Genomic DNA, 112518 nt, shown 5'->3' on the forward strand with positions numbered 1-112518 from the left:
TTGCCGTCGATTGAAAATTCCATGTCAGCCTGGGCCTCGAGATAGATTTCAATCCGGGCATAAAGGTCGTTCCAGACTGCGATATGCCGGAATTGCTCGACGCGAATATCCCCGTCCAGTTCGCGATTGATCCGGTGGAGCAGATTGAGCGAGAATTGCGCCGTCACACCGGCGCTATCATCATAGGCATTGACCACTATCTGCGGGTCCTTGATCCGGTCAAAGCCGATCAGCAGTTGCGCGCCCTCACCCAATGTTTCCCGCATGAATCGCAGCAAATCGACCGAGGTACGGGCGATCATGTTGCCAATCGTGGAGCCGGGAAAGAAACCGAGCTTCGGCATGTCCGCAACAGCCTCCGGCAGTTCGACCCGCTTCATGAAATCGGCCTCGACCGGATGTATCGGCAGATCCGGAAACTCCTCTTGCAACTGCGATGCGCTATGCTCGAGAAATTCGCCGCTGATATCGATCGGGACATAGGCGGCCGGATCAATCGCCTTCAGCAGATGAGGCGTCTTGGTGGAACTGCCGGAGCCAAATTCAATCACCGCCCGGTTCGGGCCGACGGCCTCTGCAAAAGCGGGTCCATTGGCCTGCAGCAACTTTGTCTCGGTGCGAGTCGGATAATATTCGGGCAGCTCGGTGATTTCCTCGAATAGTTCCGATCCGCGGCGATCGTAAAGCCAGCGCGCCGGCATCGCGTAGGTCTGCTGTTCGAAACAGCGCCTCACATCCTTGCGAAAAGTATGATCAACGAGTGAAGTGGTCATGTCCATGGGAGGGGGCGTCCTTTGCGTCAAATATCTTTGGCGAGCCGCAGTCCGCAGAACTGCCAGCGCTGGTGGGGGTAAAAGAAATTCCGGTAACTGGGCCGGATATGCTGAGGCGGGGTGGCGATACTGCCACCTTTCAGGACCGACTGACCCGACATGAACTTGCCATTATATTCGCCGACTGCGCCCTCCGCGGGCTTGAAACCGGGATAGGGCAAATAGGCGCTGCCGGTCCATTCCCAGACAGCACCGGTGCCAGGCAAGCCGTCGTTGGCGGCCACTTCCCATTCCGCTTCGGTCGGCAAACGTGCACCGGCCCATGTTGCAAAGGCATCGGCTTCATAGTGGCTGATATGTTTGACCGGTGCCGACAGATCAAGATTTTGATTACCGGCCAGTCCGAACTCGGCCCATTCCTGATCTGACATCCGGTTCCAATATGAGGGTGCTTCGATCACTTGCTGCTGCACCCAGGCCCAGCCGTCGGACAGCCAGTGACGGGCCTCGCGATAACCGCCATCCTCGATGAATGCGAGCCATTCGCCATTGGTCACCGGACGATTGGCGATCGCATGCGGCGACAGCAGCACATCGTGGCGCGGACCTTCGCAATCAAAGGCAAAATCCGGTCCGTCATGACCGATCTGGTGGATGCCGGTCCTGCCATCGATCCATTGCAGGGGCCCGGGTTCAGCGGCACGGACAGGCGCGGCGCTGGAATAAGCGGGCTTCAGCGGGTTGCGGAAGAAAAGATGCAATATGTCAGTCAGCAGCAATTCCTGATGCTGTTGTTCGTGATGGAGACCGAGTTCGACCAGATCGAGCAATTCTTCGGAGAAATCGGCCATTGCCTCCGCCATCGCCTCGTCGACATGGCGGCGATAGGCCATCACCTCTGCCAGCGACGGGCGCGTTAGCAAGCCTCGCTCCGGCCGGGCATGTCTTGCTCCCTCGGCTTCATAATAGCTGTTGAACAAATAGGGATAGGCCTCGTCGAACAGGCGATAGCCCACCACATGATCGCGCAGCAGGAAAGTTTCAAAAAACCAGCTGATATGGGCAAGATGCCATTTTGTCGGTGAAGCATCATCCATCGATTGCACGGTTGTATCGGCATCGCTCAAACCATCGGCAAGACGCACCGAATGTCTCCTAACCTCCCGGAAGCGGTCCGTTAGCACGCTCGATCGGGGAGCATTGGCCGAACCGGACAAGGACGGAAACGGGCGTTGAGATTGGCTTGCGATCGGTCCTACTCCGGTGAATGCTCTGATTCCTTTCAGAACATAGAGCGAACAATGACTGGGTCAACAACGCATATTTGCGCCAGATGGTTGCAAAAATTCGGAAAGCGTGGCGAAACTGCCGCCTAGCGCGATGCTCCGGGCACCCATAAAATATCGTCTGCACCGCCATTGTTCAGCGCCCGGCCGAGCACGAACAGATAGTCGGAAAGGCGATTAATATAGGCAAGCGCCTGCGGATTGATGCGCATTTCCTGAGCCGCGGCGACACAGCTACGCTCGGTGCGTCTGGCAATGGCCCGCGCACAATGGATACCCGCTGCCGCTTTCGAGCCGCCGGGCAATATGAAACTGGTCAGAGGATTTAAATCGGCGTTCACAGCATCGATTTCCGTTTCCAGCCGCTCGACCTGCGACGGCACCACGCGCAGCACCATTTGCGAAGGTTCAAAATCATCACCCTCTGCTGCCGGTGTTGCCAGATCGGCACCCAGATCGAACAGATCATTCTGGACAACCCGCAAAGTCTTGACCAGCACGCCATCCGTGATGTCGCAAATCGCCAGACCGAGGGCGCTGTTCAGTTCATCGACATCGCCAATCGCAGCCATGCGCGGATCATTTTTCGCCAGCCGCGACCCGTCGACCAGTCCGGTCGTACCGTCATCGCCGGTTTTCGTGTAAATCTTGTTGAGTTTTACCATCGGGGGAGCTGACTAGCTCTGACCGCCCGCCAGTGCCAGCAACACCACCACCAGCACGATCGCAATCGCCTGGTATTTGACGCGGGCAAACATCATTTCATTCTGCTTCTTGTGCGACGCCGTGATGCCATCGGCATCAACATCATCCGGCTCCATATTGGCGAAGGCGATCAGCCCGCGAACCAGTGCATAAACGACAGCACCTGCGGCTGCGATGATCATCAATATCAAAATATAGCTCATAAATTCACCTTAAGCCGCCGAAAGCGATATTCCAACAGGGAAGTTTGCTGCGCGGAGTTCCTGTAGCAGTTCATATCCGCTGCGGCCAGCAGTCCGCAATACGGACAAAGAGGCAGAATCCCGACTTTTCGAAAGCTTCGCACCGCTTTCATCGAGCAACAGGGGATGATGAAAGTAAATCGGGGTGGGCAAATCCAGAAGAGCTTGCAGCAGCCGATGGATATCGGTGGAAGCGAAAAGATCGTCACCGCGCACCACATGGCTAATCCCGTCACGGGCATCGTCGAGCGTCACCGCCAGATGATAGGCGACCGGTGTATCTTTCGGGACAATGACGACATCCCCCAGCTTCTCCGCATGAATGATCTGCTCGCCGTGCCGCTCATCATACCAATCGAGCGGCCCGGTCCTCGCAATAGCCTTGGCAACATCAAGGCGCCAGCTATGCGGCTCGGTTCGCGCCCGTTCCCGCGCCAGAGCGGGGTCAAGATGACGGCAGGTGCCCGCATAGATCGGGCCATCCGGCCCTTCCGGCTGCGGACCGGCTTCCTGCGTCTGCCGCATACTCGTCCGCGTGCAGAAGCAGCGGTAGAGCATATCCATATCTTTCAGCCGCTCCACCGCAACGGCGTAGCTCTCGAAACGCTCGGACTGGAATATCACGTCCCCGTCCCATATCAGCCCGAGCCATTGCAAATCCGCCAATATCGCCTCGACAAATTCGGGCCGGCTGCGCCCGCTATCGATATCCTCGATTCGGAGAAGGAACCGGCCATCCCGCTCCCGAGCAAAATCATGGGCCACCATTGCAGCATAGGCATGGCCCAAATGTAACAATCCATTGGGGCTGGGGGCAAAACGCACCACAATATCTCGTTTCAATTGCGTACTTGACGTCATGAGGAGTATATTGTTCTTTGTGTCATAGTCATGTCATGTTCTTAGGCATAAAGAACGGGCAGTAAAGGACAAGGGAGACAGCGCTTATGTATCACCCCGACTTGCTACGGCATCCGGAAAGCTGCCCTTCGCTCGTCCTCAACGCTGACTATACGCCTCTTTCTTATTATCCGCTCAGCCTGTGGCCTTGGCAAACTGCGATAAAAGCGGTGTTTCTCGACCGGGTCGATATCGTCTCCAGCTACGAGCGCGAGGTACACAGCCCCAATCTCGACATGAAAATCCCGTCGGTGATTGCGCTAAAGAAATATATCAAGCCGTCCGAATATCCCGCCTTTACCCGCTTCAACCTGTTTTTGCGCGACAGATTTGAATGCCAATATTGCGGATCGCCCGACAATCTCACTTTTGACCATGTCATCCCGCGCCGCCAGAAAGGCCGCACAACCTGGGAAAATGTCGCCACCGCCTGCCTGCCCTGCAATCTCAAGAAAGGCGGCCGGACGCCGAAGGAGGCGCATATGCAGCTCGCCAATCGTCCGATCAAGCCGACCAGCTGGCATCTGCAGGAACATGGCCGGGCATTCCCGCCCAATTTTCTGCACGATACATGGCATGACTGGCTTTATTGGGATATCGAACTGGAGAGCTAGGCCGTTTCTATCCAATAACGACGACACCCTTTTTTGCCTCTTCTGATTTGACCTTTCGGGACCACTCTGCGTGCGGACTCGATATAATGACCAATTTGCGCTATAGTTCGCGACGTAATGTTGCGTATCTGATGAGTCCCACCACCTGACCTTCGGGAGGCTTATATGAGCAAACCATATCTGACATTAGGTGTCGCGCTACTTGCTATAACTGCTTGCGGCGCACCTGCAGAAGCCCAATCCGGTTCTGTTGCCACTGCAAACATGACTGATGCGGAGATCGCCCAAATGGCGGGCGCGCCGCTTTTTGACGGCATGGGCAATTATAGTCGCAAAATTTCGACCAGTTCCGCCGCTGCCAATCGCTATTTCAATCAGGGCATGGTGCTGGCGTTCGGTTTCAACCACGCCGAAAGCATCCGCTCCTTCCGGGCCGCCCAGCGGCTCGATCCCGGTTGCGCGATGTGCTTTTGGGGAGAGGCTCTGGCCACCGGTCCCAATATCAATGTGACCAGCAAGGGCAAAGCGGTGATGAGCGAGGCCGACCGGAAATCCGCCTTCGCCGCTATCAATCGCGCCTTGGCCCTGAAAGACACGGCCACACCGCTGGAGCAGGCGCTGATCGAAGCACAGGCCAAACGCTATAACGGCGATGCGTCAACCGCCCGCGAACCTCTCGATCTCGCTTATGCCGGGGCAATGGAGAAATTCGTGGCGACCTACCCGGATGATGACGATGCGGCGGCCATTTATGCCGAATCATTGATGAACACGATGCCTTGGGATTATTGGTCAGCAGACGGCAAAGCAAAGCCGGAGACCGAGAAAGTCATTGCCACGCTGGAGCGGATTATCGCCCGCAGTCCAAAGCATCCGCTCGCGCTCCATCTGTATATCCATGCGGTCGAGGCATCCGACCAACCCGGACGGGCCGAGGACGAAGCAGACGCGCTGGCAAATCTGGTGCCCGGATCTGGGCATCTTGTGCATATGCCGGCGCATATCTTCTGGCGGGTCGGGCGTTATGACGATGCGGCCAAGGCCAATGTCCGGGCGGCATCCGTCGACGAAGAATATATCGCGGCCTGCAACGCGCAGGGATTTTATCCGGCGTTATATTATCCGCACAATATCCATTTCCTCTGGGCAGCCACCAGCATGTCGGGTCAAAGCAAAATGGCTCTGGAATCGGCGCGCAAAGTCGCTGCAAATGTGCGGCTGGAGCAGATCGAACAATTCCCTACCGTGGAGTTTTTCAAGACCATTCCACTGCAAACGCTCGCCCAGTTTGGCAAATGGCCGGACATCATGGCCGAACCGGCCCCGCCCGGGAATCTCGACTATTCCAACGCAATCTGGCGCTATGCGCGCGGTCTCGCGAAGGCGAATATGGGAGATATCGACGGTGCACAGGCCGAACGCGCAAAACTCGCGGCGGTGAAGGACTCGGTGCAGATCCGTTTTCTCGACAGTGCGGATTACCCCGCCAGCGTGCTGCTCAATATCGCCGATGATCTGCTGCAGGGCGAAATAGCGCTCAAGTCGGGCGATCCCGATCTGGCGGCCAGCCATTTTGAACGGGCCGTGGAGAAGCAGGACAGCCTGCCCTATATGGAACCGCCATTCTGGTATTATCCGACCCGGCAGTCGCTGGGCCAGGCGTTGCTTAACGGAGGCCGGTTTGCCGAGGCGGAAGCCGTGTACCGGAAAGACCTCGAAGACTATCCGCACAACGGCTGGTCGATGTCGGGACTCGTCGCTGCGCTTGAGCGGCAAGGCAAGATGGACGAGGCCAAAAAGGCAAAAAGCGCCTTCGCGATCATCTGGGCGAAAGCGGACGTGAAAATTAATGGTTCGCGGCTCTAGTTTGGCTTGACCGTTTATCTGCCGCAGTGCAGCATATCGTCATGACCCAATCACTCACCGTTCGCCAAAATCCTGACATTAAATATCTCGGCAAATTGCTGGGCGATGTCATTCGTTCCTATGGCGGAGAGGAGCTTTACCGGCGCACCGAATATATCCGGTCGACCAGCGTCGATCGCCATCGCGGCTTGGCGGATGCGGACGCCATAGACCCCGGCCTGGATGCGCTCTCGCTCGATGAAACGCTGGCTTTTGTCCGCGGGTTCATGCTGTTTTCCCTGCTCGCCAATCTCGCCGAGGATCGCCAGGGCGTTGCCGCTGAAAAAGGTGCCACCGTGGTCGAGGCAATCGAATTGCTCGCCAGCGAAGGCGTTGACCGGGACGCTATCCTGAAGCTGCTCGACGACGCCTTGATCGCGCCGGTGCTGACCGCCCATCCGACCGAGGTCCGGCGCAAGAGCATTATCGATCACAAATCCCGGATTGCCGAACTTCTGTTGATGAAAGATGCGGGAGAAGAGGAAACGCCGCAAGGCGACATGCTCGACGCCGCAATCCTGCGCCAGATCGCTCTGCTCTGGCAAACCCGTCCGCTACGCCGCGAGCGGCTGTTCGTCACCGATGAAGTGCAGATTTCGCAAAGTTATATGAAGGACGTGTTCCTGCCCGTTCTGCCCCGGCTCTATGCTAAATGGGAGCAGACTTTGGGCGCACGCCTGCCGAGTTTCCTCAAGCTCAACAGCTGGATTGGCGGCGATCGCGACGGCAATCCCTTCGTTGACGCCGGTGCCATGGAAGAGGCGCTTTCACGCGCCGCCGAAACCGTCATCGGCTATTATCTGATGTGCGTTCACACCTTGGGCGCAGAACTGTCCATCTCAACCGAACTGGCCGAAGTACCGGACGCGGTCATCGCGCTCGCCGACGCCAGCGGTGACGATTCGCTCAGCCGCAAGGACGAACCCTATCGCCGCGCGCTGTCGGGCATTTATGCCAGATTGTCCGCGACCCATCTTAAACTCTGCGACCATGTGCCGGGCCGTATGTCCCCCCTCGCCGCCAACGCTTATGACAATCCGCAACAGTTGCGCGAGGAACTCGTCATATTGGCGCATGGCCTGAAATCGGCCGGCAAGGGCGTCTTCGCGACTTCCGGAGCATTGGGACGCTTGATCCGCACGGTTGAACTATTCGGTTTCCACCTCGCCACGCTCGACATGCGCCAGAACAGCAAGGTCCACGAACGGGTCGTCGCCGAATTGCTCAAGCAGGCGGGCGTCGAGGATGATTATCTCGCACTGGACGAAGCGGCACGGGTCAAACGGCTGCGCGCCGAACTGGCCAATAACCGCCCGCTGGCCAGCCCGTGGATCACCTATAGCGACGAGACCGCTAAGGAATTATCGATCATCCGGGCCGCCGCCGAAGCGCACCGGAAATATGGCCCTGACGTCATCACCAATTATAATATCAGCAACGGCGAGAGCGTTTCCGACATATTGGAAGTCTATGTCCTGCTGATGGAGACGGGTCTCTATCACGCGCCGACCGAGGACAACGCATCGCCCTCCTGCCCGGTCATGGCTGTGCCTTTGTTCGAAACCGTCGCCGATCTGGAAAATGCGCCTCAGGTGATGACCGATTTCTTCGCCCTTCCGGAAATGCACGCGCTCGCGAAAGGCCGCGGTCATCAGGAAGTGATGATCGGCTATTCGGACAGCAACAAGGATGGCGGTTATCTGACCTCGACCTGGAGCCTGTTCAAGGCGAGCGATGCCCTGACCCCGATATTCGCCGAGGCTGGCATCAAAATGCAGCTGTTCCACGGACGCGGCGGTGCCGTGGGTCGTGGTGGCGGCTCGGCCTTCGGCGCGATCAAGGCGCAGCCCAAGGGCACCGTCGCCGGTCGCATCCGGATTACCGAACAGGGTGAAGTGATTGCCGCCAAATATGGCACAGAGGATGTCGCGGAAGCCAATCTGGAAGCGATGACATCGGCGGTGCTGATCAATTCGCTTGAGCCCGACCAGACGGATAGCAAAGTGCAGGCCGATTTTGCCGTAGCGATGGATGAAATCTCGCAAGTTGCTTTCACCGAATATCGTGATTTGGTGTATGGCGACGACAGCTTCCGGACCTTCTTCCGGCAGATGACGCCACTCACGGAAATTGCAAAACTCAAAATCGGCTCGCGCCCCGCCAGCCGCACGAAGAGCGACAAGATCGAAGATTTGCGCGCTATTCCATGGGTGTTCAGCTGGGCACAGGCCCGGGTGATGCTGCCCGGCTGGTATGGCGTCGGACAGGCGCTCACCGCCTTTGAAGACAAAGCAAAACTGAAAGACATGGCGCAAAGCTGGCCGTTCTTCCAAGCCTCGCTGTCCAATATGGAAATGGTTTTGGCCAAGTCAGACATGGGCATCGCCGCCCGCTATGCCGAGCTGGTCGAAGATCAGGACATGGGCCAGACGTTTTTCGGCCGCATCCGGTCCAGCTGGTACCAGACGCGCGATATATTGCTCGACATCACCGACCAGCCGCATCTGCTGGCGAAAAGCCCGGCGCTGTTCAACAGCATCGAGTTGCGCCTGCCCTATATCGAGCCGCTCAACCATCTCCAGATCGAGCTGATGAAACGGCTGCGCGCTGGCGAAGACGACCCGCGCATCGGCGAAGGAATCCAGTTGTCGCTCAACGCGATAGCAACCGCATTGCGCAACAGTGGCTGATTTCTAGCTGACTCCAAGGCCCGCACAGGCGAATTCCTGCTGCGGGCCAGAATGCGATTCTTCCGAGCATTTTTGTCAGTCGCCTGCATCATTGACCCCGCCTAGACTTCTCCGAAATTAGGAGAGATTCATGGCTGTCGAGACCAAGCGTAGTTTTTGCCGTTTTTGCCACGCAAGTTGCGCAATGATCGTTGAAGTGGAGGACAATAAGGTCAAATCCGTTCGCGGCGACAAGCAGGACCATCTGTTCCACGGCTATACCTGCATCAAGGGCCGCCAGCTACCCGACATGCACAATCTCCCCGACCGGATGATCACCAGCAAAATCCGCCAGCCCGATGGCAGCTTCAAGGATATCTCGACCGCCGAAGCGCTCAAACTGGCCGGCGCGCAGATGAAGAAAATGGTCGAAGAACATGGCCCCCACAGCATCGCGGTTTACTGCGGCACCAACGCCTTCCAGAACAGCGCCGTCCTCGGCACATCCTATGCCTTTGCCCAAGGCATCGGCTCGCGCAACTGGTATACCAGCGTCACCGTCGATCAGCCGGCCAAGGTGTTCACGACCGCGCGCTATGGCATGTGGATGGGTGGCGGCAACGCCTTCACCGAATCCGATGTTGCAATGTTTGTCGGCAATAATCCGATTGTTTCTCATTATTCCGGCGGCATGCCGACATCCTCGCCATCACGCGGCCTGCGCGATGCCAAGGAACGCGGTCTCAAGGTTATCGTCGCCGACCCGCGGGTCAGCGAAATGGGCAAATTGGCCGACATCTATCTGCCGGTCAAACCGGGTGAAGACCCTGCCCTGCTCGCCGGGATGCTCAACGTCATTTTCGAAGAGAAGCTGTTCGACCAGAATTTTGTCGCAGCCCATGTCGATGGCGTTGAAGAGCTGGAAGCCGCGGTCAAATCCATGACACCCGATATCGCTGCTAAACGCGCCGGGGTCGACAAGGACCAACTCGTCGCCGCTGCCCGTATGTTCGCTGGCGCCAACAAGGGCCGCGTCGTCACCGGCACCGGTCCGGAAATGGCTGGCAATGGCACGCTGACCGAATATTTGGTCGCTTCGCTCAACATCCTCTGCGCCCGCTTCAACCAGGAAGGCGAGAAGGTTTCCGCGCCGATGGTTTTCAACCCGCTGATGGGCGGACCGAAAAAGGCACAGGTCGCGCCAAAAATGCCGACCTTTGGCGAAGGCTTCCCGAAATCGCGGATCCGCGGCCTCGGCCATCTCGGCAAGGAAATGCCGTGCAACGTACTCGCGGACGAAATCCTGACGCCCGGCGAGGGCCAGATCAAGGCGCTGATCTCGATCGGCGGCAATCCCGAAATCGCCTTCCCCGACCAGCAGAAAGTCCGCCGCGCGCTGGACGAATGCGAATTGTTCATTCAGGTCGACCCCTGGATGTCCGCCAGCGCCAAGCGGGCCGACATGATCCTTGCGCCCAGCATGTGTCTGGAACGCGAAGACATCAACAATGTCTCCGACGCCTTCACCGAAGAAGCTTATGGCCATTATACCGAAGCGATGGTGCCCGCGCCCGGCGACACGATGGACGAATATGAAATGCTGTGGTGGCTCGCTAAGCATATGGGCATTGAGATGAATTTCCCCGGTGGTTCGGCTTCGATGGAATCATGCCCCGATAAAGCGACCATTCTCGATCTGATTTCCGAAGGTTCGCTGCTCAAACCCAGCAAGGCGAAAGCCGATGCTGCAGCGCTGGAACGCAAAGGCGCGGCAATCACTTATGAAGAACTCCACCCGGTGGTCGGTCCGGCCGATCCGGAAGCTTCAGAAAAATTCGATCTGAACGCGGGCGCCATGCCGAGCCAGTTGATCGACTATGCCGCTTATGACCCGGTCGATGATGGTTTCGATTTCCGTCTGATTTCGCGCCGGTCCAAGCATCGCTATAATAGCAACGGCCATACTTTTCCCAAACTGGTCGAAAAAATGCCGACCAATCCGGCCTTCTTCAACCCCGCTGATCTGGCCGCAGCTGGCATCGAAGATGGCGCGATCATCGAAATCACCTCACCCACTGCCTCGATATTCGGCCTCGCCAAAGCGGACGAAAAAGTCCGCCAGGGCGTGATCTCGATGAGCCACGCTTTCGGCGACAGCGAGGCCGGCAAGGGCGACGTGATGACCAAGGGCGGCTCGACCAACCGGCTGATCGTCGATGATGACCATCTCGATCCGATTACCGGACAGGCAATGCAGAGCGCGATTCCGGTCCGAATTGCAATTGCTTAGGAAAAACGCATCATGGCGATGACACAAGCCTATATCGATCAGATGAAACGGCTGATGGAATGGGAGGCTGCCCGCAATGCACCGCCCGAAAGCTTCCCCCGCCTGCCCGACTTGCCGGCTGGTCGTTACACCAGTCAGGAATATTACGACCTCGAGCAGCAATATCTGTGGAAGAAGAGCTGGCTATTCGCCGCGCATATTGATGAAGTGCCCGCGCCCGGATGTTTCATGAAATGGGAACAGGTCGGCGATCCGATCATCATCGTCCACGGCATGGATGGCGAGATGCGCGCCTTTTACAATACCTGCCGCCATCGCGGGGCGCCGGTCGTCACCGAGGAAAAGGGCAAGGCGCCGCGGCTGATGTGCGGCTATCACAACTGGACCTACAAGACCGACGGAACTCTGGTCGGCGTTCCGGAAAAACAGGATTTTGGCCCTGACTTCGACATGTCCTGCCGGAGCTTGATTCCGGTGAAATGCGAGATGCTGGGCAATCTCATTTTCGTCAATTTTGATGAAGACGCGATGCCGCTCAAGCAATGGCTCGGGCCGGTCTGGGATGAGTGGAAGGAATTCCGCTTTGACAAGATCAGGCTCGCGGCGCGCCACAGTTTCGACCTGAAGTGCAACTGGAAGGTAGCGATGGAGGCCAATATGGAGGTCTATCACGTTCCCTTCATCCATCCCGACACGGTCGCGCCTCTGGTCGACAGCAAGCGCAATGTGAATACCATCTATCCCAATGGTCACGCCCGGATGCTCGCCCCTGCCCCGGAACAGACCGACCGCGAGCATGTCCGCGCGATCGATAGCCCACCGGACTGGCAAGAAATTGAAGGCGTGGGCGAATTTGGCCGGACCTGCACGCAAAGCTACACGATGTTTCCCAACTGGGTCTCGCCGCTGAGTAATTATTTCGTTCCGCCGCTGATCTTCTGGCCGACTTCGCTCAATACGACGCGGATCGAACTGGTGACCATGGCGATGGACTGGGGCGATGGCCCAGCTCCGGATCTCTGGACCGTGCCCGATGACAGCAAGCCCAATGGCCGCGATATGTCGCCAATCATCCTCGAAGACACGCAATTTGGCGAGATGATTCAGAAATCGATGGAGAGCGACGGCTTCAAAAGCGTACCGCTGAGCTATCAGGAGGCGCGCATCTACAGCTTTCACCAGACTTGCGACAAGATGATCGGTCTCAACCGGGTTCCGGAAAATCTCGCAGTGAAACAAGTGATTGGCGAGGAATGGGTCTATCCCAACGATCCGCGCGTCGCAGAAATGGAACAGATGGAAGCGGCGGAATAGCGTTTAATCTAGCCTTTCTCGCTCCCCTTCCCTAAATGCACAAACATGCATTTTCTCGATCAAGCCAAAATCTATGTCAGCTCCGGTCAGGGCGGCCCTGGCGCTGTCAGTTTCCGGCGCGAAAAATATATCCAATATGGCGGCCCAGATGGCGGCAATGGCGGTAAAGGCGGCGATATCGTCTTCCTTGCGGTCGAAGGCCTCAACACGCTCATCGACTTCCGTTACGCCCAGCATTTCAAAGCCCCGCGCGGCAAAGGCGGCGCGGGTCGCAACCGTACCGGCGCAGGTGGCGAAGATCTGATCGTCAGGGTACCGGTAGGCACGCAGATATTGTCGGAAGACAAGGATCATGTGCTGCTCGATTTTACCCACGAGGGCCAGCAAGCGATGTTCCTCGAAGGCGGCATCGGCGGACGCGGCAATGCCAGCTACAAAAGCTCTACCAACCGTGCGCCGCGCCAGCACCAGCCCGGCGAACTCGGCGAGGAAGCGGCTGTCTGGCTGCGGCTCAAGCTGATTGCCGACGCCGGTCTTGTCGGCCTGCCGAACGCCGGCAAATCGACCCTGATCAACAAGGTTACCAACGCTGGCGCCAAAGTCGGCGCCTATCCGTTCACCACCATCCATCCGCAACTTGGCGTAGTCCGGCACAAGAGCCGTGAATTCGTGCTCGCCGACATTCCCGGACTGATCGAAGGCGCCGCAGACGGAGCGGGCATCGGCGACCGCTTTCTCGGTCATATCGAGCGGTGCAAAATATTGCTCCATCTTGTCGACGCGACCGGTGATGATCCGGTACAAGCCTGGAAAACAGTCAGCAAGGAGCTGGAGAAATATGGCGGTGGACTCGCCGAAAAGCCCCAGATTCTCGCGCTCAACAAGGCCGACCTGCTCGACGACGAACTGATGGCCGACATTGCCGACCAATTGCGCGCAGCCGGAGCAGAGCATGTCCTTCCCGTGTCTGGTGCAACCGGCGAAGGCCTGGACGCCGCGCTCGACAAAATCCTTGAAGCGGTTGGCGAAAATAGCTCGATCGAACGCAAGGGCCAGACAACACTTACCTCGGGCAAAGAGGAAGTAGCCAAGGATTGGTCGCCATTGTGAGTGCCGCAAAGCCGGACACGATCGTCGTCAAGGTCGGGTCATCCCTGCTGGTCGGCGAAGATGGCAAGCCACGACGGGACTGGCTGAAAACGCTGGTTGCCGATATCGCAAAACGCCATCAGGCGGGCGATAATGTCATCATCGTTTCATCCGGATCGATTGCCCTTGGCGCGCGGAAACTCGGTCTCGAGAAAGGCGGGCGGGCCAGTCTGGCCGACGCGCAAGCCGCCGCATCGGTCGGACAGATCGCGCTGAGCAGCCTGTGGTCGGAATTGCTGGGAGAGCATCAGCTTACCGCCGCCCAGATGCTGCTTACGCTAGACGATATGGAAGATCGCAAACGCTATCTCAATGCAACCGCCACGCTGGAAAAGCTGATCGAGCATCGTGCGGTTCCGGTGATCAACGAAAATGACAGCGTCGCCACCGACGAGATCCGCTTTGGTGACAATGACAAGCTGGCGGCGCGGGTCGGTCAGGCCGCGTCGGCGGACCGGGTATTATTGCTCTCCGATATAGACGGCCTTTACGACCGCAGGCCGGACAGCCAGACCAACGGACAATTTATCGGCCTGGTCGAAATTGTCGATGATAATATCATGGCGATGGCGGATGGCAGCTCTTCATCCGGACTGGGTTCCGGCGGGATGACCTCCAAACTGGAAGCCGCAAAAATCGCCAATCTCGCGGGAATCGAACTTTCGATCATCTCGGGCCGCGAAGAACACCCGCTGGAGCGCTATGCACTGACCAATGTCGGGACCCTGTTCAAGGCCGGTGACGGCGCCAGTGCCCGCAAAGCCTGGCTGGGCGGGCGCCTGACATCTGCCGGAACGATCACGATTGATGGCGGCGCGATAGCAGCCCTGCAATCGGGCGGCAGCCTGCTCGCAGCGGGCATCATTGCCATCGAGGGCCAGTTCAAGCGCAGCGACGTCGTCGAGATCAAGGATCTGGACGGCCTGTCGATCGCGCGCGGTCTGGCCGAATATGACGCGCTTGATTGTGCAAAAATCATTGGCCGCCGCAGTTCGGAACTGGAGGCCCTGTTGGGCTACGCGCCGCGCAGCGCCGTGGTCCACCGCAACCAGATGGTGCTGGTCTAGCCACAATGACTGCAGCCTTGCAAAAAACTATCGCGATCACCGGCGCGACCGGATTTGTCGGTAGCCGGATGCTCGATCTGGTGGTGCGAAACGGATATGATGCGCGCGCCCTGACACGGCGCAAGCAGGATGATCGTCCGGGTGTAACATGGGTGCGCGGCGCGCTGGACAACACGGCGAGCCTCGCAAATCTGTGCGCTGGCGCCGATGTGGTCCTGCACATTGCCGGAGTGGTCAATGCACCGGATAAAGCCGGGTTTGAATCCGGCAATGTCGCCGGCACACTTGCGGTCATCGAGGCCGCCAAACAGGCCGGCGCAAAGCGCTTCGTTCACGTCTCGTCACTCGCAGCCACACGGCCGGAGCTGTCGATCTACGGCGAGACCAAAGCCAAGGCTGAAAAAATTGTCGCGACCAGCGGTCTCGACTGGACAATCATCCGGCCGCCCGCCGTCTATGGTCCGGGCGACGGCGAGATGCTGGAATTGTTCAAAATGGCGCGGTTCGGTTTTATCACCCTGCCGCCCGACGCTGACGGTCGCATGTCGGTCATCCACGTCGAGGATCTGTGCGAGGCATTGCTGGCACTATTGCCGGATCAGGAAGATTTTACCGCCGAGATATTCGAGGTCGATGACGGCAAGCCGGGCGGCTGGACCCAGGCCAGCTTTGCCAAAGCCATAGGCTGGGCGATGGGCAAACGCATCACTGCGGTGGGCGTACCCAAATCGCTATTGCGTCTCGGTGCCAAAGTCGACCGGCTAATCCGCCGCGACAAGGCAAAGCTTACCACAGACCGGGTCAACTATTTTTGCCATGATGACTGGACGATCGACCCGCAAAGGCGGCTGCCAACGCAATTGTGGCAACCGCAAATCGAAACCCGTGCAGGGCTTAAGGATACCGCGAAATGGTATCGCCAGAACGACTGGCTCTAGCGCAGGTCAGATGACGGGCGCGGTAAACAGCTCGTAGACATAGGCGATAAATGTAAGCGTTAGTCCGGCCAGGAAAACGCGGTAGGCCCAACCCAGAAACCGGTATTTCTTGCGTTCGAGGACTCGACCCATCTGATAGATATCGCGCAGCATCGCCCGATAGGTTGATTCCTGACTGCGCAACTCTTGCTGCAACAACCGGTCGATAAATTCTTCTTCGCTCAGCTCGGAAAAGCCGCCAAAAAACAACATATTTGGCGAACTGTTTTTCCACGGCGTTACCGAAGGCATCACCGCCAGTGCGGCAAGACCCGCAGACGCGAATGCAGAAATGGCAAGGATGAGGAGCGGCAAGGACATATTGCCGGACTGGCTTTGACCAACAGCAAGTGTGAACACAACAAAGGTCGCGCCGATCAACATATTCGCCTTGTTATCGGCCATAACACTCAATTGCACATGGTGCCGCTGCGTGGTCCCAAGCGCATAAACAACCTCGTCAGGCCATTTGCTGGCGTCATCCATAAACTACTCTCCGCAATGATAAATATGATAAGGCGGAAGAGTGGCAGAAAGCTTGTGCTCGGGCAAGACAAGGCGCGCATTGCGCCGCTTTTCCGCCTTATTCGCTTGCCAATGGTGCTCATGTCTTGGCAAAGGTCAAGAATAGCAATTTTTGAGAGCAAAATATGGCAAATCGCGAAGACATCATGACCAAGATCAGCGAATTGATCGGGCCGTTCAACAACAAGGGCGTCGATTTGGCGGCAGAGACGACTTTTCAGGGCGATCTCGAATGGGACAGCTTGACGGTCATGGACTTTGTCGCTGCTGTTGAAGACGAATTTGATATCATCATTACCATGAACATGCAGGCCGAAATCGAGAGCGTTGGCCAACTTGCCGACGCCGTCGCGAAGTTGATGGAAAACTAGAGCCAGACACCCGTTCGCCCTGAGCTAGCTGAAGGGTCGCACGAGCGGGTGGTTTGTACTTCGACAGGCTCAGGACTAACGGAAGTAAAGAATGACCGATCTACTCAGTAAATTTGACCCGCTCATTCAGGAGCGTGAAAATCTCCTCTCGACGGGCGTCAAGGACCCGTTTTCGCTGGTGATGGAAGAAGTCATCTCCCCCACCGTCGCAATTTGCGATGGCAAGGAGACCATTCTCCTCGGCACCTATAATTATATGGGCATGACCTTTGACGACGATGTTCGCCAGGCCGGCCTGAAAGCGCTCAAGGAATTCGGGTCGGGTACCACCGGCAGTCGGGTGCTCAACGGAACCTACAGCCTCCACCGCGACTGCGAGGATGCGCTCAAGGAATTTTACGACATGGACCACGCGATGGTCTTTTCCACCGGTTATCAGGCCAATCTGGGAATCATCTCCACGCTCGCCGGCAAGGGCGATTATGTCATTCTCGACATCGACAGCCATGCCTCGATCTATGATGGTTGCGCGATGGGCAATGCCGAAGTCGTCGCCTTTCGTCACAATGATGTCGAAGCGCTTGAAAAACGGCTGAAACGCCTGCCTGCCGAAGCCGGGAAGCTCGTCGTCCTCGAAGGCGTTTATTCGATGCTCGGCGATGTCGCACCGCTCAAGGAAATGGTTCGCGTCTGCAAAGAAAACGGCGCGATGGTGCTGGTCGACGAAGCGCACTCGATGGGCTTTATCGGCGAAAACGGCCGCGGGGTCTGTGAAGCGCAGGGCGTGATCGATGATGTCGATTTCATCATCGGCACGTTCAGCAAAAGCGTCGGTACGGTCGGCGGTTTCTGCGTCTCCAACCACCCGAAATTCGAGATTTTGCGACTGGTTTGCCGCCCCTATGTGTTCACCGCCAGCCTGCCGCCCAGCGTGATGGCAACGGCGAGCACTTCGATCCGCAAGCTGATGCACAGCGGCAACAAGCGCGCCCATCTCTGGGAGAATAGCAAGAAGCTCCACAAGGGCCTGCGCGATCTCGGCTTCACCCTCGGCACGCCCGATGCACAAAGCGCGATCATCGCGGTGATTATGCCCGATCTCGAAAAAGGCGCGATGATGTGGCAGGCGTTGCTGGCTGAAGGGCTTTATGTCAATCTGGCGCGGCCACCGGCAACACCGGCCAATATGACCCTGCTCCGCTGTTCGCTTTGTGCGGAACATACGAGTGAACAGGTCGACCAGATTCTGGGCATGTTTGAAGCGGCGGGGAAAGCGGTCGGGGCTATCTAGTCAGGAAATGACCAAGTCCATCCTCATCGAACAGCGCGGCGCTATTGAAATATTGACGCTCAATCGCCCCGACAAGCTCAACACGATGAACGAGGAGATGGTCTTCGCGCTGCAGGATTATTTTCGCGGCCTTCAGACCCGCCACGATGTTCGCGTCGTTCTCTTCCGCGCGGAAGGCCGTGCCTTTTGTGCCGGCCTTGATATCGGCGGCTGGAAGAATGACGGATCGCGCGGCCAGGTCCAGCATGTCTGGAACACCCAGCGCTCCATCGCCACGGTGATGCAGCTGATGCGGCAATGCCCGCAACCGATTATCGCGCTGGCCCAGGGGGCTGCTTGTGGTGGTGGCTTCTCGCTATTGCTCGCCAGCGATGTCCGCTTTGGCGCACCATCGCTCAAGATGAATGCCGCCTATATCAAAATCGGCCTCGGCGGCTGCGATATGGGATCGAGCTATTTTCTGCCGCGGATGGTCGGCGCGTCGATTGCGTCGGAACTGATCCTGACGGGGCGTTTCATCCATGCCGAACGGGCAGAGAAACATGGCCTGATCAGCGAGATGGTCGACGAGGACAAGCTGCTTTCTACCGGCCTGTCTCTGGCCGAGGAAATGCTCGACACCGCCCCGATGGGCCTGCGCCTGTCCAAGGACGCGCTGAACCGCAATATCGACGCGCAGAGTTTTGAAGCAGCCTTAGCCATCGAAGACCGGCAGCAGGTCATGCTGTCGATGACCGAGGACAGCCGCGAAGCTGCCAAGGCATTTTTCGCCAAGCGCAAGCCGGATTACAAGGATCGGTGAAATGGTTCCGGTCTACCGTTCGCGATGCTCGGTGCCTTCACCGGCAGTGATGAAAACGGCGGTAGCGGACCCTTCTACGTCCGCCGTATGCCAGACGCCTGGCGCATTCACGGCATATTCGCCCGATGACAATGTCGTGCGCTGGCGAGAACCGTCTGCCAATTCCTGAATCAAGGTAATTTCACCTGCGGTACACAATACCACCTCCGCACCCTTCGGATGCATTTCCCAGACATCCCAGCTTTCGGTGAAGCTATACATCGAAACCAGCCTGCCTTCTGCACCATCCTTGCTATGCCGCGCGCCATAGCCCTCATACCATGTCGGATCGCCGGTCATTGCAGGCTCAACCTCCGCGGTCGCTCCCAGACCGAGATGGACCGGATTGGTTTCAAGTCTTTGCGCCATATTCACTCTCCAATGATTGACTTGTTCACTTGATCGCACCGCCCATGATCAAACGCGGCAACATCGTCAGCGCGCCCAGGATCGGCCATTTGCGTTGCCAGGGCTTGATCACATAATCGGTTCCCGCGTGGCGGTTTATCTTCCAGGCCAGATAATCAATGCCGCCGGCGTAAGTCGCTGACGCCTTGGCCAGTCTGGCGAGGGTTAGAAGCTTACCATTGCGCCGCAACTGCCGCCATCTTTTTTCAATTGCATCGCGAGAGGCGATGATCTTTAGATCCTTGCCCTGCGCCTTGTTCCGCTCGGTGATCGCCGCCATGACGGCCGGTCCAAATCGCGCATAGCGTTCGGGATCGGAATCGACGACAGAATCGGACCGATCCTTTCGCTCGGCGCGCAACTCCGCGCCATAGGTCAGCTCGAAACCGCGTTTCCAGAGATCGGCAATCGTATATTTTCGATCAATTTCCATCATCGGAAAGCTCATATCGAACAAGGTGATCGCAGCGCCTTCTATCGCTTTGATCGCATGTGCTTGCGCCGCTTCATCCGCCTGCCAGACGAGCCGCGACGGTTGCGCAAAACGCGCCCATACGCTGACCGCGCTGGCGGTGATCCGGTTCAGTTGGTGAAAATCTTTCTCGCTCAATACCGCTACCTTGGCGACCAGTCCGTCATGTTCTGCAGGAAACACATTCGGTGGCAGCCGCTTGTTCGCGCCCACCAGCCAGCTTTTGCCATAGGCCGCCTCGTAGCTCGAGACGATCAGGTAGAAATCGAGCATCTGTCCGTCGAGTTCGGTTGTTCGCAGGCAGGACCCGTAAAACAGCACGGCGCGCGACGCCTCACCATATTGTGCGGCAATCGAGGCCGCAAAGGCAGCAACCCGCGGATCGACGGGTTGGGCCAGTTCTTCTGCAATTAATGACTTGAGTTCGCTCACGCGAGCCGTCCTAGCTCAAGCTGCGAGCCGAAGGAAGGACACTGGCTTGGTCGATTTCAGCACGATCGGATGGCCGGGCTGGGCGGAGAATAGTTCACCGTCCATCAACACGTTGCTGCCGTCACCTTCGATGCGGATCATGTCCCCGCGCTCGAGATGGATGCCCTTCTGGACATTTTTGCCCAACCGGCCAAAAATCACCGACAGCAGAAACCGGACAATGGCGCCGGCTTGCTGATCAATGGCAAGAAACTGCATCCGGCCGATCGCATTTTTATTCCGCATCGATCGCTTCATCAGCAAAAGCCGTTCCAGCGTGGTAACGATGAGCACGGCAAAATTGCCCTGAAACTGGCCATCCCGGATCAGGGATATCTTGATCGGTGTCGACCGTTTCGGCAAAAATTTCCCCTTGATACCAAATAGCACCGACGCCAGCGCGGCAAACACCGTCAGCACATGGGCCGCAGCATTGGGCAGTCCGAGCGGATAAATCTTGTGACGGCAATAGAGAATGAACTCCGACAGGCCCGCTCCGCCCAGAAACATGCCGAGCACGACCTTGCTGTCCTTGCCGCCATCGGACAGCGCGATCAGTTCGCGGTCGACCAGATGTTCGTGCAAATCATGTTTGGCCAGTTCGACGATCCGTTCAAGCGCCTTGAGCGGATTGCCTTCCGATCCGAGATCTAGCGCAATCAAATTGGTCTTGCCATTGGGCAGCACGGCAACCGGCGGCGGATTGTCCCCGAAATGGCCGCCTTGGTATAATTCGGTCAGCGCCGCCTGTACCGTGCCGTCACCGCCATTGATGACGAGGACTTTCGGTTTCACCCGGGCAATGGTTTCCAGAGCCTTGGCAATTTCATCGACATGATCGACTTCATAATGAAAAACATCGCTGTTCTTGGCGCAATAAGACCGGACATCCGGCAAAATCGCCCGGTTCCCGGTTGAATTGGGATTGGAAAGAAGTGCGACATTTGCCATTTATTGGGCCCTATCCCCGGGAACAGATTTGTATCATCTGTATTTCATGCTGATGTTGATCGACTTGACGTCATTACCGACGTTGAAAGCTGTTTTCTTGTAACTTGGCTTGCCAAGATTGAAGATGTTGATGCTCGGATTGTTCGACATGCCGCCGCCATCGCCGAATATATCGGTCTTGCCATTGGCATTAATATCGTGCCGGATCGCAACCGCGTAAGTACCGGCGGAGGGCACTGGCAGACAAAACTGCATGTTGCCGGTCTTGGCGGGAGCCTCTACGCGATAAAGCCATGCGCCGGTTTTAAGCCATTCCGACGCAGTACCACGATAGTTTTGAACCCGCATCGTGCCATTGGATTCCTTGACACCGCTGACATTGATGAGAACGGCGGGGCCAGCACCCGACCTGCATTTACCGAGATCGTTGGAAACGGTCTTCCCGCTAGCAAAAGCCGGGGTGGGCGATAGCAAAATAGTGGTCGATAATGCGATAAAAGCCGCAAATTTCAACATGACGTAATAACTCCTAGTCGTTATACTCGCGCCAATACTCCGGCGCGAACAAGAATCAGCCCCCGATCTGCCTTTGGCTATGGATTTGATTTGCGGCGAAATCATGGTGAGAGGGCGACAACAAGTTGAAACTACTGACTTCCACCGATCGCTATTTGGCGAAATTGATTGCGCTGCCGCTGTTCAGTACCCTGGTCATTGCGGCGATGCTGCTGGTGCTGGAAAAAATGCTGCGCCTGTTCGACTTTGTCGCGGCAGAAGGCGGTCCTGTCAGCGTGGTTTGGCGAATGCTGGCCAATCTGATACCGGAATATCTGTCCCTGGGCATTCCGATCGGCTTGCTGCTAGGCATATTACTGGCCTTCCGAAAGCTTGCATTAAGTTCGGAACTCGATGTGTTCAGAGCCGTTGGCCAGGGTTACGGCCGGCTGCTCAGAGTGCCCTATATGTTCGCGGTCGGCCTGATGCTGGTCAATCTCGCGCTGGTCGGGTTCATTCAGCCGCTGTCCCGCTATTATTACGAAGAATTGCGATTCGAATTGCGCTCGGGTGCGCTCGGTGCCTCGATCAAAGTCGGCGAATTCACCAATCTGGGCAACCGGATGACGCTGCGGATCGAGGAAAGCCGGGACAATGGCACCAAATTGAGCGGAATTTTTGTCCGCGCAGAAAATAAGAAGAACCAGACTGTCTCGGTGACAGCAGAACATGGCCAGTTTCTGGCAACGGACGATCCCGACACCATCATCTTGCGCCTGACCAATGGCGTACTGGTCCATGATGCACCGAATTATAAAAAGCCGCGCATCCTGAGTTTCACCAACCATGACTTGCCGATCGATTTGCCCGACATTGAATCCTTCCGGTCGCGAGGCGGCAAGGATCTGGAATATACGATACCCGAACTGGTGCGGGTAGGTCTGGACGAAAAACGACCGGAGGCCGAACGCAACGAAAGCCGCGCCAACTTCCATTTCCGCATGGTCGAGGTGGTGATGATGCTGCTGATGCCGTTGCTCGCCGTGGCGCTGGCCGTTCCGCCAAAACGTTCGAGTTCCGCGCTTGGCGTATTTGTCTCGATCGTGATGATTGTGACCTATCACAAGGTCAACGAATATGGCGAGGATGTCGGGGCACTGGGCCTCGTCGATCCGATCATTGCCTTATGGCTACCCTTTTGCCTGTTTGCGGCGCTGATCATGTGGATGTATCATATCGCCGCGCATGTTCCCGGTGGGCAGCCGATCGGGGCATTGGAGAAAGCCTTTTCCAAATTTGGCGGCGTCTTCAAAGGTCTGCTCAATTTTAATCGCAAACGTGCATTGATGAAGGAATAGCCGGACATGGATTTTTTCCCTTCCCGGACACTGGCCATTTATATGGCGAAAATGTTCATCGTCCGTACCCTGGCGGTGCTCGCGTTGCTGGTGCTGGTGCTGCAAGCGCTCGATCTACTGGGCGAAAGCGGCAAAATTCTGGCATATGCGGGCAATGGCGAAGCCGAATTGTGGACCTATGTCTCGCTGCGGGCCCCGCAACTCATAGCGCGTTTCCTCCCTTTTTCGGTCCTGCTGGGAACGATTATCACGCTGGCAACCCTGAACCAGAATAGCGAAGTCGTGTCGATGAAGGCGGGAGGCCTGTCCGCCCACCAGATTCTCGCCCCGCTGATCGTGGCCAGCATGGGCGTCGCACTGCTGTCCTTCATATTCAATGAAACGCTGGTTGCCCCCTCGACTGCCCGTTTGTCACAATGGGAGAAAGTCGAATTCGGGCCGATCCCGGCGGAAAGCAACGTCCGGACCAACGTCTGGGTCAAGGACGGCAATAATCTGATCAACGCACGAACAGTGACCGGAAGTGGCGAGCAGGTCGTGTTACGGGAAATCACGATTTACAACCGGACCGAAAATGGTCTCAAAAACCTGCTGCAGGGAGACGAGGCCCGGTTCACCGGCTCGGGCTGGTTGCTCACCGGCGTCACCCAGTTTGACGTAGGCACCGGGACCGAGGAAAAGAAAAGCGAGTTGCTGGTCGGCGATTCGATCCTGCCTGATCAGTTCACCCTGACCAATGTCAGCGCCGACAGCCTGTCGATTTTCGCTTTGCATACTGCGATTGGCGAACTCGAACGCGCCGGGCGACCGACGATGAGTCTCAAGGCCGGCTGGTGGCACAAGATTTCCGGTCCGATGTCGTCGATCCTGATGCCGTTACTGGGCGCGGTCGCGGCCTTCGGTTTGGCCAGATCGGGACAATTGTTCCTCCGGGCCGTAATCGGCATGGCACTGGGCTTTGCCTATTTCGTTGCCGACAATTTCGCGCTGGCAATGGGCAATATCGGTGCTTATCCGTCGCTGTTGGCGGCCTGGGCACCTTTCCTCTTATTCTTCCTGATTGGCGAAACCGTGCTGATCCGCACCGAGGAATAAAAGTTCAGTTTCTGCCGGCGCTGCCGCGCACAAGACCCGTGATCAGGGTCCACAGACTGCCATGATCCGCCCGGTAGAAATTGGAATCGGTGGGCAATTCTGCCGCCAGACGCCGATGCGCCTCGCCCAGACTATGATAGGGAACACCCGGTAGCAGATGGTGCAACGCATGATAGCGCAGCCCCACCGGCGCCCACAGAGCGGGCAAGGTTCCAGGCGGCGGCACATTGACGCTATCCAGATATTGTCCGGTAACGCTCATCTCCTGACCGTCATTTTCCCACAGATGCGCAACCAGTGTCCGGATCTGATTCAGCACGACACTGCCCGACATAACAGCGAGAAAGATCAGGAAGGCGCGCATTGGAATGATGTCCATCGCAACCATCGCCAGCAGGGCAATAGCCCAGATGGACGCACCGATCTCGCAAGCCAGCCAGCGGCGTTTGAGATCGCCCTCGGGCGGTTTGCGGCGAAAATCCGGATTGATGATCAGGCCTGAATAGCGTTCGACCACCAACTTGCGCAGCGGCGGAATGATCGCGGAAAGCGGTGACAAAATGGCATAGCGGAACAGCAGCGCCACCGGCGCCAGTGCAGCGACGATCACGAACAGGGGAACCGACCAGGGCTTCATCAACGCCAGCGGCAGATATTCCGGGTCTTCGACCGTGCCATATTTTTTGGTCCGGTGATGGATGCTGTGAATACCCTCGTACATGAAGGACGGGATCATCATCGGCACCCCGAACAGGGCGTTCCAGGCGAAATGGAAGCCGGGCAGCGCGTTCCGGCGGACATGGGTCAATTCATGAATGAAACTGCCGGCCCGGTAGAGCGCCAGCACCGCGATCAAGCCGAAGACGATGGCGAGACCAGTGGATTGAATGATGATTGCGCCAGCAAGCGATCCGTAGCCGACCGCCACGGATGCCAGAAAATCGGCCCAGTAGATCGCCGGCTTGGGCGCGTTGAGATCTCGCGTGACCTTGGCGGCCGTGCGGATCAGCTCATTGTCCTCGGGAACCGGCACAGGCGCGGCACTCAGACGCGAATCTGCTTCTGCCTTCGGCACATTATTCGGAGAGATGGTCGTCGAACTCATAAACACCTGCATGATTGTTGAGCGGTATAGAGCAACATATCGTGGCGATAACATGGCGAGGGCAAGACCGGAATAACTCCCGCGCCCTTGACATTGCGCCGCGATTAACGCCACAGCCAGCCGCAAATATAGAAGGATAAAATATGGTGGCCGGTCAGGATATAGTGATTCAACCTGTGACTACCAAGGCCCAGACGAAGCAGTTCGTCGAGATTGCCTATCAGCTCAATACCGGTGACCCGCATTGGGTGCCACCGCTCAGGTCCGAATTCACCAAGCTGATCACGCCTGGGAAGAACCCGTTTTTCGAACATGCCAGAGTGCAGTTTTTTCTCGCCCTGCGCGGAGGTCAGGTGGTCGGACGGATCAGCGCCCATATTGACGAGTTGGCGCTGGAACAGCCGGCAGAACAGGGCATGGGCCCCGGAACCGGCAATTGGGGCCTGATGGAAGCCAGCGATGAAGCGGTGATGCACGCCTTGATCCATGCCGCTGAAGCCTGGCTGAAAGAACAGGGCATGACCCGCGTGCTGGCTCCGATCAGCATGTCCGTCTGGGAAGAACCCGGATTATTGACCCAAGGCCACGACCATAGTCCGATGATCATGATGGGCCATCACAACGCCGCCTATCAAGGCTGGATCGAAAGCCTTGGCTATACGGTCGCCAAACGCATCGTATCCTATGACCTGCCCGTAAAAGATGGGTTTCCGAAGCTGATAAACCGCATTGTCGCTTCGGGAGAGCGCAACAAATTGCTCAAGATTCGCAAAGTGGACAAGAAGCATTTCGACCGCGATGCGGCAATCATCATGGGTATTTTGAACGATGCCTGGTCCGGAAACTGGGGCTTTGTCCCGATGACCGACCACGAAATTTCCCACGCCGGTGAAAGCCTGAAGCCGATTGTCCACGAAGCCCTGATCCGGATCGCGGAACTCGACGGCGAACCGGTCGCGTTCATGATGACTCTTCCTAATATGAACGAGGTGATCCGGGGTTTGAAGGGTTCGCTTTTGCCATTTGGCTGGGCAAAGCTGCTCTGGTGGCTCAAGTTCCCGAAAGCACAGTCGATGCGGGTTCCGCTGATGGGTGTCAAAAAGGAGCTGCACAACAGCCGTCTCGCTAGCCAGATGGCTTTCATGATGATCGAATATATACGCCGCGACGCGGTTGCCAATTTCGGCACCCGCTATGCCGAACTCGGCTGGATATTGGATGATAATCAGGGGATGGTAGCGATTGCCGACGCAATTGGCGCTGAAATCAACCGGGAATATCTGATTTACGACAAACCGATTTAGGACGCCGTATCTTTGCTGATCACCCCGGTTACGAGCTTGCTCGCAACGTCGCGAATGATCTTGTCGATACCCTTGTCCCACAAATCACTATGACCGGCATTTTTTATCGGAAACGCGGTTTTGGGGTTTTTCGCAGCATCAAAGAAGCTTTGCCCCATCGCAAATGGTATCAGTTCATCTTCTGTGCCGTGAATCCAGACCAGCGGCATATTGATGCTGTCGATACGGTCAATCGTCCGATAGCGATCCTTCACCAGCCAACGCGCCGGAAAGAAGGGGAACTGCCGCTGGGCCATATCATCCATACCGCTATAAGCGGCGACCATTATCAGTCCTGCGGCGTCATTTTTTGATGCAAGTCGGGCCGCGACACCGCTACCCAGAGATTCGCCGATGATGATGATCCGGTCTGGCTTGAAACCTTTTTGAATCAGCCAGTCATAATTTTCCTGGGCGGTTTGAAATAGTTCCGTCTCACTGGCTGACCCGATATTTCCACCATAGCCGGGATAGCCAACCCCCAGCACGGCTGCGCCGTTACCGGCGAGCGCTTGATAAATGGGTATCCGGTGAAAATGCGATCCTGCATTGCCGTGAAGGAACAGAATGACGGGCGAATCCGGCGCTTTCGGCTCATGCCACAAAGATCGGAGGTCGCCGTCCGCGCCAGAACGGATAACTACGGATTCGACACCCATCTGATCGAGATAGGACGCGGGCGGTACCGATTGGTCGGGAAAATAGAGGAATTGCCGCTGGAATATGAAAACCAGCAATAATATTAGCAGATAGATGCCGGCCAGGGAGGCCAGTCCGGCGAATAGCAATCGCATCAAATATCCAGATTTACCCAGGCTGGCGTGTGGTCACTCGCCTTTTCGCGGCCACGATGTTCCTTGTCGACGCCACAGCTTTTCAGCCTGTCAGCGGCCAGCGGGCTGAGCAAGAGATGATCGATGCGGAACCCCTGGTCACGCTGCCAGCCACCGCTGCGATAGTCCCAATAAGTCCAGATATTGCCCGCCGGATAGGTGACGCCCAGAGCATCGGTCCAGCCGTCATTTAATATGCGCCGATAGCCCTCGCGGCTTTCCGGCTGCATCAAAGCATCATTCTGCATCGCCTTGACCGAATAGACGTCATTGTCGCGCGGGATGACATTATAGTCGCCGGCCAACACCGCAGGCACCTCTTCCGCCAAGATTTCTGCGGCACGTTCGCGCAACCGTTTCATCCACCGCAGCTTGAAATCGAATTTCGGACCCGGGTGGGGGTTCCCATTGGGCAGATAGATGCTGGAAACGCGAACTTTCGAACCGTCTTTAGCGCTGATATTGGCTTCGATATAGCGACTATGCTCGTCTTCCGGTTCGCCATCGAGCCCGCGCTTGACCTCTTCGGGAACCTGATCGCGCGCCAATATGGCAACCCCATTGAAGCTTTTCTGGCCGTGCCAGATCGCGCCATAGCCGATTTTTTCAAATTCGGCGGCGGGAAAGCCTTCGTCCTGCGTCTTGATTTCCTGCAGGCAAGCGACATCCGGCTGGGTCTCTTCGAGCCATTCCAGCAAGCGCGGCAGGCGTGCCTTGATGCCGTTAATATTATAGCTGGCTATTTTCACTTAGACGGAGAAGCTGGAGCCACAGCCACAACCGGAGGCCGCGTTGGGATTGGTAACCTGAAAAGCACTGCCACCGAGCGACTCGACAAAATCTACGGCGCTACCGCGCACTAGATCGAGGCTGATTTCGTCGACGACCAGCGTTACACCGGATTCTTCGACCGCGATATCATCTGCTTCGATGCCGTCGGCAAGACCAAAGCGATATTGGAAACCGGAACAGCCGCCACCTTCAACAGAGAGCCTCAGAATCGCGGCTTTGCCCTGTTTCTCGGCAATAGCAGCAACGCGCCTGGCGGCATTGGGGGTCAGGATGATATCCTGTTCGATAGTGGCAAGAGCTTGGTTCATGATATCAAGATAGGGAGAATCAAAAGGAGCGGCAAGCCTTAAGCTCAAACCGCTCCTTTATGCACCCTCTCCCAAAGGTGTAAAATCTATCTTATTCTGCTGGACCGCCCAATGCAACGCCGGAATTCAGCTTCTGCGCGATCAGGAAATCATTGGACTGCATGAACGGGATGGGATTGACCGCTTCGCCTGCGATCCGCACTTCATAATGAAGATGGCTGCCAGTCGAACGACCGGTGGAGCCCATGAAGCCGATCAGGTCGCCGCTCTTGACGCGCGCATTCGCATCAACATTGAGCCGGGACATGTGGCCGTAACGGGTCTGGATGCCGTTACCGTGGTTGATTTCAACATATTTGCCGTAACCGCCGAGCCATTGCGCGCGGCCGACAATACCGTCAGCTGTTGCATAAATCGGAGTGCCGATCGGACCGGCCATATCGAGGCCCTTGTGACTGGCGCGACGGCCTTTGAAGGGATCGGAACGGTAACCATAAGAACTGGTCAGAGTGAAGTCTTTCACTGGCTTGCGCGACGGGATGGTCAATTTTACCGCTTCCTGCTTGCCCTGACCGGCCCAGTTATTGAAGATCATCCGGAAGGCCGGATCTGCTTCGCCAAGCGCGCTTTCCGCGTCCTGACTTTTTAGCACATCAACGGGGATGCTGGCTTCGGCAGCGGTCTCGGCCGATGCTGCGGTGGAGAAAATCATTGCCGATCCGAGAAAAGCAATGGCTGTGATCTTGCTCACAGATTTCTTAAACAAAACTACTATATTTTCGGTCATAGAATGATCGAACCTTTTTTTGCGACCCATGGAAACCATGGCTTGAATTTTGTGGCGGAACTTTCGCCCCCGTTGTGCGTTTACGGGTGTAAATTCATTTTGGTTAACAATTCAATACCATAATAATAATCCTGGGTCAGACCGGCTGTCCGGCGCGCTGAGTCGTTAAATGGTGGCTTTAACCCGCCTTTGACATGGGTTTTTACAAGCCGCTGCCAATGGGCGTGCGGCTGCATTCCGCTTCTCTTGCAGGCGAATTCGAACCATTTCGTGCCATAGAAAACATGGTTGATTTCGTCCTGATAGATTCGGCTGAGCACTTTTGCCGTCATATGGTCGCCCTGCCGTTTGAACCGCTCGACCGTATTTAGGGTGACGTCCAGCCCCCGGGCTTCCAGCACCATAGGCACAATGGCGAGGCGCGCGGAAGCATCGTGCGCCGTTTCTTTTGCCGTGTCCCAAAGGCCGTCATGGGCGGGGAGCGCACCGTAAAAGCTGCCCTGTTCCCGCAATCTCCGGTCCAGCAGAGCAAAATGCATCGATTCTTCCGCACCGACACGCATCCAGTCGTCGGTAAATTCCCGGGGAAATTGCGATCCGAACCGTCCGATCATGTCGAAAGCAAGATCGATTGCGACAAATTCGATATGGGCGAGCGCGTGAATCAGGACGAGTCTTCGCGGGACCGATGTACCCTTGCCCCGCCTGGGCATATCCTGAGGGCGCATCAGGACCGGATGATCGGGTCGCGCCGGCATATCCGGCATCGTCTCGCAAAATTCATGAGTCAGCCGCCCCAGCCGCCATTCGCGGGCAGCATGGCGCGCTGCCATCGCCTTGGCGACGGGATCGGCGGTTTGCAGCACGCGCAAAACAGCTGCCCCGACAGTCATATGTTCGGTCATTCCGGAAGGCTATGCCGCCTGTACTGCAGCCAGAACCTCTTGCGCGTGCTCCTTGACCTTCACTTTCGGCCAGGCCTTGAGGATGGTGCCATCAGGACCGATCAGGAATGTCGAGCGGATGATCCCCATATAGGTCTTGCCGTACATTTTCTTTTCCGCCCAAACGCCGATTTTTTCCAGAAAAGCGGTGCTTTCATCCGACGCAATATCGACGGTCAGTTCCTGCTTGTTGATGAAATTCTGCTGGCGCTTCGGCGAATCAGCAGACATGCCGAGCACGGCGGCACCGGCTTTCTCGAATTCCGGCAAGAGCGCCGAAAAATCTTTCGATTCGGTGGTACATCCCGGTGTGCTGGCTTTCGGATAGAAGAACAGCACCAGCTTTTTGCCAGCATAGTCGGAAATTTTTACCGGACTGCCATCCGGCGCTACCAGTTCCATATCGGGAATTTTGTCACCCACATCGATCATCTCGTTACATCTCCTAATATTTCATCGGGGTCCGGCCGCAAGTGCCGGTTCCACTCGTCAATAACGCATTGCCGCGCCTTGTCATAGCCATCCAGAAGCGCCTCCCAGCTCTCCTGTCCCGCAGATTTGGCGATCAATGCGCGGCTGGTTACCGGTGGAAAGTCACAATCCGGAGACATCAGCCGCAAGGCCACCAGCAAGCGCGCCATCAGTTCGTAAGCGGCGACCATTTCCTCGCCCAGATCGCCTGTAGCGACCAGCGCCCGAACGGCTTTGCCCAGTTGCGGATAGAGCGCCTCGCCGGTTTTCAACTGCAGGAAATGGATGATAAATTCCCAGTCGACCAATCCGCCTTCCATCATCTTGGTATCGAGCGGCCCCTTCGGCGGCTTATGTTCGACGATATCCAGCCGCATCTTCCGCACCGCCTTGCGCAGCTCTTCGGGTTCGCGGTCCTTGCGCAAGATTCCGCGAATCTGCTGTTCCAGTTCGGCGCGGTCCGCTTTGTCGCCGTAAACCGGTCGCGCCCGGGTCAAAGCCATATGCTCCCAGGTCCACGCACTTTCCCGCTGATATTTGTAGAAACTCTCCAGCGTCACCGCGAGCGGCCCCTGCGTCCCCGATGGCCGCAATCTTGTGTCCACCTCGTAGAGTGGGCCGGCTGCGGTCGGCACCGAAAGCGCCGTCACGATCCGGGCCGTCAACCGGTTATAATATTGGGTCGCACCCAATGATCGTTTGCCGTCGGACTCGGCGCTATGGTCGCCGCTGAACAGGAAGATCAGATCGAGATCCGACGCATGGGTCAACGCCTCCCCACCCAACCGGCCCAGCGCCAGAATGAGCAGCCCGCAGCCGGGAACCTTTCCGTGCGTCTCTTCAAATTCCGTAATGGTCGCATCGGTCAGCACCTGAATCGCGGCTTCGGCCACCCTTGCATAGCCTGCAGAGATATCCAGTGCATCATGACGGCCCTCGATCAGCTGGACCCCGAGCGCGAAGCGTTTTTCACCGACCCGGGCGCGCACCCGGTCGAGCAATATCTGATAATCGTCGCCGGTTTCGGTGCGGGCAAATTGTTCCGTCAGTTTTTCCACCGACGGAGGCAAGTCCAGCGCCGTGGCATCAATCAAACCGTCGAATAACTCTGCTCTCCGGGCGAGTGCATCGGCGAGTACCGGCGCATGGCTGAGAATCTTGCCGAGCAGGTCGAGCAGAGCGGGCCGCGCTTCCAGTATCCGGAAGAAATTGATCGCGGTCGGCAATTTATCGATCAGACTATCGAGCCGCGCCAGTGCCTTTGTCGAATTTGGTGCCGTAGCAATCGCATCGACCAGATCGGGCAGAATCGCTTCGAAGGATTCCTGGGCTGCGTTTGACCGCAATGCCGTCACCTTGCCGCTCCGCCAGCGCTTGATCGCCTGCAGAAAGCTGTCCCCTTCCAGCAGGTTTTTTCCGGCGATCACCGCCGTCAGCTTCTCCTCATCCGCCGGCAGTCGAGTATCGTCATCCGGCTCGATCAGATCATCATAGATATTGCCGACCGCGTCCACATGCGGTTCGAGCAGGTCAAGCAGTTGCTGACCGGTGTCCAGCCCGTGCAGCCGCGCCACCCGGCTCAGGTCTTCTGCCGTATCCGGCAGGCTGTGCGTTTGCTGGTCGTTGACCATCTGCAGCCGGTGCTCGATGACCCGGTAGAGTTCGTAGGACTCGCTCAGCACCCGTGCTTTTTCGCCATCGATCCGGCCGGCCTTGGCCAGCGCCGCCAGCGCATCGCGCGTCGCCGGCGCCCGCAAATCCGGTTGCCGTCCGCCAAAAATCAGTTGGTGCATCTGGGCGTAAAATTCCGTTTCCCTGATCCCGCCCCGGCCGCGCTTCAGGTCAAAACCGGGACCGAATTTCTGTCCCGCCGCATAATGATCGCGGATTTGCGCGGTGACCGAGCCGATATTCTTGATCGCTCCATAGTCCAGCGACCGTCGCCAGATGAACGGATTGATCGTTTCGAGAAAATATTGGCCCAGCCCGGGGTCACCAGCGGCGGCCCGTGACCGGATATAGGCCGCCTGCTCCCATGCCAGCGCGCTTGATTCATAATAGCTAATCGCCGCTTCGACCGGCAGCGCCACCGGGCTGACTTCCGGCGACGGTCGCAGCCGCATGTCGACGCGGAAGACATAGCCATCCGCATCGCGGGCATTGAGCGCCTCGACCAGTTGCTGGCCGATCCGCCGCGCGGCGTCACTGGGGTCTTCCCGGCCGCGCACCGGGATTTTGTCGGGATCATAGATGAAGATCGGATCGATATCCGACGAATAGTTGAGTTCGCGGCTGCCATGCTTGCCCAGCCCGATGATCGAAAAGCCTTCCAGCGACGCGTCGGGATAGCGGGTCGCATATATGTCGGCCAGCGCCTCATCCAGCGCCCGGTCGGCGAAATCCGACAATTGGGTGATAACATCGGTGAGAGTCAGGCGCCCGGCAAGATCACCAATCGCCAGGGTTAGCGCGAGCGCGCGTTTCTCGCGGCGCAATTTTTGCCGGACATTTTCAGCGCCATCCCCTGCACGAGCGGAATATTCAAACGCTGCTTCAAGATTTTCCGAAGCCAGCAAATCCGCGAGTTCTGGCTGAACCTCGAGCGACAATCTGAGATAAGGTGCATTTTCCCTTGCTCGTACAAGCGTTCCAGCAAGCGAAGATACAGGAGGCAACGGAGCTATATTCATCGGACGAGCTTTAAGGCCTCAATCGCATTTGTCACGCCTGCCAGCATGAATTCATGCGAATAAGCTATTGTTTCTTCTTGTCGATCAATACGGCCTGCTGCCATTTGCTGGGTGCTTTATCCGTGCGATGGATGCAGCCCGCCCAGCAGCACGGCCTGCGCTTACCGTCCAGCAATTCCTCGATGGTTCGCCCGATTCGCTTCTCGCGGGTCTTCGCCTGCTTGGCATCTTCGACCCAGCAAATAAACTCATTGCGACCAAGCGGAGTGAGGCTTTGCCAAAGTGCGAGCACCTCTGCATCCGCCGCAAGGGCAGTTCGCATATCTTCCGCCAGCTTGTGGACGGTCCCCTCGGCTATCGTCTCGTGCATCGCTCAACAATAATAGCGGAGCAACCGGAGATCAATCCGCTTCGCTACCGCCCAGATAATTGCGCGAAAAATCCTCCGCGAAATTCGCAAACCTTCCCTCAGCGATAGCCGCCCGCATCCCCGCCATCAGCGATTGATAATAAGCAATATTATGCTCGGTCATCAGCATCGCGCCCAATATCTCCTTCGCCCGGATCAGATGATGCAGATAGGCGCGACTGTGATTCTTGCAGACCGAACATTCGCAGCTTTCATCCAGCGGTGCCAGATCCTCGGCAAATTTGGCATTGCGAATGTTGAGCGCGCCCTGAGCGGTAAACGCCTGGCCATTGCGGCCGGACCGGCTCGGCAAGACACAGTCGAACATATCCACCCCGCGCGCGACCGCGCCGACCAGATCATCCGGCTTGCCGACACCCATCAGATAGCGGGGCTTGTCGGCGGGCAACTGGTCCGGCGCATAGTCGAGCACCTCGAACATCGCTTCCTGCCCCTCGCCGACCGCAAGGCCGCCGATAGCATAGCCGTCAAAGCCGATTTCAATCAAAGCCTCTGCCGATGCCGCGCGCATCTCCTTGTCGAGCGATCCCTGCTGAATCCCGAACAAAGCCGCTCTCGAAGCATGCTCTTCGCCGCTATCAAAACCGTCGCGCGACCGCTTGGCCCAGCGCATTGAGCGCTCCATCGATGCCTGCGCTTCCTCGCGCGTCGCACCATTCTTGGTACATTCGTCGAACGCCATAACGATATCGCTGCCGAGCAGCCGCTGGATTTCCATCGACCGTTCCGGCGTCAGCATATGGCGCGAACCGTCGAGATGGCTCTGGAATTCCACGCCATTTTCGCTCAGCTTGGTCAACTCCGACAGGCTCATCACCTGATAGCCGCCGCTGTCGGTCAGGATCGGTCGATCCCAGTTCATGAACTTGTGCAGACCGCCAAGCCGCGCCACCCGTTCCGCGCCGGGGCGCAGCATCAGATGATAGGTGTTGCCGAGAATGATGTCTGCACCGGTTGCGCGCACGGTTTCCGGCTTCATCGCCTTCACTGTTGCCGCTGTTCCCACCGGCATGAAGGCCGGCGTGCGAATCTCGCCACGCAGCATGCTGATCTTGCCGGTGCGTGCCTTGCCGTCGGTCGCGGCGATGGAAAAGGAAAAACGCTCAGCCATGCGCCTGCCCGATTCCAGCTGGGAGACCAGATTTTACGGCTTCAATTTTGTGTTTGTCTGTCGATGGTGTAACCAATGGTCCGTCCTGTCCGAATTAATCCGCATCTGTGCAGGATGGCAACGGATTTTCAAAGACCTAAATCGGGAGTATATTATGACAAAATCAAGCAAACTTGGTTCCGCAGCAACCGCATTAATCGCTGCAGCCGCCCTGTCCGCCTGTTCCGGCGGCAGCAATGAAGCCACCAGCAAAGGCGCTGAAGCAACCGGCAGCGAAGTAACCGAGGTCGCCGCGGCGGAAAAAGAAAAATGCTACGGCATTGCTCTAGCCGGTGAAAATGATTGCAAGGCCGGCGAAGGCACCAGCTGTGCCGGCACGTCTGTTCTCGATTATCAGGGCAATGCCTGGAAAAATACCGACGCCGGTGAATGCGAAGCCATGGGTGGCTCGCTCACCGAAGTCGCCGACAACGACCCACCGCTCGCGCCAGTAACGGCTCCTGCCGAAAGCTAGGCCTCCAGCACAAGATATTGGGAAAGGGCGGTTCGTTTGAGCCGCCCTTTTTTTGTCCTATTCGGGCTGGTTCAGCCCGATAGCGGAAGTTGGCGTTGGTCGCTTTTGACGACAGCAATTGGGTGGATTCCGGAACGTCGGTTTTCGGGTGGACAACTAGCGTGTTTGGTCGCGGCTTATATCAGTTTGGTCGATAGGTCGCATTCTTATCCAGTTTGGTATTCTAGATTATTCAATCAATCACCGGATGGACCATCGCCATGCAATTGATATGTCAGATAGGACTGTTTCGATGCGAATTTTTGCTGCCCTAGCCTTGCCGCTATTTGCCACCGCTTGTGGTACGATCTCTCCGGTTGAGATGCGCTTGCCGCAATCACTTGCCAATCAATCGGCACGCCTGCCAGTCGAAGGGATCGGTGGTCGGATGTCTGGACGTTTCCGAACTGGGGATTATGTCGGTGTATACGAACGTTCGGAGGAACGTCTCGCACTCTTCGATACTTTCATAAAAAACTCAGATCACTCCAATTTCGTGATCGAAGGTCCAGGCATCAGTGCGACTATCGAGGCGGAATGTCTGATAGGCGAGCGGGTACTCGATTTCGATATCTTCGAATTTACACCTAAACGCATGTCATACCGCTGCGAATTTACAGCTGACGGCCGGGCAATACCCGCTCGGTTCGAATTGCAGGAAGTTCGGTCAGGTCTTGGCGGTTTGCTAAATCGCCGCGAACGTGTCGGAGAGATTGCATTAGGCGGAGAAACTGTGCAAATTCGGTCTGTTCACAAACTAGTTGGTTCACCACTCGAAATGGCAAAACCCATCGGATATGTTTTGGAGCAAAATGGTCGTCCGGTGGGCGCAGTTGAACTCAATGGATCGCCGGTCATTTACATTGCGGACCTGACCGATGAAGGCCTGTCGCGCACGATAACCATCGGTGCGGTCGCATTGGCGATATTCTGGGATCCAGCAAATAGTGCTCTCGGCGGTGACTAGCGGGCCCACCCCCGCTGTCTCAAAGAAGACGGAGGCGCAATACGCAAGCTGGATTACCGTGGCGGTCTGGAGCATATCCTCGCTGCTTTTTGTTGTCCCCATGCTGGTGGCCGGCGAAAAGGTTACCACACAGATGATATGGTCGATAATTGCCATTGCGTTCGGTGGTTCATTTGTTTCTTGCGCATTGATGATCGTGATCTGGCGGGTATTTGAAAGCAGTTTGCCACGAAAAATTCTGATTGCAACGAGCGCGATATTTCTAGCTGCAATACTGCTTACACTGTTTGACTTAGCATCGGCAAAACTCTTCATCTCGATCCAGCCGGGAAATCAGTTGTCGAGTTCGCTTTTTTATCGGGCTACCAACAACTTCGCGGTTTTTATTCCCCATTTTTCTCTTCTCGGAGCTCTCTATGCATTGCTTGCGCACAACCGCCAGGCCGTTAGGCGCGAACGAATGCTCGCTGATGCAAATTCGCTCGCACACCAGGCAAAATTGTCTGCACTGCGCTATCAGCTTAATCCGCACTTCCTGTTCAATACTCTGAATTCGATTTCATCCTTGGTCGTCACGCGACGGAATTCCCAAGCCGAGGAGATGCTTACGCGTCTTTCTGAATTTCTGCGTACGACGCTCGCCGTTAGTCCCAACACGCCGCAAACGCTGGAGAGCGAGTTGGAAACGGTTGAGGCCTATCTTGGTATAGAACGCATTCGCTTCGGCGATCGGCTCGGATTAGAACTATGCTGTCCTTCCGCTTTGCGCGATTCGCTCATCCCGCATTTCCTTCTCCAACCATTGGTAGAAAACGCTATCAAATATGGCGTCGCACCAACAGAGGATTCCATTACGATCGGTATCGACATTCTAGAAGACGATGAAATTCTCGAAATTGTAGTACGCAACGATACCCTAGCTCCCGCCTCATCCGTTCATGGAATAGGCGTGGGACTCCGAAACGTCCGCGACAGGTTGCAGGCCGTCTTCGGGGATCTGGGCACTCTCGAAATAATGACTGTCGACCAAGAATATCGCGCAATCGTTCGCTTTCCACGGATGAAAGAATAGCAGCATTATGCGCATCCTGATTGTCGATGATGAACAACTGGCGATCGATCGTCTTGCTGACTTCTTGTCTGACATCGAGGGTGTGGAGGTCGTTGGAAAAGCGAATAACGCCCGCGCCGGAGAGGAAGCGATTGCTGAGCTGCGGCCTGACCTCGTGCTTCTCGACATTCAGATGCCCGGCCGCAGTGGTATGGCCTTGGCCGCCGATCTAGATCCACAGGGTCGCCCGGAGATTGTCTTCGTAACTGCGTTCGAGCATTTCGCTCCCGATGCCTTTTCTGTGGACGCTGCCGACTATCTGCTCAAGCCCGTTCGCTTTGATAGGCTCAAGCAAGCCATGGTTCGTGCACAGCGCCGTATCCGCATGAGTATTGCCGCCGCGCTCGGTGATGCAGTGAACGCCGAGACCAGCCGATATGCGCGCGAGATTTGGGTGACCGTTCGCGACGGCCAAGTTCGTCTTGATGTCGACTTGATTGAATGGATTGAGGCTGCGAAAGACTATGTATTGCTCCATACTGCTACGCGTAGCTATCTGCACCGGATCTCGATGAATTCACTGGAGGAGAAGCTCGATCCAAAGTCGCTGACGCGAGTGCACCGATCTGCGTTCGTGAGATTGAGCTTAGTCGAGAAACTGGAGCGCCCTGGCAAGGGAAGTCTCAAGCTGGTGCTACGTGATGGAGCAATCATCCAGGTTGGTCCGAGCTACGTCAAAGACGTGCTACGCTCCATAAATCCGCAGGAAGAGTGATTCCGACCCAAGCCCGACGGCAAGAAATGGTATGAGGGCATCGAACACGAAAATCCCGCCCGGTGAGGACCGGGCGGGCGTATGATTACATTTCCTAACGCCGATTTAGAATCGCACACCGGTAGCCAACATGATCTGGTGACGGCTTGTCTCGAATTCGGCTTCTGAGAATGAACCGTAATCAGAGTATCGATATTCCAGCCGGGCAAAGGGCTGGCCGAAATCGAGCTCTACACCCGCACCAACACGAAAGCCATCTGAATTGTCGCTTTCCAACACAGTCTCGCCGTCCAATGTATAAGCTGCCTTGAAGCGCTGATTGGTATAACCACCCTTTGCGAAGACCATCATCTTATCGCTGACAGGGACCCCAAGGCGGATACCTGCATATATGTCGCGGCCGGACGAAATTTTAAGTACGTCGCCATCTTCGAGCGCGTCGGATACCGAAGCACGGACGGAGCTATCGCCGATCTCGCCTTCGATACCGAGCACGACCCTGCCGAGATTGATATCGTAGCCCAGCGCGATTCCATATGCGATTCCATCTTCCGACGTATCGTCCCCGTCATCACCGGATGTGAAGCTATCATAGCCAATATTCGCGCCAATCCAAGGGCCGTTAAATGGCCGTTCGTCTTGCGCAGCGGCTGGTGCAGTGGCGGTAAAAGCGGCGATACAAGCCGCTGCAAGCAAAGTCTTTTTCATAAGATATTCCCTCGTGCGGGTGATTGAAATCACCCGTTAATCCTGAAGCATCGGACCATCCGACGTTCCGAGAGCGCTTTGTCATGCGGTTGATTAATATGCCGCCGCAGATCGCTTTAGCCAGCATTGCGAGCGATCGATTAGGATGTCGCCGACGAAGTTGGCCTTCTGCGCGACGAAATTGGATTAATCGGAAGGATCAGCAGGCCATATTGAGCCTTTGTGGCGACAAGAAGTGCCAATCCAAAATCTCCCACGGATTTTTCCTAAGGTCGGCTTCAATAGGTTTTGCCACGCTCCGATGCCCTGAAGCGGCGGCTTTCGGGCACTGTAAGACAAGCGCGCACCGTCCGCTATTGGGGCGCTAGCCGACGGTCAGCATCTTTATCAACATTGTCTGCTCATGCGTCCGCCGCGCACATATCGTTCCGGACATCCTCGGCGGTGAGATTGTCATTCTTCAGCCTCCCGGCAGCAACAAACTCGAATCCCCATAGCTGTAAAACCGGTATCCACCCGCAATCGCATGGGCGTAAACCGCCTGCATCGTCTCCAGCCCCATCAGCGCGCTGACCAGCATGAAGAGCGTCGATTTGGGCAGATGAAAATTGGTCATCAGGCCATCGATCGCGCGGAACTTGTAGCCGGGTGTGATGAAAATATCGGTGTCGCCTTCGAACGGGCGGATGATCCCGTCTTCGCCGGTCGCGCTTTCCAGAAGGCGCAGGCTGGTGGTGCCGACAGCGATGACCCGGCCTCCTGCTTGTCGCGCAGCATTCAGGCGATCGGCGGTAGCAGCGTCAATCCGTCCCCACTCGCTGTGCATCTGGTGATCGTCGGTCTCGTCGACCTTGACCGGCAGGAACGTCCCCGCTCCGACGTGCAGGGTCAAAATTTCACTGCCTACACCGACGTCAGCCAGCCCTGCCAATAATCCGTCGGTGAAATGCAGCGCGGCGGTCGGGGCAGCCACGGCGCCCTTTTCCTTCGCAAACATGGTCTGATAATCATCCGCATCGCGCTCGTCGATGGCACGCTTGCTGGCGATATAGGGCGGCAGCGGCATGGTGCCCGCGCGCTCGAGCAGCAGTTCGACCGGCTCGTCGCCGAGGAAATGCAAAATGAAGCTGCCGTCGTCCAGCTTCGCTTCCGCTTGCGCAAATACGTCCATGCCGAAATCTACGGTCTCGCCGACGCGCAGACGCTTGGCGTTGCGGATGAAGGCCTGCCAGCGGCGCAGGTCGACCCGCTTGTGCAGCGTTGCCCCGATCTTGGCCTCGCCCCGCGTGCCTTGCAGCTGCGCGGGAATGACCTTGGTATCGTTAAAGACCAATATGTCTTTGGGACCCAGCAATTGCGGCAGGTCGCTGACAATATGGTCGGATATCTGGTCGCCCGAGACGCTCAGCAGCTTCGCGCTGTCGCGCGGAACCGCCGGTCGCAACGCGATATTTTCCTGCGGCAGCGCAAAGTCGAAAAGATCAACGCGCACAGGCTGGACTAGGGTTTGATCGGCGCGTTCAGGTCGTCCACCGAAATCGGTGCTTCGGAAACATTGGCCGAGGCGCCCGGCAAGACCGGCGGCTTGTGGTCCGCGGCTATCGATGCCTGCAATATCCGGCTCGGATTCAAGGGCGGTTCGCCGCGTTGAATCGCGTCGACATATTCCATGCCGGCGGTGACCCGGCCGAAAGATGTATATTTGCCATCAAGCGAAAAGCGGGGATAGAAGACGATGAAAAACTGGCTGTTGGCGCTGTCTTCGCTCGCAGAGCGGGCCATCGAGACAACCCCGCGTACATGCGGAAACTTGCCGAATTCCGCCTTCAAATCGGGCAGGTCAGAGCCACCGGTACCGGTACCGGTCGGATCGCCGGTCTGCGCCATGAATCCGTCAATCACCCGGTGAAAGATAATGCCGTCGTAGAAACCCTGCCGTGTCAGCGTTTTGATCCGCTCGACATGATTGGGGGCAAGCGCTGAAAACAGCTGGATCGTCACCCGACCGCCGGTCGACAGGTCAAGATGCAGGATATTCTCGTCCGCAGGAACCGAAGAGGGAGCCGGTGCCTTTTCCTCCGCTTCCTGTGCGTGCACAGCAAAGGGGACCAGAAACAGGGCAGAGAAAGTCAGAAAAAATTTACGCAGCATGGCATACTCATTTGGCATCGAGGACTGGGACAGAAACAGGTCTTTGAACGATTCCACCTTGCTCCGCAATGAATTGCTGGAGAAGCCTATTGATCGCCCTTGAGACCGATCTTCTGGACCCGTGCGGTAATTTCATCAGCTACCATGGGTGTTACGAACTTGTGGATCTCGCCGCCGAACATGGCAATTTCCTTGACCAGACGCGATGCGATCGGCTGCAGCGAGACATCTGCCATCAGAAACACCGTTTCGATCTCGCCGTTAAGCTGCTGGTTCATGCCCGCCATCTGATATTCATATTCAAAGTCGGCAACGGCGCGCAGCCCGCGCACGATCACGCCGGCACCCTGTTTCTCTGCAAATTTCATCAGCAGCATATTGAAACCGACCACCTCGACGCCATCGCCAAGCTCGGCGGTTTCCCGGCGCACCATATCCAGCCGCTCTTCGTCCGAGAACATCGGCGATTTCGAAGGATTGGTGGTCACCCCGATCACCAGCTTGTCGACCAGACGCATGCCGCGCCGGATGATATCCATATGACCCAATGTAATAGGGTCAAAAGTCCCCGGATAAATGCCGATTCTCATATCCTGTCCTTCCCGCCTAGCGGTCTCTTGTGATTGTATATTCGGCGATGGCGCGCAGCAAATCCGCTTCCGCGCCATAGCCGTTGAGATGTGATTTGGCCTGATCCACCAGCATCTGCGCCTGATCTCTGGCCCGTTCCAGCCCCATCAGGCTGAGGAAGGTTTCCTTGCCGGCTTTTGCATCCTTGTGCAGCGCCTTGCCCGCCTTTTCCTCGTCGCCTTCGACGTCAAGAATGTCATCGGCAATCTGGAAAGCCAGACCCAGATCATGGGCATAGCCGCGCAGGCTGGTGCGGCCTTCTTTCGTCACCCTGCCCAATATTGCGCCAATTTCGACGCAGGCGGTGATCAGTGCACCGGTTTTCAGCTGCTGGAGCCGGGTCACGGTCGGCAGGTCAAAGGTCGATTTTTCGGCAACCAGATCCATCATCTGGCCACCCGCCATGCCGGCGGGTCCGGCGGCTTTGGCGAGACAGGCGGTCATTTCCGCGCGCACGAAAGGATCGCTATGGGTGCGCTCGTCGGCGAGCAGACCAAAAGCCAGCGCATGCAGCGCGTCGCCGGCGAGAACCGCGGTCGCTTCGCCAAAGGCAATATGGGTGGTCGGCTTGCCCCGCCGCAAATCGTCATCATCCATACAGGGCAGATCATCATGGATCAGCGAATAGACGTGCAACGCCTCTACCCCGGTCGCCGCCCGGATGGCGCAGGATTCATCGACGTTGAACAATCCGGCAGTCGCCATCACCAGCAAAGGCCTGAGCCTTTTGCCGCCGCCGATCGCGGCATGGCGCATCGCTTCATATAGTTCGCGACGCGCATCGTCAGGAACCTGCAAAAGCGTATCGAACTGTCGGTCCACCAAAGCAGCGACCCGCTCCATTTCCCGCAAAAGGTTCGCATTATTATTGGCCGCCATTGGCTCAGTCCGCGTCAAAAGCTACTGTGGCTTTTGGTTTGCCATCGCGATCAAGCGTGATCTTCTCGATCCTCGCTTGCGCCGATTCCAGTCGTTGCTGGCACAAGCCACGCAGTTTTTCACCCTCGCTGTAAAGCGCAATCGACTGGTCGAGCGGCACATCGCCATTTTCCAGTTTGCGGACGATATCTTCAAGGCGCTTCAGCGCGTCCTCGAAGTTCAGATCGGAGAGGTCTTCTTTGGTTTCGCTCATGGCGGAATTCAATGACGACGCTTTGGGCCGCGGTCAAGGGCTTGGACTTCACTATCGTCAACTTCCGGTGTAGCTCTGGAAAGAAAAGCTGGGAGAAGAAGCATGTTCATCGGTCATTTTGCGCCCGCCATGGTTGCAGCAACCCATCCCAGGGCGCCGGGACTCGGCACATTATTTGTCGCGGGACAGTTGCTGGATTTCGGGTTTTTCGGGCTCGCACTGACCGGCATCGAGAATTTCCGCATCACCCCCGGGATCACCAAAATGGTGCCGCTCGACCTCTATGACATGCCCTATACCCACAGCCTGCTGGGCAGTGCGGTCTGGGCCACGGGCTTTGCGTTGCTGATATGGCTCTTCACTCGCAATCGGACGGGAGCCCTTATCGGTGGCGCGGTGGTGCTGTCTCACTGGTTTCTCGACCTGCTCGTCCATGCGCCCGACCTCACGCTTGCGGGTTCCCCGCCAAAAATGGGTTTTGCCCTGTGGAACTATCCGATGATCGAGATGCCACTGGAGCTGATACTCACCTTTGGCGCGCTGGCCTTTTACGTCATCCGGACAAAGGCGGTTTCCAGCCAGTCCAAATTTGCGATTGGCCTTTTGGCCGTATTGCTGCTGACCTTCCAATCTATCAACTGGTTCGGCCCAGAGCCCGCAACCGCTGATATGGCGATGAAGCTCACTGGCCTGTTCGCCTTTTCGGTCGCCTCTCTGGCTGCATGGTGGGTGGGACGAACACGCATATTGAAGCAACGCTAAAACAGGATCGATCATGACCCAATATATCGCCGCCTATTTCATCGCCGCCATCCTCTTCGGCATTCTCGATTATCTCTGGCTCAGCAATATGGCGGGGACTTTATACCGGCCCGTCATCGGCGAGATCATGGCAGACGAATTTCGCAAGGCACCGGCGATGATATTCTATGCGATCTATCTGTTCGGTATCGTCTGGTTCGGGGTCAAGCCGGCGCTGGCCAGCGGTCAATGGACCACCGCCTTGATCAACGGCGCTTTGTTCGGCGGGATCGCTTATGCGACTTATGATCTGACGAGCCAGGCTGTGCTCAAGGTCTGGTCAACGAAGATTAGCCTTTATGACATCGCCTGGGGCGCTTTCGCGACCGGCGTGACGGCGGCGCTGACCGCCTATCTGGTGCTGAAATTCGTGAAGGTCTGACGCCTCCGAGCGTCAATCCTCCCGCTTCTCGGCAAGCGTCTGCATTCTTCCCGGCAGCAAGGCAAATATCTCGCGCTTCCGACTCGGTGAGGCGGATCCCCATTCGCCGATTTCCGACAAGCTCCGCCCGCAGCCCATGCACAGTCCGCTTGGTCGATCGATGGTGCAGATATCGTTACAGGGCGACTTCAAGACGATAGCTGCTCGTCGATCTGGCCGAGCCGTTCCTTGCCGAAATATAGCTCCCCATCGACGTACATGGTCGGGATTCCAAAGGCGCCGCGCGCGACCGCATTTTCCGTATTGTCGATCAAAGCCTGCTTGATCGCCGCGTCCTGCGTTTTTGCAAATAGCTCCGCCGCGTCGAAACCGCCGTCCTGCAATATCTTACCGAGCGTATCGGCATCGGTGACGTCCAGCCCGTCTTCCCAGATCGGAGGCAGAAGCAGTTCGATAAACTCGGCACGCCTTGCCGGTTCGAGCGCGATCAGCATCCGCAACAGAGTGATCGTGTTGAACGGAAAATGCGGGTTCATCTTGAACTTGGAGAGCCCGTGCTTTTTCACAAAACGTCCGAGTTCGAGCATCGCATATTCATTCTTTCCCTTCACGTCCGCATCGCGAATGAACGGTGGCGCATTGCCGGTCAGCTTGTGCATCCCGCCAAGAAAAGCCGGGGTGATTGCGACGGTCGCGCCATGTTTTTCGGCCAGCGCCTTGAGCGGTTGCCAGATCAGATAGGCATTGGGGCTCACGAAATCGAATATCAGCTCGATGGTCTTGGACATTAGGTTGCTCCTTTGAACCTATCCTTAAAGCAGCACAACGAAACATCAATTCCCTCTAGGCGAAATTGTCCCGCCTCGTTAAAGGGTCTTCATGACCACAGATACGCTGATTACCGAGCCCCAGATCTCCACCGAAACCGTGCGCGAGCATGGCCTTAATGCGGAGGAATATCAGCGCATATTGAATGCGCTCGGCCGCGAGCCGAATATCACCGAACTCGGCATCTTCTCGGTCATGTGGTCGGAACATTGTTCTTACAAATCATCGCGCCTGCATCTGAAGAAACTGCCGACCACTGGCCCGCAGGTAATCTGCGGCCCCGGCGAGAATGCCGGTGTGATCGATATCGGTGACGGTCAGGCCGCGATCTTCAAGATGGAGAGCCACAACCATCCCAGCTATATCGAGCCCTATCAGGGCGCTGCGACCGGCGTTGGCGGTATCCTCCGCGACGTCTTCACCATGGGTGCGCGGCCTGTGGCGAACCTGAACGCGCTGCGCTTCGGACGGCCCGACCATCCGAAGATGAAACATCTGGTCAAGGGCGTGGTTGCCGGCATTGGCGGTTACGGCAATTGCGTCGGCGTCCCCACCGTCGGTGGCGAGACCAATTTTGATCCCGCTTATGACGGCAATATCATCGTCAACGCGATGACCGTCGGCGTAGCGGACGCGGACAAGATTTTCTACTCGGCCGCCAGCGGTGTTGGCAATCCGATCGTCTATGTCGGTTCAAAAACCGGCCGCGACGGCATCCACGGCGCGACAATGGCGAGCGCCGAATTTGACGATGACAGCGATGAAAAACGCCCGACCGTGCAGGTTGGCGATCCGTTCACCGAGAAGCTGCTGATCGAGGCCTGCCTGGAGCTGATGAACAGCGACGCGATTGTCGCAATCCAGGATATGGGCGCGGCTGGCCTGACCAGTTCGGCGGTTGAAATGGCGACCAATGGCGAAGTCGGCATCATCCTCGACATGGACAAGGTGCCATGCCGCGAAACCGGCATGACCGCTTATGAAATGATGCTGAGCGAATCGCAGGAACGCATGCTGATGGTTCTGAAACCCGGCCGCGAGGAAATGGCCGAAGCGATCTTCACCAAATGGGAACTGGATTTCGCGGTGATCGGCGAAGTGACCGACACGCGCCGGATGGTTCTGACCCACAAGGGCGAAACCGTCTGCGACATTCCGCTCGGCCCGCTCGCCGACGACGCACCGCTTTATGACCGTCCGCATCTGACCCGCGAGGAATATGCCGCGCATATCAATATCCAGCCAATCGGCGACATTCCCGAGAATACGGACATTGGCACCGATCTGCTGAAGATGATGGCCAGCCCCGCGCTCGCATCGCGCCGCTGGATCTGGGAACAATATGACTCTCAGGTCGGCGCCGACACCGCGCAACGCTCCGGCGGTGATGCTGCTGTGGTTCGCGTGCACGGCACCAACAAGGGCCTCGCGATCACCACCGATTGCACCCCGCGCTACTGCAAGGCAGATCCCTATGAAGGCGGCAAGCAGGCGATTGCCGAAGCGTACCGCAACCTCTGCGCGGTCGGTGCCAAACCGCTTGCAACCACCGACTGCATGAATTTCGGCAACCCCGAAAAGCCGCATATCATGGCGCAATTCGTCGGTACCATCGAGGGCATAGGCGAAGCCTGCAAGGCACTCGACATGCCGATCGTATCGGGCAATGTCAGCCTCTACAACGAAACCACCGGCGCCGACGGCATCAGCCACGCGATCCTGCCGACACCGGCGATTGGCGCGGTCGGCTTGATCGACGATCTCGACAAGATGATGACCATCGGGTTCAAGAAGGAAGGCGATTTTGTCGCCACTATCGGGTTCCACCATGAAGAGCTCGGCCAGTCGACCTGGCTGCGCGAAATCCACGGCCGCACCGACGGACCGCCACCCAAGGTCAATCTCGAAGACGAAGAGTGGGCCGGCCGCATTGTCCGCGAACTGATTGCCGACGGCAAAGTCACTGCCGTGCATGACATCAGCGACGGCGGCCTTGCCGTCACGCTCGCCGAAATGGCTTTGGCGGGTAATCTGGGCGCCGAAATCGACCAGATGACCAGCGCCTTTGCCTTCAGCGAAGCGCAGGGCCGTTATGTCATCACCTATCGCAACGAAGATGATCTCGATCGCGAGAAGGTGCCGTTCGAGAAAATCGGGCAGGTGAAGGGCCACAAGCTCGTGCTCAACGGAAAGTCGATTGCCGTGAGCGATCTGCGGGAAGCGCATGAGAGCTTCTTCCGCGACTGGATGAACGACTAAGCCCCTCCGACCTGCTGCGCAGGCCACCTCCCCATGCCTATGGCACAGGGAGGAAAGGTTGGATTTGACAGTTTTGGCCTGACCGTCCCTCTGCACAAGATTTTGTGATACATCTTTCCTCCCTGTTGCGAAGCAATGGGGAGGTGGCGTTCGCCGAAGCCTTGGCGAAGGCGGATGACGGAGCGGCCGTGGCAAGAACAACCAGACAAACCGTCCTGAAGGCAAGACAGCTTCGCAAGACCATGAGCAAACCCGAGATCATGCTGTGGCAACAACTGCGCAAGAAACCGCTCGGCATAAAATTCCGCCGCCAGCATCCAATTGGCTCCTATATCCTGGATTTCTATTGTCCGTCGGCGAAGCTGGGAATCGAAGTCGACCGGATCGCCCACGATATGGGAAATCGGCCGGAACGCGACGAACGGCGGGAACGGGACCTGTATCTCCAAGGCATTGAAACCATCAGGATATCCGCGGAAGAAGTCTTGCATGATCCAGTAGATGTGGCGGATCGTATCTTGCGATATATTCAAAGCCTTCGCTAGCCCCCTCCACCGCGCTGCGCGCGGTCCCCCTCCCCATTGCTTCGCAACGGGGAGGAACGAACTATCAAAACATCATTCTCCCTGTGCCATAGGCATGGGGAGGTGGCGCGTCGAAGACGTGACGGAGGGGCCAAGGTGCGCCGCTCTGGCAGCTTGCGATTTGTCTTTGTAACCAATCTCCCCGCCGTGCGTTACTGATGACGAAATGACAGGAGAATGATCATGGCTTCAGGATATTCCGGGACGCCTCTGGCAAAAAAGTTCGATCTCAAGGACGGTATGCGCGTCTGGTTTCTGGGTATGCCGGATGACATTCGCGCGGAAATCGAGACACAGGACCTTACCCTATCGGAAGAGCAGGTCCCGACGCCCGGCTTGAATGCCGCCCATATATTTGTCCGCAAACGCGCAATCATGGAACAGCATCTCACAACCCTGCGCGACATGATCGATCCTGCGGGTCAGGTCTGGGTGAGCTGGCCGAAAAAGGCATCGCGCGTCGAGACAGACATCACCGAAGACACTATCCGCGCACTCGCCTTGCCGATGGGCTTTGTCGATATCAAGGTCTGCGCTGTAGACGCGGTCTGGTCAGGGCTGAAGCTGGTGATCCGCAAAGAACAGCGCTAACTCCTATCAATTCAATATCAATGCCGTCTCCCCAGCGTAGGCTGGGGCCTAAACCCATCTAGCCTATCTAACCGCCCTTAGATGGGTCCCAGCCTAAGCTGGGATGACGAGCATATTCAGGCCGTCTGCACCAGCATGTCATATGGATCGACATTATGGGCCCGGAATTTCGCATGCGCTTCATGGTAGAAACGCGGAGTTTTGATGTGCAACCGCTCGCGCAATGCATCCAGCGGCTGGGCCAGCAGCTCGGCGATATTCTCTTCGTTGATCTTGGGACAGGCCTTACCCATTTTCTGACCTTCGCGGATCGCGCTGAATATCGGCGCATCACTCTTGACCTGCTTCTTCATGTTCAGACCCGCTGCATAAGCGATGAACACATTGCCCAATGACGGGTTCTGGCCGTAGGTGAAGGCCAGCACACAGGCTTCACCGAGCGCATCACGGCCATAGCCGGTGAGCACGTGGAGCAAATCATGGGTGTCGCGCTGGCGGAAACCGTACCATTCGATCAGATCGCCATATTTTTCCGGGCTGAACTCGTCATATTCGGCAATCAGTCCGGCGGCGCTCAGGCCTTCTTTTTCCATGAAATCGCAATAGGCATGAGCGAGGCTGCCTGCAGGCATTTTGCGAAGCCGTTCGTGGTCGTCGAGCAAGTCGGCGAGATTGGGTTCGCTGACCAGCAGGGCCTTGCCCTTGTCGCTTTCGACAAAGGCCTTGGCATCCTTGCGGAAGCCGGGACGCGGCAGCGATTCAAAAATATGGAACACCTGTGCGGTGTCTTCCTTGTCCTTGATCAGCTCGCGGAAATGATGGATCGCCTTCAGGGGACGAAAGCGGGAGGCCGGGCGTTCCGGATGGACGAACGGTATGTCCGAATCGCTTGGCGCGGAGAAGTCATGTTTGATTTTCATGCCCCATATATATTGCTTACTAACATTGGTGTCAATATGGTTTTGGCTTTCCTAGAAGCCGCGACCCAGCTATCTGGACGGTTATTCCCATTTGACCTGCAGACGGGCCTTCTTGATCCGGATGTTTACCAACCTTGAACGCGGGAGACGGAAATTTGAAACCGCACGACACCCTGCCCTATACCGAGCTGCCGGATTATTCCGACGCGGAACGCATTGCCCGGTCAGAGGCTTTCTACCAGGCGATCAAATCGCGCCGCACCTGTCGCTATTTCACCGATGAAGCCATTCCCCGGGCGGTCATCGAAAATGCGATCCGGGCCGCCGGCACCGCTCCCAATGGCGCCAACCACCAGCCGTGGCATTTTGCCGTGATCGAAACGCCGGAGAAGAAGAAAGCCCTGCGCGCTGCCGCCGAAGAGGAAGAGCGCGCCTTCTACGAGAGCAAGGGCAGCGAGGAATGGCTTGAGGCGCTGGCGCCACTCGGTACCGACGCCGACAAGCCGTTTCTCGAAACCGCGCCTTATCTGATCGTGATTTTCGGCCAACGCAAAGGCGGCATGAATCCGGGCGAGATGAAGCAGAATTATTATGTCAACGAGAGCGTCGGCATTGCCACCGGCATGCTGATCACGGCGCTGCATGACGCCGGTCTCGCCACCCTCACCCACACGCCCAATCCGATGAAATTTCTCAACCAGCTCTGTGATCGTCCGGCCAACGAGAAACCGATGATGGTTTTGGTGGTCGGCAAGCCCGCTCCCGGCGCCACGATACCGGTCCACGCGACGATCAAGAAACCGCTGGACCAGATCGCCAGCTGGCTGTGAATATTCTGAGTTTACAGAAGTCCGTTCGTGCTGAGCCTGTCGAAGCACCGTCAACACAGCGGGCCCTGCAGGTCAAAGTCCTTCGACAAGCTCGGGACGAACGGGTCTGATATGAACAACATTGTCACCACCCAGCGCTATCTCGAGCTCGACGCTTTGCGCGGTTTTGCGGTGATGGGAATATTGCTGATGAATATCGTCGGCTTCTCGATGCCGGAAATGGCCTATATCAGCCCCGCGGTCTATGGCGGCACCGATCTGCCCGACACCGTCACCTGGGCGCTGTCCTATATTTTTGTCAACGGCAAGATGCGCGGTCTTTTCACCATATTGTTCGGCGCCAGCATGATGCTGATCGTCGAGCGAGCGCAGGCAAATGGCGAGGATCCCGCAAGGGTCCATTTCCCCCGCATGGCCTGGCTGGCGATCTTCGGCCTCGCGCATTTCTTCCTCTTGTGGGCCGGCGACATATTATTTCTCTACGCCGCCGTGGGCTGCATCGCCTATTTCCTGCGCAACCTGACCGCGGATGAACTGTTGCGGCGCGCCCTGCTCATCTTCTCCCTCGGTTTTATCGGCTATTCTGTGATGTTCGGCAGCCTGCTATATATGGAATATCAGGCAAGCCTTCCCGGAACCAGCGCCGCCGGAATCGAAAATGTCGAGCAGGTCATTGCCGGCTTTCGTAGCTCGGGGGACGCGATCTCCGCGGATATCACGCTGCATCAGTCGGGGTTCAGCCCGATATTTCTCGACAAAATACAGAATGACCTGTTCGGACCGATTATCCTGCTGGCCTATAATCTCGCGGAAACCCTGCCGCTGATGATGGTGGGCATGGCGCTTTACAAAAACGGTTTCATCACCGGACAATGGACATCGGAGCGATATCGTCGCGTGGGCATATGGTCGACCGCCATCGGCATGGTCATTCTGACGGCTATCGCAATTGGCCTGATCTACAGCAATTTTGCCATGCTGCTAATGGTCAACGCCAGCTATGCATGGAACTTGCCGTCACAGATGCTGATGACCATCGGTTATGCTGCATTGCTGATTGGTCTGATCCGGACATTCCGGGAATCGGCCTGGATAACACGGATCGCGGCAGTCGGCCGAGCCGCCTTCACCAATTATCTCGGCACCAGCCTGTTGATGACCTTCATCTTCTACGGCTGGGGATTGGGACTCTATGGTGCGATCGGACGCGCCGAATTATATCTGTTCGTCCTCGGCGCCTGGGCGCTCATGCTGCTCTGGTCGCGACCCTGGCTGATGCGCTTCCGCTATGGGCCGCTGGAATGGCTCTGGCGCAGTCTGGCCAAAGGACAGGCTCAAGCGATGCGCTTATAATGACGGCTCGGTGGCTTCTTCGGCTGAACCGGACGGTTCATCACCGGCAGTCTCGCTGCTGTAACTGACGTTCAGCAACTGATACAGATCGACTGACGAAATAAATTCCAGATGATCGTTCGGATCGTCCATATGGGCCAACGGGCGGCCAGCGGGCGTATAGGACAGATGCTTATATTGTCCCCGCTGGTCCCGCTCGACTATCGAACAGAGAATAGGCGAACGCAGACCGCCAATCAAAGCGTGCAAAACGATTGCCTCTGCCTCGGCTCCCAGCGAGGCATCGCTATCGGGGTCAAATGGCACGCCCGAATATCGGTAGACGATTGCATGGTCTGCCGCTCTTTCGACCGCGGTTTTCATGCATCGGGCATTACCGGTCTGTATTTCATCATCGGCTACGAAAATAATATGGTTTGGGCTGATTGCGAGGAAATCACCTCCCGTGGCTTCGGTCGGCCCTATGGCTTTCGATCCCGCTAGAATCGGCTCCCAATCGGCCAGTATATCGGCTGGAATTTTCCCGAAAAACCGGAGCATCGGCACCTCGCCAACGGTCAGCAGAGCATTATCATCTATGCCCCCCGGCAAAGATTCGAGATATCCGGGCAGGTCGATACCTTTGGTTTTCCATTCCGGTTCCGCTGCTCCCGTCGGCACCAGTTTTGCGGCAAATTCGGCGTCCAGCGAAGCGCGATACTCCTGCAATTCCTCAGCCATTTCCAATGGCAACGTCTGCCAAAGCTCCATGATCAGCAAAAGCTCTGAAACAGGCCCTTCTTCCACCATCTCTTCGTCGGCATGATTCCCGGCGCTATCAGATACAGGAGAAGCATTTGCCGGAGCTAGAGCGAGAACCGCCGCAACCGATAATGAAACAGGGAATATCTTACGCATGGCACCTCTTGTTCGCTCAGTGAGCCGATGTAACCGATTTTTGACGGATGGAAACTAAATAGTCGATATACAATTTTGATATTGCGATCTATTCTCATTAGCGATATACGAGTCGTTGTAAGGAGCTGTTATGGTTGTTTGTGTTTGTAATGCGATCAAGGAAAAAGACCTGAGAGCCGCCGTGCGTAGCGGGGCAGACCGTCCATCGCAGGTCTATGCCCAGCTTGGTCGCAAACCGAAATGCGGGCAATGTCTCGCATTTGCCCAGACGATTATCAAATCACAACTTGCGACCGCTTAGCATTCTCTTTAGCAAATCATTGAAATAATTACATTTTCTATAAAAGCCGCTCTTTCGCTTCCCGCGAAAATACTGTATGGGGCAGGCAATGGATTTGTTAAATAGCGGGAAGGAATCTGCCATGAAGGGCGATACAAAAGTCATCGAGTTTCTCAACGAAGCTCTGAAAAACGAACTCACCGCAATCAACCAATATTGGCTGCATTATCGCATGCTCGACAATTGGGGCGTGACCAAGCTGGCTGAATTCGAGCGGCATGAATCAATCGACGAAATGAAACATGCAGACAAATTGGCCGAGCGCATTTTCTTTCTCGACGGATTGCCCAATTTTCAATTGCTCGGACGCCTGAAAATCGGTGAAACGGTCGAGGAAATCCTCAAGGCTGATCTGGAACTGGAGTATGAGGCGTTGCCGATGCTCAAGAATGCTATCGAACATTGCGAGAGCGTACGCGACTATGTCAGCCGCGATCTGTTTGCCGAGATCCTGGAAAGCGAAGAAGATCATGTCGATTCGCTCGAACAGCAATTTGACCTGATCGAACGGATGGGGATTGAAAATTATATCCAGCTGCAGTCGAAACCGGTCGAATAGAACGATAGCGGCGGTTTCAACCGAACCGCCGGCTGGCCCCCAGAGGATTGCGTTCCTGTACGACCGGACTGGCACCCTGTTCCAATATCGCCAGCGTTTCTTCAAACATCGGCCGTAGAGCCACTACCAGAGGGAGTATTTCTTCGGGGGTTTCGTGATGTTCGACGCAGGCGCGAGCGGTCATTTCGATGGTTTCAGCCGTTTCGCCGAGTTGCAGGGCGCCGAATTGCAGCGCCTCGCCTTTGAGGCTGTGCGCCGCATCAACCATTGCGACGGGATCGTGCGTGCGCATTGCATCTTCAATTTTGCGGACAGATTGTGTGCCATCTTCACGAAAATACCCGAGTATCCGGACGAAATCCGGCCCGAGCGCCGCCCGGGTTTGGGCGGAAACCGTTAAGTCAATCAAGTCATTGTCCAATGGTGACACCCAATACTCCCCGCAATATAATGGCAAAAATGCGCTACTACCCGGAAGCTTAACGCCCTAACCATGAAATCTTAGTTACCGCCGCCCGAAAAAATCGCAGAAACCGGCCTAAACTTGACCGATTTACGGAAAATCACTCTTTTTCGTGATAGGGGTTTTTGGGTGCGCGGATGATCAGCCGGACAGGAACGCCGCCAAAGCCAAGCTCGCGGCGGATTCCGTTGATCAGGTAGCGACGATAGCTTTCGGGCAGGTCATCAACCCTCGTACCGAAAATCACGAAGGAAGGCGGCCGCGTCTTGGCCTGCGTAATATAGCGCAATTTTATCCGCTTGCCGCCCGGTGCCGGCGGAGGATTTTCTGTAATCGCGTCTTCGAACCAGCGGTTGAGTTTGCCGGTCGAAACCCGCTGCGACCAAATCCGGCGCACTTCGAAGGCCGCCTTTATCAACTGGTCGATACCCTTGCCGGTAAAGGCCGACACGGCGATCAGAGGCACGTCACGCACCTGGGCCAGTCCGTCATTCAGCGCGGCACGAATGCCATTGAACAATTTGCTTGGCCCCTCGGCAACGTCCCATTTATTGATCCCGATAACGACGCAACGGCCTTCCTGAATGGCATGGTCGGCAATGCGCAGATCCTGCGCTTCCAGGCCCTTGGTTGCATCGAGTAGAAGCACGACCACTTCGGCAAAGTCCACTGCATGACGGGCGTCAGCAACGGCCAGCTTCTCCAGCTTGTCATTGACCTTGGCGCGCTTGCGCATACCGGCGGTATCGATCAGCCGGACCTGACGGTCGGGCTCTATGCCGTCGAGTTTCTCGTCCTCGGTCAGCGCATCATCATGCCAGACCCAGTCGACCGTGATACTGTCGCGCGTGATACCCGCTTCCGGACCGGTAATCAGCCGGTCTTCGTCCAGCATCTTGTTGATCAGCGTCGACTTGCCCGCATTGGGACGGCCGACGATCGCCAGTTTGAGCGGTGCGGATGCGTCATTTGGTTCTTCGGACGCGGCAGCCTTGAAATTCTCGACATAGGGCTGGATCGCCTGAAACAGGTCGGCCATGCCGTCGCCATGTTCCGCGCTGAAAGGAATTGGATCACCAAAACCGAGCGCATAGCTTTCCAAGATGCCGGATTCCGCCGCCTTGCCCTCGGCCTTGTTAACCAGCAAGATAACCGGGGTTTTCGCGCTTCTCAGCCAGCGGGCGATTTCCTCGTCGAGCGGCGTAAGGCCTGCGCGACCGTCGATCACGAAAATGGCAAGCTCCGCTCCGGCAACCGCCATTTCGGTCTGCTTGCGCATCCGTCCGGGCAGACTCTTGGCATCCTCGTTTTCATAGCCAGCCGTATCGACGACATTGAATTGCAGACCGAGCAGGTTGGCAGCCCCCTCCCGGCGGTCACGCGTCACCCCGGGCGTGTCATCGACAAGCGCCAGCTTCTTGCCAACCAGACGGTTGAACAGCGTGGATTTGCCGACATTCGGTCGACCTATGATTGCAATATTGGGCAGCATAAAGCCGGTCCCGTCCTTTTGGTTTAGATCCTCAACGGAATGCGGAAATCTGTCCGCTGCTGTCGAGAATATATAGCATGCCACCGGCCACAATAGGCGGTAGCGAGATACCGTTTTTCAGTTCAAACAGCGTTTGGCTGGTTCCGTCCGCAGGCGAAATAGACAAGACTTCGCCTTCTGTGTTGGCGACAATCAGACGATTCCCGGCCAATATCGGGCCGGTCCAGTTGATCGGGTTCTTCTTTTTCTTGTCATTCTTGAACGCTGACAGCTGGCTCATCCACCGAACCTTGCCGTTCGGCCGGGCGATGCAGAGCAGTTTTGCATCATCGGTCAGCACGAACACCCATTCACCGGCCACGACCGGCGTCGTAATTCCGGCAATATTCAATTCCCAGATCCGCTGTCCGGTTACCAGTTCGTAAGCCGCCATACGGCCGCCCTGACCCAGCGCGAAAACACGACCGCGGTCGATCACCGGATCGGCATCGATATCGGACAATGTCGCCACCGAAGTGGTGATGCTGGTCCGGGCAAGCGCGTCGTTCCAGAGGTTGCGGCCATTTTCATAGCGATAAGCGGTCAACTCGCCGGAGGAATAGCCCGCGACAACCGTACCCTGTCCGGCTGCCGGCGCGGCGACGCCGAAAATTCCGGCCAGACCAAGCGTACCGGCCTCATTCCACTGCACCGATCCGTCGACCATGTTGAGCGCGTAGATCTGGTTATCCTGCGTCATCACATAGACATTGCCATTGGAGATCGTCGGCGACCCGCGCAAAGGTCCGGCCGGACGTACTTTCCATATCTGGCTGCCGTCTGCAACGTTCAGCGCGACGACATCGCCAACACCGTTGGTCGCGTAGACGATATTATCAAATACACTTGCTCCGCCGCCAAAACGCGAGGATTCCCCGTCGCCCTTGACTTCGATCTGGGTGGTCCAGATTTTCGCGCCTGTTGCGGCGTCAAAAGCATGTACCATGGCTTCGGTATCAATGACGAAGAGCCGTCCGCCGGATACTACCGGCGCTGCTGCCAGCCGTTCCCGTTTCGTCGTTCCGCTGATATTGGCGGTCCAGACTTTCGCTAGATTGCCCTCCAGCGCAACATGGCCGATTGACTTACTCGGATTACCGCCTGATTGCGCCCATTCACTATTGGCGACAGGGGTAGGCAGAATCACAGAAATCGCAGCAAGCGACGGATCAACTTCCGCACCGCTTTCGCCGCTCAAGATCGGCGTACGCTTACCCAATGTTGGTGTGCTTTTCTTGTCTTCGCCATCGCCGCCGCCCAAAATGCCACAGCCGGACAGCAAAGACAGGGCCATCAGGCCGGTGATCAGTTTCTTACCGGAAATCATTCCTTAGCTTCTCCCTTAGCCGCGCCCGTATTCGGCGGCGTCACTTTTTTGTCATCGCCGTCGAGTTCCACTGCGTCAATGCCTTCAACGCCCGCCATTTGCAACGCGCGTGACCGGATCGTGGCCGGAACGCCCTCATCTTTCGCCAGCTGGGCGAACAATGGCCCTGCGAGATCAGATTTATTCATATTCAGATAGGCCAGTGCGACCATTTCGCCGGCGCTGCCGAACCATGCGTTGCCGGGGACCGCGAGCGGCTTCAGCCGGTCGACCACCTGCTGCGGTTTCAGCGTATCAAATTCGGCGGCAGTCTGGCGGACCAGCGCCAGATCGCGAAACGGCTTCGGCAGACTCTCGTCCGCAACAAGCTTGGCATAGCCCGCAATGGCCTTTTTGGAGTCATTTTTTTCCAGCGCAATATTGGCCTGCAGCAATAGTGCTGCAGCCCGGTACCCGTCCTGCGTGGCTTCGGTCAGCGGTTCAAGCGCGGTCGCAGCGCCGTCCAGATTATTCTGGCGGATACTGTCGATCGCAGCGACATATTCCTCGCTGCGGAGACCGGCATCTTCATTCTGGCTGTTTTGCCAGAATATCCAGCCGGCCAGTGATCCGAGACCAATGACAATGGCTGCGACAATCCACAATCCGTAACGCGCAGCGAAATTCTTCAGCTGGTCCTCGCGCACCGCTTCATCGACTTCGCGCAGAAACACTTGTTCCTGACGATCCGGTTGCTCTTCTGGTGCTTGGTCTTTGTCTTTGGCCAATTTGGCTTCCTCAAATCTGTTTCACGTGCCTGTTTCGCCGGTCAGACGAGCGCTCTTGGCAATCGGCTGTCCTTTAGCGTCCGCAATAGCAAATGTAAAAGTCTATTGACCATTTCCACAGGCTGAACGGCGGATCGCCCTAAAGTCAGAATTCTCGCTATTTCTTCGGTTGATAGAGCTGGTCCGGCCCCGGAAAACTGCGCTCGCGGACTTCTCCGGCATATTGTTCGGCCGCCTGATCAATCTGCTCGGCTATATTGTGATAGCGTTTTACAAAGCGGGCGGTGCGGTCAAACATGCCGAGCATATCTTCGGTGACCAGCACCTGACCATCGCATTGCGCCGATGCACCGATGCCGATGGTGATCGCATCCACCGCCTTGGTCGCCTCGATCGCGATCGGTTCGAGCACGCCTTCCAGCACGATCGCGAAGGCACCGGCCTTGTCGAGAGCAACCGCATCACCGACGATTTTCTTCGCCTCTGCGTCGCTGCGCCCGCGCGCGGCATAGCCGCCGAGCACGTTGATTGCCTGTGGTGTCAGACCGACATGGCCGACCACCGGAATCCCCCGCTGGACCAGAAAAGCGACGGTTTCGGCCATTACTTCACCACCCTCGAGCTTGACCGCAGCAGCGCCGGTTTCCTTCAATATATGGGCAGCGCTCTCATAGGCCTTCTCCGGCGAGGCTTCGTAGGAACCGAACGGCATGTCGACGACGACGACGCTATGGTAACTGCCGCGCACCACCGCGGCACCATGGTTGCACATCATATCGAGGGTCACGGGTATCGTCGAATCGAGACCGTAAATCACCTGCGCCAGCGAATCACCAACCAGCAGCATGTCACAATGCGCGTCGAGCAATTGTGCGGTGCGCGCGGTATAGGCGGTTAGCATGACCACCGGTTCTGCCGTCACCCCGTCGACCTTGCGGCCCTGGATTTTGGGAACCGACAGCCGACGCATCGGCTGTGGCCGCGGATTGGCGCGGCTGGTGGAAGTATCGAGTTTGAAGGTCGTGGACATGGCAAGCCTCAGCAGTGACGTTGATAGACCGGCCTTGATAAGCGAGGCCGCAAGATAAGGCCAGCTTCGCGATTATTGCTTGACGGCGGCAACCGCCTGAGCCGGATTGTCGCTGAACAGGCCATCCACGCCAGCGGCGACAAATGCGCGTATTTCGCCCGCCAGATCACCCGGCTCGCGCGGATCAATGCCGCTCTTGAAATCGGTCGGAAGAAAATAATTTTCGCGGCGGAAGGTCCAGGGATGGACCAGCAGGCCAGCCTTGTGCGCAGCCTCTACAAGCCCTGTCGGCTCGTTCAGTTGACCAAGGGCGTTGCGGCCAATAACCATATCTTTCGACGGCCCGATCCCGTCGGCATAGGTGGCGATTTCTTTCAGGCTGTCCACTGAAAATCCCAGGCCTTTGCGGTCGGGAGGTCCGCCTCCGCTGGCCACCAGTTGCACAAGCCGTATCTCCGTTTTTTCGTTGAGCGCCTGCAGGTTGCCGACCTCGAACGACTGGATGAAGACAGGATCTGCCTTGCCGCCATAGCCATATTGCGTGAGCAATCTGAGCATAGGCTCGTCATGACTCAGCCCCAGGGCCTTGAAATAGCTTGGATGCTTGGTTTCCGGGTAGACGCCAATCCGCTTACCGCTTTTCTCCGCATGGGCGCTGAGCAATTGCAGGACTTCCTCGAAGGTCGGCACCTCATATTGACCGTCATATTGCATATTTGCCACCCGCAATTCGGGCAGCCGTTCCCTGGCCCGCAATATTTTCAGCTCGGCCAGAGTGAAATCTTCGGTGAACCAGCCGGTATAGTCCTGCCCGTCGATTGTTTTACTGGTCTTGCGCGCCGCAAACTCGGGCCTGTCGGCTACGTCCGTGGTCTCGCTAATCTCGTTCTCGTGCCGGGCGACCAGCACGCCGTCCCTGGTCAGCACCAGATCGGGTTCGATAAAGTCCGCGCCCTGCTCGATTGCCAGTTGATAGGCAGCCAGCGTATGTTCCGGTCGCTCGCCGCTGGCGCCGCGATGGGCGATAATGATCGGCGGTTCTCCGGTAAGTGTCTTGATCGTCATGCTCGCATCTCCGACCGGTTCAGCCTGCACCGCGCATCCGGCCAAAGGCATCGCGACTATCATGATAAAGGCAAAAGCGCTGCGCACCATCAGCTGACCTCGACGCCTTTCCAGAAGGCGATCCGTCCGGCTATTTCGGCGGCCGCTTCCTTCGGTGCGGGATAATACCAGGCCGCGTCTTCGTTTGTTTCGCCTTCGACGATCAGGCTGTGATAGGATGCGTCACCCTTCCACGGGCAGTGGCTGCTGGTGTCACTATGTACCAGATATTTCGACCAGACGGCGTCGCGCGGGAAATAATGATTGCCCTCGACCACCACTGTATCGTCGCTTTCCGCGATCACCACGCCGTTCCATTTTGCCTGAACCATTTGCTTGTCCTTTTCCTGATACCAAAACCTGCGGCAGCAATCATTGTCAGCGATATCCGAAGCCCAATAGCTTCGGAATATAACAGTTTGATGCCACAAGCGCTGATAAAATCAGAAATGCCGATCGGCGATACGGCAATCGGGGTATGCGGAGCAAAATAACGAGCACTGCAAGGAAAGCCTGCTTCGCCCCAGGATCAGCGCGCCAGCAGGTGGCACAGCTGCATGGAACAGGACCGTCGGTGCTAGCTGTTGCGCGCGGTCAGTCCCACGGCTTCATAATCCGATGCCTTGAATCCGACGACCAGCTCTTCACCATGTTCCAGCACCGGCCGTTTGATCATGCTGGGATTTTCCATCATGACCATCACCGCGGTATCATCGCCGATATTTTCCTTCACCATGTCGGGCAGCTTGCGGAAAGTGGTGCCGCGCTTGTTGATCAGCGCTTCCCAGCCAACCATCATCACCCACATTTCGAGCTTCTCGCGGTTGATCCCGGATTTTTTATAGTCGTGAAAAACATAGTTGATGCCGTTGCGCTCCATCCAGTTGCGCGCCTTCTTGACGGTGTCGCAATTGGAAATGCCGTACATCTTGGTTTCTTTACTCATCGGTCGGGTCCTGTTTCTGCTGCGCTTTGAGCCAGAGACAGATGTCATTGACCGGACATCTGTCACATTTGGGGTTCCGGGAAGTGCAGATTCGCTTCCCGAACTGAATTAGCCAGAAATGGCCGTCGCGCAAGGCCCAATCGGGACTGCGCGCTTCCAGCTGCTGCGCGGTCTTGTCCGCAGTTTTCGCATCGGTCAAGCCGATTCGGTTGCAGACCCTGTGCACATGGGTATCCACGGCGATCACATCTGCGCCGAAGGTGAAGCTCATCACGATATCCGCGCATTTCCGGCCAATACCGGGCATCGATAACAGGCCTTCGCGCGTATTCGGGACGACACCGCCATGTTCGGCGAGCAAATGCTGGCAAAATTTCCTGATATTGCGGGTTTTCATATTATATAAGCCGCACGGTTTGATCGCTGCGGCAATATCGCGATCGTCCAGTTCCAGCATCTCTTCCGGCGTTTGTGCAAGCTCAAACAGAGCGCTCGCTGCCCTTGCGGTGTTGCGGTCCAGTGATTGGGCCGAGAGCATGCAGGAAATGCAGGACCGAAAAGCGTCGGGCTGGCCTTTGGGGCCCTTGGCATCTTTCGTGCGTCCCGGCATGGCTTCAGACAGACGGCGGAAAACAGTTTCAACCTGCTGATCATTTATCATAAGGCGGCTCCCGTCTCGCAATCGGCACCCACCGGACAGGACGGACAATCCGGTCGTTTTGGCCGGCAAATGGTTTGGGCGAGGCGTTTTCCCAATAGATGATGTTCATCCAGATCTTCCGCTGACCATATCGCCGGCAATAGCGGCATCAGCTCGTCATAAGCGCGCGTCGTATCTGCCTTGGCCGGCACCAGCCCCATGCGCTGCACCACACGGCGGTGTCCGGAATCGAGCACCAGCGCTTTGCGATTAAACTGGCTGGTGTTCATGATGCCGGCGCTGATCTTCCGCGCGATCCCCGGCAAAGTCTCCAGCCAGGCCATGGCATCCGCCGTGTCCTTGGATTCAAGATGATCCAGACTGGCCTTGCCACGCTGCGCGATGATTTCCTGCAGACAGGCCTTGAGCCGCTCCGCCGCCATCGCCGGGAAAGTGGCGGTTTGCAGACGGGCTGTCAGGTCCTCGATCGGTGCCTCGGCGACGCGCTCCCACGACCCATATTCAGCGAGCAATCGGTCGGCATTGTCGTTGGACACCGCGGTTTTCGCGCGCGCGCCGATAACGCCTTGCACCAATGTCCACATCGGATCGCGGCGCTTGTCATCGGGGCGGATCACCCGGCCAAATTGCGCGATCAGCTTGCTGTGCATCCGGCGCAATATTTCGGTGCGATGATCGGGGCCCAAGTCTAGTAGCATCACCGGAATATGGGTGAGCCGCCTGTCAGTAGCAAGCTTCTGGTACCGACTACCGCGGCACCTTGATCAATCAGTCCAGCCTGCGGCCGATGGTCACAACCGGCTGCACATCATATCCGAGCGCCTTGTAGAAACCGATCGCGGCTTCATTGTCATCGCGCACCATCAGCTGGATTTTCGGAGCATTGCGTTCACGCAGCCAATGTTCGGCGGCTGCCATCATCTTTCGACCAAGGCCCTGCTTTTGCGCGTACGGCGCAACTGCCAGATAATATACCCAGCCGCGATGGCCGTCGAAACCGGTCAGGACGCTGGCGACCAGCTCACCTTCACTATAGGCAAGCAATATCGCGGATGTCCCGTTCGCTACGGCCAGACGATAATCCGCCGCCGGATCATTCCACGGCCGCGTGAGACCACATGCTTCCCAGAGAGCGATGACCTCGCCCATGTCGGCCTCTGTGGCAGCGGAAATCTGCATAGCGATGCTAGGCCTTCACATAGCCTTCCGCCAACTGGCGGATGTCATGGTCAGGATCATACCATGGCGCGCCATCCGAACGCCAGATATGGGCGTCGGGCCTTTGCGTGATTTCTGTATCGACACAGCCCATCCTGAGCATGATCATATTCGCTGACCGCCGCTCGGCGATCAGCTGCGATCCACAGCGCGAACAGAAATAGCGGTCTTTGCCCGGCGATGATTCGAAATGGCTGAGAAGATCCTCTCCGCTGGTCCATTTAAAGGCATCAAATGCAATCGGCATGACGGTGGAAAAGGCGGCGCTATGGGCTTTGCGGCAGGTCTGGCAATGACAGTGAAGGATCGGCCCGTTGTCGCAATCCGCTTCATAGGTGACCGATCCGCAAAGACAGCTTCCGTAGATCATTTTCACTTCCTTCCGTTCGCCGGATCTCGTCAGATATCGACGATAATCTTGCCGAAATGCTTGCCCGACTCCTGATGCCGGAAAGCATCACCAAGATCGGCGAGCGGGAAGGATTTGTCCAGTATCGGCTTCAGGCCATTGGCTTCGATCGCCGCGATCATATCGACCTGCTGCGCCCGGCTGCCCACGGTCAGGCCCTGCACGCGCAGGTTCTTCCCCATTAGCAACCCCGTTTGTACGGGTCCGGCAAAGCCAGTCAAAACGCCGATGAGCGCGATATGCCCGCCGATCCGCGTCGCCATCATAGACTGGTTGAGCGTGCCCGGCCCGCCGATTTCGACGACGCAATCCACGCCCTTCCCGCCGGTCAGTTCGAGCACCTTCGGCCCCCAGGCTTCGACTTCCTTATAGTTGATCAGATGATCGGCACCGAGTTCCTTCAGCCGCTTCAGTTTCTCATTGGACGACGAAGTCGCGATCACCGTCGCGCCAGCCGCCTTGGCAAATTGCAGCGCGAAGATCGAGACACCGCCGGTGCCCTGCACCAGCACCGTGTCACCCGGCTTCACACAGCCATCGACAAACAAGGCACGCCATGCGGTCAGCCCCGCGCAGGTCAAAGTCGCGGCTTCGGCGGCGCTATAGCCTTTCGGCGCCTTGGTCCACGCGGTGGCAAGGCCAACCGCCTGCTCGACCGCATAGCCGTCAATCCCGTCTCCGGGCACGCGCTTGAAACCGCCTTCGGGCGGCGCACCGTCGATCCATTCGGGGAAGAAGGTCGAGACCACCATATCGCCCACCGCGAAATCGCTGACGCCATCACCTACCGCAGTGACTTCACCGGCGCCATCGGACATCGGAATGCGGTTTTCCGCCGTCGGGATCATCCCCTTGACCACCGCATAATCGTGAAAGTTGAGGCTAGAAGCGCGCAGGCGCACCGCGATTTCGCCGGGGCCGGGCGCTGCCGGATCGGGCAGGTCGACCAGCTTGAGATTGTCGAGCGATGCGGGGGCTTGGAGTTGGATGGCTTTCATGGCGGGTCTCTCCTGAATTTAATTGTTTGATTAAATTCAGGTCTAGTATGGCGGCGGCGGGTGGTCAACAACTGCCGGACCAGACACCCAGTGATCGCGCACCCCCCTCTCTCGAAAATTGGCTACCTTAACGCCATTTTGACCCCATGAAAAAGACGGTCACGACTGAAGATAAACGCATGGAATCCATCGACAGGCTCAGGACGAACGGGAGGGAGCGTTTGGCCTCAACTACTAAGGATGTGACACCGCAAATCTCCGTTCGTCCTGAGCCTGTCGGACCGAGGCATTCACAAAGTCGGTGATCGGCCCCGCGGCTCCTCGCGTCGCCGAATAATTCGGACTATCGCTCTCCACCATGCGGCATCTTGCGATGCCGAGCGCCGCGGGCAAATGCGCCCCGCGCATTTGCGGTTAACCGCGTCACTCCCACTCAATAGTCCCCGGCGGCTTGCTGGTATAATCATAAACCACCCGGTTAATCCCCTTCACCTCGTTGACGATCCGCGTCGATACGCGGGTCAGGAAGCTGGCGTCGAATGGGTAGACGTCGGCGGTCATGCCGTCGGTGCTGGTGACGGCGCGCAGGCCGCAAACATTATCGTACGTGCGCTGGTCGCCCATCACGCCGACGGTCTTGACCGGCAGCAAGACGGCAAAGGCCTGCCAGATCGCGTCATATAATCCGGCGTTACGGATTTCCTCGAGATAGATGGCGTCGGCCTTGCGCAATATATCGCAACGTTCCTTGGTCACTTCGCCGGGAATACGGATCGCAAGGCCAGGACCGGGGAACGGATGACGTCCGACAAACTGGTCGTTCAGGCCGAGCTCGCGCCCGAGATCGCGTACTTCGTCCTTGAACAATTCCCGCAGCGGCTCGACCAGTTTCATGTTCATGCGTTCCGGAAGCCCGCCGACATTATGGTGCGACTTGATCGTCACGCTCGGCCCGCCGGTGAAGGAAACGCTCTCGATCACATCGGGGTAGAGCGTGCCCTGCGCCAGGAAATCGGCACCACCAACGCGGGCCGATTCCTCGTCAAACACTTCGATAAATTCGCCACCGATAAATTTGCGCTTCTTCTCCGGGTCGGAGACACCGGCAAGGCCGGCCATGAAGCGCGCCTCGGCATCGACCACAACCAGCGGTATATTATAATGGTCGCGGAACAGAGTCTCGACCTGCTCGCGCTCGTTCATCCGCAGCAAGCCATGGTCGACAAAGACGCAGGTCAGCTGATCGCCGATCGCTTCGTGGATCAGGATCGCCGCCACCGAACTGTCGACGCCGCCGGACAGGCCGCAGATGACTTTCTTGTCGCCGACCTGCTCGCGGATTTCGGCGATCTTGGCGTCCTTATATTCCGCCATCGTCCAGTCACCGGCGCAGCCGCAGACATGGCGGACAAAATTGGCGATCATCTTGCCGCCGTCGGGGGTGTGGACGACTTCGGGGTGGAACTGCGTGCCATAATAGCGCCGCTCGTCATCGGCGATCAGCGCGAAAGGCGCGCCTTCGGTGGTCGCGACGATCCGGAAGCCGGGGGCAAATTCGGTGACCTTGTCGCCGTGGCTCATCCACACCTGATGCTTGTCGCCGACCTTCCACAAGCCGTCGAACAACACGCATTCTTCGCTAATCTCGATGAAGGCGCGGCCGAATTCGCCGCCAAATTCACCGCCGGCACCCGATTCCACGGTGCCGCCGAGCTGGTGCGTCATCACCTGCTGGCCATAGCAGATGCCGAGGATCGGCAGGCCGCTTTCGAAAATCACATCCGGCGCGCGCGGGCTGCCTTCGTCGGGCACTCCGGCGGGCGATCCGGACAGGATGATGCCCTTGGGTTTCAGCCGGTGAAACGCCTCTTCCGCGGTGTTGAACGGAGCGATCTCCGAATAGACTCCCGCCTCGCGCACCCGGCGGGCGATAAGCTGCGTGACCTGAGAGCCGAAATCGACGATCAGAATGGTTTCTTCATGAGCTATGGACATGGCTTAGCCGCTTAGTGGGCCGCCCCATTCGAGTCTAGTGCCTTTGTCTCCTGTCGCCGTAAAATCCGGCCCGCCTCAGGCTGTGGCCAGCTCGCCGAGAAATACCGCCAATATCACACCGATTGCAGTCGCCACACCGGCCATATGATGATCCTCTTTATAGGCCTTGGGAAAAACCTCGGTGGCGAGCGAGGCGACCACCGCGCCAGCGGCGAAACAGCGGGTCGCGGCCAACACATGCGGCGAGACGCCTTCCAGCGCGAAATATCCGATGATCGCTGCTGCCGACAAGATCAGCGCGGTCATTGCCCAGAGCCCCAGCGTCTTGCCTCTGGACAGCCCGTTGCCGACCATCTGCTTGGCGCCGCCTGCGGCTTCGGGAAGGTTGGACAGCAGGATCGATCCGGCCAGCGCCGCCACTTCGATCGGCGCCGCCCCGATCAGGGCCACCCCGAGCGCCAGATTTTCCGGCACACCGTCGAGCGTAATCGCGGCCAGTAAACCGCCGCCGCCTTCCGCGCCCCATTTTTCATCAATCCAGTAATCGACGACGGAGAACACAACCGCTCCGGCCGCCACCGAGCCCAGCCCGACCCAGAGATTGCTTTGCTCGACGGCGGGCTGGATCATCTCGCTGACCAGAGAGACAATCAGCGCACCGCCGGCCAGGGCAATGACAAAGCCTTCGGTCTTGCTCGATATTTTCCCGTAGACACCCCAGAGAGCGCCCGCGATCAGAGCGGCTGACACCACCGCTACGACAAGAAAGGTCATCAACATGGATTGATAACACCCTTTCGCAAACTAGGTTGCCTCGACCATATCCCTGAGCTCGGTTTTCAATATCTTACCGATATGGCTGCGCGGCAGTTCGTCGATCAGGCGCAGTTCCGAAACCCGCTGGGTCTTGCCGAGATTCGCATTGGTCGCGGCTTTCAGCGCCTCCAGATCAAGCACCACACCGGCGTCCGCTACGACGAAGCCGACCGGCGTTTCGCCCCATTGCCGCGAAGCGACACCGATGACCGCCGCATCGGCGACACCCGGCTGCGCCATCAACGCTTCTTCCAGATCGCGCGGATAGATATTGAAACCACCCGAGATGATCATGTCCTTGGTCCGGCCCATCAGCGTGATAAAGCCATCCTCGTCGACCTTGCCGATATCGCCCATCCGCTGCCAGCGGTCGCCGTTCTCGTCATACCAGCTGGCTTCCTCGGTCTTCTCCGGCTGGTTTTTATAGCCCGACATCATCGTCTGTGACCGGCCGACCAGCTCGCCCATTTCGCCCGCCGGTAGCCGGTTGAGTTGCTCGTCGATCGTGATCACCTCGCTGCCGCCCCAGGCGATACCGACCGTGTGCAATTTGTCGGGATGCTCGTGGCACAGCAACAGGCAGACCACGCCGCCCTCGGTCATCGAATAAATCTCGATCAGCCCGCCCGGCATCCGCTTCAGCACTTCCGCCTTCAGCTCCGCCGAGAAAGGCGCGCTGGTGCAATATTTATGGGTCAGACCGCTGAGATCAAAATCGTCAAAGCCTTCATAATCCATCAGCCGCTGATATTGCACCGGCACCAGCATCGTGTGGCTGGCGCGATGCTCCTGCGCCAGTTCCAGCCAGCGCTGGCAATCGAATTTGCCCATCATGACCAGCGTCCCGCCATAGGCAATGGTCGGCGTGAACAGCGCCAGCGTCGTGTTCGAATAGAGCGGAGTCGACAGCAATGTGACCTGCCCCGGCTGACCATAGCCGGAGCCCTCTCCGACCGCCGCATGATACCAGCGCATCTGGCGGCTGTGGACAATGCCCTTGGGCGTGCCGGTGGTCCCGCTGGAATAGATGATATTATACGGGTCTTTCGGACCGGCACCGAGATCGACCGGCGTAGCGCCCTCGCCTGCCATCCAGTCCATGATCACCGGCGCGTCGTCCACAGCCTGATCGAGCATGACATGTCTGAGCGCAGGCAATTTCTCTCCGCTCTCGAGCAGCTCGGCGCGCTTGGCGCTGTCGATAAACAGATGCATCGCGCCGCTATCGGCCATCATGTTTGCCAGCTGCTTCGGAGTCGCCGAAGTGGTCAGTGGCGCTGCGCAACCGCCAGCAACAACCGCGCCTAGATAGGCCAGCGCATAGCGGACCGTGGTCGTCCCGAGGATCGCAACCGCCTGCCCTTTCTGTAGCCCATCGGCCTGCAACTGCGCCGCGATCCGGTTGACCTGTGCCGCGGTCTCCGCCCAGCTGAGCTTCTCCACACTGTCATCCAGCGCGATCCGGTCGGGCTGATTGACCGCATGGGCGTTGATGAGATCTGCGATTTGGCCAAAGGGCTGTTCGAGATAGCGAGCGGGATCAATATGTTTCATCAAGCGATTAATTCCGCATATCGGCTTGAGATGCAATCGCTTTCCGCACGGTTTGTTTATTTGAACAGTCGGGGAAGATTTTCACGCGAAGACGCCAAGGCGCTAAGGGTGATGGTTATTGGCGATGCGTTTGAGACCCAGTTTGAACGTGGGTGCGCCGAAATTCATCAAGCACGGCAACCTACCCAGCCACCAGCACCACATAGGTACTTTCGACCCAGCCGCTCTTGCACGGGCCGTCGTAATTGCGCTTGGCGCGCACCGGAGAGGATACGCCGCAATCTACAGTAGTGCCCGCATCACCTTCCGCTGCCGTCGGATCGGCTGGCTTGTCATAGACAATGCCGAGCCATTGCTGGTCGATGCTGCGGGTGCAGATATGGATGGTCTGGCCAGCCGAAAGGCTGTCGATTTTTTCTGCTGCATCAAAAGGCGCGCTGAGCACCGGCAGCGAGCCGCTGACATGGCGGCCGACTTCGCCGGTCGACTGGCAGGCGTCAAAACGCGGGCCGCCTTCGCCGATGCGCACCGGCTTGGCCGATGGTCCGGTCTCGACCCGTTCGGTCCGGCCGGTCGGGTTTTCCAGATAGGCGCTGCTTTCGGGCAGGTCATCGCTGACCTTGGAAGAGTCGGAGCAGCCGATGGTGGCCAGACATAATAAGGAAACGGCGAGCAGTTTTCTGTTCATGACCAGAGTTTAGCGCAAAAACAGGCCGCTTGGGAAGCTGCGAATAAATTGGGCTCGAACAGCCTTCGCGCGGCGCAGATCGACGCCTATCCGTATACCGTTCGTCCTGAGCCTGTCGAAGGACGCTGGAGACCGCGCAGGGGCTTCGACAGGCTCAGCACGAACGGACATGGCGCAACACTCATCGGAATTCACGCTCCCTCACAGCACAATCTGGGTCTGCGTCACCACCGCCACCAGCGTGCCATCCTCCAGCGTGATCTTCGTCTGCCAGACCGACTGGCGCCGGCCGGTCTTGAACGGAGTCGCCTCGCCATAGACGATGGAACCTTCCGGTGCCGCATTGAGGAAATTGGTCTTGCTTTCCGAGGTCGTGGTCCCGTTCGATCCTTCGGGCAGATTGGCAAATCCGCCAAACGCACCGAGCACATCGGCAAAGGTCATCACCGCGCCGCCGTGAATGCTGGGACTGCCCCGCCCGTTGCCAGCGGTGCAGATTTCGGGCCGCACCAGCATTTCCCCGCGCACCACGTCCTTGTCCATGGTGGTAATGACTATCCCCATGGTCTTGGCAAAGGGGACGATATCGGCCGGATTGGACATCATTTGATTCCTTTTCGATCTATTTGGCGCAAAAACGCTAATAAACGTGTTGTTTTGCACAAAGGCGCGACGGCGCAAAGCGCTTTTGGCCGAGGGGTTGAAGGCGCTGGCCTGCCCCCTGTTTTTCACCCCTATCCATTTTGATAATCGCGGCTTTGCGAGAGAATTAGGCCTGCAAAGCGAAACCAATATAAATATCTGATTTATAAGGATTTTAATATCGGAGAATCCTACATTTTCCTTGGGTTTGCCGGCTCCAGCGGCTATGGTCCCGCCATGAGTGACATTAGCAAAAACGAAACGCCGGAAGATGCTTCCAAATCTTCCAATCAAAACGAATATGGCGCAGATTCCATCAAGGTTCTCAAGGGCCTGGATGCAGTTCGCAAGCGCCCCGGCATGTATATCGGCGATACCGATGACGGCAGCGGTCTGCATCATATGGTGTTCGAGGTATCGGATAACGCGATCGACGAAGCCCTCGCTGGTCACTGCGACCTGATCCTGATCACGCTCAACGCCGACGGCAGCGTCTCGGTCGAGGACAACGGCCGCGGCATTCCAACCGGCATGCACACCGAAGAGGGCGTCTCGGCAGCCGAGGTCATCATGACCCAGCTACACGCAGGCGGCAAGTTCGAGAATACCTCCGACGACAATGCCTACAAGGTCTCCGGCGGCCTTCACGGCGTCGGCGTCTCGGTTGTCAACGCTCTGTCCGAATGGTTGGAGCTCGACATCTGGCGCGACGGCAAAGAGCATAATATGCGCTTCGAATTCGGCGATGCCGTGCGGCCTCTGGCGGTCGTCGGCGATGCTCCGGCAGCGGACAATAAAACCGGCTTCAAAAAGGGCACGAAAGTTACCTTTTTCCCGTCTCCCGCGACCTTCAAGATTACCGAATTCGATTTTGAAAAGCTCGAGCATCGCTACCGCGAACTCGCTTTCCTCAACAGCGGCGTCCACATCATCCTGCGCGACGCGCGGCATGAAGAAATTAAAGAAATCGACCTCTTTTACGAAGGCGGAATCGCAGCGTTCGTTCAATATCTCGATCGCAACAAGACCCCGCTGGTGCCCGAACCGATCGCCATTCACGGCGACCGCGACGATGTCATCATCGACGTCGCGCTGGAATGGAATGACAGCTATTATGAAAATGTCCTCTGCTTCACCAACAACATCCCGCAGCGCGACGGCGGCACCCATCTGGCGGCCTTCCGCTCGGCGCTGACCCGGACGCTGAACAATTATGCCGAAAGCTCCGGCGCGCTGAAGAAAGAAAAGGTCAAGCTGACCGGCGACGACATGCGCGAAGGTCTGAGCGCGATTGTTTCAGTCAAGTTGCCTGATCCCAAATTCGGTTCACAGACCAAGGACAAGCTGGTCTCCTCCGAAGTGCGCCAGCCACTGGAAAGCCTGATGGCTGACAAGCTGGCCGAATGGCTCGAGGAAAACCCGCAGAATGCCGCTATGGTGATCCAGAAAGTGATCGACGCCGCCGCTGCCCGCGAAGCCGCGAAAAAAGCGCGCGAGCTGACCCGGCGTAAAGGAGCGATGGACATTGCTTCGCTGCCCGGCAAGCTGGCCGATTGCCGCGAAAAAGACGCGAGCAAATGCGAACTCTTTCTGGTGGAAGGGGACTCCGCTGGCGGGTCAGCCAAACAGGGCCGCGACAGCATGTATCAGGCGATCCTGCCGCTGAAGGGCAAAATCCTCAACGTCGAACGTGCCCGCTTTGACCGGATGCTCTCGTCCAAGGAAGTCGGCACGCTGATCCAGGCGATGGGCACCGGCATTGGCCGCGACGATTTCAATCTGGAAAAGCTGCGTTATCACAAGATCGTCATCATGACCGATGCTGACGTCGACGGCGCGCATATCCGTACCTTGCTGCTGACCTTCTTCTATCGGCAGATGCCGGAGATCATCCTCAACGGCCATCTCTACATCGCCCAGCCACCGCTTTACAAAGTCGGCAAGGGCAAGAGCGAAGTCTATCTCAAGGACGACAATGCGCTTGACCAATATCTGGTCGAAGCCGGCCTGAACGGCATGATCCTGCAAACCGGCGAAGGCGCGCGGAGCGGCGAAGATTTGCGCGGACTGATCGAACATGCCCGGAGAATGCGCAGCCTGATGACTTATGTGCCGCGCCGTTATGACAGCACGATTGTCGAAGGCATGGCGCTCACCGGCGCTCTCAATCCCGATCATGGCAATACGGAACGGCAAGCCGCAGTCGATGCGACCGCCGCCTGGATGGACAAGGTTGACGAAGAAGGCCGCTGGTCCGGTCAGGTTTCGGAAGAAGGCGGCTATCTGTTCCAGCGTTTCTGGCGCGGCGTCACCGACCATCATATCATCGAGGCAAAATTCCTGGAGAGCGCGGAAGGCCGCAAATTGCACCGTCTCGCGTCGGAAGAAACCGCCACCTATGGCAGCGGCAGCCGTCTGGTCAAATCGGCCGCCGGTGACAGCGATAGCAGCGATGATGTCGCTGTCGGGTCCGAAGGCACGCTGATCACCCGTCCGTCGGAACTGCTCGATACGGTGATGGCAGCGGGACGCAAAGGCCTCGCGATTTCCCGCTACAAAGGTCTAGGCGAAATGAACGCCGAACAGCTTTGGGAAACGACACTCGACCCCGAAGTGCGTTCGCTGCTTCAGGTAACCGTCGAACAGGCCGATGTGACCGATGATATCTTCACCAAGCTGATGGGCGAAGTGGTTGAACCGCGGCGCGAGTTCATCGTCGACAATGCCCTGAACGTAGCCAATCTGGACGTTTAGCATCTGCTGACGTTAGGCCTTTAGGCCATATGGCGAAAACTAGCCGGTGGGTTAAGTGTCTGCTGCAATGATGGCGAGACAGACATGAATCATAATCTCGGCAACGAGCAGGGTCGATGAGCCGCGTCATCGTCTGGTATGACGGCGCCTGCCCGCTGTGTATCCGGGAAATCTCGCTGATGCGCAGGCTAGACCGGCGCGACGCTGTTGCGTTCATTGATATTGCAACGCCTGCCGCATCCTGTCCGCTCAACCGGCAATTGATGCTCGACCGCTTTCATGCTTCGGAAGACGGACATATATTGTCCGGCGCAGCGGCGTTTGCCGCCATGTGGCGTGCGATTCCCGTCTTGAGGCCAATCGGCCAACTCGCCCGCATTCCGGGCGTGCTGCCGGTCCTTGAAGCCCTGTACAACCAGTTCCTCAAAATCCGACCGCACATCCAGAAGCGATTCAAGCCTGCAGACTGATATTAAGAAGCGGCGGCTACCGCGCCCATCATCAACTCCTGATCCTTGCGGGTCGGATTGCCACGCAGGCACAGACCGCCGTTCACCTGAAGATTCTCGCCGGTCATGAAACATTCGTCACTGGCCAGGAATACCGCAGCAGCGGCGATATCTTCGCTCGTACCGATGCGGCCAAGCGGATAGCGCGCTTCAAAAGACTCAACCAGTCCCGGCACCTGATCAACGCCCGCTGTCATTGGCGTACGCGTCAGGCCGGGAGAAATGCTGTTTGCCCGGATTCCCCTTTCACCAAATTCATGAGCGACGCAGCGAATGATATGATCCGTGGCCGCTTTCGTGCCCATATAGGCGGCATGGTCGTTGAGCATGATCGTCGCGGTGGCCGAACTGATCTGGATAATCGACCCGCCATTCTCCATCGCCTTGATCATTTCCTGATAAAATTGAAATGGCCCGACCAGTTGCAGCGCCGACATCGTTTCCAGCTCTTCCTTGGTATTTTCCAGGAAGGGCTTGAGAAGCCCCAGACCCGTCGCATTAATCGCTATATCTACGCCACCCATCTGGCTTTTTGCTGATTTCGCGAGCGCCTTGATATCCGCTTCACGGGTAAGGTCACAGAGCGCATAATGGCCATCAATCTCCGCAGCAAAGCGTTTCAGCTCTTCTTCCTTGCGGCCCGCGACCAGCACATCAGCGCCTTCATCGCGCAGACGCTTAGCAATGACTTGCCCCATATTGCCTTGGCCAGCAGCACCGAGAATGATCGCTTTTTTACCTTCGAGACGTCCCATAGAATCCGCTCCTTATATAGATTTTCCGTGTCTTCTAACGTTCTACCGGTGACCGATGCCACTCTCACAATGGCTATCCACCTTCACCCAAAAGAAAGGCCGGGAGCAGCAAGCTGTCCCGGCCAGTTCAGATCAACGGGAGGTTGATCAGAATTTAAATGCAGCTTCGACAAAGACTTGACGGCCGCGGTTTTGGGTCCAGACTTCATCATCACCCACGCCTGGTTCGAGGAACGGACGACCTGCGCTGGTGTTGATCCAGATTTCGTCGGTCAAGTTGACACCGACCAGAGACAATTTCCATTTACCGTCCGGATCACCAACAGAAATCGAACCATCAATCGACACATAACTGTCCTGTACAGTGTCGGATGCTGAATCTTCGTTGGTGAAATAGGATCCGCTATATTGCAGGTTACCGTTCAGCCCCAGTTCCAAAGCATTGCCCATCGGTACGGTCCAGTCAAATGCCGCATTTGCAGCAAATTTCGGCGCACGTGCTGCAGACCGGCCATTGATGTCTTCACCCGATGTCGTGACAAATGGCGCGGTAAACTCTGCATCGGTGTAAGCGATCGAACCGGAAAGGTTCAAACCCTCAACCGGCGTACGCCATCCCCATTCGACATCAACACCCTGCGTGGTAAGCTGGCTGGCGTTAAAGGTCTGGAACTGGACCGCTGCGGCATCGAAATTCTGTACCTGAAGATCATCAAATACATAATAGAAGACCGAAGTGTTCAAAGTGACGGTGCGGTCAGCAAACTGTGCCTTAACACCGATTTCGCCACCCAACCCTGTTTCGGAATCAAATTTCAATGCATCTGCAACGCCTTGGCGGACAGCCGGGTCCGGATCGTTAAATCCAAGCAGGCTGTTGGATGGCAACGCACTATTGTCGATGCCGCCCGATTTGAAACCGGTCTTGAAAGAAGCATAGACGTTGATATCCGGCGTCGCCTGATATTTGATCGATGCTTCCGGCGAGAAATTGGAGTCCGAGAATTTAATCGGTCCCGAGAAGAAGCCGCTGTTGATAAAGGCTGGCGTCGCAGACAGGAATGAATGGACATAAGGAACGCTAATTCTCGAAACCTTGCTTTCGTCGGTCCAGCGCACGCCACCGGACAGCTGCAACTGGTCGGTCAGATCCAGAGTCGCGCTGGCAAAAAACGATAGCGCTTCGGTTTTGGTGTTCTGCTTTTTATACCAGTCATAGGTAAAGCCGGTAACCGGATCAGGCGCGACGAACGAGATGTTCACACCCTGTTGCGATGTATTGAAATCGATATCGCGGGCTTCGTAAAATGCACCCAGCATGAAATTGAACATGCCGTCAAAATCACTGGTGATGCGCAATTCCTGGGTATATTGCTCGGTCTTGTTTACCGGGTCACTGCAACCTGCGTTGCCGGCAACACCGGGGGCAAGCGCACCGGTATAAGCGTAGCAATCGGTATCGACTGCATCCAGACTGAGATAGCCGGATACCGAAGACAATGTCAGCGTCTCGCTCAGATCAAGGTCCCACTTCAATCGGCCGAAGAAAATGTCCGTTTTCCCGAATGGAATGCCGTTTTCAAAACTCGTATTGTCACCACCTGAGCCGGTTGGAACATTGCTGACCAATGCTGCAGCACCGTCTGACATGCCGTAAAGACCATCAGTCGCATTACAATCCGCATTGGACGGAATAACAACCGCACCGGACAGCAAGTAAACGGGATCTGCGACGCCATTCGCGCCACAGCTGATGTCGGTGTGGGAATCGGCGCCATCGCTTCTGTTTCTGACGTAATTCAGTTTCAGATTTGCGTTGAAATTATCAACCGGATCCCATTGCAACGTTGCACGACCGACAAAATTGTTCAGGCCGCGGCTGTCTCTGAAAGTGCCATCAGGATTGAACGCCGGTGTACCGGGTTGGACTTTCACATAATCTTCAATGTCCTGATACTGCGCCGCTACGCGAATGCCGAGCGTGTCGGAGATCGGTCCGGAAATATGACCGCCGATGGTGTAGCCATTTTCTTCAAATTCGTAGGAAGCTTTGCCAGCCATTTCCCATTCCCGGGTCGGGTTGGCGGAACGGATCGCGAAAACACCAGCGGAAGCACTTTTACCGAAGAACAGAGATTGCGGTCCCTTGAGAATATCGATCTGCTCCACGTCAAAAAATCCGGCCTGGACGATCCGCATAGTGCTGACCTGAACGCCGTCAAAATCAAATGCCACGGCAGAGTCAAATGATGCGGAGATATTGGAAGAACCGACGCCCCTCAAGCTGATCTGGCCACCGGAACCGGAACCACCGACCTGGACGTTGAGAGCGGGAACCCGGCTCACGACATCAGCGATTTCATTAACCTGATATTTTTCCAGTGTAGCGCTACCGATCGCGGTGACGGTCACAGGCACTTCTTGCAAGGACTCTGTCTGTTTACGAGCAACAACGGTAATGACTCTGCTGTCATCAAATCCATCGGCATCCTGTGCCGACGCCGGAGCGGCGAGACCCGCAAACGCCAAAGTTGTAACGGAACCCAATAATAGGGATTTGACCGTCTTGTTTGCCAAGCCGGATTTGTTTCGCGACGAATATGTGGTCATTGCTCTCTCCCAAATTTGTCCGGTAAATTTGTCCCGAACCAAGTCATAATAATGTGGCGGTTTTCCATCGCCTTTCGATGGTCGGGTCTTAAGCGTGAGTTTCGGCTGGCTCTGCTAGCCAATTTGATAGCAAATATGGAAAAGCGTGTTCTTTGCGCAACATTTGTAGCTTTTCTGCCGAAAATCGGATTGGACCGCTAACGAAAATGGGGATGGTGCGGAGCGGGAACGCAAGGCCTATGGAGATCTAATCATCCAGCACGGGAGAAATATAATGGGCCGCCTCAGTGGGAAAATTGCCATCGTGACCGGAGCGGGTTCCGGCCTCGGAAAAGCGATCAGCGAATCATTTGCTGCAGAAGGCGCCCGGGTCGTGCTGACCGATATCGATTTGAAAGGCGCCACCAAAGTGGCCGACGCAATAGGTGTCAACGCTGTCGCGCTGCAGCAGGATGTTGTCGAGGAACAGCGTTGGGACGAAATATTTGCGGCAACGATCGACGTTTTCGGAACGCCTCACATTCTGGTCAACAACGCCGGTCTGGTAATTCCCGGGACCATTGAGGATTGCACCCTTGACCAGTTTCGCAAGCATAGCTCAATCATGCTTGACGGCGTTTTTCTGGGATGCCGCGCTGCGGTCAAGGCGATGAAAGCCAACGACCAGCCAAGCTCGATCATCAACCTCAGTTCGATGGCGGCCTTGCAGGGCTATTCCCCGTTCGTCGCCTATAGCGCCGCAAAAGGCGGTGTCCGGTCGATGACCAAATCCGTGGCCTTGCATTGCAAGGAACAGGATTATCCAATCCGCTGCAACAGCCTGCATCCCGCCGGCATAGACACGCCGATGGTGCGGCAGGATTCCGTCGGTGCGGAGGGCGGTGAAACACCCGCAACCGGGATGATAAAGATCGGTGACCTGGGCCACCCCAATGATGTCGCGGCTTTATGCGTCTATCTGGCGAGCGATGAATCGCGCTTCATGACCGCCGGTGAATATCCGGTCGACAATGGCGCGCTGTATAAGCCCGCCTGACCTCAGGAGGCGGCCGCGCCCATAGCGGCCACCATCTGGTTCTGGAATTCGGCGAGATCGAAATAGTCCCGCCATTTAGCGATTTTGCCATCGCGCATTTCGAACGTGCCCATCACGCGGATGGCAATCCACTGGCCGTTGACCCGGAACTTGTCGGTACGCTCGGTCAACACCGTGTCTCCTTCGGCAACAATATGGTGCACGATCCATTCCGCCCCGTCGGAGCCCATGCCGGAGCCGTCAAAAAACGCTTTGACCGCTCCAATGCCGACACAGGGCTCCATCGGGATATTATGGTAGAAAATATCGTCCGCCATGGCAGCATAGATCGCATCATAATCCAGCCGGTTCCAGGCATTGATGAAATCCAGAACCTGTTGCTTGCTGTCAGACATAACCGGTTTCCCCTTTATTCCGAAGGCGAGACATCGAGGATCATCTTGCCCTGGTTGGCGCCAGAGAAGAGCTTCATGAAGGCCGCATAGCTATTTTCGATTCCCTTATCGATATCCTCGTCATGCTTGATCTTGCCCTCGGCGAGCCATTGGCCCATTTCGGCAATCCCTTCGGCGAACCGAGGCGGATAATCGCGAACGAGGAAGCCCTTGATCGTGGCCTGACGCGAGATCAGATACCAGAGATTGCGAATACCGACGGGTTCAGGGCTGTTATACTCACTAATCAATCCGCATAATACGACGCGGCCATATTCATTGATCGCGGTAATCCCGGCATCGAGAATCTCGCCGCCGACATTTTCCCAGATGATATCAACACCATCGGGGGCTGCCGCCGCGATTTCCTTTTCGAGATCGGCCTGGCTCTTGCCGCGATAGTCTATAGCTGCATCGAAACCATAATCGTCAATCAGGCGGCGACATTTGTCAGCGCCACCGGCAATACCGACGACGCGGCAGCCCTTGATCTTGCCAATCTGGCCGACCAGCGAACCGACCGCACCGGCGGCTCCGGTTACCAGCAAGGTTTCGCCTGCCTTGGGCTTGCCATCATCCATCATACCGAAATAGGCGGTCATCCCGACTGCACCGAGCACGGACAGAAAATTGGTCGGCGAAGGAACCAGAGAAGCATCCACCGGCGACGTGAACCCGCCTGCCTGAACGATCGAATATTCTTCCATCGCGCCGAGACCGACAACCCATTGCCCAACCGGAAAATCGGGATTTTTGGACTCGGCAACTCTGCCGACACTGCTCGCCGTAACCGCTGCACCCAATGCGATTGGCGGCATATAGCTTTCCGCATCGCTCATCCAGCCGCGCTGGGCCGGATCAAGCGAGATATAATGATTGCGGACCAGAAACGAACCGTCTGAGAGTTCAGGCAAATCTTCCTCGACCAGCGCGAAATCGCTTTCCTTGGGTGCACCAATCGGACGACTGACGAGCGTGAATTTGCGGTTCGTGGTCATATATTATCCTTCATTCGCGATTTTATGTGATTTCTTGATTTTCTTGGCGAGCGACCATTTGTGGACTTCGGTCGGACCGTCATAGACGCGGAAAGCGCGCACTTCGCGGAACACCTGTTCGACCACCGTGTCCTTGCTCAGTCCCGTGCCGCCCATGACCTGCACGCAATTATCGGCGATTCGGAACAAGGCTTCGGAAACAGCGACCTTCGCCATCGAGCTTTCAGTGGTTCCCAGATCGCCTGTATCAAGTACCCCGGCGCACCAGTCGATCATTAGTTCGGCCTGCTTGAGGTCGATCTGGTTCTGCGCCAGCATGAAACCGACACCTTCGTGATCAATAAGCGGCTTGCCAAACGCATGCCGTTTGCACGCATAGTCAATCGCGATTTCCTGCGCCCGGTCACAGCAACCAAGCCAGCGCATGCAATGAGTCAGACGAGCCGGCGACAGTCGCACTTGCGCATATTTGAAACCTTCCCCGCTCTCGCCGAGCATCTGGTCTGCGGGAACGCGAAGATTGTCGATTTGCACAACCGAATGGCTACCCGGCATCGAGCTGTCGATCGTATCCAGTACCCGTTCGATTTTGATCGCCGGATCGGGAAGGTCGACAAGGAACATGGTCGCGCCTTCGGCGGATTTCGCCATGATGATCCCGACCTTTGCACCCTTGGCGCCGGTGATGAATGTCTTGCGACCGTTGATCACCCAGTGATTGCCGTCCGGTTCTGCGGTCGTTTGCATCATCATCGGATCGGAACCCGCGCCATTTTCACTAGCCGGTTCGGTCATGAAAAACGCGGAACGCTCTCTGCCGGAAACCAATGGCTCGAGGAAACGCTCCTGCTGTTCCGGCGAGGCGCATTTGCCGAGCAGATACATATTGCCCTCGTCGGGCGCGAATGTATTCACCGCCAACGGCCCCAAGGGGGACAATCCGGACTTGCGCAGCACCAGTGCCGTTTCGAGATGCGTCAAATGGCTGCCATCCTCACGGATATGCGGCGTCAGGACACCCGCTTCCCTGGCAAGCACACGCATTTCCTGAACGAGTTCGTCGGTCGGACCATGGTCCTCGCAGCGGGCGTCTTTTTCATAGGCAAAAATTTTGTCGCGAACGAATTTTTCCACCCGTTCGGCAATGTCATGCGCCTCGGCGCTGATTTCTTTGGTCATGGATTCTCCTATCTTTGGAGGATCGTTACGGCAGATACGCCCGGCGCGCCATAGACTTGGGTGTAAGCAGTTTTGGGATCGCCAGGCACCTGCCGCGCGCCCGCTGTTCCGCGCAATTGCACGACATTTTCATATACCTGTCGCAAACCGGACGCGCCAACCGGCTCGCCGCAAGCGAGACAACCGCCATCGGTGTTGATGGGCAATTGACCGGTAATATCGCTGCGGCCTTCGAGCAGCCACTGCTCCTGTTCGCCGGGCTTGCAAAAGCCGTTTTCCGCCATGTGCATGATTTCTGCGCCGGATTCCGTGTCCTGCAGCTGGGCGATATCAATATCTTCCGGCCCCATACCGGCCTGTTCGAAGGCCGCCTTGGAAGCTATTCCAGTTGCTGTCCCGCCGCGCTCGTTATCGATAGAAGCGGCAAAGACCTCGAAAGATCCAGCTGGCCGCGTCCGCATCACCGAAGATTTGAGGCGGATTATCGGAACACCCAATTCTCTCGCCTTCTTCTCGCTTGCCAATATGAGCGCGACAGCTCCCTCCGCCGGAGCACAGAACATATACTTGGTCAGCGGGTCGCAGATCATCGGCGCATTCATGATCGTTTCCAGATCGACCTCGCTGCGCCGCCACGCATGATCGGTTTTCACGCCGTTGCGAAAGGCTTTTTGAGCAACCCTGCCGAGAGTTTCCCGGCTGATATTATGCTCATGCAAATAGCGCATGATCTTCGCGCCGAAAAACTGGACGGTCAGCATGTAGCCGGCTTCGCCATACCAGTTGGGCAGACCGTAATCTGACGGGTCGGCGTTAAAGGCACCGCGCGGATGTTTGTCGAAACCGACCGCCATGCCCATTTCATATTCGCCTGACTTGATCGCGCTCACCGCTGCGTTGAGGGCCGAGCCGCCGGTCGCGCAGCCATTGGAAACATTGATGAACTGGATACCGGTCAATCCGAGCTGGGACACCATATTGTCCGCACTACCTGAGGCCGCAGAGCCGCCAAAGGCGAACTCGACGTCTTTCCATTCGATACCGCTATCGGCCAGTGCCTGTCTGACCGCGAAAATTCCCTGGTCCATGCCGTCGCGTCCTTCGGTCCGGCCAAAGGGGTGAATGCCTGCTCCTACGATGCAAACGTCTGACATGATTATTCTCCCTGAACAGGTTTAAAGGCATGGATGAGCAACTGCTCGTCGGACGGAGCATCGGGATCCAGCGGGATTACCGTAAACTCTACTTCCATGCCGATTTTAACATCGTCCGGCTCGACACCGGTCAAGCGCGATTCGACCATCGTCTGACCCGGCAGGCTGACATAGGCGACCACATATGGTTTGAATTTCTCCGGATCGGTGGGCCCGATATAGGGGGGCTTGGGCGGAAAACGCTGGACCGTATAGGTCCAGACCGTTCCGCGCGTGGCCAGTGCAATCGGCTCGATATTGTCAGCCGGATTCAATGGCAGGGGAAAAAATATCTGTCCGGTTTCCTTGTTTCGCGCACCGATGAGTGCGTTCATGTCCTCGGTAAACAGATTGTCGGCAATCGGTTGTGCGCTCACAAAGATCTCTCCCTTTTCTGCGAGTCCTATAAGAGGGAAAGCCGGCTGCCAATAACTGCCAAAACGGCTAGGATGGACCGGGATCAGTAGCCCGGATGCACCGCCAGCATGCCGCCGTCGACCAGCAGATCGCTGCCCGTGACAAAACTGCTGTCATCACCGGCCAGATATACGGCGGCGGCAGCCAGATCACTGCCCTGCCCGATTCGGTTCATTGGCGACATGGCGGCTGCTATTTCGACCATGCCGGGGACAGCCTCCGCGGCGGTATCGATAATAGCCGTGTGAGTCGCGCCAGGAACCAGATTGTTACACCGGATATTCAATCCACTCTGCGCACAATGAACCGCCACCGATTTGGACAACATCCGCACCGCGCTTTTGGAGGCCGTGTAGGTTACATCACCGGGGAGCGCCGCAAACGCACTGGTCGACGCAATATTGATGATCGAACCGCAAGAGCCACCGGGATTTTGTTTCATGGCGGCAATTGCCTTTTGGCAACCCAGCATGACGCCGGTCAGATTGATACCGAGCAAATGGTGCCAGCTATCAAGATCGACATCCTCGATATTCTTGCCGCTCACGATCCCGGCATTATTGACCAATATATCCAGCCGCCCATATTCACTTTGGACCTTGGCCATCACCTGATCCCATGCCTGGGCATCGGACACATCCTGAACCATGAATAGTGCCCCGACCTCGTCAGCAACGGACTGCCCCAGCTCTTCTTGGACATCGGTCGACAGGACTTTGGCGCCTTCTTTTACAAAGCGTGCGACGGTCGCAGCACCGATTCCCGATGCCCCGCCGGTCACTATCGCAACCTTGCCCTTCAATTGACCCGACATATTCTTCTCCCTATCAAATTCAGCAGAGGTTTATTGAGCCCCGACGCTCTAGTTCCGACATAATCTATTTTGAAAGGATGCTCGATGCTGACGCCGGAACATATGAAGCAAATTGTGGACCAATATCTGGCCGCGATAAACGCAGGCGACATGCCAGCGGTGATGACGATTTATGCCGATGATGCCGAAGTCGAAGACCCGATCGGCACAGAACCAAAACGTGGCGATGATATCCTGCAATTTTATATCGATGCCTTTTCCGGCGGCGCCAAGGTTGAACTGACCGGTCCCGTGCGCATTTCCGCAAAAGCAGCCGCCTTCCCGTTTCGCGCCGAAATCAATCGGCCGGACAATCAGATCCTCACCGTGGATGTCATCGATATATTCGAATTCGAACCAGCCGGAAAAGTGATCAAGATGACGGCCCATTTTGGCCCGGACAACGTAACCGTCCGAACCGCCTAGATCGCTCGGCGACGGATTAAAAACCGGAATTTTTTGCCCAGCGATCGCTGTGGAAGCCGGCGTCGCCAAACATCTGCTGGGCGACATGGACGCGCTTGAAATAGAGGCCGACATCATACTCGTCGGTCACGCCGATTCCTCCGTGCATCTGGATAGCCTCTTGTGTCGCAAGCTGGGCCACCTGACCGGTTTTTGCCTTGGCGAGTGAACAGGTCAGCCCCGCATTGTCAAAATCCTCGTCAAGATCTTTCAGCGATTTCAGCACGGCCGATTTCATCATTTCAATTTCGGTCGCCAAATGGGCGGCCCGATGTTGTAATCCCTGAAAGGACCCGATTTTCTGACCGAATTGCTCGCGTTCCTTGAGATAATCCGTAGTGACTCCGAAAACCTGTTGCGCCGAACCCGACATTTCGGCGCTCAGCACCGCGCGGCCGGCAGATAATATGCCTTCCAGTGCGGCAAACCCGCCATGCAGCTCACCCAATATGTCGTCGCCAGTGACTTCCAGACCGTCGACGGAAATATCCGCAGCATTGCGGCTGTCGACCATCGGCGTCTGATCGCGTGTAATTTCCGGTGCATCGGCATCCACCAGGAACAGGGTGATGCCATTTTCGTCGCCGTCCTCTCCCGAGGTGCGGGCAGCGATGATCAATTTGTCGGCAACATGGCCGTCGGCAACAAAGGTTTTTGTGCCTGAAAGGACGAAGCCGTTGCCCGCCGGTTTGGCCGAAAATGTGATTCGGCTCGGATTGTGTCGCGGGCCTTCGTCGACAGCCAGAGCAAATAGCTTCTCGCCGCTGCTGATAGCGGCCAGGTTTTCCTCTTTCTGCTTTTTGGTTCCATATTGCTGGATCGCCGTCGCGCCGAGAACGGAAGTGGAGAAAAACGGCGATGCAGTCAGATTGCGGCCCATTTGCTCGGCCAGCACACCGGCACCGACATAGCCGAAACCACTGCCGCCATGTGCTTCCTCGACGATGATTCCCGCCCATCCCATCTGGGCCATTTCGGTCCACAGTTCACGACGGAATCCGTCTGCAGGCTTGCCGTCGCGAACGCCACGGAATGCCGATACAGGTGCCTTTTCTATCAGGAACCCGTTTGCTGCATCCTGCAGCATTTGTTGTTCTTCGTTGAGTATCAGCGGCATGACTAATTCGCCCTATTGGCTCGGTAAACCCAAGACACGCTTGGAAATGATGTTGAATTGAACTTCGGTAGTGCCGCCAAGAATGGAATAGGCCCGGTTGTAGAGCCAGTTGTTGGCGAGGCTGCCATATTCGATGCCGTCTTCACCGATGATTGCTGCTGTCGTGCCTTCGATATCCATACGCAACTCGGTGCCGCGCTTGGTGAGCTCGGAAGCGACATATTTCAGCATCGACGATTTCGCCCCGAGGCCATTGCCCGCATCGGCTTCGTCGGTCAGCCGTTCAACGGTCAGATTATAGGCCCAGTTGTCGAGCTCTGCCTGCGCTATGCGCTGACGGAGGGAGGGATCGTCAAGACGTCCGGCCGCATCCAGTCCGATTTGTTCTGCGGCAAATTTGCCCAGACTTTCCGGCCCGGTAGTTCCCCGCAACGGCGACATGGTACCGAGCATCCCGCGTTCGTGCACCAGCAGGTTCTTCGCGACATCCCAGCCCCGATTAACCTCGCCGACGACCGACATATTATTGTCGCCATAGCTTTTCGGCACTTTGACATCGTCGAAGAATGTCTCGCAAAAAGGGGAATGGCCGGAAATAAGCACGATCGGCTTCACGCTAATGCCTTCGCTCGCCATATCGATCAGGATGAATGTGATACCCTGATGTTTGGGGGCGTCGAAATCCGTGCGCACCAGACAGAAAATCCAATCGGAAATATCTGCATTGGAGGTCCAGACCTTCTGGCCGTTGATCAGCCAGTGATCGCCCTTGTCCTCGCATCTGGTTTTGAGCGAAGCAAGATCCGATCCGGCTCCCGGTTCGGAATAACCCTGACACCAACGGATTTCTCCGCGGGCAATTCCGGTCAGATGCTGCTCTTTTTGTTCATGGGTACCAAAAGCAAGCAATGCGGGGCCGAGCATCGATATGCCAAAATTGCTCAGCGGCTTGCGTGCGTTGATCGCCTGTCGCTCTTCATCAAGAATTTTGGCTTCTTCGGAGGAAAGGCCCGCACCGCCATATTCCGTCGGCCAGGTTGGCACAGTATAGCCTTTGGCCAGCGCGCGCTCGAACCAGAGTTTCTGCGCTTCGGATTGGAATTCCCACTGACGTCCGCCCCAGCACTGGTTTTCCGCCGTAATATCCCCGTCCCGCATTTCTACGGGGCAATTTTCATCCAGCCAAGTCCGCGTCTCTGCGCGGAATTTTTCCAGATCGCTCATGACCTAACCTCTCGTGACAACAGTGTCATATGACAGCCTATCCGATGCGGGCACTGTGCATTTAACTAGCGATAACATCGACTACATCAATCCAGACGGAGCATTTGTTTGCCAAAATTCTGGCCGGCAAACAGCCGATTCAATGTTGCAGGAATATTGTCAAAACCGGTCTGGATATCTTCCTTGAAGGTAATCCTGCCCTCCTTGATCCATTGGCGCATACGTTTCTGCGCTTCCGGGAATTCGCTCCCGTAATCGTTCACGATGAAGCCGGACATGGTGGCGCGCTTGAAGATCAGATTGAAATAATTTTCTGGACCGGCAGGCAAGCCGCCTTGTTCGTAACGCGATATACCGCCGCAAATCGTGATACGGGCGTGCATCGCCAGATGGGCGAGCGCATCGTTGAGGATGCTGCCACCGACATTGTCGTAAAAGACGTTGATCGACTGTGGGCAATGCTCCTTCAGCTTCGCCCGGACATCGTCATTCTTATAGTCGATCGCCACGTCATAGCCGACTTCGTCGGTCAGCCATTTGCATTTTTCGTCACCGCCAGCGATGCCAATCGTCCGGCATCCGGCAATTTTGGCGATCTGGCCCACCATCGAACCGGTGGCACCAGCCGCTCCGGACACGACAACCGTGTCGCCTGGCTGAGGCCGGCCATGTTTCAGCAGGCCGAAATAGGCCGTCATCCCGGTGGTGCCGAGCGCCCCGAGATTGGCGGCCAGCAATTCATCGTCGGGAACCTTGTTCAGATCACCGCCACGAACATGGGCATAATCCTGCCAGCGCAACATGCCCATGACTTTATCGCCTGCGGCAAAGTCCGGATGCCGCGATTCGACAACGGTCCCTATCCCGGACGCGCGCATCACCTCGCCGATTTCGGTAGGGGCAACATAGCCGCCGATATTTTCCATCCAGCCCTTTTGGGCCGGATCGAAACCCAATATCTCGTTTTTAACCAACACATGACCTTCGGCACATTCCGGCACCTCGGTGACAACCTTCTTGAAATCATCAGCCAGCAGTCCGCGGCCTCTGGGACGTCCATTGATCAGCCATTGCCTGTTGTCGGTCATTTTCTCTCTCCATTGGAAGACTTGGCAACCTGTTAGACGGATTCCTTCAATCAACCGAACTGCCAGCTTTGATAGCTGACCGATTAAAAGGGTGTCGCAGCAGACAGAACTCTGCCCTCTTGGCAGAGCAAAGCGTGCCGCCACGTGCAGAAAATTAATGGCTCTTATTATAGAGGGCAAGTTGGGAGCCTATCCGTTTGCAGGCGGCCATTTCATAAGGAGACAGAGCCTATGGAGCGATCACCGGCTTGCGTTTTTCCGATCGATTTTACGGATAGACCCTTTCCGTTCGAAACTGGTATCATGATCGATGGGGCTAGGCGGCTCGCTCGATTAAACGGCCTGAAATTCGCGTCTCACTCCCTATAACAATAGTGGCGAGTCAGCCCGCTCGCGCTATGAAGTTTTGAACGAAAGCGTCCCCATCAGAGGGCGGTATTACAAAGGAGCAAAGCCTTGGCCAATACTGACATGGCGGACAAAGATGTCCTCATTGATATTTTCACCCGCGCCGACCTGATCATGCAATCGGATATCAAGTTCCGGCAGATGATCGGAGCGGGTCAGCTGCAAATCGTCTATTATCCCGTGCGCGGCCAGGAAGTCGTTTCCTCGGCGATGATGGCAGCGGTGAACAAAGAGGATTATCTCGTCACCATTTATCGCGGGCTGCATGATCAGCTGGCAAAGGGCATTCCGTCCAAAGACCTCTGGGCAGAATTTGCCGGCAAAATGGCCGGAACCTGCAAGGGCAAGGGCGGACCGATGCATATCACCCATCCCGAAACCGGGGTGATGGTTACCACGGGCATCGTCGGCTCGGGCATCCCGATCGCCAACGGCCTCGCGCTGGCAAGCCAGCTCGACAAGGATGGCAAGGTCACGGTCTGCTGCTTTGGCGACGGCGCGACCAATATCGGCGCCTTCCACGAAGGGCTTAACATGGCCCAGGTCTGGAAACTGCCGGTGATTTTCCTGTGCCAGAACAATCTATATTCCGAGCACACCCCGATGTCTTTCGCCACCAGTTCGGATTCGATCAAGCAGCGCGGCGAAGGCCTCGGCCTACGCTCGGTGCAGGTTAACGGCAATGATGCCAGCGCGATGTATGCGGCGGCAAAAGAAGCCGTTGAATATGCGCGGGCGGGCCATGGACCGACCCTGATCGAAGCGATGACCTTCCGTTTCCACGGCCATCTGCTGGGAGACACCAGCCATTATATTCCGAAAGAGGAAATGGAGCAGGCGAAGAAGGATGACCCGATGCCGATCCTGCGCCAGCAGCTGCTCGACATTCAGGTTAGCGAAGCGGATATCGCTGCGATTGAAGCCAAAAATGCGGCGATCATAGAAGAAGCGTCGCAGTTCGCGCTCGATGCCCCTTATCCTCCGGGCGATGAATATCGCATCGATGTCCTCGACGTGGAGATTGCAGCATGACCGATAAAGCCGAGAAACCAAAAGAAATCATGTTCGCCCAAGCCTGTAACATGGCCCTGGCCAAAGCAATGGCGGACGATCCCAAAGTCATTCTGCTGGGCGAGGATATCGCGGACGAGCAAGGCGGGGGCGTGTTTAAAGTGACGCTCGGCCTGTCCGAGAAATTCGGCACCGACCGTGTCCGTTCGACCCCGATTTCCGAACAGGCGATCGTCGGCGCTGCGGTTGGTTCTGCAATGGTCGGCTACAAACCGGTTGCTGAAATCATGCTGATGAATTTCATCACCGTCGCGATGGACCAGATTGTCAATCACGCAGCCAAGCTGCGCTTCATGTCCGGCGGGCAAACCACCGTTCCGCTGACTATCCGTACGACCACCGGTGCAGGCACCGGTCTCGGCGGTCAGCATAGTGACATGCTCGAAGCGTGGCTCGCCCACGTCCCCGGACTCAAGGTTGTGGCGGCTTCTAATCCAGCCGATGCTTATGGCCTGCTTTATTCCTCGATCATGGATCCCAACCCGGTGATCTTCATCGAGAATACGCCCGGCTATTTCGTCAAGGGCCCTGCCCCTGCGCCGGACCATGTTGTACCGCTGGGCAAGGCATCCGTTCCTCGCGAAGGCACGGATATTACGCTGATCGGCTACGGCAGCAGTATCAGCAGATGCCATGGCGCTGCGGATAATCTCGCCAAGGACGGCATCTCCTGCGAAATCGTCGATCTTCGCACCATCGCCCCGTTTGACGAAGAAACGGTGCTGAAAAGCGTTGCCAAGACCAAGGCAGCGGTCGTGGTTCACGAAGCGGTGAGGAATTTTGGAGTGGGCGCGGAAATTTCCTCGCGCATCCATGAAGAGCTATTCTCCGAACTCAAGGCCCCCGTTGGCCGCGTCGGTTCCGGCTATGCGCCGGTTCCTTTCTCTCCTGCGATCGAGAAGGCCTGGATGTTCAACCAGGACGATGTCGAACGTGAAGTACACAAAATCTTAGGGTAAAAATATAATGGCAACAGAAATACGCATACCAAAATTGGGTTTCAGCATGGAAACCGGCATTCTTGCAGAATGGCTGGTCGAAGACGGTGCAGATGTAACCGCCGGTCAGGAAATCTATGCGCTGGAAAATGAGAAATCGACACAGGAAGTCGAATCGCCGGCAAGCGGAAAACTGAAGATCATCATCCAGGCGGACGGCGAAGAATATCCGGTAGGCGAATTGATCGGCACTATTGGATAAACAAGGCAACCAGGCTCGGCTACTCCTATCACTATCGTTAGGAATGTTTGGTTGACTGCAAAACCAAACACCGCGACACACGATGAAGAATAATAGCATACGTCGCGAGGAGTGTAGCTGAATGGCCGAGAATTTTATTGCCGTGGTTCCCGAAATTGGTCGGCAACGATTTCGGAAAAATCTGGACAGCGTGACCATTACCAATCCGGCCGAAATTCGTCCGGCTGCCGAAGCGGTCCACAAAATCTCCGAATCTTATGGCTTCCGGATCGCGGTTTCGGCTGATATTTCATCGAAGGCACATCTTGTCGATGCCGACGGCAATCTGATCAACAAAGACGTGTTCGGCTGGGTAGCGGAAGGCGAGCGCTGGTGGGAGGACACCCGCCTGGCGCTCAGTTCTCCCCTGCCGCGCGCCTGTCGCTACGAGAGCGAACCAATCTGGTGCAACGCCGACGGCTTTCACGGACATTGGTCGAATGAATATCTCGACAAAATCGATCTCAAGGATTTTTACGCCGAAGGCACTTCGGCCAAATCAGCGATATTGATCCCCGTGCACCTGCCATTCGGCCAGATTGCGGCCGTCAGCTTCACGCCGCTTGAACATGAAATCTCCGATCTTACCGAAGCCTTTCGGCTATATTCCGACTTTTTCGGGATCGTCACCAGCCGCTTTGTCACCGGCTATGTCCTGGCGATGCGCGAAAAGCACCGGATGCCAGCCAATTGCATCCTCTCCAAACGCGAAGCCGAGTGCCTGCACTGGGCCGCAATCGGCAAGACCGACAAGGAGATCAGCATGATCCTGTCGCTCAGCCATGCGACCATCCGCTATCACGTCAACCGGGCGGGACAAAAGCTCAACAGCGTTAATCGCGGCCAGACAATCTTCAAGGCCGGCCAGCTGGGATATCTCGGCGCGACCGACTAGAGGCTATTTTCGCCATATCGCGAAGACCGCTGTCATCGTCATCAGCACCTCCTCGCCGCAGAGGATTCGTCCGCTGCAATAAGCGGTGCGCTTGCTGATCCGGTCAATCCGGGAATGGGCCTCCACCCAGTCACCGAGCTTTGCCCCGGCGAGAAAGTTGGTGTTGAGATTCATCGTGGCCACCGGCAGCGCGGGCGTCTCCGCACGGTGCACCTGATAGCTGAGCGCCACATCGGCCAACGTGCCAAGCACCCCGCCGTGAGCAACCTTGATATGGTTGATGTGACCCCGGTTAATCCGGGTCGCAACAATGATGCATCCGTCGCCCTGCCGTTCGTAATATGGCCCGGCCATGTCCAGAAACGGGCTGGAAAATCTTGCCCGCTCAAAACCGGCCGGGATATTATCCTCCGGAATATTCTCCAACGTCAGGCGACCGCCTTCTTCGGGCTTTTCGGCGGCTCGTCCGAATCCAGCCACAGGTTCAGCGTCTCGTGAAAATGCCGGAGCTTGGATTCCTGATATTGCGCGAACAGGGAGACCCCGTCCGGCTGGCTTTTCACGCCTTTTTGCATCGCCTTGTGATTGAGATAATCCTGGTTGAAAATCTTGTTCAGATAACTGCCAAACTCGGTCGCCTGCGTATAATCGTCATGCAGGTCGAGGAACGTGCATTTCGCCGGCTCGGGCCGCTCGGCACCTTCGGGCAACGGAACCATGAACATCACCTCGTGCAGGGATTGCTCCGGATTATCGCCGTCCGGCCGAAACCGGTAGAAGATCGGATTGAAATCCGCCCAGGGGCTGATGTTCGGGAAGACGCTGTAGAAAATCGCATCGACGAGATCGGCATCGCTGATATCATCAACCATATCGCCCCAGGCGGGACGCATTTCCTCGCGCCGCGCCTGCGCCGCCTCGTCACGCATGGCGTGAGCGGAAACGTCTGTGTGGACCATCGGCATATTTTCATCAGCCGGCGCAATCTTGCCACCGATCCAGTTGCACATATGCGGGTCGGCCGATTTTACATCGCCCTCGATATAATTGGCTTCCATGTCGAAAATCCCGCTCTTGCCGTTTGGCAGCGAAACTTTGACTCGATTCTCTTCCAGACGCTCGAACTTGTGCTTGCTGATCGGGTGGACGAAACTCTGGAAAGCTTTCTGATCCGGAAAAGCTGTCGGATCGGGATTGACCAGATCGGTATGCGGGCTGGGCTGACCATGGGCAGACATCGCCCGGGATATATTATGCCAGACATCATATTTGCTGTTCGCATCGGCAAAGGCCGGCATCAGTTCCGGATGGGTGCCGACCACATGATAGGATTCCATGAAGGCTTCCTGCGCAATTTTCCAGTTGCACGGCAAGCGCTTGATCATATGCGCGGCCTTGAAACGCCGTTCGAACGGAATCTGGAAATGGCGGTCGATATCGCCGAGAAAATCTTCGAGCGGCTCGCAATTCGGATCCGGATTGATAAACACGAACCCGCCCCACTCACCGACGCTGATTTCCTTCAGGCTGTGGGTTTCTTCGCTTACCGAAGGAAAATCCCATTGGCATGGCACTTCTTTCAACTTGCCGTTCAGCTCCCAGGACCAGCCATGGAAGGGGCAGCGAAGCGCCTTCTGACCTTTTTTGTGATTATCGCAAATAGCCCGGCCACGGTGCATACAGCTGTTGGGAAACGCCTTGATCTCGTCTTCGGAGACCCGGACAACCAGAAAGGAAAGTCCCGCGATATCATAGACGAAAGTATCGCCGACTTCCTTTATATCATCCTTGTGGCAAGCCATTTGCCAGACGCGTTTCCAGAGCCTCTCGACTTCCCGGTCATGTTCTTCCTTGGTCCAGTAACGGCTGACCTCGACGGTGGTAACACCCGGTTCCATCGGTGATTCCTCAAGAAACACAGCAGGAGGCGCGACTTTGTCGCCTTCCAGCAGCTCGGTATAGGAAATGCCATTCGACCGATTATGTCCGGTTAAAGTCTCAACCATCATCTTCTCCTGAAAACTAAACGTCTTTGTTTCGATCAAAATAGCCTAAACAAGCCACTCGGCCACTAGTGAATCTGGCAGCATCGCCTGTTGTTTTTGAGAGGTTAGTCCCTGGTGATTACCTGTGTATCTTTGCATCATATAGAGACGGAAGCGAATCCGTCCCAAAGGAGAAATTTCAAGTGAAGCTTTATTCCAGCCTTGGTCCCAACCCGCGTTTCGCGCGCATGTTCATTCTCGAGAAAGGCCTCGATATAGAACGCGTGCATATCGACATCCTGACGGCGGAAAACAGACAGCCAGACTTTGCAGACAAGAACATTCTCGGCACCACACCGGTGCTCGAACTCGACAATGGCTTCATGCTGAGCGAAATCATGGCGATCGCCGAATATCTCGAAGAAACCCATCCCGAGCCCGTCCTGATCGGATCAACCGCTCAGGAGCGTGCAGAAGTAAGGATGTGGACCCGACGGATCGATCTGGAAATTGCCGTGCCAATGACCCTTGGCTTCCGTGGCGGCGTCGGCCGGCCGATGTTCGAACCAAGAATGGATGTTGTCGGCGCTGAAGGCGCAGCAGATCTCTCGCGCATGTCTGATAATAAATGGAAGTGGTTAGACGCTCAGCTCGAGGGCAAGGACTATATCTGCCAGGACAAGTTCACCATGGCCGACCTGATCGCCTATTGTTTCATCCAGTTCGGCTATACGATCGGCTGGTCCTTGCCCGAAGGCACGGACAACCTTGCGAAATTTGTCGCCGGGATCGGTCAGCGTCCCTCCTCCAAAGTCTGGCAGGACAGCGAATGAGCGAGAATCCCGCCTCTCTCGCCAAGCTCGGCACGATCATGCAGATCAGTTATGTGCCGGACGATTATGACGCGGCACTCGATTACTGGACCCGGAAAATGGGCGCAGGTCCGTTTTTTCATACCGAAAAAGTCGAGGTGGAAAATGTCAAATATCGCGGCGAGCCGTCCGATATCCAGTTTTCCATGGCGATCGGCTATTGGGGTGATGTCCAGGTCGAACTGATCCGTCCGAATAATGATGCACCGTCGATGTTCAAGGACTGGCGCGAAAAAGGGCTCCAGGGCGTCCAGCATCTCTGCCTGATCGTCGATGATCTGGATCATGCCCGCGCGCTGACCGAAAAAGCCGGTGGTGAAGTCATTCAGGAAGTCAGTCTGCCCGGCGGTGTCGGTGGTGCTTTTTACGCCGATTATGGCGGCGGCCCCGGTACGATCATCGAATATCTACAGATCCCGCAGGCCGGAATCGACGGTTTCGCGGCGATGCGCCAGATGCATCTCGACTGGGATGGCAAAACAAATCCGATAATAGGAAAAGAATGATGACCGAAGCGCCAGAACGCCGCCCCGACCAGAAACCGATCCAGTGCGTGCTGGTCGCCGCCGGCAAATATCATGATATTGATTATGCCCGGCTGGAAGTGATGAAACTGCTCGCCGAGGATGACCGGATCCGGGTGCGCGTGTTCGAGGATTATGAAAATCTCGACGCGATCAAGAACGCGGATTTTCTGGTCAGCTACACTTGCGATCTGCAGCCCAGCGAAGCGGCGCAGAAAAATATCCAGGACTTCGTCACAGGCGGCGGACGCTATTTCGCTTTGCACGGCACAAACTCGGTTCTGCGTTTTCTGGAAAACGGCCTGGTCGATGCGCCGGATGAAATGCCGGTCTTTGCCGACACGCTTGGTACCCGCTTCCTGTCCCATCCGCCGATCATCCCGTTCACCGTCGATAATGCCCAGCCCGATCACCCGCTGGTCAAGGGCATTCCCAGTTTTGAGACGGTTGATGAACAATATCTAGTGCAAACTCGCGCTGAACTCGATGTGCTGCTCGACACCGAATATAATGGTACGGATGATATCAGCGGCTTCGTTCACAGCGACATCGAGAAGAGCCGCCATCCGGTTTTCTATATCCGCCGGATGGGCGAAGGCGCGGTGCTCTATCTCACCATGGGCCATTGCCGCGGCCATTATGACATGGAGCCGGTGCTCGACTGGTGGCCGGAAGTGGACCGGTCCGGCTGGCAGCAGCCGATTATCTATGACCTGCTCAGACGCGGCATCGGCTGGAGCTGCGAAACCGCCATAGCAAAATTCTAACCCCGATTTTTCGAAACACAAAGGAGACTACAATGGATTTAGGACTCAAGGGCAAAAAAGTCATTCTCACCGGCGGAAGCCGCGGCCTCGGGCGCGCGGCGCTGGAACATTTTGCAGCGGAAGGCGCTGACGTCGCCTTCTTCTCGCGCAATGCCGAGCAGGTCGCTACCGCGAAGAAAGAATTGGAAGCCCATGGCGGCAAGGTGATCGCCGATGCGCTCGATATGACCGATCTCGACGGCTATGCCACATGGCTTGAAAAAGCTGCTGGCGATCTTGGTGGCTGCGATATTTTCATCCACAATGTCAGCTCTTCCGGTGCCGGCGCTACCGGCGACTGGGAAGTCACTTTCAACACCGACATCCTCGGCGCGGTCAAGGCAATGGAAGTGCTCGAACCCCATCTGGAAAAATCCGATGACGGCAGCGTGATCTTCATGTCATCGACGGCAGCGTTCGAAACCTTTGTAGCCCCGCAGGCATTCAACGCGATGAAAGCCGCGCTGATCACCTTTGGCAGCCAGCTCAGCCAGTCGCTCGGCCCCAAGGGTATCCGCGTCAATATGGTTTCTCCCGGTCCGATCAAATTCCCCGGCGGCAACTGGTCGCAGATCGAAAAAGGCATGCCGGAATTTTACGAAGGCACGAAAGCCGGATTCGCTCTGGGTGATTTCGGAACGGCCGATGATGTCGCCCGCGGCGTCGTCTTTCTCGCCAGCCCGGCGTCCAGCTATACCACCGGCGCGCATCTGGTCATCGACGGCGGCTTCACCAAACGCGTTCAATTCTAGAATGAAAAGCTTCCCCCTCCCGATGGAGGGGGAAGCTTGATCTGCCTTTTGGACAAGTCCTGATAGCCCCCGAGGGCATAAGCCCCATTTGCGATCACTATCGCTGACAGGACAAGCTGGCCAAAACCATCATTGTGATGGTTCATCCGATGATTTTATGATGCAAGCGGTCTAAAGCACATTATAGCTCGCGTCATGTCGTCCCCGCTATCCAAGATCACCCGAACATCGTCGCTTTGGGTAGCCATGCCGTATCTCGCCTTGTTTGGCGGGATGGTGTCATTGGCGGTCGGGACCTCCTTTGCAAAACAGTTATTTCCGCTAATTGGTGCGGAGGGAACCTCGGCTCTGCGCGTCAGCCTGTCGGCGCTCATATTGATCTGCGTATGGCGACCCTGGCGTTTCAAACTGAACCGGGCCGATGCACGGAGAGTCCTCTTATACGGGCTCGTGCTAGGGCTTATGAACCTTACATTCTACCTGTCTCTGCGGACCATTCCGCTGGGACCGGCTATCGCGATTGAGTTTGTCGGGCCATTGGCTCTCGCTTTAATCCATGCCCGGCGCTGGATCCATTTTCTCTGGGTTGGCTGTGCCGTGGCAGGCCTGGGACTTCTGCTCCCTCTCCGCGGCGGCATGCATGCGCTTGATCCCGTGGGTGTGGCTTTCGCAGCGGCAGCGGGTTTGTTTTGGGCCCTATATATTATTTTCGGCAAAGGCCTGTCCCACATGCACGCAGGACAGTCGGTGGCACTGGGCATGAGCACCGCCGCTATTGTCATCCTGCCCTTCGGCATCATCAGCGCCGGCACAGCCTTGCTATTGCCACCCGTCCTGTTTTTGGGTCTGGGTGTGGCTCTGCTATCCAGCGCCTTGCCTTATTCACTGGAGATGATTGCCCTGCGCCACATCCCGGAGAGAACCTTTGGCGTCATGCTGTCTGCGGAACCGGCCATAGGGGCGATCGCAGGCATGTTCATTCTCCATGAGCAGCTCAGCGGCCTTCAATGGCTTGCCATCGGCTGCATAGTTATAGCCTCTGTCGGCGCGCTCCTGACCACAAAATCAGACAACCCGATCGCCACGCCCGGAGCACCGGCATAGATGGCTGATTTGATCAGGAAGCAAATCTAGCAATCCGCTGAAGCCGGTATTTCGGTCGGCTCACATATAAGCGAGCGCGAAATCGAGAGCTGCGCAAACGGCAGTCACTTGCGCGTTGTTACACTCCCGGGGCGTCGCACGCTCGCTGTCCGGATAGACTTCGGTCGTCGTCCTGAACCGGGCATCCGTTATGGCGCCGCACATGGCATATTTGGCTTGCGGATATTCGATCACGCCGTGAGCGATTACAGGCGAGCCTATAATCATATTATTCTCATCCGGCGGAGCGATATGCGTTACCCGTTCGACCGCCGAAATGATCCACTGCTGGAAGGCTGGTTGTGGGCTTTCGCTATCGTCTACTAGATAGAATCCATCAGGTATCGCATCCGGCACAGAGCTATTGCCGTCTCGCGCGGCCAAGGCAGGGCGAAACTCGGTCTCGTCGCTATCGGTTGTTTCATGCAGGTCGATATGCAGGAGGAACGGTCCGGTCTGCGCGGCGACCAACGCCATCAGGGCCGCGCACTCAGCCGCTTCGCTATCTGGTTTGAAATTGCGATTGGGATCCAATGTGTCGTAATTCCAACGATTGACGCGTTCATAAGCCCATGGGCTCACGCAAGGCGCCACCAGCAGATTGACTTTGCCAGCATAATTGGCAGCGCGCTTTTCCAGAAATTCAAGCGCGCCCATTATTCCACTCGTCTCATATCCGTGTACTCCGCCGGTTACGAGCGCTGTGGGCAGAGCCGGGTCGTGAGGACCGTTTCGAAGAGCGAAGAGCGGATAAATATCGTCAGCATGATTGAGCCGACCATAAGTGAGGATTTCGAATTGGCTAGCCAGTGACTCGATCCGCGGCACCACGTCCTGTGCGTACCGGCGCTGGACGGATAGGCTTGCCCGCCATCGCTTCCGTTCCTCTTCACCCCATGGCTGGCCCGGAATTCCGATCGGATAAGAGGGATTGCTGTTCATTTGGGTCTCGCTCGCTAGATGCATGAATCATGATTGGGAAATCATGCTGCCAATTCTAAACGAATTTCGGCTTAGTGCCAGAGCAGGAGTCCGCTTTCGGAATAATGCAGGCACCAACACAGCGGGTTCACCGCCCGATCACTTGCCTTTGCCGGTAAAAGCCCCGATCCGCTCATGCATATCGGCACCATGGCCTTCGCTCTCCATCACTTCCCATTGCAGCCCGGCGTCGAGCGGGCCGCCATCTGTGGCCTCCAGGAGACGCTTGTTGGCGGCATGAGAGAAACCGGAATTGGCGACAATTTTCTGCGCCAACGCTTCAATCTCGGTATCAAATTGATCAAGCGGCACAGAATATTCCGCCAGCCCGATGCGCACAGCTTCTTCGGAATTGATCATGTCGGCGGTGAACATCAGCCGCTTGGCGGTGGCGATGCCAACCCGTCGCGGCAGACGCTGGCTCATTCCCCAGACCGGGGTCAGCGCCCATTTCGCATGGGTGTCACCAAAACGCGCACTATCCGCTGCCAGGATAAAATCCGCCGCCAGAGCCACCTCGAGCGCGCCGGTGTAGCAATGACCGTGCACGGCAGCGATCACCGGCTTGGGCAGTTTTTCCAGCATCCGCAATGTTTCGGAATGCCAGCCACGAGACGGCACCGCCTCGCCTTCGGCAATATCGCCGAGATCATGGCCGGCTGAAAAACATTTCCCCGCCCCGCGCAACACCACACAGCCGATATTATCATCTTTACGCAAGTCCTCGACATGATCGCGTAGCTCCTTGAACATCGCAACCGTCAAGGCATTGAGCTTGTCCGGGCGGTTCAGCGTCAACAGCGTCCAGCCATCCTGATCTTCACGCAGCACGAGATTCGTCATGGCTTCACTCCCTATGTGGCACGCCGTTAGTGCTGAGCTTGTCGAAGCATGCAGCAATCGCCCTTAGACAGGCTCAGAGGGAACGGTGTACCGGCTCCCGCCCGATCGAGCAATCAGTTGACCGCCCGGTCCTTGCCTTCCCAATAAGGTGCCCGGAGGTCCTTGCGCAAGATCTTGCCCGACGGATTGCGCGGCAGGGTGTCGATGAAATCGATCGATTTCGGACATTTGAAACCCGCTATCCGCTGGCGCGCATCGGCAATCAATTCGGCCTCGGTCAGCGTCTCGCCCTTTTTGAGAACCACGCAGGCCTTTACCGCCTCACCCCATTTTTCGTCCGGCACCCCGATTACCGCGACATCGGCAACCTTCGGATTGGCGTAAAGCGCATTTTCGACTTCCGCCGGATAGACATTCTCTCCGCCCGAGATGATCATGTCTTTCAGCCGGTCCTGAATATAAAGATAGCCGTCCTCGTCGAGCGAACCGGCATCGCCGGTCTTGAGCCAGCCGTCCGCATCGATCGTTTCCGCCGTGGCGTCGGGCCGGTTCCAGTAGCCTTTCATATTCTTAGCGGAACGGGTCGCGATTTCGCCGATCGTATAAGGCGGTAAAGTCTCGCCGGTCTCCGGATCGATGATCTTGATCTCGACACCGGGAAGAGGCGTGCCGACCGAACGCATCTTCTCGTTGCCGTTCACGTCATGATCTTCGGGGTTGAGCGTGGTGATCGTCCCGGAAGTTTCCGTCATACCGTACATCTGGACAAAACCGCAGCCGAGCACATCCATTGCCTGTTTCATCAACTCGAGCGGGATCGGTGACGCGCCATAGGTGATATATTTGAGATTGGAGAAATCGACATCTTTGGCGCGTGGATGATTGAGCAATATCTGGATCGCCGCCGGTACCATGAAGATTTTCGAGATATTATATTGCGCGATCAGATCGAGTGCCTGGGTCGGATCATATTCCGGCAATACGATAGCGCTGCCACCGGTGAACATCACGCCCAGTCCGGTGCCGGTGCCGCTGATATGGAAACAGGGCATCGCGAGCAATGTGATCTCGCCCGGGATGGGCTTTTGCCAGTCCATCAGGTCCTCTTCCGTGACTCCGGAACTGCGCGAGGAAAAAATCGATCCGCTAGTCATGATTGCGCCCTTGGGGTGACCGGTGGTACCCGATGTATAGAGCTGCAGCGCATCATCTTCTTCGGTACAAGCCACCATCGGATCAACAGGTTCGAAGCCGTCGCGCCATACCGGATAGCTGGCGAAATCGGCTTCGGCCTTCTCGCTGCCCAATATCAGTTCGACATGGTCGAGATCATCTTTGATCTTCCGCACCAGATCGTCGAAGCCGGGGCCGATAAACAGCATTTTAGCCTGACAATCGTTCAATATATAGGCGACCTCCGGTGGAGCCAGCCGCCAGTTTACCGGCACCATCACGGCACCCAGCTTGGCCGCACCGACCAATATTTCAAAATAGAGATGACTGTTCTTGCCCATATAGGCGATCCGGTCGCCCTTGCCGACGCCCTTCGACGCCAGCGCCTGGGCCGCACGGTTGCTGCCCACATCGAGTGCCGCATAGGTCATCTCGTCACCTTCAAAGGTGAAAACCACCGAGTCCGGCTGTTGCTGCGCGTGGAAACGCACGACATCGGCAATCGAAACTATCTCGTCTTCCGTCATAATATCATCCTCTTTGCGCGATTCTCTGACCGGCCATGCCCCGGATACATAGAGAGGGCGACGAGTGATACAGCCTAGCAGATTGACTAGCCGGAATGATACAAATGCTGGTGGCAAGACATCGCATTGCTGATCTAGGGTCGCCCCATGCACAGACTGGCATTGCATCAGATCACGATGATGGAGGGCGGACCCGAAGGTCTTGTCCGTTTCGCTGCCGAAGCCGGGCTCGACGGGGTCTGCCTCTTCACCGCAACACCGGTCAATGGACAGGGTCATGATATGTTTCCGGTCGTTGCTCCCGCAGCATCGGCATCTTTCAAACGCCTGCTGCACGACAATGATATGCGGGTCATCAACGCCGAATATTTTCCGGTGATGGCGGAGCAAGACGTCGCGGCCTATGCGCCAGCCATCACCCTCGCCGCAGAATTGGGCGCGAAACGGATAGTAACCCATATCCACGAAACCGACTGCAATCGCGCGCAGGACCAGCTTTCCAAACTATGCGCGATGGCTCGCGAAAACGGGCTGGAAGTCGGTCTCGAATTCACCGGATTTTCTGCTGGCTGCAACAGCCTGAGCGCCGCTGCCACGCTACATGGCCGTGTGAACGAGCCCAATCTCGGAATCGCTATCGACGCGCTCCATCTGTTTCGCACCGGTGGAACCCCAGAGCAGGTAGAGGCCGTGGATCCAGCGATCATCAGCTATGTCCAGCTATGCGACGGACCGGATTTCCGGCTGTCGGGCGAATATTTCGATGAAGCGATGAACCGGATGATCCCCGGCGAAGGGGTCTTTCCCCTGAAAAAACTGGTCGCCCTGCTCGACCCGCATGTAGATATCGACATCGAAGTGCCTGACTTCGCCGGTTCCGGAGGATCGGACGCAAAATCATGGGCACATCGCGCTGTCACCGCCAGCCGCAATCTGTTCGCTTAAGATGGCGGGGCCGGAGGCACTTTAGGTGGCGGCAGGTCCGAGAGATCGAGCCAATCATTTCCCGACTGGCCGTAAAAGCTGTCGAGTACAGCAAAGGGAAGCCGGAAGGGTCGCCCCCAACCGCTGTTCCACATCGCCACAACACCGGTCCGCGCCGCGGGATCAAATATCATCGTCGAACGAAACCCGTCCACCGCGCCGCTATGCCCGACCAGCTGCCGGCCGGAATAGGTGAAGCTCCGCCAGCCCAGTCCGTAGGAGGGCTCGGCAAGCGCGCGAGCAAGGTCGCCGCTATAGACGCGCCCGGTTCTGACCAATGGCGCATGGGCCAGTGCCAGTGTCCCGGCCGATAGAACGTCCTTGTTCTCGCCCATCTGCGCGCGCATCCAGCGCGCCATGTCCACGATATTGCTGCTGACGCCAGCAGCTGCGGGCACCCGCCAGTAGGATTCGGACAGGGTTCGCACCTCGTCACCGCGATGGGGACGTGCCCAGCTTTTCGCCCCGGTCAGGCCAGTCATGCCGAATTGCGCGCTCTTCATACCGAGCGGTTCAAATAGCTGTTTCTCCACCGCGTCAGAATATAGGCTTCCCGCTGCCTGTCCCAATATTTCGCTAGCCGCGTCAAAAGCGATATTCTGATAGCTGTGACAGGTGCCCGGCACGCATTGTAGCGGCGCCGTCGCCAGCTGCCCGCGGAGCAGTCCGGGGTTCTGGCCGTCCTCCAGCTTGCTGTCATAGGCATTTTTCGTAAGACCAGTCTGATGCGACAGGAGCTCTGCCAATGATGTTCGCGATTCAGCTCCGCCGGGGAGTCTGAGGGACGTTTGCCAACTGGCAAGCGGCGCATCGAGGTTGAGCTTGCCTTCTTGCGACAGTTTTGCCGCCAGCGACCCGGCGACCCCTTTCGAGAGCGAGGCCCAGCGGAACACGGTCTGCGGCATCACCCGCTCCCAGCAATTTTTGGCGGTTACACCATAAGTTCCGATAAAGCGGAGTTCGCCATCTTCAACAATGGCAACCGCCAGCCCTGCCATTTCTGGCCGTGCTGCCATAACCGTAAAGTCTCGGTTAAGAGCGGAATAGTCGATCGTGCCCCGCCAGTCATCGGGCCGGGTCGGTAGTCTCGCTTCCACCTGCGGTGCAATCAGCTCCGGCAACGGAAAACCGCTTTGCTGTTCGACAAGCGCGCGATAGCCATACCAGCCAACGAGCAAAAGAGCCGCCAGCCCGAACAATAAAGTCAGATATTTTTTCACCGGCGATATTTTATAATGCTATTTCATAGGCGGCAGTGGTTTTTGCAGCCACGTCCTCTGCGCTAATTCCCGGAGCCAATTCGATCAGCTTGAACGGACTGTCATGGTCGTCGCGCTTGAACACACAAAGATCGGTGATGATCATGTCGACGACATTGGTACCGGTCAGCGGCAAGCTACATTCGGGAATGAACTTCGGACTGCCGTCCTTCGCGCAATGATCCATCACGACGATGATTTTCTTCACGCCCGCAACCAAGTCCATCGCGCCGCCCATGCCCTTGATCATTTTGCCGGGGATCATCCAGTTGGCGATATCGCCATTTTGCGCGATTTCCATCGCACCCAAAACGGTCAGATCGATATGCCCGCCGCGAATCATCGCAAAGCTGTCGGATGAGCTGAAATAGCTTGATGAAGGCAGCTCGCTGATCGTCTGCTTGCCGGCGTTGATCAGATCCGGATCGATCTCGTCCTCAAAGGGAAAGGGTCCAATACCGAGCATGCCATTCTCGCTTTGGAGCGTGACCTCTACTCCCGGGGGAATATGGTTGGCCACGAGTGTCGGAATACCTATTCCCAGATTCACATAATAGCCGTCTTGCAGTTCCTGTGCCGCCCGGGCGGCCATTTCATCGCGAGTCCAGGGCATATTTATCCTTCTTTCTCAACCGGTGTTGCGTTTGCTGGTTCGTTCGCTTCCACTAGAGGAGGCGGTGTCAGAAACCAGCCGTTATCAAACATATTTTCGAGCGTGATCGCCCCGTCGGGATCCCGCAAATAATCATAGAGCTCGTCAAAATCCGCGCGATCGTCACCGGCCATGGCGACGATGCAATAGTTGCGCGCGGCATCCCAGCGCCGGACCTGTTTTCGATCATCCCCGCCACGATCAAGGAAAAGAAAGTCGTCCGATTCGGATTGTGAAAAACCGGCCTCGTTGAGGATGGTTGAAATTTTTCCGGATGCCGTAACGGGTTGGCCGGATATCCAGATCACGCTGATTTCAGCGGCACGCAGGCTGGCCAGCACTTCAATCAGGCCATTTTGCCGGTACAGCGTCTCCGCTTTTGTCCAGTCGCCGCCGGTCGTGTCGTCAAGATCGATGGCCACAGCCAGAGGCTTGCCTTCACACCCCATGGTTTGCGGCTTGAAAACATCGACCCGGGGAATCAACACCACCGATTCGACGCCTTCTCCTGCCTCCAGTCTGGCCGATTGTTTCAGGGCATGTGCCGCAAATCCGGCATAGGGCGAAGCATTGGAATCTCTCGGTTGATAAAATTGCGCAATATAATCGGCAGCATCGCTATCAAGGTCGGATTCGGCAATTTCAATAGCACCGCCTTGCCCCGAGAATTTCTTCTCCGTCTTGGGCAATGCGTCGGCCGCACCGCTGTCGGGTCCGATTGTCACTTTACCCGAGGGTATCGCAAGATCGATTGCACCGGACGCGACCATCTCGCGCTTCGCTGCGGCGCGATCAATCTGCTTCTTGCCCATCGTCCCCAGCGCCGCGAGCGGCAGGAGTGCCGCCACGCAACTCGACAGCAGTGGCAAGAAAGCCAAAGCAATCAGGGATAGACGAAGCCGGACCATCAGGCGTCTTCGCGCTCCCGGGTCATGCGGAATTCTATCTTCTTGTCATAGGGCGCGCCGTTGATCAGGCGTTTGACGTAGATACCCGGCAAGTGAATGCAATCCGGATCCAGTTCACCAACTTCGACAATTTCCTCAACCTCCGCGACACAGATTTTGCCGGCAGTGGCCATCGGCGCATTGAAATTGCGAGCGGTCTTGCGGAATATCAGATTGCCCGCCTTGTCCGCTTTCCAACCCTTGATCAGGCAGACATCTGCAAAAATACCATGCTCAAGGATATAGGTTTGGCCATTGAAATCCTTATGCTCTTTGCCCTCGGCTACCTGCGTCCCGACGCCGGTCTTGGTGTAGAAACCGGGAATGCCGGCCCCGCCGGCGCGGCATCGTTCGGCCAGAGTCCCCTGGGGGCAGAATTCCACCTCCAGTTCGCCGGAAAGAAATTGCCGTTCAAATTCCTTGTTCTCGCCGACATAGGAAGCGATCATCTTCTTCACTTGCCGCGAGCGGAGCAACTTGCCGAGACCTTCATTGTCAATGCCGGCATTGTTCGAGGCGATGGTAAGCCCTTTGACGCCGTCCTCCTGGATCGCATCGATCAGCCGTTCGGGAATCCCGCACAAGCCAAAACCACCAACGCAAAGATGCATGTCATCGAACAAAAGGCCCTCGAGCGCGGTCGCTGCATCGGGATAGATTTTTTTCATTTTTCCGCTTTCCTGACTGGTTGTCCGGCGTCTAGCGCAGGTGGCGTCCGACCGTCCAGAATAGAATATGTTTGATGCAACGAATCGGTTATGCGCAGCAGCATGCTCCGCGTCCTGGCCTGTTTATCGCTCTTTTTCTTTCTGGTGCCAGTCACCTATGTCCGCGGGCCCGGGCCTCCGGCAAATGACAGCCAGTATATCGCGCTGGAACCGATAGTGATCGACGCCAAGAACCCCGTTCGCAGCCGCGTTGGTCGTCTTGAATTTCTCGGCGGTTGGACAATGACCAGCGACAATGTTGCTTTCGGGGGCATATCCTCCATGGTCGCTTTGCCCGACAACCGTTTCCTGATGCTCAGCGACAACGGAAGCCTGTTCGGATTCACACTGGATGAAAGCAAACATCTGGCGAATCGTCCGTTCATTGCTCCGCTACCCGACGGTCCGGCCAAACCGAATGCATTTGCCCGACAGAATTGGGATTCCGAATCATTCCTGCACGATCCCGAGACTGGCCAGTTTTGGGTTGGCTACGAGCATCAGCATAGCATCTGGCGCTACGGCCCGTCGCTAGCTCGCAGAGAAGCTGCACATTTTCCCGAAGTCGCAAAAAATTGGCCAGAGAATGGAGGTGCAGAAGCAATGCTCCATTTGCCCGATAGCCGGTTTCTGGTTTTTTCGGAGGCGGCAGAATATTTGAAAGGTGGCTATCAGGCCCTTATATTTGCCAGCGACCCCGCCGAACCGGACAGCAAAGCTGTCAGCTTCGGCTATCAGCCGCCAAAGGGCTATAATCTGACCGATGCGGCGATACTCGACGAGAAGACTGCCCTGATGCTGCACCGACGGTTTACGCCGTTTGATGGTGTGTCGGCAATATTGTCGATCGCGCAGCTCAAGGACTTCCAACCGGGAAAAGTGGCGACGTCCGTACCGATCGCCACGCTGAAGCCACCATTTAAGGTCGATAATATGGAAGCATTGGCCGTCACACGGGACGGAGACCAAATATTTGTCTGGATAGCATCGGATGACAATTTCAGCGTGCTGCAGGAGTCGCTGTTGTTCAAATTCCGGCTTCTGAAAGGGAAAAGCGTTCGGAAAAATTCCGGTCCCGGACGCAAAAATGAAAAAGCCGAGGCTAGCCCCGGCTTTTCAACGTTCGAATCAGATTGATCGCTTACGCGGTAGCAACCTGCTTTTTCGCGATTTCTTTTTTGAGGCGCTTCACGCGCTGGCTCAATTTTTCGTCCTTGGTTTTCAGCAGCCAGTTATCGAGGCCGCCAACATGTTCCACAGAACGCAGGCCGTGGGTCGAAACACGGAGTTTCACGCCCTTGCCGAGTGTATCAGACAAAAGAGTCACATTTTGCAGGTTGGGCAAAAATGTCTTCTTGGTCCGGTTTTTGGCGTGAGACACATTATTGCCTACCAGCCGAGTCTTACCTGTCAGTTCGCAAATCCGCGACATCGTAAAAGTCCAATTTCTTGTTATTGAGTGATTCCCAGCGGGAAAGTGGGACCGGATAACCACAAAGCGGGAAGGCGTCAAGCATTACGGCGCTTTTCCTTGTCCGATGCCCGATCTGGCGTTTTATCATCAATCCCGCTAGGCGCAGCCGATGGCTCTGGCAAATTATACATCCTTCATGGACGCGGCGCTAGCCCTTGCGAAGGCAGCATTGACGGTCGGCGAAGTGCCGGTCGGTGCAGTTGTCATCCAGAACGGAAAAATTATCGGGCGCGGCCATAATCGCACCCGGATCGATCATGATCCGACCGCCCATGCCGAAATCGTTGCGATTCGCGAAGCAACAGGGTTTCTTGACAATGACCGGCTCGACGATTGCGATCTGTGGGTCACGCTGGAGCCCTGTACCATGTGCGCCGGCGCGATTGCCCACGCCCGCATCCGCCGCCTCTATTATGGCGCCGGTGATGCCAAGGGCGGAGCGGTGGATAGTGGCGTGCGGTTCTTCGACGCCCCGACATGCCATCACAAGCCGGAGGTTTATGCCGGCATGGGTGAAGACATATCCGCGAAGCTGCTGACGGACTTTTTCCGGGGTCGCCGGGACTAGCGCCTAATGGACAAAGCGCGCGACGACGTCGCGGTAGCTGCGTGATACTTTCACCTGCGCCCCCGACCCGAGGACGAGGAAACATTCACCATTTGTATGTGGCTTGACCTCGCGCACCTGACTCAGGTTGACGATCGTCGAGCGATGCACCCGCTGGAAATAGCGGGGATCGAGGCGCTTTTCGAGATCCTTCATCGTTTCACGCAGGATCAAACTATTATCAGCCGTATAGATGCACATATAATCGCCGGCCGCATCAATCCGTTCGATCGTGTCGACATCGACCCGGAAAATCTGGCCGCGGTCTTTCACATTGATCAGTTTTTCATAACGGTCGGCCGAGGCAGGCTCTTCCGAATCGTCCATATTGGCCATGGCATCTGGCGCGACTTCGCTGAGCACGTTTTTCAGCTTTTCCAGTTCCGCGCCGCCGCGTTTTTCCAACAGACGCTTGCGCACCCGGTCAATGGCGTCGGCTAGCCGGTCTTCCTCTACCGGTTTCACCAGATAGTCGATCGCCTCGGCCTCGAAAGCACGGACGGCATGTTCGGAATAAGCGGTCACGAAAATGAACAGGGGCGGTTCGATCTCCATGATTCCCTGAACCACCGAAAATCCGTCGAATCCGGGCATCTGGATATCAAGAAACACCAGATCGGGCTTCAAAGTCTTGATCTTGCGAATCGCTTCCCGGCCATTGCGGCAGGTGTCGACTATCTCGATATCGTCAAATTTCTCGAGCCGGATCTGCAAACCCTGGATCGCAAGTTTTTCGTCATCGACTAATATCGTCTTGATCGTCATGTTTTTAAATCCCTATGCTGAAATGATGCCATCGCCGGAGTTTTTGCCGGCTCCCCCTGTTGGTCATCACTGGATGCATGCTCCCCAAAAATAGTCTCGTTTCGCACTTGTTCGTCTGTCGCCGAATCATCCGCAGCTTCCCGCTCGATCTGTTCCCTTGTTTCAAATGGCAAGGCGATGAATACCGAAAAACCCTCGCCCGGAGACGATCGCGTTTCGAATATAGCGGCTTCTCCATAAGCCTGGTTTAATCGCTCCTGAATATTGCCGAGGCCGACGCCGGTCGAATCGGACTTGCCGTTCATCGCGCCAATTTTTCCGGGCCCGGTATCCGACACGACAATTCGCAGCTTGTCGCCGTCGAGATGGGCCGAAACCGAGATGTCGGCTCCTTCTTCCTGCGGCGTGACAGCATATTTAATTGCATTTTCGACCAGTGGCTGCAGCAACAGAGATGGCAACAGCGCATCGCGCACCGCCGGATCGATATCGAAATGGGAGCGCAGTCGCTCTTCGAAACGCATTTTTTCAATATCGAGATAGAGATGCAGGGTTTCGACCTCCTGAGCCAGAGTCACCCGGCTGTGGACTTCGTTGACCAATGTATGGCGCAGGAACGAGGACAGGCGTGACAGCATGGCATTGGCCGGCTCCGTCTGCCGGAGCAGCACCAGCGTGGATATGCTGTTCAGCGTGTTGAATAGAAAATGAGGATTGAGCTGATAGCGCAGCATCGCAAGCTGCGCGCGGGTGGCCTGCGCCTCGAGCTGCAATAGCTGGTCGTTTTGCTCTTCCACCCGCAGGAAGAAATTAATCGCGTAATAAAGTGCCGACCAGGCACCGAGCAGCATGATGCCAAGGAATAGTGATCCCAGAAATAAGGTGACAAAGGCGGTTTCGGAGGTCGGATTCTGGATGAGGAAAACCCATGCGTCAATGAAAGCGTATAGCGCAGAGGCAACCGTCAATATCGCCGCAGTGCTGCTCCAAGTCACAATCGGACGACGGTGAATCAGATTCTTGTATACAACCGACAACAGCAGGGAGATCGAATAGCCGGTGATGGTCGAAATAATGACCGGCACCAAGAAACTCAGCGGCAGTCCGTTCGAGATCCCCCCGATCGCCCGCAATATCAGCGCACCGGCCCAACCCGCAGATTGCAGGTTCCAGAATGCTCGGTTCTTGTTGCCAAAAAACGGCTGGGGACGAATTTCCATAACGGCCATCGCGCTATCTATAGCGAGGCATTGCCGGTTGGGGAAGAATCGCCTATCATTTACGCAAATAAGGTTTCAACCGGCTGGGCTTCTCAAAGAAAACCGTGACATTTTCATTGTTGGCCACGAACAAATGGTTGGAAACCGGAGAAACGACAAAGGAGAGCATGATGGGCGGTCCCAACGAAATACGGGCTAAATTTCCCTCGATGGAAGAAGGCACTCAGGAAGACTGGCAAATTATTGGCGGTCATTTCGGTTCTTTCGCCAGCAAGGTAGCAGACCGGGTGCTTGATCATTTGAGACTTCTCGACGGCGATTTTGGCGGATTTCCAATCGACCGGATGCAGCACAGCCTGCAAACCGCGACGCGCGCGCATCGCGATGGCCGGGACGAGGAATATGTCGTGATGGCTTTGCTTCACGACGTCGGCGATACGCTTGGCACCTATAATCATCCCGATATCGCAGCGGCGATCCTGAAGCCCTTTGTCAGCGAGAAAAACCGTTGGATCGCGGAGCATCATGGCATTTTTCAGGGATATTATTTCTTTCACTATCTTGGTCAGGACCGCGACATGCGCGAGCAGTTTCGCGGCCACGAGCATTTTGAAGATTGCGAAGAATTTTGCGCCAAATATGACCAGACGGCCTTTGATGCAGCTTACGATACTGCGCCGCTGGAGTTTTTCGAACCGATGGTTCGTCGGGTCATGGCACGTCCGATCAACAGTATTTACGCGACCGAATAGCATTCATCGGAATTGGCCCTCAGGCCGCGGAAGATTCGCCGATTTCCTTCAGATGGCGAACCACCATATCCTCGCGACAGACACCGTCTGAATCGGGCTTCAATTCCGCTTCGTCAATCCAGCACAGATCTTCCATTTCCAGTATCCGGTCATCATGCCCCCGCATGGTGATCCGGGCGATGGGTTGGCGGTCCCGCGAATCGCATAATACCGGATTGGATGGGACACCGGTTTCCCATCGCTCCCCCCATTGCCGCATCGCTATCATCGTCGGCAGCAAATCCTGCCCCTTGTCGGTCAGTCGATATTCGACTTTCCGTTTGTCATGATCACAAGGGCGACGGGTCATGATCCCCGCCTCGACCATACGGGTGAGCCGGTTGGCCAGAATATTCCGGGCGATACCGATTTCGGACAGAAAATCCTCAAAATGCCCGACGCCGTTGAGCGCAGCGCGCAATATCATGAAACACCACCGTTCGCCGATTACTTCCAGCGATATAGGTAGGCTGCACTCTCCGCCCGTCATGCTCGATAGATCTTCTCTGATTTTATCCATGTACCCATTCCTAAACCAGTTTTTGGGCGAGTGCGAAAAAAATATAAGTTTTCAGTTGCAACTTAAAACCTATTAATCTAAGTAGTGATTCGCAACCTAAATTGCAACAACGATTTTCTCCCCGCCTGCCATCACAAATACGGCTGGCAAACAGAACGATAAGAAAGGAAATATCATGCTTCTCTCCCAAAGCCCACTTCGCGCATCAATGATCTTCTGCATTGCTGCGATGGCATCTCTTACCTTGTTTACCGCTACAACGGCCGAAGCCCGCGGTAAAGCAATCGCCTATACTGCGGAACTGCAAGCTCCCGTCGAGGCTGCCCAGGAAATTATCAAGGGTACCGTCATCCGTTGCGCCGGCACCGAATGTATTGGCGCGCAAAGCAGTTCCTCGCCCCGGACGATCTGCGCCAAGGTGGCCGATGAATTCGGCCCGGTTGCCAGTTTCGCCTATAAAGGCGAGGCCTTTGACAGCGAAGCTCTCGCCAAGTGCAACAATTGATTTGAGCATCCCGTCTGACCGGCCTCTCGCTCCCAACAGCAGCCAGTTTACTGGCCCCCCCCGGTCAGCCATAGCGCCGAAGCCAACCTTATGTTCCGTTCCCGGATATAAGAGCGGGCTTCGGCGCTCTTTTTTGTTGCCCCAGCCCCGAAAGCGCTACATCCTGACCTTATGCTAAGGCAATATGAACTGGTGGAAAGGGTGAAATCCTATGATCCCGAAGCAGATGAGGATCTGCTCAACCGCGCCTATGTTTTTTCGGTGCAGCGACATGGCAGCCAGAAACGCGCGAGCGGTGATCCTTATTTCAGCCATCCCATAGAGGTCGCCGGTCTGATGACCGATCTCAAGCTGGACCAGCAGACGATTGTCACCGCCCTGCTCCACGACACCGTCGAAGACACGCTGACCACGACGGAAGAAATCAGCAAATTATTCGGCGAAGAGATCGCCCGGCTGGTCGATGGCGTAACCAAATTATCCAAGATCGAAGCGCAGAGCGATAATGAACGGGCCGCCGAGAATCTGCGCAAATTCTTTCTCGCCATGTCCGACGATATCCGCGTCCTGCTGGTCAAGCTTGCCGACCGTTTGCACAATATGCGGACGCTGCATTTCATCAAGAGTGAGGAAAAGCGGCGCCGGATTGCCCATGAAACCATGGATATTTATGCGCCCCTGGCCGAACGAATCGGCATGTATGAATATATGCGCGAGATGCAATTGCTGGCGTTTCGGCACATGGAACCCGAAGCCTATGAAACCATCACCAAAAGATTGCAGGCGATCAAGGAAGGGGACGACGGGCAAGTCGAGAAAATCTCGGAATCGATCCAGAAGGCTCTCGCCAATGGTGGGCTGGCAGCGGAGGTCAGCGGACGCGAGAAACATCCCTATTCTATCTGGCGTAAAATGCAGGAACGGCACGTCAGCTTCGAGCAACTGACCGATATCATGGCGTTCCGCGTGGTGACCGACAATAGCGCCGAATGCTATCGAGCGCTCGGCATTCTGCACGAGAAATGGAAAATGGTTCCCGGCCGGTTCAAGGATTATATTTCCACGCCCAAGCGCAACGCCTACCAGTCGATCCACACGACTCTGATGCACGGCAATAATATGCGTGTGGAAATCCAGATTCGTTCGCAGCGCATGCACGAGGACAATGAATATGGCCTCGCCGCGCACTGGGCCTATAAACAGGGCAACCGGCCCGACGGCCAGGCTGGCTGGATACGCGATCTGATTGAAATTCTGGACCAGGCGGAAGACGCGGAAGAATTGCTCGAACACGCCAAACTGGCGATGTATCAGGACCGGATTTTCGCCTTCACCCCCAAAGGCACTTTGCTGCAATTGCCGCGAGGATCGACCACGGTCGATTTCGCCTATGCCGTGCATACCGATCTCGGCAACCAGACCGTCGGTGCCAAGGTCAACGGCCGGCACGTGCCATTGCGCACGCAATTGCAAAATGGCGATGTCGTGGAGATATTGAAATCGAAGGGACAGGATCCGCAACCCGGCTGGCTGTCCTTCGTCATTACCGGCAAGGCCCGGTCAGCAATCCGTCGCAACGTCCGGTTCAAGGAACGCGACGAGATCGTTGCAATCGGTACGGAACTATATGAGGAAATTATCGAAAGATTGCCCGGCAAGATCGGGCCGCGCGCCGTCAAGGCTGCGCTGAAACGGCTGGAAATGCAGGAACCGGACGATCTGATGATGGCTATCGGCACGCGCCAGCTCAGTGACCGCGAAGTGATGGAGGCGCTCGTTCCCGGCAGCGTCAACGACAATGATGACGAACGGCAATGGCCCGAACAGGACCGGGCAATTTCGATCAAGGGACTGACTCCCGGTGTTGCCTTCAATCTAGCCGAATGCTGTCACCCGGTACCCGGAGACCGGATCGTCGGACTGCGCCGCAGCGGCAAAAATGTCGAAGTGCATACGATTGACTGCCAGAGCCTGGCCGATGGCGTGGATGCGGACTGGGTGGATCTCAGTTGGGGTAACGAAAGCGACGGCGCAGCGGCGCGGCTATGCGTGGTGCTGCACAACAAGCCGGGCACGCTTTCGGAAATGGCCGGGATTTTCGGCTTTCACAATGCCAATATCCTGAACCTGCGCCTGTCGCACCGCGACGGCCCGTTCCATACGTTCGATGTTGATCTGGAAGTGCACAATGTCCATCATCTGATGCGGATATTGTCGGCTCTGCGCGCATCGGAAGCGGTCGCGCAAGCCGAACGCTCATAGTCCAACGACCATTAGATATCAGGGAGCCGGTGCCGCTCCGCTTGGGACGCCCTGCCCCTCCATCTGCTGCCGCAATTCTTCCATTTGCGCCGCCGAAATAAAGTCCAGCAGAGTAACATCGAATATCAGCAGACTGTTAGCGGGAAGTTCCGGTCCGGGGGATGCTTCGCCGTAAGCGAGTTCCGAAGGGATCCAGATGCGATATTCGCCACCCTTTTTCATCAACTGCAATGCTTCGGAGAAACCGGGAATAACGCCGCCGACCGGCATTGGCGTTTGTTCGTTCGCATCAAAAATAGAACCATCGCGCAGTCGGCCTTCATATTTGACCAATGCGGTATCGGTTGCGGTAGGCGAATCACCCTCACCCGCCTTGATCACTTTATACTGTAGGCCGGAAGCGGTGGTGACAACATCAGCCTGCTTGCCATTCTCGGTCAGGAATTCAGCGTTGCCGGGTGGTGGAAACAGCTTCTCCCATCCTGTCTGGATAAATTCTGTCGGGCTTGTTTTTTCCGGAATAGCCATCGC

119 protein-coding genes (2 of these 119 running past the window's edge) are annotated in these 112518 nt (G+C 56.7%); 46 read left to right on the forward strand and 73 right to left on the reverse strand.

What is annotated here, in order from left to right; translation table 11 throughout:
- The 5 genes from egtD to gluQRS all read right to left on the reverse strand — a co-directional run.
- Positions 1-773, reverse strand: the 5' portion of a protein-coding gene (gene egtD / locus AAC060_RS08525; RefSeq protein WP_339824987.1) for an L-histidine N(alpha)-methyltransferase. The gene continues 181 nt to the left of window position 1, outside the view; the window shows 773 of its 954 coding nt (coding positions 1-773); its start codon is at positions 771-773; the stop codon falls past the left edge of the window.
- 26 nt (positions 774-799) lie between these two features.
- Positions 800-1990, reverse strand: a complete 1191-nt coding sequence (gene egtB, locus AAC060_RS08530) for an ergothioneine biosynthesis protein EgtB (RefSeq protein ID WP_339824989.1) — start codon at positions 1988-1990, stop codon at positions 800-802.
- A gap of 155 nt (positions 1991-2145) precedes the next feature.
- Positions 2146-2724 (reverse strand): cob(I)yrinic acid a,c-diamide adenosyltransferase, encoded by a 579-nt coding sequence (locus AAC060_RS08535; protein WP_339824992.1) that lies wholly within the window; start codon positions 2722-2724, stop codon positions 2146-2148.
- A gap of 12 nt (positions 2725-2736) precedes the next feature.
- A complete protein-coding gene (locus AAC060_RS08540; protein WP_339824995.1) occupies positions 2737-2967 on the reverse strand; it encodes a hypothetical protein in 231 nt (76 codons plus the stop codon).
- Between the two features lie 9 nt (positions 2968-2976).
- A complete protein-coding gene (gene gluQRS / locus AAC060_RS08545) occupies positions 2977-3849 on the reverse strand; it encodes a tRNA glutamyl-Q(34) synthetase GluQRS (RefSeq protein WP_339824998.1) in 873 nt (290 codons plus the stop codon).
- Positions 3850-3953: 104 nt separating this feature from the next.
- Between gluQRS and AAC060_RS08550 the strand changes: the two genes are divergently transcribed.
- From AAC060_RS08550 to AAC060_RS08585, 8 genes are all read left to right on the forward strand, one after another.
- The gene (locus AAC060_RS08550) at positions 3954-4520 is read left to right on the forward strand and encodes an HNH endonuclease (protein ID WP_339825000.1); all 567 of its coding nucleotides are present in this window, start codon (positions 3954-3956) and stop codon (positions 4518-4520) included.
- A 165-nt stretch (positions 4521-4685) separates the two neighbouring features.
- A complete protein-coding gene (locus tag AAC060_RS08555) occupies positions 4686-6386 on the forward strand; it encodes a hypothetical protein (RefSeq protein WP_339825003.1) in 1701 nt (566 codons plus the stop codon).
- Positions 6387-6427: 41 nt separating this feature from the next.
- Positions 6428-9115: a phosphoenolpyruvate carboxylase gene (gene ppc, locus AAC060_RS08560; RefSeq protein WP_339825006.1), complete on the forward strand. Its 2688-nt coding sequence runs from the start codon at positions 6428-6430 to the stop codon at positions 9113-9115.
- Between the two features lie 130 nt (positions 9116-9245).
- Complete coding sequence (locus AAC060_RS08565) at positions 9246-11384, forward strand: molybdopterin-dependent oxidoreductase (RefSeq protein WP_339825008.1); 2139 nt, start codon at positions 9246-9248, stop codon at positions 11382-11384.
- Between the two features lie 12 nt (positions 11385-11396).
- Complete coding sequence (locus AAC060_RS08570; RefSeq protein ID WP_339825010.1) at positions 11397-12698, forward strand: SRPBCC family protein; 1302 nt, start codon at positions 11397-11399, stop codon at positions 12696-12698.
- 45 nt (positions 12699-12743) lie between these two features.
- Positions 12744-13808 carry a GTPase ObgE gene (gene obgE, locus AAC060_RS08575; protein WP_339825012.1) on the forward strand — a complete coding sequence of 355 codons (1065 nt, stop codon included), beginning with the start codon at positions 12744-12746 and terminating at the stop codon, positions 13806-13808.
- Positions 13805-14914, forward strand: a complete 1110-nt coding sequence (gene proB / locus AAC060_RS08580; RefSeq protein WP_339825014.1) for a glutamate 5-kinase — start codon at positions 13805-13807, stop codon at positions 14912-14914. The genes obgE and proB overlap by 4 nt, the downstream gene beginning before the upstream one ends.
- A 5-nt stretch (positions 14915-14919) precedes the next feature.
- The gene (locus AAC060_RS08585; RefSeq protein WP_339825016.1) at positions 14920-15852 is read left to right on the forward strand and encodes an NAD-dependent epimerase/dehydratase family protein; all 933 of its coding nucleotides are present in this window, start codon (positions 14920-14922) and stop codon (positions 15850-15852) included.
- Between the two features lie 6 nt (positions 15853-15858).
- On the opposite strand, the gene AAC060_RS08590 is transcribed toward AAC060_RS08585, so the two are convergent.
- Positions 15859-16377 (reverse strand): Pycsar system effector family protein, encoded by a 519-nt coding sequence (locus AAC060_RS08590; protein WP_339825018.1) that lies wholly within the window; start codon positions 16375-16377, stop codon positions 15859-15861.
- A gap of 164 nt (positions 16378-16541) precedes the next feature.
- On the opposite strand from AAC060_RS08590, the gene AAC060_RS08595 reads away from it, so the two are divergent.
- From AAC060_RS08595 to AAC060_RS08605, 3 genes are all read left to right on the forward strand, one after another.
- Complete coding sequence (locus AAC060_RS08595; RefSeq protein WP_339689160.1) at positions 16542-16787, forward strand: acyl carrier protein; 246 nt, start codon at positions 16542-16544, stop codon at positions 16785-16787.
- Between the two features lie 91 nt (positions 16788-16878).
- Positions 16879-18078, forward strand: coding sequence for an aminotransferase class I/II-fold pyridoxal phosphate-dependent enzyme (locus AAC060_RS08600; RefSeq protein ID WP_339825020.1), 1200 nt, complete (start codon positions 16879-16881; stop codon positions 18076-18078).
- Between the two features lie 7 nt (positions 18079-18085).
- Positions 18086-18880 (forward strand): enoyl-CoA hydratase/isomerase family protein, encoded by a 795-nt coding sequence (locus AAC060_RS08605; protein WP_339825023.1) that lies wholly within the window; start codon positions 18086-18088, stop codon positions 18878-18880.
- 12 nt (positions 18881-18892) lie between these two features.
- On the opposite strand, the gene AAC060_RS08610 is transcribed toward AAC060_RS08605, so the two are convergent.
- Genes AAC060_RS08610 through AAC060_RS08625 form a run of 4 tightly spaced genes read right to left on the reverse strand, consistent with a single transcriptional unit; the run spans position 18893 to position 21737 of the window.
- The gene (locus tag AAC060_RS08610; RefSeq protein WP_339825026.1) at positions 18893-19288 is read right to left on the reverse strand and encodes a cupin; all 396 of its coding nucleotides are present in this window, start codon (positions 19286-19288) and stop codon (positions 18893-18895) included.
- Between the two features lie 25 nt (positions 19289-19313).
- Positions 19314-20231: a hypothetical protein gene (locus AAC060_RS08615; protein ID WP_339825029.1), complete on the reverse strand. Its 918-nt coding sequence runs from the start codon at positions 20229-20231 to the stop codon at positions 19314-19316.
- Between the two features lie 15 nt (positions 20232-20246).
- On the reverse strand, positions 20247-21221 hold the full coding sequence (locus tag AAC060_RS08620) for an acylglycerol kinase family protein (RefSeq protein WP_339825032.1): 975 nt from the start codon (positions 21219-21221) through the stop codon (positions 20247-20249).
- A 33-nt stretch (positions 21222-21254) separates the two neighbouring features.
- Entirely contained in the window at positions 21255-21737 is a 483-nt protein-coding gene (locus tag AAC060_RS08625) for a DUF2141 domain-containing protein (RefSeq protein WP_339825035.1), read from the reverse strand.
- A gap of 125 nt (positions 21738-21862) precedes the next feature.
- Here AAC060_RS08625 and lptF point away from each other — a divergent pair, with 125 nt between their 5' ends.
- Positions 21863-23074 carry an LPS export ABC transporter permease LptF gene (lptF, locus tag AAC060_RS08630; protein ID WP_339825037.1) on the forward strand — a complete coding sequence of 404 codons (1212 nt, stop codon included), beginning with the start codon at positions 21863-21865 and terminating at the stop codon, positions 23072-23074.
- A gap of 6 nt (positions 23075-23080) precedes the next feature.
- The gene (gene lptG / locus AAC060_RS08635; protein WP_339825039.1) at positions 23081-24169 is read left to right on the forward strand and encodes an LPS export ABC transporter permease LptG; all 1089 of its coding nucleotides are present in this window, start codon (positions 23081-23083) and stop codon (positions 24167-24169) included.
- A 4-nt stretch (positions 24170-24173) separates the two neighbouring features.
- On the opposite strand, the gene AAC060_RS08640 is transcribed toward lptG, so the two are convergent.
- A complete protein-coding gene (locus tag AAC060_RS08640; protein WP_339825042.1) occupies positions 24174-25274 on the reverse strand; it encodes a fatty acid desaturase in 1101 nt (366 codons plus the stop codon).
- Positions 25275-25417: 143 nt separating this feature from the next.
- Here AAC060_RS08640 and AAC060_RS08645 point away from each other — a divergent pair, with 143 nt between their 5' ends.
- Positions 25418-26578, forward strand: a complete 1161-nt coding sequence (locus tag AAC060_RS08645; RefSeq protein WP_339825045.1) for an N-acetyltransferase — start codon at positions 25418-25420, stop codon at positions 26576-26578.
- On the opposite strand, the gene AAC060_RS08650 is transcribed toward AAC060_RS08645, so the two are convergent.
- From AAC060_RS08650 to tgt, 9 genes are all read right to left on the reverse strand, one after another.
- Positions 26575-27411, reverse strand: a complete 837-nt coding sequence (locus AAC060_RS08650) for an alpha/beta hydrolase (RefSeq protein WP_339825047.1) — start codon at positions 27409-27411, stop codon at positions 26575-26577. The genes AAC060_RS08645 and AAC060_RS08650 overlap by 4 nt on opposite strands.
- The gene (gene xth, locus AAC060_RS08655; protein ID WP_339825050.1) at positions 27411-28199 is read right to left on the reverse strand and encodes an exodeoxyribonuclease III; all 789 of its coding nucleotides are present in this window, start codon (positions 28197-28199) and stop codon (positions 27411-27413) included. Before xth ends, AAC060_RS08650 begins: the two co-directional genes overlap by 1 nt.
- Positions 28200-28550, reverse strand: coding sequence for an iron-sulfur cluster insertion protein ErpA (gene erpA / locus AAC060_RS08660; protein ID WP_339825551.1), 351 nt, complete (start codon positions 28548-28550; stop codon positions 28200-28202).
- Between the two features lie 91 nt (positions 28551-28641).
- A complete protein-coding gene (locus AAC060_RS08665) occupies positions 28642-29301 on the reverse strand; it encodes a M23 family metallopeptidase (RefSeq protein ID WP_339689146.1) in 660 nt (219 codons plus the stop codon).
- A 116-nt stretch (positions 29302-29417) separates the two neighbouring features.
- Positions 29418-30242 carry a ferritin-like domain-containing protein gene (locus tag AAC060_RS08670; protein WP_339825052.1) on the reverse strand — a complete coding sequence of 275 codons (825 nt, stop codon included), beginning with the start codon at positions 30240-30242 and terminating at the stop codon, positions 29418-29420.
- 9 nt (positions 30243-30251) lie between these two features.
- Positions 30252-30713 carry a peroxiredoxin gene (locus AAC060_RS08675; protein ID WP_339825054.1) on the reverse strand — a complete coding sequence of 154 codons (462 nt, stop codon included), beginning with the start codon at positions 30711-30713 and terminating at the stop codon, positions 30252-30254.
- Positions 30710-33442: a bifunctional [glutamine synthetase] adenylyltransferase/[glutamine synthetase]-adenylyl-L-tyrosine phosphorylase gene (locus AAC060_RS08680; protein WP_339825058.1), complete on the reverse strand. Its 2733-nt coding sequence runs from the start codon at positions 33440-33442 to the stop codon at positions 30710-30712. The genes AAC060_RS08675 and AAC060_RS08680 overlap by 4 nt, the downstream gene beginning before the upstream one ends.
- Before the next feature lie 64 nt (positions 33443-33506).
- A complete protein-coding gene (locus AAC060_RS08685) occupies positions 33507-33812 on the reverse strand; it encodes a YdeI/OmpD-associated family protein (protein ID WP_339825061.1) in 306 nt (101 codons plus the stop codon).
- A 31-nt stretch (positions 33813-33843) separates the two neighbouring features.
- A complete protein-coding gene (gene tgt / locus AAC060_RS08690; RefSeq protein WP_339825064.1) occupies positions 33844-34983 on the reverse strand; it encodes a tRNA guanosine(34) transglycosylase Tgt in 1140 nt (379 codons plus the stop codon).
- A 154-nt stretch (positions 34984-35137) separates the two neighbouring features.
- Here tgt and AAC060_RS08695 point away from each other — a divergent pair, with 154 nt between their 5' ends.
- From AAC060_RS08695 to AAC060_RS08710, 4 genes are all read left to right on the forward strand, one after another.
- A complete protein-coding gene (locus tag AAC060_RS08695; protein WP_339825067.1) occupies positions 35138-35497 on the forward strand; it encodes a DUF2282 domain-containing protein in 360 nt (119 codons plus the stop codon).
- A 292-nt stretch (positions 35498-35789) separates the two neighbouring features.
- Positions 35790-36503, forward strand: coding sequence for a hypothetical protein (locus AAC060_RS08700; protein WP_339825070.1), 714 nt, complete (start codon positions 35790-35792; stop codon positions 36501-36503).
- Positions 36484-37575, forward strand: coding sequence for a histidine kinase (locus tag AAC060_RS08705; RefSeq protein WP_339825073.1), 1092 nt, complete (start codon positions 36484-36486; stop codon positions 37573-37575). The genes AAC060_RS08700 and AAC060_RS08705 overlap by 20 nt, the downstream gene beginning before the upstream one ends.
- 7 nt (positions 37576-37582) lie before the next feature.
- Complete coding sequence (locus AAC060_RS08710; RefSeq protein ID WP_339825076.1) at positions 37583-38329, forward strand: LytTR family DNA-binding domain-containing protein; 747 nt, start codon at positions 37583-37585, stop codon at positions 38327-38329.
- Positions 38330-38434: 105 nt separating this feature from the next.
- Here the strand turns inward: AAC060_RS08710 and AAC060_RS08715 are convergent, their stop codons facing one another.
- From AAC060_RS08715 to AAC060_RS08740, 6 genes are all read right to left on the reverse strand, one after another.
- A complete protein-coding gene (locus AAC060_RS08715) occupies positions 38435-39037 on the reverse strand; it encodes a porin family protein (protein WP_339825078.1) in 603 nt (200 codons plus the stop codon).
- Positions 39038-39497: 460 nt separating this feature from the next.
- Positions 39498-40529, reverse strand: a complete 1032-nt coding sequence (queA, locus tag AAC060_RS08720) for a tRNA preQ1(34) S-adenosylmethionine ribosyltransferase-isomerase QueA (protein ID WP_339825080.1) — start codon at positions 40527-40529, stop codon at positions 39498-39500.
- A gap of 8 nt (positions 40530-40537) precedes the next feature.
- A complete protein-coding gene (locus tag AAC060_RS08725) occupies positions 40538-41188 on the reverse strand; it encodes a peptidylprolyl isomerase (protein ID WP_339825082.1) in 651 nt (216 codons plus the stop codon).
- Between the two features lie 86 nt (positions 41189-41274).
- Positions 41275-41778, reverse strand: a complete 504-nt coding sequence (gene coaD, locus AAC060_RS08730; protein ID WP_339825084.1) for a pantetheine-phosphate adenylyltransferase — start codon at positions 41776-41778, stop codon at positions 41275-41277.
- 16 nt (positions 41779-41794) lie between these two features.
- Positions 41795-42697: a polyprenyl synthetase family protein gene (locus AAC060_RS08735; protein WP_339825086.1), complete on the reverse strand. Its 903-nt coding sequence runs from the start codon at positions 42695-42697 to the stop codon at positions 41795-41797.
- Positions 42698-42701: 4 nt separating this feature from the next.
- On the reverse strand, positions 42702-42950 hold the full coding sequence (locus AAC060_RS08740) for an exodeoxyribonuclease VII small subunit (protein ID WP_339825088.1): 249 nt from the start codon (positions 42948-42950) through the stop codon (positions 42702-42704).
- A gap of 102 nt (positions 42951-43052) precedes the next feature.
- Here AAC060_RS08740 and AAC060_RS08745 point away from each other — a divergent pair, with 102 nt between their 5' ends.
- Together AAC060_RS08745 and AAC060_RS08750 are read left to right on the forward strand one after the other, a co-directional pair.
- Positions 43053-43712 (forward strand): hypothetical protein, encoded by a 660-nt coding sequence (locus AAC060_RS08745; protein WP_339825090.1) that lies wholly within the window; start codon positions 43053-43055, stop codon positions 43710-43712.
- Positions 43713-43725: 13 nt separating this feature from the next.
- A complete protein-coding gene (locus tag AAC060_RS08750; protein ID WP_339825093.1) occupies positions 43726-44133 on the forward strand; it encodes a DUF2177 family protein in 408 nt (135 codons plus the stop codon).
- A gap of 12 nt (positions 44134-44145) precedes the next feature.
- On the opposite strand, the gene AAC060_RS08755 is transcribed toward AAC060_RS08750, so the two are convergent.
- Both AAC060_RS08755 and AAC060_RS08760 read right to left on the reverse strand, forming a co-directional pair.
- Entirely contained in the window at positions 44146-44325 is a 180-nt protein-coding gene (locus AAC060_RS08755; RefSeq protein WP_339825096.1) for a DUF1289 domain-containing protein, read from the reverse strand.
- The gene (locus AAC060_RS08760; RefSeq protein ID WP_339825099.1) at positions 44322-44921 is read right to left on the reverse strand and encodes a 2-hydroxychromene-2-carboxylate isomerase; all 600 of its coding nucleotides are present in this window, start codon (positions 44919-44921) and stop codon (positions 44322-44324) included. Before AAC060_RS08760 ends, AAC060_RS08755 begins: the two co-directional genes overlap by 4 nt.
- Before the next feature lie 91 nt (positions 44922-45012).
- On the opposite strand from AAC060_RS08760, the gene purL reads away from it, so the two are divergent.
- From purL to AAC060_RS08775, 3 genes are all read left to right on the forward strand, one after another.
- On the forward strand, positions 45013-47220 hold the full coding sequence (gene purL, locus AAC060_RS08765; RefSeq protein ID WP_339825101.1) for a phosphoribosylformylglycinamidine synthase subunit PurL: 2208 nt from the start codon (positions 45013-45015) through the stop codon (positions 47218-47220).
- Positions 47221-47363: 143 nt separating this feature from the next.
- The gene (locus AAC060_RS08770) at positions 47364-47765 is read left to right on the forward strand and encodes a DUF559 domain-containing protein (RefSeq protein ID WP_339825104.1); all 402 of its coding nucleotides are present in this window, start codon (positions 47364-47366) and stop codon (positions 47763-47765) included.
- Between the two features lie 222 nt (positions 47766-47987).
- On the forward strand, positions 47988-48395 hold the full coding sequence (locus AAC060_RS08775; protein WP_339825106.1) for a hypothetical protein: 408 nt from the start codon (positions 47988-47990) through the stop codon (positions 48393-48395).
- 116 nt (positions 48396-48511) lie between these two features.
- On the opposite strand, the gene AAC060_RS08780 is transcribed toward AAC060_RS08775, so the two are convergent.
- Positions 48512-49315 carry a Coq4 family protein gene (locus AAC060_RS08780; protein WP_339825108.1) on the reverse strand — a complete coding sequence of 268 codons (804 nt, stop codon included), beginning with the start codon at positions 49313-49315 and terminating at the stop codon, positions 48512-48514.
- Between the two features lie 155 nt (positions 49316-49470).
- Between AAC060_RS08780 and AAC060_RS08785 the strand changes: the two genes are divergently transcribed.
- Together AAC060_RS08785 and AAC060_RS08790 are read left to right on the forward strand one after the other, a co-directional pair.
- Entirely contained in the window at positions 49471-50145 is a 675-nt protein-coding gene (locus AAC060_RS08785) for a nitroreductase family protein (RefSeq protein ID WP_339825110.1), read from the forward strand.
- Positions 50146-50256: 111 nt separating this feature from the next.
- Positions 50257-51498, forward strand: a complete 1242-nt coding sequence (locus AAC060_RS08790; RefSeq protein WP_339825112.1) for a DUF418 domain-containing protein — start codon at positions 50257-50259, stop codon at positions 51496-51498.
- Here the strand turns inward: AAC060_RS08790 and AAC060_RS08795 are convergent.
- Positions 51493-52395 carry a hypothetical protein gene (locus AAC060_RS08795; protein ID WP_339825115.1) on the reverse strand — a complete coding sequence of 301 codons (903 nt, stop codon included), beginning with the start codon at positions 52393-52395 and terminating at the stop codon, positions 51493-51495. The genes AAC060_RS08790 and AAC060_RS08795 overlap by 6 nt on opposite strands.
- Before the next feature lie 130 nt (positions 52396-52525).
- On the opposite strand from AAC060_RS08795, the gene AAC060_RS08800 reads away from it, so the two are divergent.
- Positions 52526-52696: a (2Fe-2S)-binding protein gene (locus AAC060_RS08800; protein WP_082788199.1), complete on the forward strand. Its 171-nt coding sequence runs from the start codon at positions 52526-52528 to the stop codon at positions 52694-52696.
- A gap of 121 nt (positions 52697-52817) precedes the next feature.
- A complete protein-coding gene (gene bfr, locus AAC060_RS08805) occupies positions 52818-53294 on the forward strand; it encodes a bacterioferritin (RefSeq protein ID WP_339825117.1) in 477 nt (158 codons plus the stop codon).
- A 16-nt stretch (positions 53295-53310) separates the two neighbouring features.
- Here the strand turns inward: bfr and AAC060_RS08810 are convergent, their stop codons facing one another.
- The 18 genes from AAC060_RS08810 to AAC060_RS08895 form a co-directional block, all read right to left on the reverse strand.
- Positions 53311-53724 carry an Hpt domain-containing protein gene (locus AAC060_RS08810; protein ID WP_339825119.1) on the reverse strand — a complete coding sequence of 138 codons (414 nt, stop codon included), beginning with the start codon at positions 53722-53724 and terminating at the stop codon, positions 53311-53313.
- A gap of 133 nt (positions 53725-53857) precedes the next feature.
- On the reverse strand, positions 53858-55249 hold the full coding sequence (der, locus tag AAC060_RS08815; RefSeq protein ID WP_339825122.1) for a ribosome biogenesis GTPase Der: 1392 nt from the start codon (positions 55247-55249) through the stop codon (positions 53858-53860).
- A gap of 31 nt (positions 55250-55280) precedes the next feature.
- Positions 55281-56615, reverse strand: coding sequence for a PQQ-binding-like beta-propeller repeat protein (locus AAC060_RS08820; RefSeq protein WP_339825124.1), 1335 nt, complete (start codon positions 56613-56615; stop codon positions 55281-55283).
- Positions 56612-57382 carry a tetratricopeptide repeat protein gene (locus AAC060_RS08825; protein WP_339825127.1) on the reverse strand — a complete coding sequence of 257 codons (771 nt, stop codon included), beginning with the start codon at positions 57380-57382 and terminating at the stop codon, positions 56612-56614. Before AAC060_RS08825 ends, AAC060_RS08820 begins: the two co-directional genes overlap by 4 nt.
- A 157-nt stretch (positions 57383-57539) precedes the next feature.
- Complete coding sequence (gene panB / locus AAC060_RS08830; RefSeq protein ID WP_339825131.1) at positions 57540-58412, reverse strand: 3-methyl-2-oxobutanoate hydroxymethyltransferase; 873 nt, start codon at positions 58410-58412, stop codon at positions 57540-57542.
- Between the two features lie 72 nt (positions 58413-58484).
- Positions 58485-59477, reverse strand: coding sequence for a glycerophosphodiester phosphodiesterase (locus tag AAC060_RS08835; protein WP_339825553.1), 993 nt, complete (start codon positions 59475-59477; stop codon positions 58485-58487).
- A gap of 89 nt (positions 59478-59566) precedes the next feature.
- Entirely contained in the window at positions 59567-59848 is a 282-nt protein-coding gene (locus AAC060_RS08840; RefSeq protein WP_339825133.1) for a DUF427 domain-containing protein, read from the reverse strand.
- A 245-nt stretch (positions 59849-60093) separates the two neighbouring features.
- Positions 60094-60462 (reverse strand): ArsC family reductase, encoded by a 369-nt coding sequence (locus tag AAC060_RS08845; protein WP_339825135.1) that lies wholly within the window; start codon positions 60460-60462, stop codon positions 60094-60096.
- Complete coding sequence (gene nth / locus AAC060_RS08850; RefSeq protein WP_339825137.1) at positions 60455-61123, reverse strand: endonuclease III; 669 nt, start codon at positions 61121-61123, stop codon at positions 60455-60457. The genes AAC060_RS08845 and nth overlap by 8 nt, the downstream gene beginning before the upstream one ends.
- Complete coding sequence (locus AAC060_RS08855) at positions 61120-61821, reverse strand: endonuclease III (RefSeq protein WP_339825139.1); 702 nt, start codon at positions 61819-61821, stop codon at positions 61120-61122. The genes nth and AAC060_RS08855 overlap by 4 nt, the downstream gene beginning before the upstream one ends.
- A gap of 70 nt (positions 61822-61891) precedes the next feature.
- On the reverse strand, positions 61892-62302 hold the full coding sequence (locus AAC060_RS08860; RefSeq protein ID WP_339825141.1) for a GNAT family acetyltransferase: 411 nt from the start codon (positions 62300-62302) through the stop codon (positions 61892-61894).
- Positions 62303-62309: 7 nt separating this feature from the next.
- A complete protein-coding gene (locus AAC060_RS08865; protein ID WP_339825143.1) occupies positions 62310-62711 on the reverse strand; it encodes a GFA family protein in 402 nt (133 codons plus the stop codon).
- A 29-nt stretch (positions 62712-62740) separates the two neighbouring features.
- A complete protein-coding gene (locus AAC060_RS08870; protein ID WP_339825145.1) occupies positions 62741-63748 on the reverse strand; it encodes an NAD(P)-dependent alcohol dehydrogenase in 1008 nt (335 codons plus the stop codon).
- Positions 63749-64171: 423 nt separating this feature from the next.
- The gene (gene guaA / locus AAC060_RS08875; protein WP_339689097.1) at positions 64172-65743 is read right to left on the reverse strand and encodes a glutamine-hydrolyzing GMP synthase; all 1572 of its coding nucleotides are present in this window, start codon (positions 65741-65743) and stop codon (positions 64172-64174) included.
- Between the two features lie 75 nt (positions 65744-65818).
- Positions 65819-66523, reverse strand: a complete 705-nt coding sequence (locus AAC060_RS08880; RefSeq protein WP_339825147.1) for a zinc transporter — start codon at positions 66521-66523, stop codon at positions 65819-65821.
- Positions 66524-66547: 24 nt separating this feature from the next.
- Complete coding sequence (locus AAC060_RS08885; protein ID WP_339825149.1) at positions 66548-68113, reverse strand: class I adenylate-forming enzyme family protein; 1566 nt, start codon at positions 68111-68113, stop codon at positions 66548-66550.
- A 181-nt stretch (positions 68114-68294) separates the two neighbouring features.
- Positions 68295-68801, reverse strand: coding sequence for a hypothetical protein (locus AAC060_RS08890; RefSeq protein ID WP_339825151.1), 507 nt, complete (start codon positions 68799-68801; stop codon positions 68295-68297).
- A gap of 201 nt (positions 68802-69002) precedes the next feature.
- The gene (locus AAC060_RS08895; RefSeq protein WP_339825153.1) at positions 69003-69407 is read right to left on the reverse strand and encodes a PaaI family thioesterase; all 405 of its coding nucleotides are present in this window, start codon (positions 69405-69407) and stop codon (positions 69003-69005) included.
- 273 nt (positions 69408-69680) lie between these two features.
- On the opposite strand from AAC060_RS08895, the gene gyrB reads away from it, so the two are divergent.
- Entirely contained in the window at positions 69681-72197 is a 2517-nt protein-coding gene (gene gyrB, locus AAC060_RS08900; RefSeq protein ID WP_339825155.1) for a DNA topoisomerase (ATP-hydrolyzing) subunit B, read from the forward strand.
- Between the two features lie 116 nt (positions 72198-72313).
- Entirely contained in the window at positions 72314-72667 is a 354-nt protein-coding gene (locus AAC060_RS08905; RefSeq protein WP_339825158.1) for a DUF393 domain-containing protein, read from the forward strand.
- A gap of 2 nt (positions 72668-72669) precedes the next feature.
- On the opposite strand, the gene AAC060_RS08910 is transcribed toward AAC060_RS08905, so the two are convergent.
- Together AAC060_RS08910 and AAC060_RS08915 are read right to left on the reverse strand one after the other, a co-directional pair.
- Positions 72670-73461: an SDR family oxidoreductase gene (locus AAC060_RS08910; RefSeq protein WP_339825161.1), complete on the reverse strand. Its 792-nt coding sequence runs from the start codon at positions 73459-73461 to the stop codon at positions 72670-72672.
- 147 nt (positions 73462-73608) lie between these two features.
- A complete protein-coding gene (locus AAC060_RS08915) occupies positions 73609-76071 on the reverse strand; it encodes a TonB-dependent receptor (RefSeq protein WP_339825163.1) in 2463 nt (820 codons plus the stop codon).
- A 274-nt stretch (positions 76072-76345) separates the two neighbouring features.
- Here AAC060_RS08915 and AAC060_RS08920 point away from each other — a divergent pair, with 274 nt between their 5' ends.
- Positions 76346-77107, forward strand: a complete 762-nt coding sequence (locus AAC060_RS08920) for an SDR family oxidoreductase (RefSeq protein WP_339825165.1) — start codon at positions 76346-76348, stop codon at positions 77105-77107.
- A gap of 2 nt (positions 77108-77109) precedes the next feature.
- On the opposite strand, the gene AAC060_RS08925 is transcribed toward AAC060_RS08920, so the two are convergent.
- The 6 genes from AAC060_RS08925 to AAC060_RS08950 all read right to left on the reverse strand — a co-directional run bounded on the left by AAC060_RS08925 (position 77110) and on the right by AAC060_RS08950 (position 82142).
- Positions 77110-77502: a limonene-1,2-epoxide hydrolase family protein gene (locus AAC060_RS08925; RefSeq protein ID WP_339825167.1), complete on the reverse strand. Its 393-nt coding sequence runs from the start codon at positions 77500-77502 to the stop codon at positions 77110-77112.
- 14 nt (positions 77503-77516) lie between these two features.
- Positions 77517-78539 carry an NADP-dependent oxidoreductase gene (locus AAC060_RS08930; RefSeq protein WP_339825170.1) on the reverse strand — a complete coding sequence of 341 codons (1023 nt, stop codon included), beginning with the start codon at positions 78537-78539 and terminating at the stop codon, positions 77517-77519.
- Positions 78540-78542: 3 nt separating this feature from the next.
- Positions 78543-79718: an acyl-CoA dehydrogenase gene (locus AAC060_RS08935; protein WP_339825172.1), complete on the reverse strand. Its 1176-nt coding sequence runs from the start codon at positions 79716-79718 to the stop codon at positions 78543-78545.
- An 8-nt stretch (positions 79719-79726) separates the two neighbouring features.
- The gene (locus AAC060_RS08940; RefSeq protein ID WP_339825555.1) at positions 79727-80875 is read right to left on the reverse strand and encodes a thiolase family protein; all 1149 of its coding nucleotides are present in this window, start codon (positions 80873-80875) and stop codon (positions 79727-79729) included.
- On the reverse strand, positions 80875-81288 hold the full coding sequence (locus tag AAC060_RS08945; RefSeq protein WP_339825174.1) for an OB-fold domain-containing protein: 414 nt from the start codon (positions 81286-81288) through the stop codon (positions 80875-80877). The genes AAC060_RS08940 and AAC060_RS08945 overlap by 1 nt, the downstream gene beginning before the upstream one ends.
- A gap of 83 nt (positions 81289-81371) precedes the next feature.
- A complete protein-coding gene (locus AAC060_RS08950) occupies positions 81372-82142 on the reverse strand; it encodes an SDR family oxidoreductase (protein WP_339825176.1) in 771 nt (256 codons plus the stop codon).
- 84 nt (positions 82143-82226) lie between these two features.
- Between AAC060_RS08950 and AAC060_RS08955 the strand changes: the two genes are divergently transcribed.
- A complete protein-coding gene (locus AAC060_RS08955; protein WP_339825178.1) occupies positions 82227-82607 on the forward strand; it encodes a nuclear transport factor 2 family protein in 381 nt (126 codons plus the stop codon).
- A gap of 16 nt (positions 82608-82623) precedes the next feature.
- Here the strand turns inward: AAC060_RS08955 and AAC060_RS08960 are convergent, their stop codons facing one another.
- The 3 genes from AAC060_RS08960 to AAC060_RS08970 form a co-directional block, all read right to left on the reverse strand.
- Entirely contained in the window at positions 82624-83763 is a 1140-nt protein-coding gene (locus tag AAC060_RS08960; RefSeq protein ID WP_339825181.1) for an acyl-CoA dehydrogenase, read from the reverse strand.
- Between the two features lie 12 nt (positions 83764-83775).
- Positions 83776-84987 (reverse strand): acyl-CoA dehydrogenase family protein, encoded by a 1212-nt coding sequence (locus tag AAC060_RS08965; protein WP_339825184.1) that lies wholly within the window; start codon positions 84985-84987, stop codon positions 83776-83778.
- 86 nt (positions 84988-85073) lie between these two features.
- On the reverse strand, positions 85074-86075 hold the full coding sequence (locus AAC060_RS08970) for an NADP-dependent oxidoreductase (RefSeq protein ID WP_339825186.1): 1002 nt from the start codon (positions 86073-86075) through the stop codon (positions 85074-85076).
- A 456-nt stretch (positions 86076-86531) separates the two neighbouring features.
- Here AAC060_RS08970 and AAC060_RS08975 point away from each other — a divergent pair, with 456 nt between their 5' ends.
- The 4 genes from AAC060_RS08975 to AAC060_RS08990 all read left to right on the forward strand — a co-directional run bounded on the left by AAC060_RS08975 (position 86532) and on the right by AAC060_RS08990 (position 89688).
- Complete coding sequence (locus tag AAC060_RS08975; protein WP_339689073.1) at positions 86532-87515, forward strand: thiamine pyrophosphate-dependent dehydrogenase E1 component subunit alpha; 984 nt, start codon at positions 86532-86534, stop codon at positions 87513-87515.
- Positions 87512-88513, forward strand: coding sequence for an alpha-ketoacid dehydrogenase subunit beta (locus tag AAC060_RS08980; protein WP_339825188.1), 1002 nt, complete (start codon positions 87512-87514; stop codon positions 88511-88513). The genes AAC060_RS08975 and AAC060_RS08980 overlap by 4 nt, the downstream gene beginning before the upstream one ends.
- Before the next feature lie 7 nt (positions 88514-88520).
- Positions 88521-88754 carry a biotin/lipoyl-containing protein gene (locus AAC060_RS08985; RefSeq protein WP_339825190.1) on the forward strand — a complete coding sequence of 78 codons (234 nt, stop codon included), beginning with the start codon at positions 88521-88523 and terminating at the stop codon, positions 88752-88754.
- A 121-nt stretch (positions 88755-88875) separates the two neighbouring features.
- On the forward strand, positions 88876-89688 hold the full coding sequence (locus AAC060_RS08990) for a helix-turn-helix transcriptional regulator (protein ID WP_339825193.1): 813 nt from the start codon (positions 88876-88878) through the stop codon (positions 89686-89688).
- A 3-nt stretch (positions 89689-89691) separates the two neighbouring features.
- Here the strand turns inward: AAC060_RS08990 and AAC060_RS08995 are convergent, their stop codons facing one another.
- Both AAC060_RS08995 and AAC060_RS09000 read right to left on the reverse strand, forming a co-directional pair.
- On the reverse strand, positions 89692-90168 hold the full coding sequence (locus AAC060_RS08995) for a PaaI family thioesterase (protein ID WP_339825196.1): 477 nt from the start codon (positions 90166-90168) through the stop codon (positions 89692-89694).
- Positions 90117-91694 carry an aromatic ring-hydroxylating dioxygenase subunit alpha gene (locus tag AAC060_RS09000; RefSeq protein WP_339825199.1) on the reverse strand — a complete coding sequence of 526 codons (1578 nt, stop codon included), beginning with the start codon at positions 91692-91694 and terminating at the stop codon, positions 90117-90119. Before AAC060_RS09000 ends, AAC060_RS08995 begins: the two co-directional genes overlap by 52 nt.
- A 182-nt stretch (positions 91695-91876) precedes the next feature.
- Here AAC060_RS09000 and AAC060_RS09005 point away from each other — a divergent pair, with 182 nt between their 5' ends.
- From AAC060_RS09005 to AAC060_RS09025, 5 genes are all read left to right on the forward strand, one after another.
- Entirely contained in the window at positions 91877-92506 is a 630-nt protein-coding gene (locus AAC060_RS09005; RefSeq protein WP_339825201.1) for a glutathione S-transferase family protein, read from the forward strand.
- On the forward strand, positions 92503-93051 hold the full coding sequence (locus tag AAC060_RS09010; RefSeq protein WP_339825204.1) for a VOC family protein: 549 nt from the start codon (positions 92503-92505) through the stop codon (positions 93049-93051). The genes AAC060_RS09005 and AAC060_RS09010 overlap by 4 nt, the downstream gene beginning before the upstream one ends.
- Positions 93048-93836 (forward strand): ThuA domain-containing protein, encoded by a 789-nt coding sequence (locus tag AAC060_RS09015; RefSeq protein ID WP_339825206.1) that lies wholly within the window; start codon positions 93048-93050, stop codon positions 93834-93836. Before AAC060_RS09010 ends, AAC060_RS09015 begins: the two co-directional genes overlap by 4 nt.
- Positions 93837-93868: 32 nt before the next feature.
- Positions 93869-94627 (forward strand): SDR family oxidoreductase, encoded by a 759-nt coding sequence (locus tag AAC060_RS09020; protein ID WP_339825209.1) that lies wholly within the window; start codon positions 93869-93871, stop codon positions 94625-94627.
- 195 nt (positions 94628-94822) lie between these two features.
- Positions 94823-95731, forward strand: coding sequence for a DMT family transporter (locus AAC060_RS09025; protein ID WP_339825211.1), 909 nt, complete (start codon positions 94823-94825; stop codon positions 95729-95731).
- A 60-nt stretch (positions 95732-95791) separates the two neighbouring features.
- On the opposite strand, the gene AAC060_RS09030 is transcribed toward AAC060_RS09025, so the two are convergent.
- The 3 genes from AAC060_RS09030 to AAC060_RS09040 all read right to left on the reverse strand — a co-directional run bounded on the left by AAC060_RS09030 (position 95792) and on the right by AAC060_RS09040 (position 99294).
- Positions 95792-96712 carry a M14 family metallocarboxypeptidase gene (locus AAC060_RS09030; protein WP_339825213.1) on the reverse strand — a complete coding sequence of 307 codons (921 nt, stop codon included), beginning with the start codon at positions 96710-96712 and terminating at the stop codon, positions 95792-95794.
- 138 nt (positions 96713-96850) lie between these two features.
- Positions 96851-97594, reverse strand: coding sequence for an enoyl-CoA hydratase/isomerase family protein (locus AAC060_RS09035; RefSeq protein ID WP_339825215.1), 744 nt, complete (start codon positions 97592-97594; stop codon positions 96851-96853).
- A gap of 113 nt (positions 97595-97707) precedes the next feature.
- A complete protein-coding gene (locus AAC060_RS09040) occupies positions 97708-99294 on the reverse strand; it encodes a fatty acid--CoA ligase (RefSeq protein WP_339825217.1) in 1587 nt (528 codons plus the stop codon).
- 147 nt (positions 99295-99441) lie between these two features.
- Between AAC060_RS09040 and AAC060_RS09045 the strand changes: the two genes are divergently transcribed.
- Positions 99442-100239 (forward strand): sugar phosphate isomerase/epimerase family protein, encoded by a 798-nt coding sequence (locus tag AAC060_RS09045; protein WP_339825219.1) that lies wholly within the window; start codon positions 99442-99444, stop codon positions 100237-100239.
- On the opposite strand, the gene AAC060_RS09050 is transcribed toward AAC060_RS09045, so the two are convergent.
- The 4 genes from AAC060_RS09050 to AAC060_RS09065 are packed head-to-tail and all read right to left on the reverse strand — an operon-like array spanning position 100236 to position 103804.
- A complete protein-coding gene (locus AAC060_RS09050; RefSeq protein ID WP_339825221.1) occupies positions 100236-101498 on the reverse strand; it encodes a serine hydrolase domain-containing protein in 1263 nt (420 codons plus the stop codon). The genes AAC060_RS09045 and AAC060_RS09050 overlap by 4 nt on opposite strands.
- A gap of 10 nt (positions 101499-101508) precedes the next feature.
- Positions 101509-102150 (reverse strand): 3-oxoacid CoA-transferase subunit B, encoded by a 642-nt coding sequence (locus tag AAC060_RS09055; RefSeq protein WP_339825222.1) that lies wholly within the window; start codon positions 102148-102150, stop codon positions 101509-101511.
- A 2-nt stretch (positions 102151-102152) separates the two neighbouring features.
- Positions 102153-103097 (reverse strand): hypothetical protein, encoded by a 945-nt coding sequence (locus tag AAC060_RS09060; RefSeq protein ID WP_339825224.1) that lies wholly within the window; start codon positions 103095-103097, stop codon positions 102153-102155.
- Complete coding sequence (locus tag AAC060_RS09065) at positions 103097-103804, reverse strand: CoA transferase subunit A (RefSeq protein WP_339825226.1); 708 nt, start codon at positions 103802-103804, stop codon at positions 103097-103099. The genes AAC060_RS09060 and AAC060_RS09065 overlap by 1 nt, the downstream gene beginning before the upstream one ends.
- 90 nt (positions 103805-103894) lie before the next feature.
- Here AAC060_RS09065 and AAC060_RS09070 point away from each other — a divergent pair, with 90 nt between their 5' ends.
- Positions 103895-104980, forward strand: a complete 1086-nt coding sequence (locus AAC060_RS09070) for an esterase-like activity of phytase family protein (RefSeq protein ID WP_339825229.1) — start codon at positions 103895-103897, stop codon at positions 104978-104980.
- Positions 104981-104984: 4 nt separating this feature from the next.
- Here AAC060_RS09070 and rpmB read toward each other — a convergent pair whose 3' ends face one another.
- Positions 104985-105275 (reverse strand): 50S ribosomal protein L28, encoded by a 291-nt coding sequence (gene rpmB / locus AAC060_RS09075; protein WP_339825232.1) that lies wholly within the window; start codon positions 105273-105275, stop codon positions 104985-104987.
- A 151-nt stretch (positions 105276-105426) separates the two neighbouring features.
- Between rpmB and tadA the strand changes: the two genes are divergently transcribed.
- Positions 105427-105885 carry a tRNA adenosine(34) deaminase TadA gene (tadA, locus tag AAC060_RS09080; protein WP_339825234.1) on the forward strand — a complete coding sequence of 153 codons (459 nt, stop codon included), beginning with the start codon at positions 105427-105429 and terminating at the stop codon, positions 105883-105885.
- A gap of 3 nt (positions 105886-105888) precedes the next feature.
- Here tadA and AAC060_RS09085 read toward each other — a convergent pair whose 3' ends face one another.
- Together AAC060_RS09085 and AAC060_RS09090 are read right to left on the reverse strand one after the other, a co-directional pair.
- Positions 105889-106689 (reverse strand): LytTR family DNA-binding domain-containing protein, encoded by an 801-nt coding sequence (locus AAC060_RS09085; protein WP_339689046.1) that lies wholly within the window; start codon positions 106687-106689, stop codon positions 105889-105891.
- Positions 106686-107918 (reverse strand): histidine kinase, encoded by a 1233-nt coding sequence (locus tag AAC060_RS09090; protein ID WP_339825237.1) that lies wholly within the window; start codon positions 107916-107918, stop codon positions 106686-106688. Before AAC060_RS09090 ends, AAC060_RS09085 begins: the two co-directional genes overlap by 4 nt.
- A gap of 158 nt (positions 107919-108076) precedes the next feature.
- Here AAC060_RS09090 and AAC060_RS09095 point away from each other — a divergent pair, with 158 nt between their 5' ends.
- On the forward strand, positions 108077-108661 hold the full coding sequence (locus AAC060_RS09095; RefSeq protein ID WP_339825557.1) for an HD domain-containing protein: 585 nt from the start codon (positions 108077-108079) through the stop codon (positions 108659-108661).
- A 19-nt stretch (positions 108662-108680) separates the two neighbouring features.
- Here the strand turns inward: AAC060_RS09095 and AAC060_RS09100 are convergent, their stop codons facing one another.
- A complete protein-coding gene (locus AAC060_RS09100; RefSeq protein WP_339825239.1) occupies positions 108681-109220 on the reverse strand; it encodes a helix-turn-helix domain-containing protein in 540 nt (179 codons plus the stop codon).
- 175 nt (positions 109221-109395) lie between these two features.
- On the opposite strand from AAC060_RS09100, the gene AAC060_RS09105 reads away from it, so the two are divergent.
- Both AAC060_RS09105 and AAC060_RS09110 read left to right on the forward strand, forming a co-directional pair.
- Positions 109396-109725: a hypothetical protein gene (locus AAC060_RS09105; protein WP_339825242.1), complete on the forward strand. Its 330-nt coding sequence runs from the start codon at positions 109396-109398 to the stop codon at positions 109723-109725.
- A 171-nt stretch (positions 109726-109896) separates the two neighbouring features.
- Positions 109897-111987, forward strand: a complete 2091-nt coding sequence (locus AAC060_RS09110) for a bifunctional (p)ppGpp synthetase/guanosine-3',5'-bis(diphosphate) 3'-pyrophosphohydrolase (RefSeq protein ID WP_339825244.1) — start codon at positions 109897-109899, stop codon at positions 111985-111987.
- Positions 111988-112005: 18 nt separating this feature from the next.
- Here the strand turns inward: AAC060_RS09110 and AAC060_RS09115 are convergent, their stop codons facing one another.
- Positions 112006-112518 carry the 3' portion of an FKBP-type peptidyl-prolyl cis-trans isomerase gene (locus AAC060_RS09115; protein ID WP_339825247.1) on the reverse strand. 111 nt of this gene lie beyond the right edge of the window, so 513 of the gene's 624 nt are visible here — the last part of the coding sequence; the start codon falls outside the window, past its right edge; its stop codon occupies positions 112006-112008.

Origin of the sequence: uncultured Parasphingorhabdus sp. (genome assembly GCF_963975555.1) — a bacterium.
Taxonomy (GTDB): Bacteria; Pseudomonadota; Alphaproteobacteria; order Sphingomonadales; family Sphingomonadaceae; genus Parasphingorhabdus.

Excerpts from the sequence above, each read along its gene's own strand:
- AAC060_RS08535 (WP_339824992.1), bottom strand. The coding sequence starts at position 2,724 with ATGGTAAAACTCAACAAGATTTACACGAAAACCGGCGATGACGGTACG.
- AAC060_RS08540 (WP_339824995.1), bottom strand. The coding sequence starts at position 2,967 with ATGAGCTATATTTTGATATTGATGATCATCGCAGCCGCAGGTGCTGTC.
- AAC060_RS08550 (WP_339825000.1), top strand. The coding sequence starts at position 3,954 with ATGTATCACCCCGACTTGCTACGGCATCCGGAAAGCTGCCCTTCGCTC.
- AAC060_RS08555 (WP_339825003.1), top strand. The coding sequence starts at position 4,686 with ATGAGCAAACCATATCTGACATTAGGTGTCGCGCTACTTGCTATAACT.
- ppc (WP_339825006.1), top strand. The coding sequence starts at position 6,428 with ATGACCCAATCACTCACCGTTCGCCAAAATCCTGACATTAAATATCTC.
- AAC060_RS08565 (WP_339825008.1), top strand. The coding sequence starts at position 9,246 with ATGGCTGTCGAGACCAAGCGTAGTTTTTGCCGTTTTTGCCACGCAAGT.
- AAC060_RS08570 (WP_339825010.1), top strand. The coding sequence starts at position 11,397 with ATGGCGATGACACAAGCCTATATCGATCAGATGAAACGGCTGATGGAA.
- obgE (WP_339825012.1), top strand. The coding sequence starts at position 12,744 with ATGCATTTTCTCGATCAAGCCAAAATCTATGTCAGCTCCGGTCAGGGC.
- AAC060_RS08585 (WP_339825016.1), top strand. The coding sequence starts at position 14,920 with ATGACTGCAGCCTTGCAAAAAACTATCGCGATCACCGGCGCGACCGGA.
- AAC060_RS08590 (WP_339825018.1), bottom strand. The coding sequence starts at position 16,377 with ATGGATGACGCCAGCAAATGGCCTGACGAGGTTGTTTATGCGCTTGGG.
- AAC060_RS08595 (WP_339689160.1), top strand. The coding sequence starts at position 16,542 with ATGGCAAATCGCGAAGACATCATGACCAAGATCAGCGAATTGATCGGG.
- AAC060_RS08600 (WP_339825020.1), top strand. The coding sequence starts at position 16,879 with ATGACCGATCTACTCAGTAAATTTGACCCGCTCATTCAGGAGCGTGAA.
- AAC060_RS08605 (WP_339825023.1), top strand. The coding sequence starts at position 18,086 with ATGACCAAGTCCATCCTCATCGAACAGCGCGGCGCTATTGAAATATTG.
- AAC060_RS08610 (WP_339825026.1), bottom strand. The coding sequence starts at position 19,288 with ATGGCGCAAAGACTTGAAACCAATCCGGTCCATCTCGGTCTGGGAGCG.
- AAC060_RS08620 (WP_339825032.1), bottom strand. The coding sequence starts at position 21,221 with ATGGCAAATGTCGCACTTCTTTCCAATCCCAATTCAACCGGGAACCGG.
- AAC060_RS08625 (WP_339825035.1), bottom strand. The coding sequence starts at position 21,737 with ATGTTGAAATTTGCGGCTTTTATCGCATTATCGACCACTATTTTGCTA.
- lptG (WP_339825039.1), top strand. The coding sequence starts at position 23,081 with ATGGATTTTTTCCCTTCCCGGACACTGGCCATTTATATGGCGAAAATG.
- AAC060_RS08640 (WP_339825042.1), bottom strand. The coding sequence starts at position 25,274 with ATGAGTTCGACGACCATCTCTCCGAATAATGTGCCGAAGGCAGAAGCA.
- AAC060_RS08645 (WP_339825045.1), top strand. The coding sequence starts at position 25,418 with ATGGTGGCCGGTCAGGATATAGTGATTCAACCTGTGACTACCAAGGCC.
- AAC060_RS08650 (WP_339825047.1), bottom strand. The coding sequence starts at position 27,411 with ATGCGATTGCTATTCGCCGGACTGGCCTCCCTGGCCGGCATCTATCTG.
- erpA (WP_339825551.1), bottom strand. The coding sequence starts at position 28,550 with ATGAACCAAGCTCTTGCCACTATCGAACAGGATATCATCCTGACCCCC.
- AAC060_RS08670 (WP_339825052.1), bottom strand. The coding sequence starts at position 30,242 with ATGACCGAACATATGACTGTCGGGGCAGCTGTTTTGCGCGTGCTGCAA.
- AAC060_RS08675 (WP_339825054.1), bottom strand. The coding sequence starts at position 30,713 with ATGATCGATGTGGGTGACAAAATTCCCGATATGGAACTGGTAGCGCCG.
- AAC060_RS08680 (WP_339825058.1), bottom strand. The coding sequence starts at position 33,442 with ATGAATATAGCTCCGTTGCCTCCTGTATCTTCGCTTGCTGGAACGCTT.
- AAC060_RS08685 (WP_339825061.1), bottom strand. The coding sequence starts at position 33,812 with ATGCACGAGACGATAGCCGAGGGGACCGTCCACAAGCTGGCGGAAGAT.
- tgt (WP_339825064.1), bottom strand. The coding sequence starts at position 34,983 with ATGGCTGAGCGTTTTTCCTTTTCCATCGCCGCGACCGACGGCAAGGCA.
- AAC060_RS08695 (WP_339825067.1), top strand. The coding sequence starts at position 35,138 with ATGACAAAATCAAGCAAACTTGGTTCCGCAGCAACCGCATTAATCGCT.
- AAC060_RS08700 (WP_339825070.1), top strand. The coding sequence starts at position 35,790 with ATGCGAATTTTTGCTGCCCTAGCCTTGCCGCTATTTGCCACCGCTTGT.
- AAC060_RS08710 (WP_339825076.1), top strand. The coding sequence starts at position 37,583 with ATGCGCATCCTGATTGTCGATGATGAACAACTGGCGATCGATCGTCTT.
- AAC060_RS08715 (WP_339825078.1), bottom strand. The coding sequence starts at position 39,037 with ATGAAAAAGACTTTGCTTGCAGCGGCTTGTATCGCCGCTTTTACCGCC.
- AAC060_RS08725 (WP_339825082.1), bottom strand. The coding sequence starts at position 41,188 with ATGCTGCGTAAATTTTTTCTGACTTTCTCTGCCCTGTTTCTGGTCCCC.
- coaD (WP_339825084.1), bottom strand. The coding sequence starts at position 41,778 with ATGAGAATCGGCATTTATCCGGGGACTTTTGACCCTATTACATTGGGT.
- AAC060_RS08735 (WP_339825086.1), bottom strand. The coding sequence starts at position 42,697 with ATGGCGGCCAATAATAATGCGAACCTTTTGCGGGAAATGGAGCGGGTC.
- AAC060_RS08740 (WP_339825088.1), bottom strand. The coding sequence starts at position 42,950 with ATGAGCGAAACCAAAGAAGACCTCTCCGATCTGAACTTCGAGGACGCG.
- AAC060_RS08745 (WP_339825090.1), top strand. The coding sequence starts at position 43,053 with ATGTTCATCGGTCATTTTGCGCCCGCCATGGTTGCAGCAACCCATCCC.
- AAC060_RS08750 (WP_339825093.1), top strand. The coding sequence starts at position 43,726 with ATGACCCAATATATCGCCGCCTATTTCATCGCCGCCATCCTCTTCGGC.
- AAC060_RS08760 (WP_339825099.1), bottom strand. The coding sequence starts at position 44,921 with ATGTCCAAGACCATCGAGCTGATATTCGATTTCGTGAGCCCCAATGCC.
- purL (WP_339825101.1), top strand. The coding sequence starts at position 45,013 with ATGACCACAGATACGCTGATTACCGAGCCCCAGATCTCCACCGAAACC.
- AAC060_RS08775 (WP_339825106.1), top strand. The coding sequence starts at position 47,988 with ATGGCTTCAGGATATTCCGGGACGCCTCTGGCAAAAAAGTTCGATCTC.
- AAC060_RS08780 (WP_339825108.1), bottom strand. The coding sequence starts at position 49,315 with ATGAAAATCAAACATGACTTCTCCGCGCCAAGCGATTCGGACATACCG.
- AAC060_RS08790 (WP_339825112.1), top strand. The coding sequence starts at position 50,257 with ATGAACAACATTGTCACCACCCAGCGCTATCTCGAGCTCGACGCTTTG.
- AAC060_RS08795 (WP_339825115.1), bottom strand. The coding sequence starts at position 52,395 with ATGCGTAAGATATTCCCTGTTTCATTATCGGTTGCGGCGGTTCTCGCT.
- AAC060_RS08800 (WP_082788199.1), top strand. The coding sequence starts at position 52,526 with ATGGTTGTTTGTGTTTGTAATGCGATCAAGGAAAAAGACCTGAGAGCC.
- bfr (WP_339825117.1), top strand. The coding sequence starts at position 52,818 with ATGAAGGGCGATACAAAAGTCATCGAGTTTCTCAACGAAGCTCTGAAA.
- der (WP_339825122.1), bottom strand. The coding sequence starts at position 55,249 with ATGCTGCCCAATATTGCAATCATAGGTCGACCGAATGTCGGCAAATCC.
- AAC060_RS08820 (WP_339825124.1), bottom strand. The coding sequence starts at position 56,615 with ATGATTTCCGGTAAGAAACTGATCACCGGCCTGATGGCCCTGTCTTTG.
- panB (WP_339825131.1), bottom strand. The coding sequence starts at position 58,412 with ATGTCCACGACCTTCAAACTCGATACTTCCACCAGCCGCGCCAATCCG.
- AAC060_RS08835 (WP_339825553.1), bottom strand. The coding sequence starts at position 59,477 with ATGACGATCAAGACACTTACCGGAGAACCGCCGATCATTATCGCCCAT.
- AAC060_RS08840 (WP_339825133.1), bottom strand. The coding sequence starts at position 59,848 with ATGGTTCAGGCAAAATGGAACGGCGTGGTGATCGCGGAAAGCGACGAT.
- AAC060_RS08845 (WP_339825135.1), bottom strand. The coding sequence starts at position 60,462 with ATGAGTAAAGAAACCAAGATGTACGGCATTTCCAATTGCGACACCGTC.
- nth (WP_339825137.1), bottom strand. The coding sequence starts at position 61,123 with ATGATAAATGATCAGCAGGTTGAAACTGTTTTCCGCCGTCTGTCTGAA.
- AAC060_RS08855 (WP_339825139.1), bottom strand. The coding sequence starts at position 61,821 with ATGCTACTAGACTTGGGCCCCGATCATCGCACCGAAATATTGCGCCGG.
- AAC060_RS08860 (WP_339825141.1), bottom strand. The coding sequence starts at position 62,302 with ATGCAGATTTCCGCTGCCACAGAGGCCGACATGGGCGAGGTCATCGCT.
- AAC060_RS08865 (WP_339825143.1), bottom strand. The coding sequence starts at position 62,711 with ATGATCTACGGAAGCTGTCTTTGCGGATCGGTCACCTATGAAGCGGAT.
- AAC060_RS08870 (WP_339825145.1), bottom strand. The coding sequence starts at position 63,748 with ATGAAAGCCATCCAACTCCAAGCCCCCGCATCGCTCGACAATCTCAAG.
- guaA (WP_339689097.1), bottom strand. The coding sequence starts at position 65,743 with ATGTCCATAGCTCATGAAGAAACCATTCTGATCGTCGATTTCGGCTCT.
- AAC060_RS08880 (WP_339825147.1), bottom strand. The coding sequence starts at position 66,523 with ATGTTGATGACCTTTCTTGTCGTAGCGGTGGTGTCAGCCGCTCTGATC.
- AAC060_RS08885 (WP_339825149.1), bottom strand. The coding sequence starts at position 68,113 with ATGAAACATATTGATCCCGCTCGCTATCTCGAACAGCCCTTTGGCCAA.
- AAC060_RS08890 (WP_339825151.1), bottom strand. The coding sequence starts at position 68,801 with ATGAACAGAAAACTGCTCGCCGTTTCCTTATTATGTCTGGCCACCATC.
- AAC060_RS08895 (WP_339825153.1), bottom strand. The coding sequence starts at position 69,407 with ATGATGTCCAATCCGGCCGATATCGTCCCCTTTGCCAAGACCATGGGG.
- gyrB (WP_339825155.1), top strand. The coding sequence starts at position 69,681 with ATGAGTGACATTAGCAAAAACGAAACGCCGGAAGATGCTTCCAAATCT.
- AAC060_RS08905 (WP_339825158.1), top strand. The coding sequence starts at position 72,314 with ATGAGCCGCGTCATCGTCTGGTATGACGGCGCCTGCCCGCTGTGTATC.
- AAC060_RS08910 (WP_339825161.1), bottom strand. The coding sequence starts at position 73,461 with ATGGGACGTCTCGAAGGTAAAAAAGCGATCATTCTCGGTGCTGCTGGC.
- AAC060_RS08915 (WP_339825163.1), bottom strand. The coding sequence starts at position 76,071 with ATGACCACATATTCGTCGCGAAACAAATCCGGCTTGGCAAACAAGACG.
- AAC060_RS08920 (WP_339825165.1), top strand. The coding sequence starts at position 76,346 with ATGGGCCGCCTCAGTGGGAAAATTGCCATCGTGACCGGAGCGGGTTCC.
- AAC060_RS08925 (WP_339825167.1), bottom strand. The coding sequence starts at position 77,502 with ATGTCTGACAGCAAGCAACAGGTTCTGGATTTCATCAATGCCTGGAAC.
- AAC060_RS08930 (WP_339825170.1), bottom strand. The coding sequence starts at position 78,539 with ATGACCACGAACCGCAAATTCACGCTCGTCAGTCGTCCGATTGGTGCA.
- AAC060_RS08935 (WP_339825172.1), bottom strand. The coding sequence starts at position 79,718 with ATGACCAAAGAAATCAGCGCCGAGGCGCATGACATTGCCGAACGGGTG.
- AAC060_RS08950 (WP_339825176.1), bottom strand. The coding sequence starts at position 82,142 with ATGTCGGGTCAATTGAAGGGCAAGGTTGCGATAGTGACCGGCGGGGCA.
- AAC060_RS08955 (WP_339825178.1), top strand. The coding sequence starts at position 82,227 with ATGCTGACGCCGGAACATATGAAGCAAATTGTGGACCAATATCTGGCC.
- AAC060_RS08960 (WP_339825181.1), bottom strand. The coding sequence starts at position 83,763 with ATGCCGCTGATACTCAACGAAGAACAACAAATGCTGCAGGATGCAGCA.
- AAC060_RS08965 (WP_339825184.1), bottom strand. The coding sequence starts at position 84,987 with ATGAGCGATCTGGAAAAATTCCGCGCAGAGACGCGGACTTGGCTGGAT.
- AAC060_RS08970 (WP_339825186.1), bottom strand. The coding sequence starts at position 86,075 with ATGACCGACAACAGGCAATGGCTGATCAATGGACGTCCCAGAGGCCGC.
- AAC060_RS08980 (WP_339825188.1), top strand. The coding sequence starts at position 87,512 with ATGACCGATAAAGCCGAGAAACCAAAAGAAATCATGTTCGCCCAAGCC.
- AAC060_RS08985 (WP_339825190.1), top strand. The coding sequence starts at position 88,521 with ATGGCAACAGAAATACGCATACCAAAATTGGGTTTCAGCATGGAAACC.
- AAC060_RS08990 (WP_339825193.1), top strand. The coding sequence starts at position 88,876 with ATGGCCGAGAATTTTATTGCCGTGGTTCCCGAAATTGGTCGGCAACGA.
- AAC060_RS09000 (WP_339825199.1), bottom strand. The coding sequence starts at position 91,694 with ATGGTTGAGACTTTAACCGGACATAATCGGTCGAATGGCATTTCCTAT.
- AAC060_RS09010 (WP_339825204.1), top strand. The coding sequence starts at position 92,503 with ATGAGCGAGAATCCCGCCTCTCTCGCCAAGCTCGGCACGATCATGCAG.
- AAC060_RS09015 (WP_339825206.1), top strand. The coding sequence starts at position 93,048 with ATGATGACCGAAGCGCCAGAACGCCGCCCCGACCAGAAACCGATCCAG.
- AAC060_RS09020 (WP_339825209.1), top strand. The coding sequence starts at position 93,869 with ATGGATTTAGGACTCAAGGGCAAAAAAGTCATTCTCACCGGCGGAAGC.
- AAC060_RS09025 (WP_339825211.1), top strand. The coding sequence starts at position 94,823 with ATGTCGTCCCCGCTATCCAAGATCACCCGAACATCGTCGCTTTGGGTA.
- AAC060_RS09030 (WP_339825213.1), bottom strand. The coding sequence starts at position 96,712 with ATGAACAGCAATCCCTCTTATCCGATCGGAATTCCGGGCCAGCCATGG.
- AAC060_RS09035 (WP_339825215.1), bottom strand. The coding sequence starts at position 97,594 with ATGACGAATCTCGTGCTGCGTGAAGATCAGGATGGCTGGACGCTGTTG.
- AAC060_RS09040 (WP_339825217.1), bottom strand. The coding sequence starts at position 99,294 with ATGACGGAAGACGAGATAGTTTCGATTGCCGATGTCGTGCGTTTCCAC.
- AAC060_RS09045 (WP_339825219.1), top strand. The coding sequence starts at position 99,442 with ATGCACAGACTGGCATTGCATCAGATCACGATGATGGAGGGCGGACCC.
- AAC060_RS09055 (WP_339825222.1), bottom strand. The coding sequence starts at position 102,150 with ATGCCCTGGACTCGCGATGAAATGGCCGCCCGGGCGGCACAGGAACTG.
- AAC060_RS09060 (WP_339825224.1), bottom strand. The coding sequence starts at position 103,097 with ATGGTCCGGCTTCGTCTATCCCTGATTGCTTTGGCTTTCTTGCCACTG.
- AAC060_RS09065 (WP_339825226.1), bottom strand. The coding sequence starts at position 103,804 with ATGAAAAAAATCTATCCCGATGCAGCGACCGCGCTCGAGGGCCTTTTG.
- AAC060_RS09070 (WP_339825229.1), top strand. The coding sequence starts at position 103,895 with ATGCGCAGCAGCATGCTCCGCGTCCTGGCCTGTTTATCGCTCTTTTTC.
- rpmB (WP_339825232.1), bottom strand. The coding sequence starts at position 105,275 with ATGTCGCGGATTTGCGAACTGACAGGTAAGACTCGGCTGGTAGGCAAT.
- tadA (WP_339825234.1), top strand. The coding sequence starts at position 105,427 with ATGGCTCTGGCAAATTATACATCCTTCATGGACGCGGCGCTAGCCCTT.
- AAC060_RS09085 (WP_339689046.1), bottom strand. The coding sequence starts at position 106,689 with ATGACGATCAAGACGATATTAGTCGATGACGAAAAACTTGCGATCCAG.
- AAC060_RS09090 (WP_339825237.1), bottom strand. The coding sequence starts at position 107,918 with ATGGCCGTTATGGAAATTCGTCCCCAGCCGTTTTTTGGCAACAAGAAC.
- AAC060_RS09095 (WP_339825557.1), top strand. The coding sequence starts at position 108,077 with ATGATGGGCGGTCCCAACGAAATACGGGCTAAATTTCCCTCGATGGAA.
- AAC060_RS09100 (WP_339825239.1), bottom strand. The coding sequence starts at position 109,220 with ATGGATAAAATCAGAGAAGATCTATCGAGCATGACGGGCGGAGAGTGC.
- AAC060_RS09105 (WP_339825242.1), top strand. The coding sequence starts at position 109,396 with ATGCTTCTCTCCCAAAGCCCACTTCGCGCATCAATGATCTTCTGCATT.
- AAC060_RS09110 (WP_339825244.1), top strand. The coding sequence starts at position 109,897 with ATGCTAAGGCAATATGAACTGGTGGAAAGGGTGAAATCCTATGATCCC.